This is a genomic window from Pseudomonas sp. P7759 (genome assembly GCF_013386445.1).
GTDB classification, from domain to species: Bacteria; Pseudomonadota; Gammaproteobacteria; order Pseudomonadales; family Pseudomonadaceae; genus Aquipseudomonas; species Aquipseudomonas azotoformans_A.
The window spans coordinates 1-112923 of the sequence record NZ_JACART010000021.1 but is presented as its reverse complement, the minus strand read 5'-3'; the positions used below and the strand labels follow the sequence as shown (position 1 = coordinate 112923).

Below are 112923 nucleotides of genomic sequence, written 5' to 3'. Positions count from 1 at the left end.
CGATCGTTTCGTCACGCCTCTGTCTTCGACGGTGGGCACCACGGCAGGCGTGGAGATCCAGGCCAACGTGCTCAATGGCTTGCTTCAAGGCCGCAGCATCGTTGATCTGCCAGGCTGGCTTGCGGCCTTGATGGCGACCTCATTGGTGGCATTGTTATTGGGCCTGCTGCTCTATCGCCCGCGCTACGCACTGTGGATGACCCTGGGCTGCATGGCTGTCGCGGTACTCGGTTCCCTGGCCCTGTTGCGCCTGGGCCACTGGTGGTCGCCTGCGGCCTGTCTGATTGGTTTGCTGCTCAGCTACCTGATCTGGAACTGGCGCCGCCTCAGTGTGATCCTCGCCTATTTCGGTTGGGAACTGGCACGCCTGGACAACGAACCCAAAGTCCTGCCCGAACGTCGTCGTGCACCCGCCAGCAAAGGCGATGTGTTGCAGGCGCGTATCTTTGCCCTGGAACAAGCCGTAAGCCGCACACGTGACACACGGCGCTTTATGGCCGATGGCCTGGAGTGCCTGCCGGTGGCAACCCTGATTACCGATCCCAAGGGCAATATCCTGCTGGCCAACCGCATCTCCCGGCAAGTGTTCGGCAATGATCTGGTCAACGAAAACCTGTTGGAGCAGCTGGCGGACTTGGGCTACCCACCGCTGCACAATGGCGTGCGCCCTGCCCTGTCGGCGCTGGAGCTTGTGGAGTTCCGGGACATCCACCAACGCAGCCTGCGCATGGAGCTCGCGCCCTTGCTGCCGGCTGAAGGCGACGTTGCCCTTGGTTGGCTGCTGAGCCTGACGGATTTGAGCAAGGAGCGCGAAGCCCAGCAACACCGCGAGACCATGTTGCGGTTCCTCTCTCACGACCTGCGCGCACCCCATTCAGCGATCCTTGCACTGCTGGATGTGCATAACGGCGAGTCCCCGGTGTTTGCCCAGATCGAACAACAAGTTCGCCGTGCCTTGGGCCTCACCGAGTCCTTCGTGCAACTGGCGAAAGCCGAGGCTGATGGTTACCAGTTCCAACCGACGCTGTTCGCCATGTTGGTCATGGATGCCTTTGACCAAGTGGCGCTGATCGCCCAGCTCAAGGGGATTCATCTGGTTCACGACTTGGACGAGGCCGATGAAGGCATGGTGTCAGCTGACCAATCACTGCTAACCCGCGCGTTGTTCAACGTGCTGGAGAACGCCATCAAGTATTCGCCTTCCGGAACGACCGTGAGGTTGAGGCACAGCAGCGCAGAAGGCTGGTTGGAATGCCGTATCAGCGACCAGGGTCCAGGGATTGCCGCACAGGACTTGCCGGAGCTGTTCAGCCAATACCGCCGCTTCGATTCGTCCCAAGGCAGCGAAGGCCTGGGGTTGGGATTGACGATGGTCAAGGCCGTGGTAGAACGTCATGGCGGGCGCATCAGTTGCGAAAGCGTGGTGGGCAAAGGCACCACATTCAGCCTTCAACTGCCGCTGCTGGACGACTGAAAAAACGTACTTTTCTGCTGTGCATAAAAAACCGGTCACAAGGACCGGTTTTTTTATGCGGAAAAAACTTATGCACCTTTTCCCTGATTTTATGACCTTGAGAAATATATAAGTAAATCAGCCTCTTATAAGACGAAAAAGGCGATTCGCCAACAAACCGTACACAGGTTATCCACAGATGCTCAGATGACCGGCGTGTCGACTACAACCGGCTCCGGCGGCAACGACCCCATGGCCCGTTGCTGGGCTTCGTTCCACGCCTGGGCGCGGTCATTCAGCGCGGCGATGGCACGGGGTCCTTCACCTTCGGCGTACATCGGTTCGCCGATCACCACGGTGATGGTGCCTGCGCGTTTCGCCCAGCCGGTCTTTGGCCAGAACTTACCGGCGTTATGCGCAATCGGCAGTACCGGCAGATGCGCATTGACCGCCAAAGCCGTACCACCGCGTGAGAACTTGCCTACCGTGCCGTAGGGCACACGCGTGCCTTCGGGGAAGATCAGCACCCAAACACCGTCCTTGAGCAGCTCATCGCCTTTCTTGGCCACGTGCTTGAGTGCGGCCTTGGGGTTGTCACGGTCGATGGCGATCGGGCGCAGCATCGCCATGGCCCAGCCAAAGAACGGTACGTACAACAGCTCGCGCTTGAGTACCTGGCTCAGCGGCGAGAAGTACGCCGACAGGAAGAACGTCTCCCAGGTGCTCTGGTGGTTCGACAGAATCACGCAGGGCTGGTCCGGGACGTTTTCCGCGCCCTTGACCTCGAAGCGGATGTTCAGGAACACCTTGGACAGCCACAACGCGCAGCGGCACCAATAGACGTTGATAAAGCGATAGCGCGCCTTGAATGGCAAAAAGGGCGCAATAAAAAAGCTCAGGGTGCACCAGAGGAACGAACTGGTGCCCAGCAGCAGGTAAAAGAAAAAGGTTCTGATGGCCTGCAAAATCGACATGGCGGCATTTACCGTTGCGGGACGCGGCCCGCCTGCTAAAAGCGCACTCCCGAGCAATCCTTGTTCAGGAAGTCGAGGGTGGCTAGTTGTTGATAAGTTCTGCGGCAACGGCCGCCAGATCGTCAAAAATCAAGGTGCCTACCGGCAGGTTTTTCGCCTGGGTCTTTTCGCCTTTTCCGGTCTTAACCAAAACTGGCTGAGAGTCGACGGCTTTGGCCGCCTCCAGGTCACCGAGGCTGTCCCCGACGAACCATATCCCAGCTAACGGCACCTTGTAATGTTCTGCAATGGTTTTCAACATGCCAGGCTTGGGTTTGCGGCAATCGCAGCCCTCATCCGGCCCGTGGGGGCAGTACACCACCAACCCCACCTCACCGCCCTGCTCGGCCACTAACGTGCGCAAGCGCGCGTGCATGGCGTCCAGGGTGGCGATGTCGTAGTAACCACGGGCGATGCCGGACTGGTTGGTGGCGATGGCCACCGTCCAGCCGGCTTTGCTCAACTGCGCGATGGCCTCGATCGAGCCGGGCAGTGGAATCCATTCCGCCACCGACTTGATGTAAGCGTCGGAGTCGACATTGATCACCCCGTCCCGATCAAGAATCAGCAGTTTCAACATGGTCAGCTCAGCGTCGAAATGTCAGCAATGTTGACGAACAGACCACGCAGGCGCGCCAGCATGGCGTAGCGGTTTTTGCGCACGCCGGCATCGTCGGCATTGATCATCACGGCTTCGAAGAACGCATCCACCGGGTCACGCAAGGTGGCCAGGCGCGCGAGCGCTTCGGCGTAGTTACGCTCGGCGATCAGCGGTTTCACTGCCGTCTCCGCTTTGGCGATGGCCGAGTTCAGCGAGAACTCCTTGGCGTCGGCAAACAGGCCTGGGTCGACGTCAGCATTGCCCAGGCCTTCGGCCTTGCTCAGCAGGTTCGACACACGTTTGTTCACAGCGGCCAGGGCGTCGGCTTCCGGCAGTTTGCGGAAGGCCTGCACAGCTTGTACGCGCTGGTCGAAGTCCAGCGCCGAACCCGGTTGCAGGGCACGTACCGCCAGGTACACCGACACGTCCACGCCTTCGTCTTCGTAACGCGCACGCAGGCGGTCGAACACGAACTCCAGCACTTGCTCGGCCAGGCCGGCTTGCTTGACCTTGGCACCGAACTGGCCGACGGCAAACACCACGGCCTGGGTCAGGTCGAGGTCCAGCTTCTTGTCGATCAGGATACGCAGCACGCCCAGGGCCGCACGGCGCAGGGCATACGGGTCTTTGCTGCCGGTGGGCAGCATGCCGATACCGAAGATACCCACAAGGGTATCCAGCTTGTCGGCGATGGCCACCGCAGCGCCGGTCAAGGTGCTTGGCAGTTCAGCACCGGCACCGCGCGGCATGTACTGCTCGTTCAGCGCCAGGGCTACATCGTCCGGCTCGCCGTCGTTGAGGGCGTAGTAGTAGCCGGCAACGCCTTGCATCTCCGGGAACTCGCCGACCATCTCGGTGGCCAGGTCGCACTTTGACAGCAGGCCTGCACGCGCAGCCCAGGCGGAATCGCCACCAATGCGTGGCGCAATGTAGGCGGCCAGCTTGGAAACGCGCACGGCCTTGTCGTAGACGCTGCCGAGTTTTTCCTGGAACACCACGTTCTGCAGGCGCAGGTTGAAGTCTTCCAGCTTCTGCTTCTTGTCTTGTTTGAAGAAGAACTCGGCGTCAGTCAGGCGCGGGCGAACGACTTTTTCGTTACCGGCGATAATCTGCTGCGGGTCCTTGCTTTCGATATTGGCCACGGTGATGAAGCGCGGCAGCAACTTGCCGTCCACGTCCAGCAGGCAGAAATACTTCTGGTTGTCCTGCATGGTGGTGATCAGCGCTTCTTGCGGCACGTCGAGGAAACGCTCTTCGAACGAACACACCAGCGGCACCGGCCATTCAACCAGCGCGGTCACTTCGTCGAGCAGGCTTGGCGGCACGATGGCGGTGCCTTCCTGCAGGCGGGCCAGCTCTTCGGTACGCTTGCTGATCAGCTCGCGACGCTCGTTGGCGTCGGCCAGCACGTAGGCGGCACGCAGGTCGGCAGCGTAGTTGGCCGGCGAGGTGATGCGTACAGCTTCAGGGTGATGGAAGCGGTGACCACGGGAATCACGACCGGCTTTCTGGGCAAGGAGGGTGCAATCGATGACCTGGTCACCGAGCAGCATCACCAGCCACTGGGTCGGACGTACGAACTCTTCCTTGCGAGCGCCCCAGCGCATGCGCTTCGGGATCGGCAGGTCGTTCAGCGAGTCTTCAACGATGGTCGGCAACAGGCTGGCGGTCGGCTTGCCGGTGATGACCTGGCTGAAACGCAGTTTCGGGCCGCTCTGGTCGATCTCGCTCAGCTCGACGCCACACTTCTTGGCAAAACCAAGGGCGGCTTGAGTCGGGTTGCCTTCGGCATCGAAAGCGGCCTGGCGTGGTGGGCCGTCGAGGTTGATGTTGCGGTCCGGCTGCTGGGTTTCCAGCGCGGTCAGCAACACGGCCAGGCGACGTGGCGCGGCGTAGACTTTCTTCGCGGCGAATTTAAGACCCGCGGTCTGCAGGCCTTTTTCGATACCGGCCAGGAACGCGTCGGCCAGGGTGTTCAGTGCCTTGGGTGGCAGCTCTTCGGTGCCCAGTTCAACCAGGAAATCTTGAGCACTCATTGTGCAGCCTCCAGCTTAGCCAACACTTCATCACGCAGGTCCGGGGTTGCCATCGGGAAGCCCAGCTTGGCGCGAGCCAGCAGGTAGGCTTGGGCGACGGAACGCGCCAGGGTGCGTACACGCAGGATGTATTGCTGGCGCGCGGTGACCGAGATGGCACGGCGGGCATCCAGCAGGTTGAAGGTATGGGAGGCCTTCAACACCATTTCATAGCTTGGCAACGGCAGCGGCTGGTCGAGCTCGATCAGGCGCTTGGCTTCGCTTTCATAGAAGTCGAACAGTTCGAACAGTTTGTCGACGTTGGCGTGTTCGAAGTTGTAGGTGGACTGCTCCACCTCGTTCTGGTGGAACACGTCGCCGTAGGTCACTTTGCCGAACGGGCCGTCAGCCCACACCAGGTCGTAGACCGAGTCCACGCCTTGCAGGTACATGGCCAGGCGCTCGAGGCCGTAGGTGATTTCGCCGGTCACCGGGTAGCACTCGATGCCACCGGCTTGCTGGAAGTAAGTGAACTGCGTCACTTCCATGCCGTTGAGCCAGACTTCCCAGCCCAGGCCCCAGGCGCCCAGGGTCGGCGATTCCCAGTTGTCTTCGACAAAACGGATATCGTGGACCAGCGGGTCCAGGCCCACATGCTTGAGCGAGCCCAGGTACAGTTCCTGGAAGTTGTCCGGGTTCGGCTTCAGTACCACCTGGAACTGGTAGTAGTGCTGCAGGCGGTTCGGGTTTTCGCCGTAGCGGCCGTCAGTCGGGCGACGACTGGGCTGCACATAAGCGGCGTTCCAGGTTTCCGGGCCGATGGCCCGCAGGAATGTAGCGGTGTGGAAAGTGCCGGCGCCTACTTCCATATCGTAGGGCTGAAGTACCACACAACCTTGCTCGGCCCAGTATTGCTGGAGGGCGAGGATCAAGTCTTGGAAGGTACGCACGGCTGGCGTAGGCTGGCTCACGAAATTCACCTGTTACTTGGGCTGCGATTTAAAGAGCGGGAGTATACCCGATTCGGCCGCGCCACCATCCCCTGGAGCCTTATGCCACGCTGCTTTTGGTGTTCTGAAGATCCGCTGTACATGGCTTATCACGATCAGGAGTGGGGAACGCCGCTGCGCGATGCGCAGGGTTTGTTCGAGTTGCTTTTACTCGAAGGGTTCCAGGCGGGCCTTTCCTGGATCACCGTTTTACGCAAACGCGAGCATTATCGAAAGGTCTTGTTTGGTTTTGATGCGCAGCGGTTGGCGCGGTTGACCGATGCTGAGATCGAAGCGCTGATGCAGGATCCGGGCATTGTGCGCAATCGTCTGAAGCTCAACGCCACCCGCCGCAATGCCGCAGCCTGGCTGGCGCTGGAGGACCCGGTGGGGTTGCTCTGGTCCTTTGTTGGTGGCCATCCCAAGGTCAATCACTTCAAGGACCGCAGCGAAGTGCCGGCGATTACACCCGAGGCTGAAGCCATGAGCAAAGCCCTGAAAAAAGCCGGTTTCACCTTCGTCGGGCCGACCATTTGCTACGCGTTCATGCAGGCCTCAGGCATGGTCATGGATCACACTCAGGACTGCGACCGTTACGCGGACTTGGCCAACGCCGGTTAGAATGCCGGCTTTGCGCACCACACACGATCAGGAGTGACCTGTGGAAAAGTTGAAAGGCGCCTTGCTGGTAGGCGCTCTCCGGTTGTTTGCCCTGCTGCCCTGGCGCGCTGTCCAGGCCGTCGGCACGGCGATTGGCTGGATCATGTGGAAAACCCCCAACCGCTCCCGCGACACGGTGCGGATCAACCTGTCCAAATGCTTCCCGGACATGGACCCCGTCGAGCGTGAAGCTTTAGTCGGCCGCAGCCTGATGGACATCGGCAAGTCCCTGACCGAAAGCGCCTGCGCCTGGATCTGGCCGGCCCAGCGTTCCATCGACCTGGTGCGTGAAGTCGAAGGCCTGGAGGTGCTGCACGAAGCCCTGGCTTCGGGCAAAGGCGTGGTCGGCATCACCAGCCACTTGGGCAATTGGGAAGTGCTGAACCATTTCTATTGCAGCCAGTGCAAACCGATCATTTTCTACCGCCCGCCCAAGCTCAAGGCGGTGGATGAGTTGCTGCGCAAGCAGCGCGTGCAACTGGGCAACCGCGTGGCGGCGTCGACCAAGGAAGGCATCCTCAGCGTGATCAAGGAAGTTCGCAAAGGCGGCCAGGTGGGCATTCCGGCGGATCCTGAGCCGGCGGAATCCGCAGGGATCTTCGTGCCGTTCTTTGCCACCCAGGCGCTGACCAGCAAGTTCGTGCCGAACATGCTTGCCGGTCACAAGGCCGTCGGCGTGTTCCTGCACGCGCTGCGGCTGCCGGACGGTTCGGGTTACAAAGTGATTCTGGAAGCGGCGCCGGAAGACATGTACAGCACCGACACTGCTACGTCCTGTGCGGCGATGAGCAAGGTGGTGGAGCGGTATGTCGGCGCTTATCCGAGCCAGTACATGTGGAGCATGAAGCGCTTCAAGAAACGCCCGCCGGGCGAAGCGCGCTGGTATTGATGCCGGCTTGACACTTGTAGTGAGCGAGCTTGCCTCGCGCGGGGCAAGCCCGCTCACTACAAAAGCACGCGTTTACACGCGGTCGAGTTTCTTCAGGAACACCGCCATTTCTTTTTCGGCCTGTTTGTCGCCATGGGCCTGGGCCGCTTCGATGCCCTTCTCCCACGCCAGCCGCGCCGCCGCACGATCTTCCAACCCCAACTGCGCCTTACCCAACAACTTCCACGCCGCCGAATACTTGGGGTCGAACTCCACACATTTCTGCAGATGCTCCGCCGCCTTGGCGTTGTCTTTCAAATCCAGATAACCCTTGCCCAAACCAAAACGCAGCAGGGAATTATCCACACCCTTGGCGAGCATTTTTTCCAGGGATTCGAGCATGCAGGCGTACTCCGTTGTGTCAGAAAAAGCTCAGGCCCACGTGGAACAGTTTCTCCACATCGCGGATATGTTTCTTGTCTACCAGGAACAAGATCACATGGTCCCCGGTTTCGATCACTGTGTCGTCGTGGGCAATGATCACCTCTTCGTCGCGAATGATCGCGCCAATGGTGGTGCCCGGCGGCAAGCCGATATCGCGGATGGCCTTGCCGATCACCTTGCTCGACTTGGAATCACCGTGAGCAATCGCCTCGATGGCTTCCGCCGCACCCCGGCGCAGGGAGTGCACGCTGACGATATCGCCACGACGCACGTGGGCCAGCAACGTGCCGATGGTCGCCAACTGCGGGCTGATGGCGATGTCGATATCGCCGCCCTGGATCAGGTCCACATAAGCCGGGTTGTTGATGATGGTCATCACCTTCTTCGCGCCCAGGCGCTTGGCCAGCAGCGATGACATGATGTTGGCTTCGTCGTCGTTGGTCAGGGCCAGGAAGATATCCGCGTCGGCGATGTTCTCTTCCATCAGCAGGTCGCGGTCCGAGGCACTGCCTTGCAGTACGACGGTGCTGTCGAGGGTGTCGGATAAATGCCGGCAACGTGCCGGACTCATCTCGATGATTTTCACCTGGTAGCGGCTTTCGATGGCTTCGGCCAAACGCTCGCCGATCTGCCCGCCGCCGGCGATGACGATGCGTTTATAGGTCTCGTCGAGGCGGCGCATTTCGCTCATGACGGCACGAATATTCGCCTTGGCGGCGATGAAAAACACTTCGTCGTCGGCCTCGATCACCGTGTCGCCTTGGGGCAGGATCGGGCGGTCGCGCCGGAAAATCGCCGCGACGCGGGTTTCCACATTCGGCATGTGCTCGCGCAACTGGCGCAGTTGCTGGCCCACCAGCGGGCCGCCGTAGTAGGCCTTCACCGCGACCAGTTGCGCCTTGCCGCCGGCGAAGTCGATCACCTGCAAGGCGCCCGGAATCTCGATCAGGCGCTTGATGTAGTGGGTCACCACTTGTTCCGGGCTGATCAGCACGTCGACCGGAATCGCATCGTTGTCGAACAGCCCGGCGCGGGTCAGGTAGGCCGCTTCGCGTACACGGGCAATTTTGGTCGGGGTGTGGAACAGGGTATGGGCGACCTGGCAGGCGACCATGTTGGTTTCGTCGCTGTTGGTCACGGCCACCAGCATGTCGGCATCGTCGGCACCGGCCTGGCGCAGCACCGTCGGGAACGATGCACGGCCTTGTACGGTGCGGATATCGAGGCGGTCGCCCAGGTTGCGCAGGCGCTCGCTGTCGGTGTCGACCACCGTGATGTCGTTGGCTTCGCTGGCCAAATGTTCGGCCAGCGTGCCACCGACTTGCCCTGCCCCAAGGATGATGATTTTCATCCGGTCACTCCCTTAAAACCATTCAGCCGCGCGCGGCGGCGATCTTGATCAGTTTGGCGTAGTAGAAGCCATCGTGTCCGCCTTCTTGCGCGAGCAATTGGCGGCCGTGGGGCTGCTTGATGCCAGCCGTGGTGGCGAGGTCGAGCTCCCGGGCGCCGCTGGTGCGGGCGAGGAAGGCTTCGATCACCTCGGTGTTTTCCGTCGGCAAGGTGGAACAGGTGGCGTAGAGCAGGATGCCGCCAACGTCCAGGGTCGGCCACATTGCGTCGAGCAGTTCGCCTTGCAGCACGGCCAGGGCGGCGATGTCGTCGGGTTGGCGGGTGAGCTTGATGTCCGGGTGGCGGCGGATCACGCCGGTGGCGGAACAGGGTGCATCGAGCAGGATGCGCTGGAACGGCTTGCCGTCCCACCAGGTGGCGGTGTCACGGCCGTCGGCGGCGATCAGCTCAGCGCTGAGGCCCAGACGAGCGAGGTTCTCGCGCACGCGCACCAGGCGCTTGGCTTCCAGGTCGACGGCGACGACACCGGCCAGGTCCTTTTCGACTTCCAGGATGTGACAGGTCTTACCGCCTGGCGCGCAGCACGCGTCGAGCACGCGTTGACCGGGTGCCAGGTCGAGCAGGTCGGCAGCCAGTTGCGCGGCTTCATCCTGCACGCTGATCCAGCCTTCGGCAAAGCCCGGCAGGCTGCGTACATCGGCGGCGGCTTCGAGCACGATGCCGTCGACGCTGTACACGCACGGCGTGGCGTTGATACCGGCCTCGGTGAGCAATTGCAGGTAGGCGTCACGGCTGTGATGACGACGATTGACCCGCAGGATCATCGGCGGATGCGCATTGTTCGCCGCGCAAATAGCTTCCCATTGCTCCGGCCAGAAGGCTTTCAGGGACTTTTGCAGCCAGCGCGGGTGGGCGGTGCGCACCACCGGGTCATGTTCCAGCTCGGCCAGCAGCGCTTCGCTTTCTCGCTGGGCTCGGCGCAGCACGGCGTTGAGCAGGGCCTTGGCCCAAGGTTTTTTCAGCTTGTCGGCGCAACCGACGGTTTCACCGATGGCGGCGTGGGCGGGCACGCGGGTGTAGAGCAACTGATAGAGGCCCACCAGCAGCAGCGCCTCGACATCCGCATCGGCCGTCTTGAACGGTTTTTGCAGCAACTTGGTTGCCAACGCCGACAAGCGTGGCTGCCAGCGGGCCGTGCCAAAGGCCAGGTCCTGGGTGAAACCGCGATCGCGGTCTTCGACCTTGTCCAGTTGGGTCGGCAACGAACTGTTCAGCGAAGCCTTGCCTTGGAGGACGGCAGCGAGAGCCTTGGCGGCAGCCAGACGTGGGTTCATTGGGCGGCCCCGAGGAGAGTACCCACGGCAAATTTCTCACGACGGCTGTTGAACAAATCGCTGAAATTGAGCGCCTTGCCACCGGGTAATTGCAGACGGGTCAGGCACAACGCTTGTTCACCGCAGGCGACCAACAGGCCGTCCTTGCTGGCGCCGATGATCTCACCGGGAGCGCCTTTGCCCTCGGTCAAGGTGGCGGCCAAGACTTTCAAGGCTTCGCCGTTGAGGGTGCTGTGGCAGATCGGCCACGGGTTGAAGGCGCGCACCAGGCGCTCCAGCTCCACGGCCGGGCGGCTCCAGTCGATGCGCGCTTCGTCTTTATTCAGTTTGTGGGCGTAAGTGGCCAGGCTGTCGTCCTGCACTTCACCTTCCAGGGTGCCCGCAGCCAGGCCAGCGATGGCCTGTATCACAGCGGGCGGGCCCAGTTCGGCAAGGCGGTCGTGCAGGCTGCCGCCTGTGTCTTCGCCAGTGATCGGCGTAGTGACCTTGAGCAGCATCGGGCCGGTGTCCAGCCCTGCTTCCATGCGCATCACGGTCACGCCGCTTTCGCTGTCACCGGCTTCCACCGCACGCTGGATCGGTGCCGCACCGCGCCAGCGAGGCAACAGCGAGGCATGGCTGTTGATGCAGCCCAGGCGTGGGATATCCAGCACCACTTGCGGCAGGATCAGGCCGTAGGCCACCACCACCAACAGGTCCGGCTTCAGCGCCGCCAGTTCGGCCTGGGCCTCGGCATTACGCAGGGTCGGCGGTTGCAGCACGGGAATGTTGTGCTCCAGCGCCAGCTGCTTGACCGGGCTCGGCATCAGTTTTTGCCCACGACCGGCCGGGCGATCCGGCTGGGTGTACACCGCGACGATGTCATAAGGGCTGGCAAGCAGGGCCTTGAGGTGTTCGGCGGCAAATTCAGGCGTGCCGGCAAAAACAATGCGCAGTGGCTCGGTCATGGGAGGTCTCGGTTAAAAGCAGTCACAAAAGAAAAAGGCTTGCCGCAGCAAGCCTTTGGAAGGGGGCATCAAGCTTGCTGGCGATGCTTTTTTTCCAGCTTCTTCTTGATCCGGTCGCGCTTGAGCGTGGACAGGTAATCGACAAACAGCTTGCCGTTGAGGTGGTCGCATTCGTGCTGGATGCACACCGCCAGCAGGCCTTCGGCAATCAGCTCGAACGGCTTGCCGTCGCGGTCCAGGGCCTTGATCTTTACGCGCAGCGGGCGTTCGACGTTCTCGTAGAACTCCGGCACGGAGAGGCAGCCTTCCTGGTATTCGCCCATTTCGTCGGTCAGCGGTTCGAACTCGGGGTTGATGTAAACCATCGGTTCGCTGCGATCTTCCGACAGGTCCATGACCACGACGCGCTGATGCACGTTGACCTGGGTCGCGGCGAGGCCGATACCCGGGGCTTCATACATTGTTTCAAACATGTCATCGACCAACTGACGAACCTTGTCGTCCACTACGGCCACCGGTTTGGCGATCGTGCGCAGGCGCGAGTCGGGGAATTCGAGGATGTTCAAAATAGCCATAAGCGTAATTGCTGCACATGTGAGGTAGAGGCAAATCGGCGTTGGGATGGACCCACACGACCGGTGTGAAACCCTTAAAAGCCGCGAAGGCCAAGGCATTTCACGCGAACGCACATAATAAAGGAGATTCACCCCATGAGGAAATCGCTACTCGTCTTGCTGCTGTGGGCCCCGTTTTCCATGGCCCTGCTGCCCTCGCCCGTCCAGCGCCTGGAACAACCGACGCAACAGGCTATCCAGCGCTTCCTGCTGCATAACCGCATCCTTGATACACCCCAGGACCTGGACAACGCACCGTACATCATCGCTGCCGAAGCTGGCCGCGTGCTCGGCGCCGATGGCGAGCGCGTGTATGCCAGGGGCAACCTGGACCCTTCCCAGCCCAATTACGGCATATTCCGACGCGGCAAGGCCTACACCGACCCACAGACCCGAGAGCTGTTGGGGATCAATGCCGACGACATCGGCACCGCCCGTTTTGTCACCGCAGGCGACCTCACCACCCTGGCCGTGCAACGCGTTACCCAGGAGGTGCGACCCGGTGATCGCCTGCTGCGTGCGCAAACACCCGTCGACCCGGCCGCTCTTGCTGTCACGCCAACGGCCGCCTTTATCGAAGGGCAGATCATCGATATTCCCAAGGGCGTGACCCAGATCGGCGTGCTGGATGCCGTAACCCTGAACAAAGGCCGTCGTGACGGCCTGGTCGAAGGCCAACTCCTCAGCGTGATCAAGACCGGCGCCACGGTGCGCGACCGCCTGACCGGCGCGCCGACGAAACTGCCCGACGAGCGCGCCGGCACCCTGCTGGTGTTTCGCACCTACGAAAAGCTCAGTTACGGCCTGGTGCTCAATGCCTCACGACCGTTGGCGGTGATGGACCGTTTCGAGACTGCTCATCAAACACAATAAATAGCCTGCTAAATAAGTTACCAACAGAGTTATCCACAACTTGTTCCGGTCAAGGATGATCAGATGTATCCGACAAATAGCCACGAAATTTCCCCCTCAGAACTGGAAGCGCGTCTACGCTTGCACAGGCTGCCGGAACTGGGTCAGAAACGTTTTCGCTTGTTGATCGAAGCGTTCGGCTCTGCCTCAAAAGCCATCAGTGCGCCTGCCAGCGCCTGGCGTTCACTCGGGCTGCCGGCCATCAGCGCCGATGCCCGGCGCAGTCATGAAATTCGCGATGCTGCCAGCGAGGCTTTGGCCTGGCTGGCCTGCCCGGCCCAGCATTTGCTGATGTGGGACCAGCCGGACTACCCTGCACTGCTTGCCCAGATTGATGATGCGCCGCCGCTGTTATTCGTCGCCGGTGACCCTGCAATCCTGGAAAAACCGCAACTGGCGATAGTCGGCAGCCGCCGTGCATCGCGTCCCGGCATGGACACGGCGGCGGCGTTTTCGCGCACCTTGGCGAGCGCCGGTTTTGTCATCACCAGTGGCCTTGCGTTAGGCATTGACGGTGCAGCGCATCAGGCGGCATTGGATGTGGGCGGCCAGACAATTGGCGTGCTCGGCACCGGGCTTGAAAATTTTTATCCACAGCGCCACCGCCGGCTGGCAGCGGCGATGATTGACCAAGGTAGCGCGGTGGTTTCCGAGTTCCCCTTGGATGCGCCGCCCCAGGCGGGTAATTTTCCCCGACGCAATCGGATCATCAGTGGCTTGTCCCTGGGCGTGCTGGTGGTGGAAGCCAGCATGGCCAGCGGTTCGCTGATCACGGCGAAACTGGCGGCCGAGCAAGGGCGCGAGGTGTATGCGATTCCGGGCTCCATCCATCATCCCGGCGCCAAGGGCTGTCATCAGTTGATCCGTGATGGTGCGGTGCTGGTGGAGACTATCGAACACATCCTGGAAGGTTTACGTGGCTGGCAGGCATTGTCCCGCCCAGCGCCGATGCCGGTTGTGCATCCGTTGCTGGCGTTGCTGCACGCGGCGCCTCACACCAGCGAAGCCCTGGCGATTGCCAGTGGACGGCCGTTGTCCCAGGTACTGGCGAGCCTTACGGAGCTTGAGCTCGAAGGTCAGGTCATCTGCGAAAGCGGGCGCTGGCTTGCGCGCTGCTAGGTTTTGTAAAGAAGATCGGTAAACTGCGCAGAGCTTTAGTCTGGAGAGTGAACAATGGTCAACCGGTGGCGTGTGCTGGAAACCGCACGAGAAATTCGCGCAGGCGCGGTGATTGCCTATCCAACCGAAGCGGTTTGGGGCTTGGGCTGCGACCCGTGGAACGAAGAAGCAGTGGACCGTTTGCTCGCCATCAAGAACCGTTCGGTGGACAAGGGCCTGATCCTGGTGGCGGACAACATCCGTCAGTTCGACTTTCTGTTCGAAGACTTCCCGCAGGACTGGATCGACCGCATGGCCAGCACTTGGCCAGGGCCGAACACCTGGCTGGTGCCCCATCAGGATTTGTTGCCGGAGTGGGTGACGGGTATGCACGACACCGTTGCCCTGCGGGTGACTGATCATCCGCTGGTGCGGGATTTGTGCTCGCTGGTAGGGCCGTTGATTTCCACATCAGCCAACCCGCAAGGACGCCCGGCGGCGCGCACGCGGATTCGCGTGGAGCAATACTTTCGTGGCCAGGTGGACCTGGTGTTGGGTGGCGCCTTGGGTGGACGCAAGAACCCGAGCTTGATTCGCGACCTGGTGACCGGTGAAGTGGTGCGGCCTTCCTGAGACCGAGGTGCGGCCTTCGCGAGCAAGCCCGCTCCCACATTTTGATCGAGTTCCAACCGAAGGAATGCGGTCAAAATGTGGGAGCGGGCTTGCTCGCGAAGAGGTCCTTAAAATCGCCGAAAATCTATAGCCTTACGGCAACAAAATAGTCGACCCAGTCGTCCTGCGCCCCGACAACTCCGTCTGCGCCTTCGCCGCCTCCGCCAGCGCATACCGCTGGTTGATATCAATGCGCACCTTGCCGCTCTGGATCATCGAAAACAGGTCATCCGCCATCGCCTGCAGGTTTTGCGGGTTGTTGGCATAGGTCGCCAGGGTCGGCCGGGTGACGTACAGCGAACCTTTGGCCGACAGAATCCCCAAGTTCACCCCGTCCACCGCGCCTGACGCATTGCCGAAACTCACCACCAGCCCCCGTGGCGCGACGCTGTCCAGCGAGGTCAGCCAGGTGTCCTTGCCGACGCCGTCGTACACCACCGGTACTTTTTTGCCGTCGGTCAATTCCAGCACGCGTTGTGCGACGTCTTCCTTGCTGTAGTCGATGGTTTCCCAGGCACCGAGGGATTTGGCCAGGGCGGCTTTTTCCGGTGAACTCACAGTACCGATCAGCTTTACACCCAGGGCCTTGGCCCATTGGCAGGCCAGTGAGCCGACGCCACCGGCTGCAGCGTGGAACAGGATGGTTTCGCCGCCCTTCAGTTCATAGGTCTGGCGCAGCAGGTACTGCACGGTCAGGCCTTTGAGCATGGCGCCGGCGGCTTGTTCGAAGCTGATGTCGTCCGGCAGGTGCACCAGGTTGGCGGCGGGCAGCACATGCAGTTGGCTGTAGGCGCCCAGCGGGCCGCTGCCGTAGGCCACGCGGTCGCCGACTTTGAATTGGGTGACTTCGCTGCCGACCGCGTCCACCACGCCGGCGCCCTCTGCACCCAGCCCCGATGGCAACGCGGGCGGCGCATACAGGCCACTGCGGAAATAGGTGTCGATGAAGTTCAGGCCAATCGCCTCGTTACGCACGCGAACCTGCTGCGGGCCGGGCTCTGCCGGCGTGTAGTCCACAAACTCAAGTACTTCGGGGCCGCCATGGGCGCTGAACTGGATACGTTTGGCCATCTGCACTTCTCCTGGGTTCGAATCGCGTAGCCCCCTATCGGACTCCTAAGCTTGATCTTCGTCAACTGCGGCGCAACCGGGTGCAGTGGTATCCTGTGCGCCCATTTGCCGCCGACGCCCAATGGCCTCGCGTAGCTTTGCCCGATTCAAGGTGATGCCATGACTACCCGCACCGAGGCTGTAAAGGCCTACCTGCTTGACCTGCAAGACCGCATTTGCAGCGCCCTGGAAACCTTCGAGACGGACACTCGCTTTATCGAAGACGCCTGGACCCGGCCTGCCGGCGGCGGCGGACGCACCCGTGTGATCGAAAACGGTTCGGTGATCGAAAAAGGCGGCGTCAACTTTTCCCACGTGTTTGGCAGCGGTCTCCCACCATCTGCCAGCGCGCATCGCCCTGAATTGGCCGGTCGCGGCTTTGAAGCCCTGGGTGTGTCGCTGGTGATTCATCCGCACAACCCACACGTACCGACGTCCCACGCCAATGTGCGCTTTTTCATCGCTGAAAAAGAAGGCGAAGAGCCGGTGTGGTGGTTCGGCGGTGGTTTCGACCTCACGCCTTACTACGGCAATGAAGAAGATTGCATCCACTGGCACCGCGTGGCCGAGCAGGCCTGTGCGCCGTTCGGTCCAGACGTGTACTCGCGCTACAAAGCCTGGTGCGACACCTACTTCCACATCAAGCACCGCAACGAACCGCGCGGCATCGGCGGCCTGTTCTTCGATGACCTGAACGAGTGGGACTTCGACACCTGCTTCGCCTTCATCCGCGCCATCGGCGACGCCTACATCAACGCCTACCTGCCGATCGTGCAGCGCCGCAAGGCCACCGCCTACACCGAGCAACAGCGCGAATTCCAGGAGTTCCGTCGTGGCCGCTACGTTGAATTCAACCTGGTCTACGACCGTGGCACCCTGTTTGGCCTGCAATCGGGCGGACGCACCGAGTCGATCCTGATGTCGCTGCCGCCGCAGGTGCGCTGGAGCTACGACTGGAAGGCCGATGCCGGCAGCGAAGAAGCGCGCCTCACCGACTACTTCCTGCAAGACCGCGACTGGCTGGGCGTTGTCGCGCCCAAGGCGGCTGTCTGATGGACCGCTATGTCGTGTTCGGCAACCCCATCGGCCACAGCAAGTCGCCGCTGATCCATCGCATGTTCGCCGAGCAGACCGGCGAGCAACTGGACTACAGCACCTTGCTGGCGCCGCTGGAGGATTTCACTGGCTGTGCCCGTGAGTTTTTTCAGCAGGGGCGGGGTGCCAACGTCACCGTACCGTTCAAGGAGGATGCCTACCGCTTGGCCAACACCTTGACCGACCGCGCCCAACGCGCGGGTGCGGTGAACACCCTGAGCAAACTGGCCGACGGCAGCCTGTTGGGCGACAACACCGACGGTGCCGGCCTGGTGCGTGACCTGACGGTTAACGCCGGGTTGAGCCTGCAAGGCAAACGCATCTTGTTGCTGGGCGCTGGTGGCGCGGTACGCGGCGCGCTGGAGCCGTTGCTGGCCGAACAGCCTGCTTCGCTGATCATCGCCAACCGCACCGTGGAAAAGGCCGAAATGCTCGCTGAGTTGTTCGACGACCTGGGCCCGGTGTCCGCCAGTGGTTTCGACTGGTTGCGTGAGCCGGTGGATGTGATCATCAACGCCACCTCCGCCAGCCTGTCAGGCGATGTACCGCCGATTGCGGGCAGCCTGATCGAACCGGGCAAGACCTTTTGCTACGACATGATGTACGCCAAGGAACCGACCGCGTTTTGCCGCTGGGCCACCGAACAAGGCGCAGCGGTGGCGATGGATGGCCTGGGCATGCTGGTGGAACAGGCGGCGGAAGCGTTTTTCCTGTGGCGCGGCGTGCGCCCGGACTCGGCGCCCGTACTGGCTGAACTACGCCGCCAACTGGGCTGATACAGAACTAAATGTGGGAGCGGGCTTGCTCGCGAATCCGGTGGTTCAGCTAAGTAATTTTTAGCTGACATACCGCATTCGCGAGCAAGCCCGCTCCCACATTTTTAACTGCGTTCAATCCTGAAAATTGATAGGGCAGCTGTCGGCCCCTTCCAGCTTTTTCAACTCTTCTACTACCTGCGGCCTGGCCCGGCGCAATGTCAGGCTGCGCCCCAAGCCCTTCAAGCGCCGCGCTTCCTGGTGCAGCATCTCCACCCCGGAATAGTCGATAAAGTTGATCTGCTGCGCCTCGATCACCACCCGTTCGCCCTGCAGGCTTTGCAGGCGTACTTGCAGATAGTGGCTGGCGCCGAAAAAGATCGAACCCCCCACCCGCAGCACATCTTCATCGCCATCGCGCCATTGCTGTACCCGTGGCTGCGAAGTGCGCTTGAGGTAGAAAAACAGCGACGCCAGCACCCCGGCGTAAATCGCTGTTTGCAACTCCAACAGCAAGGTGGCGACGCATGTCAGGCTCATCACCACGAACTCGGCGCGACTGACGCGGAATAACGCGCGAATGCCACGACGGTCCACCAAACCCCAACTGATCAGCAAGATGCTCGCGGCCATGCTCGGGATCGGAATATGGGCGATCAATGCCGCGCCAAACAGCGCAAACAGTGCCACCCACAACGCGGAAAACACGCCCGCCAACGGCGAACAGGCGCCCGCCTCGTAGCTGAGGCCGGAGCGTGTGAACGAACCGGCTGACAAATACCCGGAGAAAAATCCGCCAACGATGTTGGATAAACCCTGCGCCCGCACTTCCTGGTTGGCATCGAGCAATTGCTGCGAACGCGCCGACAGCGAGCGGGCAATCGACAAGCTGGTCACCAGCCCCAGCATGCCCACCGCCACGGCGCTTGGCAGCAGGCGCAGGATCACATCCAGGTCCATGGGCAACGGGCTGAACGGCGGCAGTTTGCCGATAAACGAACTGACCAGCGCCACATGCCCGAACATCGCCGGCCACAGCCACGCCACCAGGCTGCCCAGCGCCAGGGCGATCAACAGGGTTGGCCAGCGCGGTACGAGGTATTTGAGCAGTGCCCCCACCAGCAAGGTGCCGAGCCCGAGTATGAGTGAAGCATGATCCCATTCGCCGCTATGGTGGATCAGTGCCAGCAGGCTATTGATCGCCGTGGCCTGGCTCGGTAAATCCAGCCCCAGCAGATTGGGCAGTTGCCCGAGCGCAATCACCACGGCGGCGCCCAGGGTGAAACCGAGCACCACCGAATGAGAGACAAAATTCACCAGCGCGCCAAAGCGCAGCATGCCCAGCAGCCACTGGAAAACCCCGGCGAGGAAGGTCAGCAACAGGATCAGGGTGATGTAGTCCTGCGACCCCGGCACGGCCAACGGGCTGACACTGGCGTAGAGCACAATGGAAATCGCCGCCGTGGGACCGCAGATCAGATGCCAGGAGGAACCCCAGAGGCAGGCGATCAACACCGGGATGATTGCGGCGTACAGGCCGTATTCGGGTGGGAGACCGGCGATCAGCGCGTAGGCAATTGACTGTGGCAAGGCGAGAACCGCGCCACTGAGGCCCACCATCGCATCCCGGCCGACGCTGGCGCGGGTCTGACGCGGGAGCCAGGCGAGGAAGGGGAAGAGTGTGTGGCGGTTGGGCCGGGGCATCGCGGACTCGGGTAGAAAGGTTTAGCGCAGAGTATCAGCACATATTGGTCCCTGTGGGAGCGGGCTTGCTCGCGAAAGCGGAGTGTCAGTTAGCATTTACTCAACTGATCCGACGCCTTCGCGAGCAAGCCCGCTCCCACATTTGGATTGCATCAGGCCTTTAGAGCTTGGCTTTTACAGCGCCCAGCGCATCCTTGCCATCCACGGTCTTGACGCCCTCCAGCCATTTATCCAATACCGCCGGGTTGGCCTTGATCCACGCCTTCGCCGCATCGGCATTGCTGACCTTGTTGTTGGCCACCTCGGCCATGATGCTGTTTTCCATGTCCTGGGTAAAACTCAGGTTGGTCAGCAGTTTTCCTACGTTCGGGCAGGCCTGTGCGTAGCCCTTGCGGGTCAAGGTATACACGCTGCCGGTGTCACCAAAATATTTCTCGCCGCCCTTGAGGTAGTGCATTTTCAACTGCACGTTCATCGGGTGCGGGGTCCAGCCGAGGAAGGTCACGAATTTCTGCTTCTTAACCGCCCGCGACACTTCGGCGAGCATCGCCTGTTCGCTGGACTCCACCAGCTTCCACTGGCCGAGCGCGAAGTCGTTCTTCTTGATGATTTCCTGCAACGAAATATTCGCTGGCGCGCCGGAGCCGATGCCGTAGATCTTTTTGTCGAACTTGTCGGCAAATTTGTTCAGGTCGGCAAAGTCATGCACCCCGGCGTCCCACACATAGTCGGGCACGGCGAGGGTGAACTCGGTGCCGTCGAGGTTCTTCGCCAGTTGCACCACGTCGCCATTGGCCACGAACTTGTCATAGAAGCCCTGCTGCGCCGGCATCCAGTTGCCCAGGAACACGTCCACCTGGCCATCCTTGAGGCCGCCAAAGGTGATCGGCACCGCCAGGGTGTCGACCTTGGGTTTGTAGCCCATGCCCGTCAGCAGAAACCCGGTGATGGCATTGGTGGCCGCAATATCGCTCCAGCCGGGATCGGCCATTTTTACCGTTTCACAACTGGCGTCTGCGTAAACATTGGCGCTTCCCAGCGCCAGGAGCCCCAGCATCACAGTTAACTTTTGCATGGCCTTCCCTCAGTGTTATTGGTTTTGGCAGGGTTGTGGATAACGTGCCTTGCGCTCCAGGTCGTCGAGGTCGATATGGTTGCGCATGTATTGCTGACTGGCGTCCACCAGTGGCTGGTGATCCCAGCTCTTCAGCTTGCCCTGGGTCAGTGCTTCAAACACCAGACGGCGGCGGCGTTGGCTGGCGAGCACCTGTTGGTGGATCGCCGGGATGTCCCATTTGGCCCGCGCCTCGTCCAGGAAGGCTGCAAACAGTGCCCGGTGTTGCGGCGACTGGCTGAGGTCTTCCTGCTCCCGTGGGTCGTTGTGTACATCGAACAGTAGACAAGGGTCGTCTTCGCTGTAGATGAATTTGTAGGCGCCCCGCCGAATCATCATCAGCGGGCTGATGGTGCCTTCGGCCATGTACTCGCCAAACACTTCGTCGTGCCCGCCCTGCCCTTGCAAGTGCGGGACCAGCGAGCGGCCGTCCAGCGGCAGGCGCGGGTCCAGCTCGCCGCCGGCCAGTTCCACCAGGGTCGGCAGCAGGTCGGCGGTGGACACGGCTTTACCCACGCGGCCTGCCGCGAACTGCCCCGGCGCACTGACCAGCAGCGGCACGCGGGCGGCCATTTCAAACCAGTGCATTTTGTACCAGAGGCCCCGCTCGCCGAGCATGTCGCCGTGGTCGCCGGAGAACACGATGATGGTGTCGTCGGCCAGGCCGGTGTCTTCCAGGGTTTGCAGCAGCTTGCCGACGTTGCTGTCGATATAGCTGCACGCGCCGAAGTAGGCACGCCGCGCATCACGGATCTTATCCACAGGCAGCGGCTTGTCCCACAGGTCGTAGACCTTGAGCAGGCGTTGGGAATGCGGGTCGAGATCGGCTTGCGCGGGTGTTGTAGGCAACGGGATATCAGCGTCGTCGTACAGGTCCCAGAACGGCTTGGGAATGGTGTACGGGTCGTGGGGGTGAGTCATTGACACTGTCAGGCAGAACGGCTGGTCGCCGTCCTCGCGGATATGGTCGAACAGGTATTGCTGGGCCTTGAACACCACCTCTTCGTCGAAATCCAGCTGGTTGGTGCGCACGCACGGCCCGGCTTGCAGCACCGACGACATGTTGTGATACCAGGTGGGGCGTACGTCCGGCTCGTCCCAGTTCACCGCCCAGCCGTAGTCGGCCGGGTAGATGTCGCTAGTCAGGCGTTCTTCATAACCGTGCAGTTGGTCGGGACCGCAGAAGTGCATCTTGCCCGACAGCGCGGTGCGGTAGCCGAGGCGACGCAGGTAGTGGGCGTAGGTTGGCACATCGGCGGGGAAATCGGCGGCGTTGTCGTAGGCGCCAATCTTGCTCGGCAACTGGCCGCTCACCAGGGTGAAACGCGACGGCGCGCACAACGGGCTGTTGCAATAGGCGGCGTCGAACACCACACCCTGCTCGGCGAGGCGACTCAGGTTGGGCAACTTGATAGGCGAAGAACCGTAGAACGGAAGCAACGGGGCGGCCATTTGATCGGCCATGATGAAAAGAATGTTCTTGCGCTTCATGATCTATCGGCATTCCATAGGCGGTGTTTATGCGAATGAGCATGCAGCCCATGAAAAGTGGGGTAAAGCCCATGAAAAGCAATGTCTAGGATAAGCACAGCTTATGTATGAAGCCCTCGGTGACCTGTCCCTCGATTTGCTGCGTGCCTTCGAAGCCGCCGCACGCCATCGCAGCTTTACCGCCGCGGCGATGGAACTGGGCACCACCCAACCGGCCATCAGCCAGCAGATCAAGCGCCTGGAAGAACAGTTGGCGATCCGCCTGTTTGATCGCATCTACCGGGGTATCGAACTGACTGACGCTGGTGCCCTGTTGTTCGAGCATATGCAAGGCGGTTTGCAGGGCATCAACCAGGGCTTGAGCCTGATCACCCAACAGGACCAGCATGAAGTGCTGCAAGTCGCCACCGACTTCGCTTTCGCCGCCTATTGGCTGATGCCGCGCCTGCACCGCTTTCACCAGGCCAACCCTCAGGTCGATGTGAGCCTGGTGACCAGCGAGCGCAATCACGCCACTTTGCGCAGCGATATCGACGTGGCGGTGTTGTTTGGCGACGGCCGTTTCAAGCAGGGCGACAGCCTGTGGCTGTTCAACGAGGAAGTGTTCCCGGTGTGCAGCCCGCAGTGGCTCAAGGACCAGGCAACGCCGATGACTGTGCAAAATTTGCACGATTTCCCTTTGCTGCACCTGCGCCAGGAAAACAACAGCCAGTGGTTCGACTGGAGCGGTGTGTTTCGCGAACTGGGCATCGCCAGCGCACCGACGCCCGGCCAATTGCGTTTCGACAATTACACCCTGTTGATCCAGGCGGCGATTGCCGGCCAGGGCGTGGCTATCGGCTGGCGGCACCTTGTGGATAACCTGCTGGAGCAGGGCTGGTTGTGCCGACCGGTGAGCGACACCGTCATCTCGCGCTTTGGCTATTACGTGGTGCAGCCCCAGCGCAAACGCAGGGGGCAGTTGGTCGAGCGCTTCGTCGACTGGCTGGTGGCAGAACAAGCCAGCAGCGCTCAGTCGCTGACCGGGCTGGCCCTGCCGTCCATTGCGGTCTAGCATCTGGCGCATATTGGATCCGGAGTCCGCCATGCAACGTATCAAGGGCTACCACGCCCATATCTACTTCGACGCCAGCACGATCGAACAGGCGCGCACCCTGTGCGAAGACGCCGCCAAACTCTTCCCGCTGCGCATGGGGCGTGTGCACGAACGACCGGTGGGCCCGCATCCGGATTGGAGCTGCCAGCTGGCGTTCGATCCCGAATACATCGGCGTGGTGCTGCCGTGGTTGGTGATCCATCGCAACGGGCTGGTGGTGTTCCTGCACCCCGAGACCGGCGATGACCTGAAGGACCACACCGACTATGCGGTCTGGATGGGAGCAATGCGCGAACTGAACTTGTCAGCCTTTTCTTAAATGCAATCCCTAAATGTGGGATTGATATTTATATATTGAGACTTGCGCGCCCGTAGGTTTATATTCGCTGCATCCGCTCAGAACTCAGGTGAAGCGATGCAGGCGCAATTGATCGCGCTCGATTGGGGGACCAGCTCCCTTCGTGCTTACAAACTCGGCCCCGCAGGCACAGTGCTGGAACAGCGCTCGCTGGCGTGGGGCATCATGCATTTGCCCAACGAACCCCGGGACATTGCCGGTGTGCGTTGCAGCAACGGCTTCGAGTTGGCGTTCGATGCGGCGTGCGGGGATTGGCTCGATGCCGAACCGGGTTTGCCGGTGATTGCCTGTGGCATGGTCGGCAGCGCCCAAGGCTGGAGCGAAGCGGCCTACCGCAATACCCCGGTCGATGTCGCCAGCCTCGGCCAGGCGCTGCATCAGGTGCACAGCCTGCGCGGCGTGGCCGTGCACATCGTGCCGGGCGTGATCGAGCAGGTCGGCCTGCCCAACGTAATGCGCGGCGAAGAAACCCAGGTGCTGGGCGTGCTGCAAGGGCTGGGCGCCGATGGGTTGATCGGCCTGCCGGGCAGCCATTCCAAGTGGGTGGAGGTGGTCGACGGCTGCATCACGCACTTCGATACCTTCATGACCGGCGAGCTGTTTGCGGTGTTGAGCAAACACAGCATCCTCGGGCGTACCCAGCAACCCAGCGAACAATTCCAGGCTGAAGCCTTCGACCGAGGCGTGCACGTGGCGCTTTCCGAAGACGGTCAGCGCGGCGTGCTGTCCACCTTGTTCAGCGCTCGCACCCTGGGGCTCACCGGCGAACTCGCGCCTGACCAACAGCCCGATTACCTCTCCGGCTTGCTTATCGGCCATGAACTCGCCGGCCTGCCTGACATCGCCAAACACAAGCCGATCATCCTGGTCGGCGCCGCGCCCCTCTGCGCCCGTTATCAACGCGCCCTCGCCCTTTGCGGCTTTGCCTACGTCAGCCTGGCGCAGGAAGCCACCGAGCGCGGCCTGTGGCAACTGGCCGTGGCGGCCGGGCTCACTCAACCTGTATTGGAGGCCTGACATGCTCAAGCAAGCACTCGCGCAAAACGGTTTGATCGCCATCCTGCGCGGCATTCGCCCGGACGAAGCCCAGGCTGTCGGCCAGGTGCTGTACCAGGCGGGGTTTCGGGTGATCGAAGTCCCGCTGAATTCGCCCGACCCTTACACCAGTATCCGCACCCTGCGCGACAGCTTACCCGCCGATTGCCTGATCGGTGCCGGCACGGTGTTGACGCCGGAGCAGGTCGAGCAGGTAAAGGCGGCCGGTGGCCAGGTGGTCGTCATGCCCCACAGCGATGCCAAGGTGTTGCGTGCCGCCAAAGCTGCAGGCTTGTTTCTGTCGCCAGGCGTGGCCACGCCGACCGAAGCCTTCGCCGCACTGGGCGAAGGGGCCGACGTGCTGAAGCTGTTCCCCGCCGAGCAAATGGGCCCTTCGGTGATCAAGGCGTGGCTGGCTGTCTTGCCGGCCGGCACCTTGTTGTTGCCGGTGGGCGGCATCACCCCGGACAACATGCAGGTGTTCACCGACGCCGGCGCCAAAGGTTTCGGACTGGGTTCCGGGTTGTTCAAACCGGGTATGACTGTGGATCAGGTCGCGAGCCGCGCCCAGGCTTATGTCGCCGCCTGGAAAGCCCTCAGCTGAATCAAGTTTCGCGCCTACCGGCGCCGCATCTATAAGAGAGATAACAGATGAAAATCACCAAATTGACGACCTTTATCGTCCCGCCGCGCTGGTGCTTCCTCAAGGTCGAGACCGACCAGGGCGTGACCGGCTGGGGTGAGCCCGTGGTCGAGGGCCGCGCTCACACCGTGGCAGCTGCCGTTGAAGAACTGTCCGACTACCTGATCGGCAAAGACCCCCGCAATATCGAAGACATCTGGACCGTGCTCTATCGCGGCGGCTTCTACCGCGGCGGCGCGGTGCACATGAGCGCCCTCGCCGGCATCGATCAGGCGCTGTGGGACATCAAGGGCAAGGCCCTTGGTGTGTCGGTCAGCGATCTGCTCGGCGGCCAGGTGCGTGACAAGATCCGCGTGTATTCCTGGATCGGCGGCGACCGCCCGGCCGACACCGCCCGCGCTGCCAAAGAGGCGGTGGCCCGTGGTTTCACGGCGGTGAAGATGAACGGCACCGAAGAACTGCAGTTCGTCGACAGCTTCGAAAAAGTCGACCTGGCCCTGGCCAACGTCGCCGCCGTGCGTGACGCGGTGGGTCCCAACGTCGGCATCGGCGTCGACTTCCATGGCCGGGTGCACAAGCCCATGGCCAAGGTGCTGATGAAGGAACTCGACCCGTACAAACTGATGTTCATCGAAGAGCCGGTGCTCAGCGAGAACTACGAAGCGCTCAAAGAGCTGGCGCCGCTGACCAGCACGCCGATTGCCCTGGGCGAGCGCCTGTTCTCGCGTTGGGATTTCAAGCGTGTGCTCAGCGAAGGCTACGTCGACATCATCCAGCCGGATGCCTCCCACGCCGGTGGCATCACCGAAACCCGCAAGATCGCCAACATGGCCGAAGCCTACGACGTGGCCCTGGCCCTGCACTGCCCGTTGGGCCCGATTGCCCTGGCGGCGTGCCTGCAATTGGACGCGGTCTGCTACAACGCGTTTATCCAGGAGCAAAGCCTGGGCATTCACTACAACGAGAGCAATGACCTGCTCGACTATGTGCGCGACCCGGGCGTGTTCGACTATGACCAGGGCTTTGTGAAGATCCCCAACGGGCCGGGCCTGGGCATCGAGATCAACGAGGAATACGTGATCGAACGCGCGGCCATCGGCCACCGCTGGCGCAACCCGATCTGGCGCCACGCCGACGGCAGCTTCGCCGAGTGGTAAGCACCCTGTAGGAGCCGGGCTGCCGGCTCCTGCAAGCCCTCAATAAACATAAGAAGAGGCAACCCCCCATGCACCCTGAATCCTTCACCGGGCAGGCTTCTTTAGTCACGCCTACCCGAAAGCGCTTTTTCATCATGGTGCTGCTGTTTATCACCGTGGTCATCAACTACCTCGACCGCAGTAACCTGTCTATCGCCGCTCCGGCCCTGACCAGCGAACTCGGGATCGACCCGGTGCACGTCGGGCTGATTTTCTCCGCGTTCGGCTGGACCTACGCCGCCATGCAGATCCCCGGCGGCTGGCTGGTGGACCGCGTGCCGCCGCGCATCCTCTACACGGCGGCCCTGCTGTTGTGGTCCATCGCCACGGTCATGCTCGGCTTCGCCGCCAGCTTTATCGCGCTGTTCGTGTTGCGCATGGCGGTGGGCGCGTTGGAAGCGCCGGCCTACCCGATCAACAGCCGTGTGGTTACCACCTGGTTCCCCGAGCGTGAGCGCGCCACGGCAATTGGCGTCTATACCTCTGGGCAGTTTGTCGGGCTGGCATTTCTCACGCCGGTATTGGCCTGGCTGCAGCATGCCTTCGGCTGGCACATGGTGTTCGTCGCGACCGGTGGCGTGGGCATTGTCTGGGCGGTGATCTGGTACGCGGTGTACCGCGAGCCGAAGGATTTCAAAGGCGCGAATGCCGCCGAAATCGACCTGATCCGTGAAGGTGGCGGCTTGGTGGATATGCAGGAAAAAGCCGCCAAGGCGCCGTTCAGTTGGGTCGATCTGGGCATTGTGTTGAGCAAGCGCAAACTCTGGGGGATCTACCTGGGGCAGTTCTGCCTCAACTCCACGCTGTGGTTCTTCCTGACGTGGTTCCCGACCTACCTGGTGAAATATCGCGGCATGGACTTCATCAAGTCCGGCCTGCTGGCGTCATTGCCATTCCTCGCGGCGTTTGTCGGCGTGCTGTGTTCGGGGATCTTTTCCGACTGGCTGATTCGTCGCGGCGCGTCGGTGGGGTTCGCGCGCAAGTTGCCGATCATCGGCGGGCTGCTGATCTCCACAGCGATCATCGGCGCCAACTATGTGGACTCGACGGCGTGGGTGATTGCGTTCTTGGCGGTGGCGTTCTTTGGTAATGGGTTGGCGTCGATTACCTGGTCGCTGGTCTCGACCCTGGCACCGGCCCGCCTGTTGGGGCTGACCGGTGGGGTGTTCAACTTCATCGGCAACCTGTCGGCGATTGCCACGCCGATCGTGATTGGCTTTCTGGCCAGTGGCGATTCGTTTGCGCCAGCGATTACCTATATCGCGGTGCTGGCGTTGCTCGGAGCGCTTTCCTACGTGTTGCTTGTAGGCAAAGTCGAGCGGATCGAGCTGTAGAAATCGGGCGACCTTGAGGTCGCCCTTTTTATTTCCGGTTACGGCACTGACATCTCGTTGTGAAACAGATTCATCGGATCCCAACGCTGCTTGGTGCCCCGCAGGCGGCTTTCGATCATGAGGTCAGGGAAGAAGATCTTGTACCACTGCGGGTTCGGTCCCTTGCCGGGATCGCCGTCAATAAACAGCATGTCGCGGTCGGGGTAGTTGATGTAGCACCCCTGGAACTGAGCATTGACCGGAACGCCGCCGTCATTGGCGAAGGCCGCGAAAAACAGCCCTTGAATCCACTGCGCATGTGCTTGATCCGCCGCGACACTGTCATCGGACCAGTAGCACTGTGGTTGCCACTTAAGGTACGACGAACGCTGCGCGACCGATGATTCTCGACGCACTGGCCCACTAGCCGCATTGATTTTTCCGCCGAATGATTGGATCTGGATCAGGCTTTGCGTCAGCAGCTTATTGGGATCGCTCCATGTCAACGTGTCCCAGATCGCCTGCAGCACTGTCGGGGTAAAAATGCCCGTCTGGTAGGCCGACTTGTATCGACCGCGCTGGTTTGGTCCCGAACCGTTGAGCGTTTGTTGGCAATGCAGCCAATCCATTTGACGCGCCACCGCCAGGGCAGACGCCGGTGAATTGATCGTGCGCCCTGCCGGGTTGCTGCGGGGCAGGTGGATCGTTGGGGAGGGGCTCAAGCATTCGGTGGCTGGAATGCCGATGGCATTGAGCATTGAGCTGACAAAGTCGGAAAAGGGGGCTCGGTCATTCAACCCGCCGTCCTTGTCCACGTAATGAATATCCAGGGTCATGTTGCCAGTATTTTGGTGACGCATCTCCAACTTGGTCGCCAGGCCCCAGGTGGTCGGTTTGGCTTGATTGCGGACAAACCAGTCCTGATAGGCTGCCAGTAGGTTGTCGAGTGCAGGCTTGGTCAGTAGCGACCAGTCCCACTCTAATACCAGCCACAGCACTTCCTTTGGCGCTTCGGGTAAGGCTTCGAAGTAATAGCTGGTGATAATCCCGAACTGTCCTCCGCCTGCGCCGCAGCAGGCGGCAAACAGATCCAGATCATCCTGTTGGGTGCTGTTGCGCCCAACATGCACAGGGACCAGACCGTTGCCCTGGGCGTTTGGTACCAGCATATCGACCCCACTCAGCCAGTCGCATACCAGGCCGTCTTTGCGCGACAGCAGCCCGTAGCCGCCCCCGCAAATATGGCCGCCCAACCCGACCGAGTAGCACGAGCCGCCCGGCATGCTCTTGTGGGCCAATTTGTACAGCGTTACGTAGGCATTCCAGTTCTGGCCGCCTGCCTCCAGGCGAAAGCTATAGCGATGAGGTGAGGTTGGCACCAGTTCTGAGACGAGCTGCCCGTTGGCGTCGTAGACCACTTGGTTGAGTTGGCTGATGTCGAGGATCGACAGCACTTCGTTGGGGCTGCCGGGCATCTTGTTGGAGACGAAACCTTCATAGCAATGGCCGCCGCTGCGCACGGTGATCCGGCCATTAGGTGCCGCGAGTGCCTGGGCGGCGGCGTCTATGATGTCTTGGGGGCTGTAACAGAGGTAAATAAAGTCGGCACCGTTTGCCGAGGATTGGCCCTGCACATTGCCCAGGGGCCAACGCAGGTTGAAGCCTTTTTGCAAGGTTGAGTGACGGCGGTCCAAAACGGTGATGAGATCAAATGCCATGATGTACTCCAAGGAGCCAAGGATGACTTCTGATGCGGCTAACTTAACGACCGATAGGCAAGGAATACGAGGCTTGCAGGGTGGTTAGACGGCAATAGGCATGAAGTGGTTTATTGAGAGGTGACGCAATGTCACCCCTGAAGCCTAGTGGAAGAAATCAGTTCAGCACGCCATCGAGGATTTCATAAACGATGCCGGTACCTACGGCGATCAACACGATGTCGGGCCCCGAACGGCGCCATTCATAACCCTGATACACCGGCAGTCGCTCCAGCGCGCGGCGGTCGAGGCGTTCGCCGTAATAACCATGCGGCAGCGGTTGCCCGCGCACCAGGCGCACATTCGGCGGCGGAGGAGCGCCACGGGCGAACTGGCCATGGTTGTCGCGGATCACCTGGCGGACCGGGCCGAAGTCCTGGGGCGGGCCGCCGCGACGGTTGTCCTGCGGGCCGCGATGGTCGTCGCCGCGTTGTTCGTGCTGGCCTTGCGGGCCGCCACGGTCGGGGCCGCCCTGGTCATAAGGCGCGGCCTGCACCAGGGCACTGGCGCCAAGCACCAGCACGCCAAGGCTGGCAATCACGGTTTTGGGCATTTTCATCGGGTATTCCTCAGGGCACGCAAACAAAAAAGGGATTTCGAACGAGGTTCGAAATCCCTTGGTCTTGCTGTTTAGGCCGTGCCCGGGCGGGTTGATTCCTCTGTATCAGGAACTTTACCTACTGCTTACGGGGCCCTTACTTACGCGCGTTACGCACGCCTTCGGACAGCGCTGCACACAGGCTCAACACGCCGTCGATGGCTTGCTGGTCATTCTTGGCGTTGGCGATGTGGTCGATCAGTGCCGAACCTACGACCACACCGTCAGCCAAGCGGGCGATGGCCGCCGCTTGTTCCGGCGTGCGGATACCAAAACCGATGCTGATCGGCAGGTCCGTATGGCGACGCAGGCGGGTCACGGCTTCTTCGACGTGCTCCAGGGTCGCGGCGCCGGCACCGGTCACACCGGCCACCGACACGTAGTACACAAAGCCGGAGCTGCCATTCAGAACCGTCGGCAGGCGCACATCATCGGTGGTTGGCGTGGTCAGGCGGATAAAGTCGATGCCCGCCGCCTGGGCCGGGTCGCACAGCTCGCCGTTATGCTCGGGCGGCATGTCGACCACTATCAGGCCGTCCACACCGGCTGCCTTGGCGTCGGCAATAAACTGCGGCACGCCGTATTTGTGAATTGGGTTGAAGTAGCCCATCAACACCAGCGGCGTGTCGTTGTTGTCCTGGCGGAACTCGCGGACCATCTGCAGGGTTTTCACCAGGTTCTGCTTGGCGTTCAACGCGCGGATATTAGCCAGTTGAATGGCCGGGCCGTCGGCCATCGGGTCGGTGAAGGGCATGCCCAACTCGATCACGTCGGCGCCGGCGGCCGGCAAGCCTTTGAGGATCGCCAGCGAGGTGTCGTAGCCAGGGTCGCCGGCCGTGACGAAGGTCACCAGGGCGGCGCGATTCTGTTCTTTGAGCTGGGCGAAGCGGGTTTGCAGGCGGCTCATCAGTGTTTCTCCTGCTGAGAAGTTTCCATGTGGTGCATCACGGTCTGCATGTCTTTGTCGCCACGGCCGGACAGGTTGACCACCATCAGGTGATCCTTCGGCAGGGTCGGCGCGCGTTTGAACACTTCGGCCAGGGCGTGGGCGCTTTCCAGGGCTGGAATGATCCCTTCCAGGCGGCAGCATTTGTGGAAGGCGTCGAGGGCTTCGTCGTCGGTCACCGAGGTGTACTGGACGCGACCGATGTCGTGCAACCACGCGTGTTCCGGGCCGATGCCAGGGTAATCCAGGCCAGCGGAGATCGAGTGGGCGTCGATGATCTGGCCGTCGTCGTCCTGCAGCAGGAAGGTGCGGTTGCCGTGCAGCACGCCCGGTACGCCACCGTTGAGGCTGGCGGCGTGTTTGCCGGTTTCGATGCCGTGGCCGGCCGCTTCAACGCCGATGATCTCGACGCTGGTGTCGTCCAGGAACGGGTGGAACAGGCCCATGGCATTGGAACCGCCGCCGATGCACGCCACCAGGCTGTCCGGCAGGCGGCCTTCCTGGGCTTGCAGCTGGTCGCGGGTTTCCTTGCCGATCACGGCCTGGAAGTCGCGCACCATCGCCGGGTACGGGTGCGGGCCGGCCACGGTGCCGATCAGGTAGAAGGTGCTGTCGACGTTGGTCACCCAGTCACGCAGGGCTTCGTTCATCGCGTCTTTCAGAGTGCCGGTGCCAGCCACCACGGGGATCACTTCGGCGCCCAGCAACTTCATGCGGAACACGTTGGCTTGCTGGCGCTCGATGTCAGTGGTGCCCATGTAGATCACGCATTGCAGGCCGAAGCGCGCGGCCACGGTGGCGGTGGCCACGCCGTGCATGCCGGCGCCGGTCTCGGCGATGATGCGTTTCTTGCCCATGCGCCGTGCCAGCAGGATCTGGCCGATGCAGTTGTTGATCTTGTGCGCGCCGGTGTGGTTTAGCTCTTCGCGCTTGAGGTAGATCTTGGCGCCGCCGCAGAATTCGGTCAGGCGTTCGGCGAAGTACAGCGGGCTTGGACGACCGACGTAGTCACGTTGGAAGTAGGCCAATTCCTCTTTGAATGCAGGATCTTCCTTGGCCGCTTCGTATTCGCGGGCCAGGTCGAGGATCAACGGCATCAGGGTTTCAGCGACGTAGCGGCCGCCGAACGCGCCAAACAGGCCGTTGGCGTCTGGGCCGTTGCGTAGATCGGTCTGGGACTGAGTCATGGGACGCTCCAGGAAAAAGGGGGGTGGGAAGCAATGAGGGCCACTCTACCCCTGACGTTCTACGCTGAAAACCGATAAGATCGCCGCAACCTGTCAGGAAAACTCACAGATGAGCCGAGACCTTCCGCCCCTCAACGCCCTGCGTGCCTTTGAAGCGACTGCGCGCTTGAACAGCGTCAGTCAGGCCGCCGAGCAATTGCATGTGACCCACGGTGCCGTCAGCCGCCAGTTGAAGGTGCTGGAGGAGCACTTGGGTATCAGCCTGTTCGTCAAGGAAGGTCGCGGCCTTAAACTCACAGATGCAGGCGTTCGGCTGCGGGATGCCAGCGCCGAGGCCTTCGAGCGATTGAGGGATGTGTGTGCCGAGCTGACCCAGGCCAGCGCCGACGCGCCATTTGTACTCGGTTGTTCGGGCAGCCTGCTGGCGCGCTGGTTGATCCCGCGCCTGGGCCGCTTGAATGCGGACTTGCCGGACCTGCGCCTGCACCTGTCGGCGGGTGATGGGGATCTGGACCCGCGCCGCCCAGGCCTGGACGCACTGCTGGTGTTCGCTGAGCCGCCATGGCCGGCGGATATGCAGGTTTATGAGCTGGCCAGTGAACGCATCGGTCCGGTGATGAGCCCGCGCTTTGTCGGCTATGAACGTTTGCGCGAGGCACCCGCCGAGGCCTTGTGTGGTGAAAAGCTGTTGCACACCACGTCACGCCCGCAAGCCTGGCCCAGTTGGGCGGCGCAGCACGGCATCGAACCCGGCGCGTTGAAACACGGCCAGGGGTTTGAGCATTTGTATTATCTACTGGAGGCGGCAGTGGCAGGATTGGGTGTAGCCATCGCCCCGCAGCCGCTGGTGGCCGAGGACTTGCGTGCGGGTCGCCTGGTGGCGCCGTGGGGTTTCAGCGAAACCCCGGCGCACCTGGCGCTTTGGCTGCCCAAGCGCGCCGCCGATGGGCGCGCCGAGCAGCTGGCGCAGTGGCTCAAAGCTGAGCTACGACGCGAGCCGGTTTAATCGCCGCGTTTGCACAGCAGATAAGCTGCGAGCAGGCCCAGTGCACCGACGGCAACGCCGGCTGTGGTCCATGGGTGCTCTTGTGCGTAGTCCCGGGTTGCAACACCGGTTTCGCGAATTTTGACTTTGCTTTCTTCGTAGGCATCGCTGATCAGGTGGCGGGAGTGCTTGAGGGCATTCTCGGCATTGCTTTTCAGGGCCTTCAAGGTTTTGCGCGACTCGTCGGATGCATCGTCCTTGAGGCTTTCCAAAGACTTGAGCAGGCTCGAAATCTCGGCTTCCATGCTTTCCAGCGACGCTTTGCGTAAAGAAGTGTTGGCCATGTGGACTCTCCTGAAGTGATTGAGTGGCGTGTGTAGATACCGACTGCGGCCGTTTCAGAAAGTGCAGTAAATCTGAACTTTCGGGTGCGAACAGTCGCCAGAAGCAGTACGAACATTGACTGCTACGCTTGCTTAACGACCCTTAGGAGAACTGCCATGAGTGATCATCACACCTACAAGAAAGTCGAACTGGTGGGCTCGTCCACCTCTAGCATCGAAGACGCCATCAACAATGCCATCGCCGAAGCCAACAAGAGCATCAAGCACCTTGAGTGGTTTGAAGTGACTGAAACTCGTGGCCATATCGAGAATGGCAAGGTCGCGCACTATCAAGTCACCCTCAAGGTGGGGTTCCGAATTGCCAGTAGTTGATCGCATCGGTTGAACTTGCTGACTGGCCGATTGCCATAACCTGCGCTACAACCAATGGGTGCCGATGCCACAAGCGTCGGCACGCTCTATTCGATCAGCGCAAGGAAAGTAACGGATGAAGAAGTTCCTGTTAGCGGTAGGTTTGTTGAGCATTGCAGGCACGGCCCTGGCGGCGGGCAAGCCTTGTGAAGAGCTCAAAAGCGAAATTGCAGCGAAAATCGACGCCAAGGGCGCTTCGGGTTATTCGCTGGAAGTGGTGGATAAAGGCGCTGCGCCGAGCGATCACACAGTGGTCGGCACCTGCGAGGGTGGCACCAAGGAAATTGCCTACAAGCGCGGTTAATCCCGTGTTGCAGACATAAAAAACCGACGCGCTGCGTCGGTTTTTTTCGTCTGAAGGTTTTAGCCCTTCATCACCTGCGCCAGCAGTTCGTAGGAATGAATCCGGTCGGCATGCTCGTACAGGTCGCTGGTGAAAATCAGCTCATCGGCGCCGGTCTGCTCGATCAACACCTCCAGCTTGGCGCGGATCTTCGCCGGGCCGCCGACCATTGCCAGGCCCAGGAAGCTGCCGACCGCGTCTTTTTCATGGGGCAACCACAGGCCGTCCATGGTTTTTACGGGTGGGCGCTGCACCAGGCTTTGCCCGCGCATCAGCGCAAGGATGCGTTGGTAGACGGAGGTAGCCAGGTAGTCCGCTTGCTCGTCGGTATCTGCCGCGACCAGGGGAATGCCGAGCATCACGTAGGGTTTATCCAGCACGGCTGAAGGTTTGAAGTGATTGCGGTACACGCGAATCGCCTCATGCATCAGGCGGGGTGCGAAATGCGAGGCGAAGGCGTAGGGCAAACCGCGTTCACCTGCCAGCTGTGCACTGAACAAGCTGGAGCCGAGCAGCCACACCGGTACGTTGGTGCCGGTGCCAGGCACGGCGATGATCCGTTGGTCGGGGGTGCGAGGGCCCAGGTAAGCCATCAGCTCAGCAACGTCTTCCGGGAATTCATCCGCGCTGCCGGAGCGCTCACGGCGCAGGGCGCGTGCGGTCATCTGGTCGGAGCCAGGGGCGCGGCCCAGGCCCAGGTCGATACGGCCGGGGTAAAGGCTCTCCAGGGTGCCGAACTGTTCGGCAATTACCAGCGGCGCGTGGTTGGGCAGCATTACACCGCCGGAACCGACGCGAATGGTCGAGGTACCACCGGCCAGGTAGCCCAGCAGCACTGAAGTGGCCGAACTGGCGATACCGTCCATATTGTGGTGCTCGGCCACCCAGAAACGGTTGTAGCCGAATTTTTCCACGTGCTGGGCCAGGTCCAGCGAATTGCGCAGCGACTGCGCGATGCTTCCATTGGCGCGCACGGGCACCAGGTCGAGGGTGGAAAATTTTACGTCGGACAGCGATTTCATAAGCCTGCTTCTCCAATGGGGGCGCAGGCTTCTTAGACGAACCAAAACCTGCCGCTTCATGTGCATGCTGTATGAGATGTGGGCATATACCCGAGATTCAATAGTGACTCAGTAAATTTCCTACTACATTGCTAGGTTTTTCTCACAATATGAACTTTGCCAGTCCGACTATCCTCAGAACCCTTACTGACGCAAAACCACCGTTCGAGGAGACCGCTATGAGTATCGTGAAAAAAGCATCCGCGCATTGGGAAGGTGACCTGAAGACGGGCCTGGGTTCCATTTCCACGGAAACCGGCGTGCTACGTGAAGCGCCCTACGGCTTCAAGGCGCGTTTCGAGGGCGGCAAGGGCACCAACCCCGAAGAACTGATCGGAGCGGCCCACGCTGGCTGTTTCTCCATGGCCTTTTCCATGATTCTCGGCGATGCCGGGCTCAAGGCCGACAGCATCGACACCCAGGCCGAAGTGACCCTGGACCAGGTGGACGGTGGTTTTGCGATCACCGCCGTGCACCTGATCCTCAAGGCCAAGATTCCCGGTGCAAGCCAGGCGCAGTTCGACGAACTGAGCAAAAAAGCCAAGGAAGGGTGCCCGGTGTCCAAGGTGCTGAATGCGAAAATCAGCCTGGATGCCACGCTGGTCGGCTAAGCCTTCTACTTCAGGAGCGAGCAGGCTCGCTCCTGAAGCCCCAAATATGATCGAATAGCCTGCAGCCTAAGCGCACATCCGTGCGCAGTGCATTCAGGGAGCTTCACACATGAAACGTTTTGCCTTGGCAATCATCTGCGGTGTATTGGCCACTTCGGCCGTGGCCGCGCCAAAAGATTGTGAAGAGCTCAGGAAAGAGATTGAAGTGAAGATCCAGGCCAAGGCGATTCCTTCGTACACCCTGGAAATCATCACCGCCGAAGAAGCCAAGAATCACGACAGTGCGATGATTGTCGGTTCGTGCGAAAACGGCACCAAGCGCATCATCTACCAGAAAAACAACGACTGATCAGATGCAGTTGACGCTGCGTTCCTCAGCGAGCAACTGACGCGCCGAGTCATACAGCCGGATATTCGGCGTGAAGGCCAACGAGCGCCCTTCCAGCACGTAACGCTGGCCAGCCTGGAAGTGGTCATATTCCAGGGTCATGAAGCAGGTGCGATACATCATCTGGCTGAGCCCACCCAAACCGCCGCCGGCCGGGACTTCAAAGTCGAAGCGCACCATCAGTTCGTGATGGCCGGGCGGGAATTGGAAGTAACGCCCGTCCTCCAGGTTCTTGCCGTCTAAACGCTGCGCCATTACTAGCTTTGACCCCGGCGTCGGCGTGGTGAAGTCGACCCACGCTTGTTGCGGATCCGCCGGTGGCACGGGCGTGGTGGTGCAGGCACCGAGGAACAGGGCGGCAACGGGAAGCAAGAGCTGGCGCATGGCAGGCACTCAATGGGAAGGAAGTGGTGAGCCTGGCGCCGATGGCAGCAGACTCCCTATGAGTATAAACACGTCATGCCATGGAAAAATTCCGCACAGGCGCGATAGTCTGGCGAGCAAATTACCCAGGAGCGGTCGGGGCATGGTCAGGCGTTTTCTTCCAGGGTTGATGGTCTTGCTGCTCAGCGGCTGCTCCAGCGTGAGTTATTACAGCCAGTTGGCCAGCGGCCAATGGCAATTGCTGCGGGCCCGAGAGCCGGTGGCGCAGGTCATTGCCGATTCTTCCCGCCCGCCGCTGTTACGCGAACACCTGGTGCAATCACAAAAAGCACGCACGTTCGCCAGTGAGCATTTGCACCTGCCTGACAACCAGAGCTACAGGTTGTATGCCGATATCGGCCGGCCCTATGTGGTCTGGAATGTGTTTGCCACGCAGGAATTCTCCCTGTCCCCCGAAACCCATTGCTTCCCCATTGCCGGTTGTGTGGCCTATCGGGGCTACTACAACCAGGGTGCGGCGCGCGGTGAGGCGGCGTTGTTGAAACAGCGCGGCATGGATGTGTCGATCGGTGGCGTCGAGGCCTATTCCACCTTGGGTTGGTTCAATGACCCGATCATGAATTCGATGATGAACTGGGGCGATGAGCGTCTGGCCACGTTGATTTTCCATGAGCTGGCGCACCAACGTTTCTATGTGAAGGACGACACCGAGTTCAACGAGTCGTTTGCCAATTTCGTCGAGCAGGAAGGCACGCGGCAATGGCGTGCTGCGCGGGGGTTGCCGCCGCAGAACCTGTCGACGTCGAAGCAGCGTGACCAGTTTATCCAACTGGTCCTCGACACCCGGCAACGCTTGGAAAAACTCTATGCCCAACCGTTGGCGGCTGATGCGATGCGCCAGGCCAAGGCGGCTGAGTTCGAGCGTTTGCGCAGAGAATACCGGCAACTGCGCGACAGCCAGTGGGGCGGGGATAAACGTTATGACGCGTGGATCAACCAGCCGATGAACAACGCGCGGTTGTTGCCGTTCGGGCTGTATGACCAGTGGGTGCCGGCGTTTGCGGCGCTGTTTGCGCGGGAAGGTGGGGATTGGGTGAGGTTTTATAAGGCGGTGGAGAAGATCGGTGGGATGCCGATTGACCAGCGCAAAGAAGCGTTGAGGCAGTTGCAAGGTGATGGACTTTAGGGCCTCTTCGCGAGCAAGCCCGCTCCCACATTCGGCCCCGCTCCTACCGAATAAATGCGGTCGAATGTGGGAGCGGGCTTGCTCGCGAAGGCGGTCTCAAGGCCGCTGTAGGAACGCCTGATGCATCTCACCCAATGTTTCAAAATGCCAAGTCGGCGCCTCGGCATTCAGCTCTTCAAAACTGCCAAACCCATACCCCACCGCTGCCGAATCCAACCCGTTGCTGCGCGCGCCGATCAGGTCATGCTTGCGGTCACCAATCATCAGTGTGGTAGCCGGGTCCAGGCCTTCCTCGCTCATCAAGTGGGCGATCAGTTCGACTTTGTTGGTGCGCGTACCGTCCAGTTCGCTGCCGTAGATGACCTTGAAGTGCTTGGCGAAATCGAAGTGCCGCGCGATCTCGCGGGCGAATACCCAAGGCTTGGAGGTGGCGACGTAGAGTTGGCGCCCCTGGCCGCTCAAGTCTTCCAGCAACGGCATCACACCGTCGAACACGCGGTTCTCATACAGGCCGGTCACCTTGAAGCGCTCGCGGTAGAAATTCACTGCCTCCCAGGCCTTGGCTTCATCAAAACCGTAGAACTGCATGAACGCTTGCAGCAACGGCGGGCCAATGAAGTGCTCCAGCTTGGTCAGGTCCGGCTCGTCGATCCCCAGTTTGCCGAGGGCATATTGGATCGAGCGGGTAATGCCTTCGCGCGGGTCAGTGAGGGTGCCGTCCAGGTCGAACAGCACGGTTTGGTAGTGCAGGGTCATCGGTCGAATCCTTCAGCCAGGTGCAGGTCTTTGAGCTTCACGTAGTTCGCGGCGCTGTAGGTGAAAAAGGCGCGTTCCTTGTCAGTCAGCGGGCGGACTTGTTTAACCGGGCTGCCCACGTACAGGAATCCGCTTTCGAGTTTCTTGCCTGGCGGCACCAGGCTGCCGGCGCCGATGATCACGTCGTCTTCCACCACCGCACCGTCCATGACGATGCTGCCCATGCCGATCAGGATGCGATTGCCCACGGTGCAGCCATGCAGCATGACTTTGTGCGCGATGGTCACGTCGTCGCCGATCAGCAACGGGAAGCCATCAGGATTGAAGGGCCCTGCGTGGGTGATGTGCAGCACGCAGCCATCCTGCACGCTGGTGCGCGCACCGATGCGGATGCGGTGCATGTCGCCGCGGATCACGGTCAGCGGCCAGACTGAGCTGTCGGCGCCGATTTCGACGTCGCCGATCACCACCGCCGAAATATCGACAAAAGCCCCGGCGCCCAGGGCCGGCGTGTGGTTCTGATAGGTGCGAAGGGTCACGATAGCCTCTCTCTCTTCTGCTGATAGCTGCGGTGGGTGTTGATTGTAATTAAGATGGCCCCATCTTTGTTCTTACATGTTTCTTCAGCCAAGGTGCCAACCGTGAGCGCGAACAACCCGCTTCTGCAGTCCTACGACCTGCCGCCGTTCTCGGCGATCCGTGCCGAGCACGTCCAGCCGGCCATCGAACAGATCCTCGCCGACAACCGTGTCGCCATCGAAGGCATCCTGCAAAGCCAGGGGAAAAATCCGACGTGGGCCGGTCTGGTCCTGGCCATGGACGAGCTGAATGACCGCCTGGGCGCCGCCTGGAGCCCGGTCAGCCACCTCAACGCCGTGTGCAACAGCGCCGAACTGCGCGAAGCCTATGAAGGCTGCCTGCCGGCGTTGAGCGCCTACTCTACCGAGATGGGCCAGAACCGCGCACTGTTCCAGGCCTTCGAAGCCCTGGCCAACAGTCCGGAAGCCGCCGGTTTCGACGTGGCGCAAAAAACCATTCTGGAACACTCCCTGCGTGACTTCCGCTTGTCGGGTATCGATCTGCCGCCGGAGCAGCAAAAACGCTACGCCGAAGTGCAGAGCAAGCTATCCGAGCTGGGCAGCAAATTTTCCAACCAGTTGCTGGACGCCACCCAGGCCTGGACCAAACACGTCACCGACGAAGCCACCCTCGCCGGCCTGACCGATTCGGCCAAGGCGCAAATGGCCGCCGCCGCCCAGGCCAAAAGCCTCGACGGTTGGTTGATCACCCTGGAATTCCCAAGCTACTACGCGGTGATGACCTACGCCCAGGACCGCGCCCTGCGTGAAGAAGTCTACGCGGCCTACTGCACCCGTGCGTCGGACCAAGGCCCGAATGCCGGTCAGAACGATAACGGCCCGGTAATGGAACAGATCCTCGACCTGCGTCAGGAGCTGGCCAAGCTGTTGGGCTACGCCTCCTTCTCCGAACTGAGCCTGGCCACCAAAATGGCTGAGTCCAGCGACCAGGTGCTGAGCTTCCTGCGCGACCTGGCCAAGCGCAGCAAGCCGTTTGCCGCCCAGGACCTGCAGCAGCTCAAGGCCTACGCCGCCGAACAAGGCTGCGCCGACCTGCAAAGCTGGGACAGCGGTTTCTACGGCGAAAAACTTCGCGAGCAACGCTACAGCGTGTCCCAGGAAGCCCTGCGCGCCTACTTCCCGATCGACAAAGTCTTGAGCGGCCTGTTTGCCATCGTGCAACGCCTGTATGGCATCGAAATCGCAGAGCAAAAAGGCTTCGACACCTGGCACCCGGATGTCCGCCTGTTTGAAATCAAGGAAAACGGCCAGCACGTCGGCCGCTTCTTCTTCGACTTGTACGCCCGCGCCAACAAGCGTGGCGGCGCCTGGATGGACGGCGCGCGCGACCGTCGCCGCAAAATCGACGGCGTACTGCAAAGCCCGGTGGCCAACCTGGTGTGCAACTTCACCCCGGCCGACAGCGGCAAGCCTGCCCTGCTGACCCACGATGAAGTGACCACGCTGTTCCACGAATTCGGCCACGGCCTGCATCACCTGCTGACCCGTGTTGAACATGCTGGTGTGTCCGGTATCAACGGCGTGGCGTGGGATGCGGTGGAGTTGCCGAGCCAGTTCATGGAGAACTGGTGCTGGGAGCCGGAAGGCCTGGCGTTGATTTCCGGTCACTACGAGAGCGGCGAACCACTGCCCCAGGACCTGCTGGAAAAAATGCTCGCGGCCAAGAACTTCCAATCCGGCTTGATGATGGTGCGTCAGCTGGAGTTCTCGCTGTTCGACTTCGAACTGCATGCCACCCACGGTGATGGCCGCAGCGTGGCCCAGGTACTTGAAGGCGTGCGCGATGAGGTGTCGGTGATGCGTCCGCCGGCGTACAACCGCTTCCCCAACAGCTTCGCGCACATCTTCGCTGGCGGTTATGCGGCGGGTTACTACAGCTACAAGTGGGCTGAAGTGTTGTCGGCGGACGCCTTCTCCAAGTTTGAAGAAGAGGGCGTGCTCAATGCCGAAACCGGCCGCGCCTTCCGCGAAGCGATCCTGGCGCGGGGCGGTTCCCAGGAACCGATGGTGCTGTTCGTCGACTTCCGCGGACGTGCGCCGTCGATTGACGCACTCTTGCGCCACAGCGGCCTGAGTGAGGACGCGGCAGCATGAGTGAAGGGCCTGTGATCACCAAAAAGCAATTCATTGCCGGGGCGGTCTGCCCGGCGTGCAGCGAGCCGGACAAGTTGAAGATGTGGACCGAAGACAACGTGCCCCATCGCGAATGTGTGGCCTGCGGTTATACCGACACGCTGAATGACCAGGGGTTGTCGGTGCCCAAGGAATTGGGCACGCGGGTGAATACGTCTGCGTTGAAAGCGCCGGCGGACCCCAAGGTGCAGGCGGTGCAGTTCTTTCCTAATCCGAAGCTGAAAAAAGACTGACAACGTTGATGTCTTCGCCCTGAAACAAAAATTTCAGGGCGAAGAGCGTTAAGCATTTACACCCTTCTCTGCTGTGGCGTGTTCCAGGATGACAACTCCCTGTCGTTGTCTTCAAGGAGGCACCATGCCCGACCCCAATCCCTTGTTGCAGGATTATCACCTGCCGCCTTTCTCGGCTATTCGTGCCGAACACCTCGTGCCAGCTGTCGATGCGATCGTGCTGCACAGTCGCAACGAAGTCGCCCGCATCACCGCCAGCCAGCGGCACTATCCAAACTGGGATGATCTGGTGCTGGCGATGGAAGCCGTTACCTCTCGTATCGACGAGGTGTTAGTTGTGATCTCCCTCCTCGACAGCGTAAACACCGATCAGCAGTGGATGGAAGCCAGCGCGCAAGCCACTTTTCGGGCCGTAGAGTTCGTGAGAGAACTGACGAGTCATCGCGGGCTGTTCGACTGCTACAAAATGTTGGTTGAGAGCTCACCAGCAGCTCTGTTCGATGCGTCCCGTCAGAGTTTGCTGAGGCGCACCCTGAGTAGGTTTCGGCTAGCGGGTATCGAGTTGGAGCCCGCTGCGCAAAAAAGACTGACGACGCTCGACCGTGAAATTGCCGGTCTCCAGCAATCGTTCCTGACTCGGTTGGAACAGGCCAACAGCGCGTGGCGCAAGCACATCACCGATGAATCAGTGCTGAAGGGACTTTCTTCGGCGCTCAAAGCGCGTATGGCACGCAATGCCCGTGCGGTTAACCTGCAAGGTTGGCTGATGACATTGAATGAGGAGAGTTACCGCGACTGCATGGCTTACGCGCAGAATCGAATATTGCGAGAGGAGATTTTCACCGCCTACAACACGCGTGCTTCTGACCTGGGTCCGCACGCCGGGCAGTTCGACAATGGTCCGTTGTTGCAGAGGCTGATGGTCAGCCGTAATCAAAAAGCCAAGCTATTGGGTTACACCAACTTTGTTCAATTGGCACTCGAATTCCAAATTTTGGATACCGATGATCAAGTGCTGGCTTTTATTCGTGACCAGATTTCGGTATCACGCACAGTCTTCGCCCATGACAAGCAGGCGATCACGGCATTGGGTCAAGAGCTTGGGCTGGCAGACCTGCAGCCCTGGGACCACGCCTTTCTGGCGCAAATCATTCGGCAAAGAGCCAGTGGTATTGCCGAAGAGGAACTGCGCGTCTATTTTCCCCTCGATACCACCTTATCTCGGTTGTTTGCGCTAGTGGGGCGTCTGTTCGACATCCAAATTATCGAACTGTATGGCTTCGACTCCTGGGCGCCCGGGGTTCGCCTCTTTCAGCTACTGGATCAGGGTGAAGTGCTGGGTCAGATCTATTTCGTACCCTATCGGCAAAATGCCGAGGATTTCCCCTACGCATTATCGTTGAGAAACCGCTGGACTACGGCTGAAAGTCGCAGAGTGCAACCGATGGTCGTGCTCTTTAGCCAGTTTGAAGGGGCTCCTGATGAGCCTTGTTTGCTCGGACATCGGCAACTCAAGATCCTTTTTCATGAGTTCGGTCACTGCTTCCAGCACATGATGATGGGCTTAGGCTATCGCACCAAAATGGGCGTCGATGATGTGGGCATGGACAGTGCGGAATTTTGCGGTCAATTCTTTGAACGCTGGTGTGATTCACCTGAATGCCTTGTCTGGCTTTCCAGTCATCACGAAACGAGCGCGAATTTGCCTGAGACGTTAGCCCGGCAGCAAGTGGCGTATGCCAACACCCAGACCTCTTGGGCGCGTGCAGAGTCATTGACCATGGCGCTGTTTGATATCGAAGTGCACCGCACTCAAGGCGATGGCCGCACTATTGCGCAGATATTCGCGAGTGCCAACCGTGAAGTCGGGCACCTTCCGGCGCTGGACGCTGTGCGTTACGCCAATGGCTTCAGCCACATGGTGTCGGGATATGAAAGCGGATTTTATGCCTACCAATGGTCTGAAGTGCTGGCACGTGCAGCCTTCAAAAGGTTTGAGCAAGAGGGTGTGTTCAACCCGCAGACGGGTCGCGCGTTTCGCGAACTCGTGCTTGCTCCCGGTCACTCTCGATCGTTGGTTGAATCAGTTCGTTTATTTTTAGACGTTACACCCGGCAACGCAGTTTGAATTCAGGAGCCAGTGTTGGCAGTGTTCATCCAACTCTTCATCGAACACAGGGCGAAGGCACTGGTGCTGCATTCTCCATTGAGTAACGCATTGCGTAACTTGGCGACATCGGCCCTCATCATGTAGCGAACACCGTCCTTGAAGCCGTTGCTGGTGCCAAAGCCGCCCAAGGTCATCTCGTTCAGCGCGTCCTCCTTGCTCCACCCCTGAATCACCACCCGATACATTGCCGCCATCAGGCCGGTACGGTCAGAGCCATGCTTGCAATGCATCAGCACCGGGCCGTTGGCTTCGGCTTCCTGGATGGCTCTCAGCACCGCCAGCACGTCGGAATCATCCACGTGGTTGGTGCGATAAGTCAGCTGTACCTGGCGGATATCGGGGGATTTGAGCCAGTCGGCATCGGATTCCGGCAGGAAATTGATCACGGTGCCGATCTTCAGCTTTTCCAGCAGCGGCGCTGCGTTGCTGTCCGGTAGCGCGCTGCGATAGAGCGTGGGCGTCATCTGGTGAAGGTTGTATTGACTGCCCACTGGTTGTGCCCACTCGGGGGAACGGATGGAGATCGGCTCGTCGGCTTGAACGAAGGCACTGGAAAACAGCGCGATGAACGCGAGGCCGAAGGCCGGTAGCCATTGATTCTTGAGCATGGGTGACATGACCGAGCAGGAGATAGGTGAATGCCGCTCAGGTTGGTCCAAGGGGGGTCAATGATGTGTGAGGACGCCGTCAAAGAACCGTGAATCCTCAGTCTTTAGTCGCTGAAGCGCTTCTCTCGATGCATAGCCTGCTATCATTTGTAACCATTGATTGCCGAAAAAAGCCAAGCCGCTCACCAGAAGCCGGCTGATAAACCCGTGACCATATGATGAGGTGCCACCATGTCTGATCAAGATCAAGACAACCCCCGGCGTGACTTTCTGCGCAAATCCTTGACCTTGATCCCGGTGGTCACGGTTGCCAGCACCGGCCTTGGCGGCTCGATGCTGATGGCCACGCCTGAGCCGGCCCAGGCCGCGCCGGCCAAGCCTAAAGCCAGCGAAAAGGCCTACGAGCCCACGTATTTCACCGCCGAGGAATGGGCGTTTATCAACGCCGCTGTCGCGCAGCTGATTCCCGCCGATGCCCAAGGCCCAGGTGCCCTGGAAGCGGGTGCGCCGGAATACATTGACCGCCAGATGAACACGCCATACGCCAGCGGTGCCCTGTGGTTCATGCAGGGTCCTTTCAACGCTGATGCGCCCCCAGAGATGGGTTGGCAGAGCAAATTGGTGCCTAAGGAGATCTATCGCCTGGGCATTGCCGCGACGGATGCCTGGTCGAAAGCCTTCAACGGCAAAGTTTTTGCTGCGCAAGACAGCGCTACCCGAGACGATATGTTGCGCCGTCTGGAGGCTGGCGGCGGTGAGGTGACAGCGCATTTCGAGGCGGTGCCGCCCAAGATGTTCTTCAACCTGTTGCTGCAAAACACCAAGGAAGGCTTCTTCTGCGACCCGATCCACGGTGGCAACAAAGGCATGGTCGGCTGGACCATGATCGGCTTCCCCGGCGCTCGCGCCGACTTCATGGACTGGGTTGAACGCAACGAGCAATACCCCTTCCCGGCAGTTTCCATCCGCGGCGAGAGGGCTTAAACGTGGCGACCATCATGAAGAAAGTCGATGCAGTGATCGTAGGTTTTGGTTGGACCGGCGCGATCATGGCCAAGGAGCTGACGGAAGCCGGCCTCAACGTGGTAGCGCTGGAGCGCGGCCCGATGCAGGACACTTACCCGGACGGCAACTATCCCCAGGTCATCGACGAATTGACCTACAGCGTGCGTAAGAAACTCTTCCAGGATATCTCCAAGGAGACGGTGACCATCCGCCATAGCGTGAATGACGTCGCCCTGCCCAACCGTCAGTTGGGTGCGTTCCTGCCGGGCAATGGCGTGGGCGGTGCGGGTCTGCATTGGTCGGGCGTGCATTTTCGTGTCGACCCGATCGAGTTGCGTATGCGCAGCCATTATGAAGAACGCTACGGCAAAAACTTCATTCCCAAGGACATGACCATCCAGGACTTCGGCGTGAGTTATGAAGAGCTGGAGCCGTTCTTCGACTACGCAGAAAAAGTCTTCGGCACCTCCGGCCAAGCCTGGACCGTGAAAGGCCAACTGGTTGGCGAAGGCCGAGGCGGCAACCCTTACGCGCCCGACCGTTCCAACCCGTTCCCGCTGGAGTCGCAGAAAAACACCGTCTCCGCACAGCTGTTTCAGAAAGCGGCTAGCGATGTGGGTTACAAACCCTACAACCTGCCATCAGCCAATACCTCGGGGCCTTACACCAACCCCTACGGCGCCCAGATGGGCCCGTGCAACTTCTGCGGTTTTTGCAGCGGCTACGTCTGCTACATGTACTCCAAGGCGTCGCCGAACGTGAACATCCTGCCGGCGTTGCGCCAGGTGCCGAATTTTGAACTGCGGCCCAATTCCCACGTGCTCAAGGTCAACCTCGACAGCACTAAGAGTAAGGCCACTGGCGTGACGTACATCGACGCCCAGGGCCGGGAATGCGAGCAACCGGCGGATCTGGTGATCCTCGGCGCGTTCCAGTTCCACAACGTGCGCTTGATGCTGCTTTCCGGTATCGGCAAGCCCTACGACCCGATCACCAACGAGGGCGTGGTGGGCAGGAACTTCGCCTACCAGAACATGGCGACCATCAAGGCGTTCTTCGACAAGGACACCCACACCAACAACTTCATCGGCGCGGGCGGCAATGGCGTGGCCATCGATGACTTCAACGCCGACAACTTCGACCACGGGCCCCATGGCTTTGTGGGCGGTTCGCCGATGTGGGTCAACCAGGCCGGTAGCCGGCCGATTGCCGGTACGTCCAACCCGCCGGGCACCCCAGCCTGGGGCAGTGCCTGGAAGCGCGCCACTGCCGATTACTACACCCACCAGGTGTCGATGGATGCCCACGGCGCCCATCAATCCTACCGGGGTAACTACCTGGATCTGGACCCGGTGTACCGTGATGCCTACGGCCAGCCGTTGCTGCGGATGACATTCGACTGGCAGGAAAACGACATCAAGATGAACCGCTTCATGGTCGAGAAAATGGGCAAGGTCGCTGAGGCGATGAACCCCAAGGCCATTGCCGTGCTCGGCAAAAAAGTCGGCGAGCACTTCAACACGGCGTCTTACCAGACCACCCACTTGAACGGTGGCGCGATCATGGGCACCGATCCGAAAACCAGTGCGTTGAATCGCTATCTGCAGTGCTGGGATGTACACAACGTGTTTGTCCCAGGCGCATCCGCTTTCCCACAAGGCTTGGGCTACAACCCTACAGGGCTGGTGGCGGCGTTGACCTATTGGTCGGCGCGGGCCATCCGCGAGCAGTACCTGAAAAACCCCGGCCCACTGGTTCAGGCATAAGGAGCGATGACCATGAAAGCACTTGTTATCGCGACCTTCGCGTTTTTCAGCAGCTGCTCTGTCAGCGCCGCTGAAACGGACTTGATCAAGCAAGGTGAATACCTGGCCCGCGCGGGTGACTGCGTGGCTTGCCACACGGCCAAAGGTGGTAAACCCTTTGCTGGCGGCCTGCCAATGGAAACCCCGATTGGCGTGATCTATTCCACCAACATCACCCCGGACAAGACCGGCCTGGGCGACTACAGCTTCGAGGACTTCGACAAGGCCGTGCGCCACGGTGTCGCCAAGAGCGGTAGTACGCTTTACCCGGCGATGCCTTACCCGTCTTACGCACGCGTCAGCGACAGCGATATGCAGGCGTTGTATGCGTACTTCATGAAAGGTGTCGAGCCCGTCGCCCAGGAGAACAAGGCCAGCGACATTCCGTGGCCCCTGAGCATGCGCTGGCCGTTGGCGGCATGGCGCTGGATGTTTGCGCCTTCTGTCGAGGAGCATCAGGCCCAAGCCGAGGCCGACCCGGTGATCAGCCGGGGCGCCTACCTGGTGGAAGGCCTTGGCCATTGCGGTGCGTGCCACACGCCACGGGCGTTGACCATGCAGGAAAAAGCCCTGAGTGCCACTGACGGCAACGCCTTCTTGTCCGGCAGCGCGCCGCTGGAAGGTTGGATCGCCAAGAGCCTGCGCGGTGACCACAAGGATGGCCTGGGCAGCTGGAGCGAGGGACAACTGGTGCAGTTCCTCAAAACCGGCCGCAGTGACCGCAGCGCGGTGTTTGGTGGCATGAGCGACGTTGTCGTCCACAGCATGCAGTACATGTCGGAAAATGACCTGACCGCTATCGCCCGTTACCTCAAGAGCCTGCCGGCGGTGGATCCCAAGGATCAGCCGCATCAGTACGACAAGCAAGCGGCCGAGGCATTGTGGAAAGGCGACGACAGCCAGCGCGGCGCCTCGGTGTATATCGACAACTGCGCGGCCTGCCACCGTACCGATGGCCATGGCTACACGCGGGTGTTCCCGGCGCTGGCGGGCAACCCGGTGTTGCAGACGGCGGATGCCACCTCGTTGATCAACATCGTGTTGAACGGCGGCACCTTGCCGGCGACCCACGCGGCGCCGTCGACCTTCACCATGCCGGCGTTTGCCTGGCGGCTGTCGGACCAGGAAGTGGCGGATGTGGTCGGTTTCATCCGTGCCAGTTGGGGCAATCAGGGCGCGCCGGTGAAGGCCAGCGATGTGAAGGACCTGCGCCACAACGACATGCGCACTACCTCCGGTGATGACTTGGGGCAAGTGACGCAGAAGCACTGAGGCTAGCCTGACCGCCAAACGGCACTGGTCAGAACCCTCGCGCCTCGATACTGTATATAAAAACAGTATCGAGGCGCTTTCATGTCTACTCCGCTGCCGCCCCGTGGCCGGGGCACGGCCACCAACCTGCATAACCGCTTTGCGCCTACGGTGAGCGTCGCCGAGGACGATGGCTGGTTTCAGGAAGTGCCACCGACCCAGGGCACCGAAGTGCGTATCGAGACGGCCAAGAGCATCATCACCCGCAATAACTCGCCGGACTTGCCGTTTGATCGTTCCATCAACCCCTATCGTGGCTGCGAGCATGGCTGTATCTACTGCTATGCGCGGCCCAGTCATGCCTATTGGGACATGTCGCCGGGGTTGGATTTCGAAACCAAACTGATCGCCAAGACCAATGCCGCGGACGTGCTGGAGCAGCAGCTGTCGAAGCCGGGTTATGTGTGCGCGCCGATCAACCTGGGTTCCAATACCGATCCGTACCAGCCGATCGAGCGTGAGTACAGGATTACCCGGCAAACCCTCGAGGTGCTGCTGCGTTATCGCCATCCGGTGACCATCATCACCAAGGGCTCGCTGATTTTGCGCGACCTGGACCTGCTCACCGAGTTGGCGCGCCAGCGATTGGTGGCGGTAATGATCAGCCTCACCAGCCTGGACGATGAGCTCAAGCGCATCCTGGAGCCCCGCACGGCGGCGCCCAAGGCACGGTTGCGGGCGATTCGGGTGATGCGTGAGGCGGGGATCCCGGTGGGCGTGCTGTGTTCGCCGATGATCCCGATGATCAACGACAGCGAATTGGAGAGCCTGCTGACCGAGGCCCATGCCGCTGGCGCGCAAAGCGCGGCGTACATGATGCTGCGCCTGCCGCTGGAAGTGGCGCCGCTGTTCGAGGAGTGGCTGGCGGCGCATTACCCGCAACGGGCGGCCCATGTGATGAGTCTGGTGCGCCAGGTGCGTGGCGGTGAGGTGTATGACAGCCGCTTCGGCGTACGCATGCGCGGTGAAGGGCCGTTTGCGGACTTGCTGGCCCAGCGCTTCAGCAAGGCGATCAAGCGCCTGGGGCTCGATCGACGGGAAGATTTCAATCTGGACTGCACGGCCTTTTGCCCGCCGGGCAGGCAGATGGCTTTGTTGTAGACTGAAGAGGAAAGGTTTGCCTTTCTTGTAGGAATGGTCTCACTTTGACATCACTGAAACCCGCGATCTAGAGCGGTTCATTCAGTTTGAGTTAAGTTTCGACGGTTACCTTGTTCAGCGAGTGACTGATGAGTCGACTGCCCGGTTTTGAAGCGTTTGCAACTGTTTTTCTGGCCCGGCGTCGAACTGACCTGAAAGCTCCCCTGCATTAATCAAGAGGATGAATCATGAGTGACCAGGATAAACAGCCGTTGGCTGCGTCGGCTTCAGCCCCTCAGGTGGCGGAAACCGCCGATGCAGCGCTTAAGCATATCGTTGACGGCTTTTTGCATTTTCATCACGACGTCTTCCCCCAGCAGGAAGAACTGTTCAAGAAACTCGCCACGGCCCAGAGCCCGCGGGCGATGTTCATCACGTGCGCCGACTCGCGCATCGTGCCCGAGCTGATCACCCAGAGTTCGCCTGGCGACCTGTTCGTGACGCGTAACGTCGGTAACGTGGTGCCGCCTTACGGCCAGATGAACGGCGGTGTGTCCACGGCCATCGAATATGCGGTGCTGGCCCTGGGCGTGCAGCACATCATCGTCTGCGGGCACTCCGATTGCGGCGCCATGCGTGCGGTACTCAACCCCGCCAGCCTGGAGAAGATGCCAACAGTCAGGGCCTGGTTGCGGCATGCCGAAGTTGCCAAGTCCATGGTTGAAGACAACTGTGACTGCGCCAACGAAGGCGAGAGCATGAAAGTGCTGACCGAAGAAAACGTCATCGCCCAACTGCAACATTTGCGCACCCACCCTTCCGTGGCTTCGCGCATGGCCAATGGTCATTTGTTTATCCATGGTTGGATCTACAACATCGAGACCAGTGAAATCCGGGCCTACGATGCGGACCAGTCAGCGTTCCGCTCGTTGAGCGGCGACGGGCCGATTCCTTCCGCGACGCCTAAAGCGCGCTTCTAAAACACTTCCCTGCCGGGTAAAGCGGTGGCTGCCATGGACGCAGCCAGGCTTTGCCGCGCCCGGCGAATGCCTCGGGAGAGTCATCATGCGTGCTGCTCAATTGAAAGCTGTATTGCCACGGGAGCTGCTCGCCTCGGTGGTTGTGTTTCTGGTCGCCCTGCCGTTGTGCATGGGGATCGCGATTGCCTCTGGCATGCCGCCGGCAAAAGGTCTGATCACCGGGATCATTGGTGGCCTGGTAGTGGGTTGGCTGGCAGGCTCGCCGCTGCAGGTCAGTGGCCCGGCCGCAGGCTTGGCGGTGTTGGTGTTCGAGCTGGTGCGCCAGCACGGCATGCTGATGCTGGGGCCGATCCTGTTGTTGGCGGGCTTCCTGCAATTGGTGGCCGGGCGTTTGCGCCTGGGCTGCTGGTTCCGCGTCACGGCGCCGGCGGTGGTGTACGGCATGCTGGCGGGGATTGGCGTGCTGATTGTGCTGTCCCAGATTCACGTGATGCTCGACGGCGCGCCCAAGCCTTCCGGGCTGGATAACCTGGCGGGGTTCCCGGCGGCGTTGGCCGAGGCGATCCCAACCCTGGGCGGCGGCCTGGGGTGGCAGGCGGGATTGCTGGGTTTGTCGACGATGCTGGTGATGTACGCCTGGGACAAATTGCGCCCGCAACGCCTGCGCTTTGTGCCGGGCGCCTTGTTGGGTGTGGGCCTGACCACTGTGGTGAGCCTGGTGCTGGCGCTGCAGGTCAAGCGCGTGGAAGTCCCGGAAAATCTCGCTGACGCTATCGACTGGCTGCGCCCCAGCGACCTGCTCAACCTCGCCGACCCTCAATTGCTGATCGCCGCCTTTGCCGTGGCGTTTATTGCGAGCGCCGAAACCCTGCTTTCCGCTGCGGCGGTCGATCGTATGCACAGTGGTCAGCGTTCTGATTTCGATAAGGAGTTGTCCGCCCAAGGTGTAGGCAACATGCTCTGTGGCCTGGTCGGTGCCTTGCCGATGACCGGTGTGATCGTGCGCAGCTCGGCCAATGTGCAGGCCGGTGCGACCACCCGTCTGTCGGCGATGTTCCACGGCCTGTGGCTGCTGGCGTTCGTGCTGTTGCTGTCGAGTGTGCTGCAAAGCATTCCGGTGGCAAGCCTGGCGGGTGTGTTGGTGTACACCGGGATCAAGCTGGTGGACATCAAGGCGTTCAAGGCGCTGGGGCGGTATGGGCGTATGCCGATGTTTACCTACGCGGCCACGGCGTTGGCGATCATCTTTACCGACCTGCTGACCGGCGTGCTGGTGGGCTTCGGGTTGACGTTGGTCAAACTGGCGTTCAAGGCGTCACGCTTGAAAGTGAGCCTGATCGATTTGCCCCAGGAAGGCGAAATGGAGTTGCGTCTGACGGGCGCGGCGACTTTCCTGAAAGTGCCGGCGCTGACCCAGGTGCTGTCGGCGGTACCGGCGGGGACGACCTTGCATGTGCCGTTGAGCAACTTGAGCTACATCGACCATTCCTGCCTGGAGTTGCTGGAGGAATGGGGGCGGGCCAATGCGGCCAAGGGCTCGACGCTGGTGATCGAGGCGCGTGGGTTGAAGCGAAGGCTGGAAGGTCGGGTCAGGATGACGACGGGGATAGGTTCCGCGCCAGCCTAACCACCCAGCAACCCTGTGGGAGCCGGGCAAACCCGGCTCCCACATTTGATCGTTTGCGACCCAGGAAACTAAGCCGGCTGATCCAACGCCAACTCAACCCCCAACTGTCGCGAAAGGCACGGCCAGCGCTTCCACGCGGCTTCCGTGTCCGGGCTCTTGAGCGTCTCGCGGTAGGCTTCTACCGACTCCAGCGCAAAGCTGTCTTCGTTGAGCATTTCATCCACCGCCAAATGCACGGCTTCATCCAACTTGTTGGCGAACGCTTCGCCGATCAACTGGTGGGCGATCAGGTTAGCCACCGTGGTATCCGCCGGAATCAGCGGCTGGCCAAAGTGCTTGATATACAGATCATTCACCTCTTCAACCAATCGATGCGCCAAGTAGGCCTCGTCCAGCAGGCCGTCGAGGCCTTCGTGGCCGGCCAGGATCGCGGGTGGTTGCAGGAAGAAATGCTCGGCAATCTTCAGCACCGGCTTGATCTGGCTTTCGATTCCGGCTTCGCGGGCCACGTCGTTGGCGGCGTCCAGCAAATCCGGGACGAGGTCGATGTAGGCGCTGACAAAGCGGGTCATGACAATGTTGCGATCACCGTCAGCCAGGGAAATGGCCGAATGCAGGTGCGGCAATTGTTTTTCCAGTTGCTGGGCAAGCTGGCCCGTGCTGGCTTCGTGTTGATGGGCACGGGAAATCTGCTCGCGCAATGCGGCGGTGTTCATGAAAGCTCCAGTGATGCAGGCGTAGGAAAAGGGAGAGGATAAGGTAGCTCGTTTATACGAGCGCCTAAGACGCATTTGTCATAATTATTTCATGGTTATGCGCCCGCGTTATATCGAATTGCCATCGTTCGTCGGATAAACGATTCCGCGCCCGGTTTTATTAGCCCCGACCGCCCATTTCTACTCATTTGCCCCTACACATTGCGGGGTTGCAGAGCCTGTCTATACTCGGATTTGTACGCGATTAGCTGATGACGCCAGACTGCATAAGCAGGCAAGGCCAGGCGGTTGTAAGCAGTATGGAAGCCGCTCCCTTCGACGCAGGTGCAAACCGGCGGGATAACAAGAACGATAAGGGGAACCCGCAATGATGCGACATCCACACGTTTGGATGGGCCTCCTGTTGTGGTCAGTATTCGGCCAGGCACATGCCGCCTGGACAACGAATATGGCGCCAGGGGCGACAGAAGTCAGTCACGCTGTGTTCGACCTGCACATGACCATTTTCTGGATCTGTGTGGTGATCGGCATCATCGTGTTTGGCGCGATGTTCTGGTCGATGATCGTTCATCGCCGGTCCACGGGCCAGGTCGCGGCCAAGTTCCACGAGAGCACCACCGTGGAAATCCTCTGGACGGTCGTGCCCTTGCTGATCCTGATCGCGATGGCCATTCCAGCTACCAAGACCCTGATCAATATCTATGACAGCAGTGAGTCGGATATCGATATCCAGGTCACCGGCTACCAGTGGAAGTGGCATTACAAATACCTGGGCCAGGACGTGGAGTTCTTCAGCAACCTGGCCACGCCCGCCGAACAGATCCATAACCAGGCCACCAAGGGCGAACACTACCTGTTGGAAGTCGACCAGCCGCTGGTGTTGCCGGTGGGCGCCAAGGTGCGCTTCCTGGTGACCGCCGCTGACGTGATCCACTCCTGGTGGGTGCCGGCCTTTGCGGTCAAGCGCGACGCCATTCCCGGGTTCGTCAACGAGGCCTGGACCCGCGTTGAGAAACCCGGCATCTACCGTGGCCAATGCGCCGAACTGTGCGGCAAGGACCACGGCTTCATGCCCATTGTGGTCGAGGTCAAGTCCAAGGCCGACTACGAAACCTGGCTGGGTGAGCGCAAGGAAGAGGCCGCCAAGCTCAAGGAGTTGACCTCCAAAGAGTGGACGCTCGAAGAGCTGGTGGCCCGTGGCGACAAGGTCTACCACACCACCTGCGTGGCCTGTCACCAGGCCGAAGGCCAGGGCCTGCCGCCGATGTTCCCGGCGCTCAAGGGCTCCAAGATTGCGACCGGCCCTGCGGCTGACCACCTGAGTATTGTCTACCACGGCAAGCCCGGCACCGCGATGGCGGCCTTCGGCAAGCAGCTCTCGGAAGTGGACATCGCCGCCGTGGTGACCTACGAGCGCAATGCCTGGGGCAACAACAAAGGCGACATGGTCACGCCTAAAGACGTGCTGGCCATCAAGCAGGCGGAAAGCAAATGACCTCTCTCAAGGCGTTTACCTCGACCCGCCCCGCCCACTCGCTTGCAGGAGAACGGCCATGAGCGCTGTGATCGATGACCATGGTCACGCCGACCATGCCCACGGCCCCGCCAAGGGGTTGATGCGCTGGGTGCTGACCACCAACCACAAAGACATCGGCACCATGTACCTATGGTTCGCCTTCGCCATGTTCCTGCTTGGCGGCTCGTTCGCCATGGTGATCCGCGCCGAGTTGTTTCAGCCCGGCCTGCAGATCGTGCAGCCGGCGTTCTTCAACCAGATGACCACTATGCACGGGCTGATCATGGTGTTCGGCGCGGTGATGCCGGCATTCGTCGGCCTGGCCAACTGGATGATCCCGTTGATGATCGGCGCGCCCGACATGGCCCTGCCGCGCATGAACAACTTCAGTTTCTGGCTGTTGCCGGCGGCGTTCCTGCTGCTGGTTTCGACGCTGTTTACGCCCGGCGGAGGGCCGAACTTCGGCTGGACCTTCTACGCGCCGCTCTCCACTACCTACGCGCCGGAAAGCGTGACGTTCTTTATCTTCGCGATCCACCTGATGGGCATCAGTTCGATCATGGGCGCGATCAACGTGGTCGCCACCATCCTCAACCTGCGTGCGCCCGGCATGACCTTGATGAAAATGCCGTTGTTCGTGTGGACGTGGCTGATCACCGCGTTCCTGCTGATCGCGGTGATGCCGGTGCTGGCGGGTTGCGTGACGATGATGTTGATGGATATCCACTTCGGCACCAGCTTCTTCAGTGCGGCCGGCGGTGGTGACCCGGTGTTGTTCCAGCACGTGTTCTGGTTCTTCGGTCACCCTGAGGTGTACATCATGATCCTGCCGGCCTTCGGTGCCGTCAGCTCGATCATCCCGACCTTCTCGCGCAAGCCGTTGTTCGGCTACACCTCGATGGTCTACGCCACGGCGAGCATCGCGTTCCTGTCGTTCATCGTCTGGGCGCACCACATGTTTGTGGTGGGCATTCCGCTGGTGGGCGAGCTGTTCTTCATGTACGCCACGCTGCTGATCGCCGTGCCCACAGGGGTGAAGGTGTTCAACTGGGTCAGCACTATGTGGCAAGGCTCGCTGACCTTCGAAACGCCGATGCTGTTTGCCGTGGCCTTTGTGATCCTGTTCACCATCGGCGGGTTCTCCGGGCTGATGCTGGCGATCGCCCCGGCGGACTTCCAGTACCACGACACCTATTTCGTGGTGGCGCATTTCCATTACGTACTGGTGCCCGGCGCGATCTTCGGCATCTTCGCCTCAGCCTACTACTGGCTGCCGAAATGGACCGGCCACATGTACGACGAAACCCTGGGCAAGCTGCACTTCTGGCTGTCTTTCGTGGGCATGAACATGGCGTTTTTCCCGATGCACTTCGTCGGGCTGGCGGGCATGCCGCGCCGGGTGCCGGACTACAACCTGCAGTTCGCCGACTTCAACATGGTTTCTTCGATTGGCGCGTTCATGTTTGGCGCTACGCAGATTTTCTTCCTGTTCATTGTGATCAAGTGCATCCGTGGCGGCCCGCCGGCACCGGCCAAGCCTTGGGATGGCGCCGAAGGCCTGGAGTGGAGCGTCCCGTCGCCGGCGCCGTACCACACCTTCACCACGCCGCCGGAGGTCAAATGAACACTCTATGGGGCTGTGAACACCGTCAATGTGGGAGCGGGCTTGCTCGCGAAAGCGGTGTATCAGTCGCCACAAGGAGTGACTGGAAAACCGCATTCGCGAGCAAGCCCGCTCCCACTTTGACCGAGTTCGCTTTAGGTGAGCGTCATGGCTGAATCCATGCCCACCAAGCGCCTGGTCACCCGCCTGCTGATCCTGGTGGTGGCGATGTTCGCCTTCGGCTTTGCACTGGTGCCGATCTACGACGTGATGTGCAAGGCGTTTGGCATCAACGGCAAGACAGCCGGGCAGTACGAGGGCTCGCAGGTGGTGGACCCAACGCGTCAGGTGCGTGTGCAGTTTTTGTCCACCAACGCCATCGACATGGTCTGGGATTTTTATGCCAAGGCTGACGAAGTGGTGGTCAATCCGGGGGCGGTGACCGAGATGCTGTTCGTGGCCCACAACCCCACCGACAAGCCGATGACGGCCCAGGCTGTGCCCAGTATTTCCCCGGCCGAAGCGGCGATGTATTTCCACAAGACCGAGTGCTTTTGCTTCACCCAGCAAGTGCTGCAACCGGGCCAGCGCATCGAGATGCCGGTGCGTTTCATTGTCGACCGCGACATGCCCAAGGATGTGAAGCATCTGACCCTGGCGTACACGCTGTTTGATATCACTGCGCGCCAACCGCCGGTGGCTGCCCACAGCGGCGGCTAGCTACTGTTTGCCCCCTCAATCAGGAGAGCGAATACATGTCGTCTCATGATACGTACTACGTACCAGCGCAAAGCAAATGGCCAATAATTGCCACGTTTGGCCTGTTGATCACGGTGTACGGGCTGGGTCTGTGGTTCAACGACCTCAAGGCCGCGCGGGCGGAATCCCACGGCCCGTGGATTTTTTTCGTCGGCGGGCTGTTGTTGGCCTACATGCTGTTCGGCTGGTTCGGCGCGGTGATCAAGGAAAGCCGCGCCGGTTTGTACAGTTCGCAGATGGACCGCTCGTTCCGCTGGGGCATGACCTGGTTCATCTTCTCCGAGGTGATGTTCTTTATCGCCTTCTTCGGTGCGCTGTTCTACGTGCGCCACATGTCGGCGCCCTGGCTGGCGGGTGAAGGTTCAAAGGGCGTCGCACATATGCTGTGGCCGAACTTCGAATTTGCCTGGCCGTTGCTGAATAACCCCGACCCGAAAATGTACCCGGCACCGGAAGGCACCATCAGCCCGTGGGGCCTGCCGCTGGTGAACACCATCCTGCTGGTGAGTTCCAGCGTGACCATCAACATCGCCCACCACGCGCTGCGTAAAGGCCATCGTGGTGCGCTGAAAATCTGGCTGGCGATTACCGTGCTGCTGGGCCTGGCGTTCCTGGGGTTTCAGGCCGAGGAATACATCCACGCCTATAAAGAGCTGGGCCTGACTTTGGGCTCGGGGGTGTATGGCGCGACGTTCTTCATGCTCACCGGGTTCCACGGCGCTCACGTCACCATCGGCACCATCATTCTGTTCGTGATGCTGATGCGAATCCTCAAGGGGCATTTCAACGCCGAGCACCAGTTCGGTTTCGAGGCGGCCAGTTGGTATTGGCACTTTGTGGATGTGGTGTGGATCGGCCTGTTTTTCTTCGTCTATGTGCTGTGAGGCGCTTTACCACGGCGCATGAGACACCAGTTGGCCGCTGAAAAAGCCCCAGGCGATCAGCGCTACGGTGATCACGGCCAGTACGACACGCACGGTCAAGGCAGTGACGAGGCGATTGGAGTTGCCCTCGTCCTTGACCAGGAAGAACAAGCCACTGAACAGGCTCACGACGGTCGCGATCAGCATCAGGGCAATAGCGGCTTTGAGCATGGTCGGGCTCCAACGGGATGGGCGGGCAATGAAAACAAGTATAGCCAGCGCCATAAAATGCTTTCGGCCGGGAATCGCACCGACATTGGTGGTGTTGGTGCTGCTGCCGTTGATGGTCGGCCTGGGGTTCTGGCAGTTGTCTCGCGGCCATGAAAAACAGCTGCTGGTGGACAGCTACGCCGAGCGGCGCGCGGCAGATCCGATCAGCAGCGCGCAACTTAGCGACATGGCTGACCCGGCCTTCCGCCGCGTTCGTCTGCGCGGCCAATTTGACGCCGAACACAGCGTATTCCTCGATAACCGCATGCGCGACGGCAAGGCCGGCGTAGAGCTGCTGCAACCTTTCCACGACCAGGCCAGTGGCCTGTGGCTGTTGCTCAATCGCGGTTGGCTGCCCTGGCCGGATCGGCGCACGCCACCCGCCTTCACCACGCCGGATCAGCCGGTGAATCTCGATGCCTGGGTGTACGTCGCCCCTGGCGAAACCTTCCAGCTGCACCCGGATCCGGCGACCGCGCAATGGCCGCGCCTGCTGACAGCCTTGCACCCCGCCGCGCTCTGGGCCGAGTTGGGTCGCAACGGTTTCGCCTATGAGTTGCGGGCCGAAGCCGGCCCCGGCACCTACGAAACCACCTGGCCGATCGTCGCGATGGGCCCGGAAAAACACCTGGCGTATGCCGTGCAATGGTTCGCCATGTCGCTGGCGTTGCTGGCGCTTTATCTCTACCTCGGATGGCATAACAAAAAGGAGAAGCCCCATGGGAGCGGCCACGAATCCACTCAACATGTCTGAAGCCCCGAATCGGCGTAAAGGCCGTTGGCAGTTGATCCTGATCCTGATGATGGTGATCGGCCCGATGGCGCTGGCCACCTTTATGTACAAGCTGCAGTTCTGGGTGCCGGACAGCCGCAGCTACCACGGCGAGATGATCGGCAACGGCCAGACCCGCGGTGATATTGGCGTACAGGCCGATGAGCAGCGCTGGCAACTGCTGGTGACCGCGCCCACTGCCTGTGCAGCGGATTGCCAGCAATTGGTGTACCTCGCACGCCAACTGCAAATCGGCCTGGGTCGTGATGCCTCTCGTGCCAGCCATGCCTTGGCCAGCGCGCAGCCGGTGAGCGCGGAGTACGAGGCCAAGCTGAAAATTGAATACCCGCAGCTGCAACGCTACCCGCTGGACTTGTCGACCTTCAGCAAAGACGCTGCCGCGCCGGGTGATGCGCAACTGTGGATCGTCGATCCCCACGGCAACCTGGTGCTGCGCTACGACGCGAAGGTCAAGGGCAAGGATTTGCTCAACGACCTGCGCCACCTGCTGAAACTGTCGAACATCGGATAAGGGCACCGTCATGGCCAAACCTGGATTTCGCCTCGCGTTGTTTGCCACCTTGCTGGCGCTGATTGTCGTGCTGCTTGGCTCCTATACGCGCCTGACCCACGCCGGCCTGGGTTGCCCGGATTGGCCGGGCTGCTACGGCTTCATCAGCGTGCCCAAGACCGAAGCCCAGTTGGCTCATGCCGAGCTGCACTTTCCCGATACGCCGGTGGAGGCCGACAAGGGCTGGGCCGAGATGACCCATCGTTATTTCGCTGGCACCCTGGGCTTGCTGATCGTGTTGCTGGCCGCGCGTTCGTGGAGCCATCGGCGCGATCCGGGCCAGCCGGTGAAGCTGCCGCTGTTCCTGTTGGCGGTGGTGTTTGCCCAGGCGGCGTTTGGCATGTGGACGGTGACACTGAAGTTATGGCCGCAAGTGGTGACGGGGCATTTATTGGGCGGCTTTGCGACCTTGAGCCTGCTGTTTCTGCTGACCCTGCGCTTGTCCGGTGTATTGCCCGCGTTGATCGTGCCCAAGCGCCTGCAATATTGGGCGACGGCGGGCCTGGTGCTGGTGATCGGCCAGATCGCGCTGGGGGGCTGGGTCAGTTCCAACTACGCGGCGGTGGCTTGTGTTGATTTGCCGACGTGCCATGGTGAATGGTGGCCGGCGGCGGATTTCGCCAATGGCTTTCATCTGACCCAGCACATCGGGCCCAATTATTTGGGCGGGCAACTGGACAGCGAGGCGCGCACGGCCATCCACCTGACCCACCGCATTGGCGCCGTCATCGTTAGCCTGGTGCTGCTGGGCCTGGCCTGGCAACTGCGTGCAGTGGGCATGACACGCCTGGCCGGCTTGCTGCTGATCGCCCTGGCGGCGCAAATCTGCCTGGGCCTGAGCAATGTGTATTTCCACTTGCCGCTGCCGGTGGCGGTCGGGCACAACGCTGGCGGTGCGGCCTTGTTGCTGACGCTGGTACTGGTCAACTACCACGCCCGCACCAGCCTGGTCCGGGTGCGCAACCAACTGCCGTTCGGCTGGCGTTTTATCCCACGCAAACACGTATCGGGCCTCATCACCCTTAAAGGAGAGATGCCATGGCGACCTTGATCGGCGCGCGTCACGGCCAGGCGATCTGGCGTGACTACCTGGAGCTGACCAAGCCGAAAGTGGTGGTGTTGATGCTCATCACCTCCTTGGTAGGGATGTTCCTGGCAACCCGTGCGGGCGTGCCATGGACGGTGCTGGTGTTCGGCAACCTGGGGATAGCCCTGTGTGCGGGCGGCGCGGCGGCGGTGAATCACGTGGTGGACCGGCGGATCGATGCCGTAATGGCGCGTACCCATAAGCGGCCGCTGGCGGAGGGGCGTGTATCGCCGCTGGCGGCGCTGGCTTTTGCATTGTTTCTGGCTGTTGCGGGATTGGCGCTGCTGTTGGCGTTCACCAACCCGCTGGCGGCCTGGCTGACCTTGGCTTCGCTGCTCGGCTACGCCGTGATCTACACCGGCTTTCTCAAGCGGGCGACGCCGCAGAATATCGTCATCGGCGGCCTGGCTGGCGCGGCGCCGCCGCTGTTGGGATGGGTGGCTATCACCGGGCACGTCAGCGCAGAGCCCCTGTTGCTGGTGCTGATCATCTTCGCCTGGACCCCGCCGCACTTCTGGGCCCTGGCCATTCACCGCAAGGAGGAATACGCCAAGGCTGATATCCCGATGTTGCCGGTCACCCACGGCGAGCATTACACCAAGGTGCATATCCTGCTCTACACCTTCGCCCTGCTGGCAGTGAGCCTGATGCCCTATGTGATCCACATGAGCGGCCTGCTCTACCTTGCGTGCGCGCTGGTATTGGGCGGGCGCTTTCTGCAATGGGCCTGGGTGTTGTACCGTGGCGGTCGGCCGCACGCGGCGATCAACACCTTCAAGTACTCTATCTGGTACTTGCTGCTGCTGTTTATCGCGCTGCTCCTCGACCACTACCTACTGTTGAACCTATGACTCGAACTCAAAAAACTGTCTTCATCCTGGTGGCCCTGGTGGCATTGATCATGGGCCTGACCGTCAACAAAGTGCTTTCGGGCAAAGGCCAGGGCGATCCCACCGCCTTGATCGACGCCGGCATCATCCTGTTGCCGCAAAGCCGTCAGTTGCCGCCGGTGACCATGACCAATCAGGAAGGCCAGCCGGTGGTGGTCAACGAATTGAAAGGCAAGTGGAGCCTGTTGTTCTTCGGCTACACCTTCTGCCCGGACATCTGCCCGACCACCCTCGCCCAGCTGCGCCAGATCAAGAGCGAGTTGCCCAAGGAGGTTGTGGATAAGTTGCAGGTGATTTTGGTCAGCGTCGATCCGCATCGCGACACGCCGACTCAGCTCAAGCAGTACCTGGGTTACTTCGATCCGCAGTTTGTCGGGTTGACCGGTGCGAATGTCGAGGAGGTGCAGAAGGTGTCGAATGCGGTGAGCATTCCGTTCATTCCGGCCGATACCAGCAAACCCAACTACACCGTTGACCACAGCGGCAACCTGGCGCTGATCGGGCCGGATGGGACCCAGCGCGGGTTCATCCGTGCGCCGTTGAACAACCAGAAGCTGGTGGCGCAGTTGCCCGGTTTGCTCCAGCGTAAATAAGTCGGACGCCGACCCAGCTAGCACCACAAAACAAATGTGGGAGCTGGCTTGCCTGCGATAGCGGTGTGCCAGTCAACATCTTCATCGACTGATACACCGCATTCGCGAGCAAGCCCGCTCCCACATTTTTTGATCTTCGGTGTTACAAAGATTGGTCGAGATCAGAACGCTGGCTTGATCGCGCCTTTGTACTTCTCTTCGATGAATTTCTTCACTTCAGGCGTGTGCAGGGCTGCAACCAGCTTCTTCACCGCGTCCGAGTCTTTGTTGTCTTCGCGGGTCACCAGGATGTTCACGTAAGGCGAGTCGCTGCCTTCGATGACCAGCGCATCCTTGGATGGGTCCAGCTTGGCTTCCAGCGCGTAGTTGGTGTTGATCAGCGCCAGGTCGACCTGGGTCAGCACGCGCGGCAGGGTGGCGGCTTCCAGTTCGCGGAACTTCAGGTTTTTGCTGTTACCGGTGATGTCCTTGATGGTCGACAGGATGTTGGTCGGGTCCTTCAGGGTGATCAGGCCATTCTTGGCCAGCAGCAACAGGGCGCGGCCGCCGTTGGTGGCGTCGTTCGGGATGACCACGTTGGCGCCGCTTGGCAGCTCGTCCAGCTTCTTGTACTTGCTGGAGTAGGCGCCCAGAGGTTCCAGGTGCACAGCGCCAACGCTCACCAGGTGAGTGCCCTTGGCTTTGTTGAACTCATCCAGGTACGGCTGGTGCTGGAAGAAGTTGGCGTCCAGGCGCTTTTCAGCGACTTGTACGTTCGGCTGCACGTAGTCGGTGAAGACTTTGACCTGCAGGTCTACGCCTTCTTTGGCGAGGGCAGGTTTCACGAATTCGAGGATTTGCGCATGCGGCACTGGCGAAGCAGCGACCTTGAGGGTCTCGGCGTGGGCGGAAAACGCGGCAACGGCGGCGAAAGCAACCAGTAGTTTTTTCATCCAACAAGCTCCTTGTTCGGGCATGTACCGGCGTGCGGCCGGCAATGGCCGTTATTTTCGAGAAAAGTGCACCACCAGCTTGTCGCCGACGGTTTGCAGAATTTGCACCAGGATCACCAGCATCACCACGGTGACCACCATTACATTGTCTTGGAAGCGCTGGTAACCGAAACGGATCGCCAGGTCGCCCAGGCCACCGGCACCTACCACGCCCGCCATCGCCGTGTAGGAAACCAGTGTAATCGCCGTTACGGTAATTGCCGCAAAAATGCCGGGGCGTGCTTCGGGCAGCAAGGCGTTGGTGATGATCTGGCGCGTGCTGGCACCCATCGACTGCGTGGCCTCGATGATGCCGCGGTCCACTTCACGCAGGGCAGTTTCCACCAGGCGTGCAAAGAACGGTGTTGCGCCGATAACCAGCGGCGGAATCGCGCCCGCAACGCCCAGCGAGGTGGGCTCGTCCATGTATATGCCAGTGATCAGTTTGGTTAATGGAATCATCACGATCAGCAGGATGATGAACGGCAGAGAACGCAGGATGTTTACGATCAGCGACAGAAAGGCGTACAAGCCTTTCTGCTCGAACAGCTGACGTGGGCTGGTCAAGAACAGCAGCACACCTATGGGCAGGCCCAGCACGACCGTGAAGAACAGCGAACCGAACAGCATGGTCATGGTATCGCCGGTGGCGAGCCAGATTTCGGACCAGTCGATGTCGGCGAAGAAATTCAGGAACAGGTCCATTAGCGCAGCACCTCCATATGAACGTCAGCGGCGGTGAAGCGCGCAAAGGCAGCTTCCATGTCGCCACCGGTGACGGCGAGGGTCAATTGCCCATAAGGGATGTCTTTAATGCGGTCGATACGACCGGCGAGGATGCTGTAGTCCACACCCGTTTCGCGGGCGACGGTGCCCAGCAATGGCGCGTAGGTCGCGTCCCCTTGGAACGTCAGGCGCACGATGCGGCCTGGGACGTGGGCGAAGTCGTCGCGTTGCTCGTTTTCGTCGACCTGCTCGGACTCTTGCACGAAGCGCTTGGTGGTCGGGTGCTTGGGGTGCAGGAACACATCGGCCACCGAGCCTTGCTCGACGATCACGCCCGCGTCCATTACGGCCACCTGGTCGCAGACGCGGCGGATCACGTCCATTTCATGGGTGATCAACACGATGGTCAGCTTCAACTCGCGGTTGATTTCGGCCAGCAGTTGCAGCACCGAGGCGGTGGTCTGCGGGTCGAGGGCGCTGGTGGCTTCGTCGCACAGCAGGATCTTCGGCTTGGTCGCCAGGGCGCGGGCAATGCCGACGCGTTGTTTCTGGCCGCCGGACAACTGCGCCGGGTATTTCTTGGCGTGGTCCGACAGGCCCACGCGCGCCAGCAACTCCGCGACGCGCAAGTCGATGTCCTTGCGCGACAATTCGCCGGCCAGGGTCAGGGGCAGTGCCACGTTATCGGCGACGGTCTTGGACGCCAGCAGGTTGAAGTGCTGGAAAATCATCCCGACCTGCTGGCGGAAACGGCGCAGGCCGTTGGCGTCCAGGGCAGTGACTTCTTCGCCGTCCACCGTGATCTGGCCGCCGCTCGGTTCTTCAAGGCGGTTGATCAGGCGCAGCAGTGTACTTTTGCCCGCGCCGGAATGACCGATCAGACCAAACACCTGGCCGTTCTCGACGGTCAGGCTGGTGGGGTGCAGCGCGGGAATATCCCTACCGGCGACGCGGTAGGTTTTATGGACGTTTTGAAACTCGATCACGTAGCGAACCTTGTGGGGCGCATGGAAAAGGGATCAGCGGTTAGCCGGGCGCGCATTTTAGCCTGTCCGTATAGCGTTTCTTAGCATTTATTTCGCATTCATCCAGCGATTTGGCAATAACGCGATCAAAGGTCATAAAAAAGGAACGGCCCAAAACCCCATCAGTCACTACTTAAGCAATGCGATTCCCGGGTGCCGTGCCTGGGTCTGAATAAGGAGTTTTGACTGATGAGTACGAAAAAGCCAAAGAGCGAACTCGCCGGAACCGACACCCTGGACCGTAGCAACACCAATGCCAAGCTGGATGCCTTGGAAGAATTCCGCTCCGACGCTACCGGCCAGGCCCTACGTACCAACCAAGGCGTGAAGATCGCCGACAACCAGAACAGCTTGAAGGTCGGCGCGCGCGGGCCTTCGCTGCTCGAAGATTTCATCATGCGTGAAAAGATCACGCATTTTGACCATGAACGCATCCCGGAGCGCATCGTGCATGCGCGCGGCACCGGTGCCCATGGTTACTTCCAGACCTATGAGAACCATTCGGCGCTGACCAAGGCCGGTTTCTTGCGTGATCCTGGGCACAAAACCCCGGTTTTCCTGCGCTTTTCCACTGTGCAAGGCCCGCGTGGCTCGGGTGATACGGTGCGCGACGTGCGTGGTTTTGCCGTGAAGTTCTTCACCGACGAGGGCAACTTCGACCTGGTCGGCAACAACATGCCGGTGTTTTTCATTCAGGATGCGATCAAGTTTCCCGACTTTGTCCACGCGGTGAAACCCGAGCCCCACAACGAGATTCCTACCGGCGGTTCGGCTCACGATACTTTCTGGGACTTTGTGTCGCTGCAGCCGGAATCGGCGCATATGGTGATTTGGGCAATGTCCGACCGGGCGATTCCTAAAAGCCTACGGGCCATGCAGGGCTTTGGCGTACATACCTTTCGCTTCATCAACGCCGAAGGGACGTCCAACTTCGTTAAATTCCACTGGCGCCCTACTGCCGGCACCTGCTCGCTGGTGTGGGACGAAGCGCAAAAGCTCGCCGGTAAAGATACCGACTACCACCGTCGTGATCTGTGGGAAGCGATTGAGATGGGCGATTACCCCGAGTGGGAATTGGGCGTGCAGGTGATTCCTGAGGATAAGGAGCATGCGTTCGACTTCGACATCCTCGACCCGACCAAGCTCATCCCGGAAGAACTGGTGCCTATCACCCCGCTGGGCAAGGTGGTGCTGAACCGCAACCCGGATAACTTCTTTGCTGAAGTCGAGCAAGTCGCCTTCTGCCCAGGCCACATCGTGCCGGGGATCGACTTCTCCAATGACCCTTTGCTTCAAGGCCGTCTGTTTTCCTACACCGATACGCAGATCAGCCGACTCGGTGGCCCGAACTTTCATGAGCTGCCGATCAATCGCCCGGTGGCGCCTTTCCACAATGGCCAGCGCGATGCCATGCACCGCACCACTATCGACAAAGGGCGTGCGGCCTACGAGCCCAACTCCATCGATGGCGGCTGGCCCAAGGAAACCCCGCCTGCGGCGCAGGACGGCGGCTTCGAGTCGTACCATGAGCGCATCGATGCCCATAAGGTGCGTGAGCGTAGCGAGTCGTTCGGCGATCACTTCTCCCAGGCGCGGCTGTTTTTCCACAGCATGAGCAAGCATGAACAGGAACACATTATTGCGGCCTACAGCTTTGAGCTGGGCAAGGTGGAGCGTGAGTTCATTCGCGCGCGCCAGGTGAATGAGATCCTCGCCAACATCGACCTTGAACTGGCCAAGCGTGTGGCGCAGAACCTGGGCTTGCCGGTGCCGAAGAAAGGCACGGTGCCGGAGCGCAAGACGTCGCTGTCGCGTTCACCGGCCTTGAGCCAGGCGAACTTGTTGTCGGGCGATATCAAGACGCGCAAGGTGGCGATACTCGCGGCTAACGGTGTGGATGGCGCGGCGATCGAGGCCTTGAAGAAAGTGCTGAAGGCCGAAGGCGCCCACGCCAAATTGCTCGGGCCGACCTCGGCACCGGTCACCACGGCGGACGGCAAGAGTTTGCCGGTGGATGCGTCCATGGAGGGCTTGCCGTCCGTGGCGTTCGACGCGGTATTTGTGCCCGGTGGCGCCAAGTCGGTGCAGGCGTTGAGCGAGGACGGCGTGGCGTTGCACTACCTGCTGGAGGCTTACAAGCATCTGAAGGCGATTGCGGTGGTGGGCGAGGCCAAGCAGTTGCTCGAGCTGTTGAAGCTTGAGGCTGATGCGGGATTGATCGTCGGCGGGGATGCCAAGGCATTGAAGGCGTTTGTGGCGGCGATTGCCCAGCATCGGGTCTGGGATCGGGAGCCGAAGGCCAAGGCGATTCCGGCTTAAGTCGTAGGTTGTTTTTTTCAAATCGCCTTCGCGAGCAAGTCGAATCGTCGCACCGCAGCTCCCACATTTGGAATGCGTTCCAAATGTGGGAGCGGGCTTGCTCGCGAATGGCTTTATTCCGCCTTGCGCGGAATCAGCACCACCTGCGCCGGAATGTGTTTCAAGATCTGCCGGTGAATCTTCAGGTCATACCCCGAATCAATTCGCTTCACCCGTTTGGTCAGCAACGTGGCCAACCACGGGTAATCCTGGGTGCGCGGCGCCTGGATGGTCACATCGCACTGGTAATTCACCACGTCGGTGGCGATAGCATCCAGTTGATGGCGCAGTGCTTCAATATCAGTGAGGTTCAGCGCCACGGTAGTGCTTGGCGCTGCCGGGTCGATGACCTTGGCAGCAGGCTTGGCTTCGGCGGCCTTCAGGTCGGCTTCGGCTTTATCCAGCTCGGCCTTGCGCGCATGGCTGATTGCACTGTTCACGCCGCCGGTCAGTGCGGGCGCCTTGGGCATCAGCGCGCGGGCGCGGCTCAGGGCGGTGGCAGCGGCGTTGACGTCACCCTTTTGCAGCACGATCTGGCTGCGCTGCAGGTAGGCTTCCGCCAATTGACGCTGATAGTTTTCCAGCGCCGGGTCGTTGGGCGACTGGGCTTGCAGTGCCGCCAGTTGGTCTTCGGCGGTGGCCAGCTCGCTGCTGGCCAGGTTTTGTTCCAGCTGCGCGATGGCCGCAGCGCGTGCGTCCGGGGCCTCAGGGGCGGCGGGCGGTGTGCTTTGACAGGCGCCCAGCAGCAAGGAAAATGCGGCAAGGAGCAGATAACGGGAGGTGAACGGCTTCATTCCTGCGACTCTCTATTTGCGCAAAAAGCGAGCAAGTCTACACCCCTCGACGGGGCAGGACAAAACTCAGCAGAAACAGGGCGGCGGCCGTGACCACAATCGATGGCCCGGCCGGCGTGTCCTTGAACCAGGACAACGCCAGGCCCCCGCACACCGCAAGCATCCCCAGCAAACTTGCGCCGATGGCCATCTGCTCCGGCGAACGGGCATGGCGCTGGGCGGCGGCTGCGGGAATGATCAGCAGCGACGTGATCAACAATACGCCGACAATCTTCATCGCGACAGCAATCACCACGGCGATCAACAACATCAGGGCCATGCGCAGGCTCGGCACGGGCAAACCTTCCACCGTGGCGAGTTCTTCATGCACGGTGATTGCCAGCAATGGGCGCCATAGAGCCACCAGCAAGACCAGCACGGCTGAGCTGCCGCCGAGAATCCACGCAAGGTCGGTGGTGCTGATTGCCAGCAGGTCGCCGAACAAGTAGGCCATCAGGTCGATGCGCACTTCATGCATGAAGCTCAGCACCACCAGGCCCAGGGACAGCGTGCTGGGCGCCAGGATGCCCAGCAAGGTGTCGGAGGCCAGTGGCTGGCGCTGTTGCAGGGTCACCAGCAGCACCGCCAGTAACAGGCAGCCGACGGTCACGGCGATGGTCGGGCTGACATCCAGCAGGAAGCCCATCGCAACGCCCAACAACGCAGCATGCGACAACGTGTCGCCAAAATAGGCCATGCGCCGCCAGACCACGAACGAACCCAGTGGGCCCGCCACCAACGCCAAAGCCAAGCCTGCCAGCAGGGCGTAGAGCAGAAAATCAGCCATGCTTGCAGCTATCTCCATGAACGTGGGTATGAGGTGTGGTGGGATCGTCGACTACGGCGCCATGCAGGTCATGGGCGTGGTCGTGATGGTGGTGGTAGATCGCCAGGCTCTGGGCGTTCTTGCCGAACAGCTCGACGAAGGCCGGGTCGCCGCTGACTTGTTCCGGGTGGCCGGAGCAGCACACGTGACGGTTGAGGCACACCACCTGGTCGGTGGTGCTCATCACCAGGTGTAAATCGTGGGACACCATCAACACGCCGCAGCCATGGCGATCGCGCAGTCGGGTGATCAGGCTGTACAACTCGGCCTGGCCGGCGACGTCGACGCCTTGCACGGGCTCATCCAGCACCAGCAGTTCTGGCTCGCGCAACAGGGCGCGGGCCAGCAGTACGCGCTGCATCTCGCCGCCGGAGATGCTTTGCACCGGGCTGTCGATCACCTGTTCGGCGCCGACTTCCTTGAGCGCCGCTTGCGCACGGGCACGGTCCACGCCCGGCACCAGGCGCAGGAAGCGCAACACGGACAATGGCAGGGTTGGATCCACGTGCAGCTTCTGCGGCATGTAGCCGACGCGCAGCTTGGGCTTGCGCCACACACTGCCGGTGTCGGGCTTGAGCAGGCCGAGTACGGCGCGCACCAGGGTGGTCTTGCCGGCGCCGTTGGGCCCGATCAAGGTGACAATCTGCCCAGGCTCCACGCTTAGCGCGATGTTATCCAGCACGGCTTGCCCGGCGAACGTGACCCCGACCTGTTCCAGGCGGATTAACGCGTTGCTCATCAAGCCCCCTGGCAGCCCGCGCACAGGCCGACCACTTCGACCGTTTGCCCTTCGACCCGGAAACCGACGTCGGCAGAGCTCTTGATGATGGCGTCGCTGATGCTTTTTTGTTCAAGCTCGATCGCGGCGTGGCACTCGCGGCAGATCAGGAACTGGCCCTGGTGTGCATGTTCCGGGTGGCTGCAGCCGACGAAGGCGTTCAGCGAGGCGATGCGATGCACCAGGCCGTTTTCCAGCAGGAAATCCAGCGCGCGGTACACGGTCGGCGGCGCGGCGCGGCGGCCATCCTGCTCGCTGAGCACGCCCAGGATGTCGTAGGCGCCCAGCGGCTTATGGCTCTGCCACACCAACTCCAGCACGCGACGACGCAGGGCGGTCAGGCGTAGACCCTTCTGTGTGCACAGGGTATCGGCCTCCGACAGCGCGGTATGCACGCAGTGAGAGTGGTCGTGGGGACGGCTGGCAAGCGGTGTTTTAGGCATGAGCGGCGACAGACATTTGATAGAGACGTTATTATGTTACCCGTTCCTACGCCATTGAGTGGTCATCGTGTCCCGACTTTTTCCCGTTTTTGTCGTATTTGTCACCAGTTTGTTCGTCGCGAACGCCGCTCAGGCCGAGGTCAAGGTGCTGACCAGCATCAAGCCGTTGCAGTTGATCGCCGCGGCCGTGCAGGACGGTGTGGCAGTTCCCGAGGTGTTATTGCCGCCGGGTGCGTCGCCGCATAACTATGCGTTGCGTCCATCCGACGTACGGCGCGTGCAGTCGGTGGACCTGCTGTACTGGATCGGCGCGGATATGGAGAGTTTCCTGCCGCGCGTGCTGAAAGGTCGTACGGCCGCGACAGTGGCAGTGCAGGATCTGCCAGGCATGAAGTTGCGTCGTTTTGCCGAAGATAGCCACTCACACGCCGATGAAGCCGACGAACACGACCACGATCACCGCCCAGGCAGCCTGGATGCGCATCTGTGGCTGTCGACGGTGAACGCTCGGGTGATTGCGGCGCGCATGGCAGCTGACCTGGCTGCCGCCGACCCGGCCAATGCTGCGCGTTACCAGACCAACGTGAAGGCCTTCAATGAGCGCCTGGATGCCCTGGATGCTCGCCTGAAAGCCCGCCTGGCGCCGATTGATGGCAAGCCTTACTTCGTCTTCCACGAAGCCTTCGATTATTTCGAAGACGCCTACGGCCTCAAGCACACCGGCGTGTTCAGCGTGGCTGCTGAGGTACAACCCGGCGCCCAGCATGTGGCGGCGATGCGTACGCGTTTGCAGGAAGTGGGCAAGACTTGCGTGTTCAGCGAGCCGCCGTTGCGTCCGCGCCTGGCTGAAACGCTGGTCTCCGGTTTGCCGGTGAAGCTGGCGGAGTTGGATGCGCTGGGTGGTTACACCCCGGCTACCGCTCAGGGCTATGAGCAGGTGTTAGAGAAGTTGGGCAATGATTTGGCGGGTTGCCTGGAGTCCTTGTAGAAGCCGGCAAGCCGGCTCCTGCAAAGGTTAGAGTGCGAAGGGCAGGTGCACGGTAACCTGCTGACGCTGCACCAACCGATGCTCGAACTCCGCCGGGTCATGGATCAACACGTCCTGCCCGGCGAACGATTCAGCCGCGATCAGGCGTGACAACCAGAACCGCACACAGGCCACGCGCAGCATCGTCGGCCACAACTCGGCTTCCTTGGCGGAAAACGGTCGCAGGCTCGCATAAGCCCCCAGCAATGCCCGTGCGCGTTGCCCATCGATCACGCCATCCGCGTCCGAACACCAGTCATTCAGGGCGATTGCCACGTCGTACAGCATCGGACCGGAGCAGGCGTTGTAGAAGTCGATCAGCCCTGTAAGGTGCGTCCCTTCGAACATCGCGTTGTCGCGGAACAGGTCGGCGTGCACGTTGGCGCGTGGCAGCGCGAGGATCTCAGCCTTGTGGGCTGCGATCTCGGTCAGTGCATCCTGCAGCAGGCGTTGTTGTGCGTCGTTCAAGTGCGAAATCAACTGCCCGCCTTCGCTGAGCATCCAGTCCAGGCCGCGATCGGTCTTGCGCTCCAACACCTTTTCACCTTGGGTTGCCAGGTGCAGATGGCCCAGCAGGTCACCGACCTGGGCGCAGTGCTGCGCGTTGGCATCCTTGATGTGCTTGCCGGCCAGGCGCGGTTGCAGCAGTGCGGGTTTGCCTTTCAGCTCGCGCAGGGCCACGCCGTCGGTGGTGCGCAGGGCGTAGGGCACGGGCAGGTCGGCGTCGTGGAGCACGTCGAGCAGTTCGATGAAGAACGGCATTTCCGCGACCGGGCCACGTTCGACCAGGGTCAGGACGAACTCGCCCTGCTCCAGGCTGATAAAGAAATTGGTGTTTTCACTACCGGCGGCAATCCCCTGGAAGTCGATCAGGCGGCCGAGGCCGTAAGGGGCGAGAAAGGTTTCCAGCTCGGGCCGAGCCAGGGGGGTGAACACAGACATGGTTAAAACTGCCAGTACGGGCGCCGCAGTGCGCGGCGCCGATTTAAGTTAAGAAATCATTTCCATTCGAAAATCTTCCATGACGGGATCAGCATATCCGGCTGGTCAGAGCGGATGAAGTTCGCATCGGTTCCGTCTGCGCGCACCAGGAAGTACGGAGGCGCGCCCTTCGGCGTTACCTTGATCGCATACAGGAAGCCGTTTTGGCGGTACTCCTGGATGGTCTTGTCGCCTTCCGTGCGAATGGTCACTTCCGGATCGCCCCCAGGGGCGCTGTCTGCCGCCATGGCAGCCATCGGAGCGAGTGCAATCAAGCCGGTCAACAGCAGGCGATTGAATGTACGCATGATAACCTTGTCCCTTTGTCGTCATTGGTCCGGCTATTCTAGCGCCTGACCCGCCGAAAAGGTTGATTCTGCTCATGAGCCAAGCACCCCTCGTCCTGGTGGACGGTTCTTCTTATCTGTACCGCGCCTTCCACGCGTTGCCACCGCTGACCACCTCCAAAGGCCTGCCCACCGGTGCGGTCAAGGGCGTGTTGAACATGCTCAAAAGCCTGCGCAAGCAGTATCCGGGCAGCCCGTTCGCGGTGGTGTTCGACGCCAAGGGTGGGACCTTTCGCGATGACATGTACGCCGAATACAAGGCCAACCGCCCGAGCATGCCCGATGACATGCGCCTGCAGATCGAGCCCCTGCACCAGAGCGTGATCGCCCTGGGTTTCCCATTGCTCTGCGTCGAAGGCGTCGAGGCCGATGACGTCATCGGCACCCTGGCCCGTAGCAGCGCGGCTGCCAACCGCCCGGTGGTGATCTCGACCGGTGACAAGGACATGGCGCAGCTGGTCGACGGGCACATTACCTTGGTCAACACCATGACCGGTAGCGCGATGGACATTGAGGGCGTAAAGGAGAAATTCGGCGTCGCACCGGAGCAGATCATCGACTACCTGGCGTTGATGGGCGATTCGTCCGACAACATTCCAGGCGTTCCGGGCATTGGTCCCAAGACGGCATCCGGCCTGCTCGTCGGCGTGAACGGCGGCATCAAAGAGCTCTATGAACAGTTGGATATCGTGCCGACCCTGCCTATCCGTGGCGCCAAAACCCTGCCGGCCAAGCTGGAAGAGCATCGCGAGAGTGCGTTTCTTTCCTACCAGTTGGCGACGATCAAGTGCGACGTACCGCTGGATGTCGGCCTGGATGACCTGCACCTGATCGAGCCGGATCGCGAGAAGCTGCTGGAGCTGTACTCGCTGTTGGAATTCAAGAGCTGGATTGACGAGATCCAGCGTGACGCCAAGCGTGTGGAGCTCAAGGCGGCGCCTGCTGTTGAGGAAGTGGTCGAGGCAGTGGCGCCAGCAGAGGCGAGCTACACCACGATTCTCGACCAGGCGACCTTCGACATCTGGTTGAAGAAGCTCAATGATGCGAAGTTGATCGCCTTCGACACCGAAACCACCGGTATCGACGCCCAACAGGCGCAATTGGTCGGTGTTTCCTTCGCCGTCCAGCCCCATGAAGCGGCCTACATCCCGCTGACCCACTCCTACATCGGCGCGCCGGAGCAGTTGGATCGCGACACCGTGCTGCTGGCCCTCAAGCCGCTGCTGGAAGACCCGAGCAAGCTCAAAGTCGGCCAGCATGCCAAGTTCGACATGAACATCCTCGCTAACTGTGCCATTGGTGGCGATCCGGCGAATGGCATTACCGTGCGCGGCATCGCCTTCGACACCATGCTTGAATCCTATGTGCTCAATTCCACGGCCACCCGCCACGACATGGACAGCCTGGCCAAGAAGTACCTGGACTACGACACCGTCGCCTTCCAGGACATCGCCGGCAAAGGCGCCAAGCAGCTGACATTCGACCAGATCGCGCTGGAGCAGGCTGGCCCGTATGCGGCGGAAGACGCCGATATCACCTTGCGCCTGCACCAGGCGCTGTTTGCGCAACTGGCGGCCATCCCGAGCCTGGCGAGTGTGCTCACGGAGATCGAAATCCCGTTGGTGCCGGTCTTGGCGCGTATCGAACGCCAGGGCGCGCTGGTCGACAAGGATCTGCTGGGCATCCAGAGCATCGAGCTGGGTAACAAGATGGTCGAGCTGGAGCGCCAGGCGTTCGAGATCGCCGGTGAGGAGTTCAACCTGGGCTCGCCCAAGCAGCTCGGCGCGATCCTTTACGAGAAACTCGGCCTGCCGGTACTGAAGAAAACCGGCAAGGGCCAGGCCTCCACAGCCGAAGAAGTGCTGGCCAAGCTGGCTGAAGATGACTACCCACTGCCCAAGGTGCTGATGCAGTACCGCAGCATGAGCAAGCTGAAAAGCACCTACACCGACCGCCTGCCGGAGCAGATCAACCCGCGCACCGGGCGCATCCACACGTCCTATCACCAGGCGGTGGCGGCCACCGGGCGCTTGTCGTCCAGTGATCCGAACCTGCAGAACATCCCGGTGCGTACCGCCGAAGGGCGGCGCATTCGCCAGGCGTTCGTCGCGCCCAAGGGCTACAAAATGTTGGCGGCGGACTACTCGCAGATCGAACTGCGGATCATGGCGCACCTGTCCAAGGACGAAGGCCTGATGAACGCCTTCCGCGACAACCTGGACGTGCATACCGCCACGGCGGCAGAAGTGTTCAAGGTTGAACTGGGCGAGGTCACTTCGGATCAGCGTCGCAGCGCCAAGGCAATCAACTTCGGCCTGATCTACGGCATGGGCGCACAGAAGCTGGGCAAGGACATTGGCGTCGATACCAAGACGGCCAAGGCGTATATCGATGTGTATTTCGCCCGTTATCCCGGCGTGCGCGAATACATGGAGCGCACCCGTGCCCAGGCGGCTGATCAAGGTTATGTCGAGACCTTCTTCGGCCGTCGCCTGTACTTGCCGGACATCAACTCCAACAAGCCCCAGGAGCGCGCAGCGGCAGAACGTACCGCGATCAACGCGCCGATGCAGGGCACGGCGGCGGATATCATCAAGAAGGCCATGGTGCGAGTGGATAACTGGCTGACTGAGTCAGGCCTGGATGCCAAGGTGATCCTGCAGGTGCACGATGAACTGGTGCTGGAGGTGCGTGAGGACCTGGTGGCGCAAGTCAGCGAGAAGATTCGCGAGCACATGAGCGCTGCCGCACAGCTGGATGTACCGCTGCTGGTGGAAGTGGGCGTGGGCAACAACTGGGACGAAGCGCACTGAGTCCGGGACTCTGCCATCACCTTGCGTGGTGGCAGAGTGCTTTAGTGCGGAAATCGCCGTCGGTTATTTCAAATAGTTTTTCGAACCTGCCGGAACTTAACCCGTGAACTGCTACTCAGAGTTACTGAATGGGTGGTGAAGCCCTTCAATGCTCCTATGTTGTGTTAAGTGTTGGCAGATATCTGGACCCCGCCCTAGCGGTCCGGAACTTGAACCCCGAACTTCCCCTCCCCATAAGAAGTCCGGGGTTTTTTTTGCCTACAGAAAAGTTACTCGGCCAGTTCCGCGCCCTTGTCGGCCAATTCCATCCAGCCTGCCAGCACGGTGTAGGCCTCTTCCAGGCCCATGCGTTTTGGTGCCGAGAACAGCTGGATGGTGATCGCGTCACCCCAACCTTTACGGATTTCGGACTGCACTTTGAGCAGGGTGTTCTTGGCTGCGCCGTAGGTCAGCTTGTCGGCCTTGGTCAGCAGGATATGCATCGGCATGCCGCTGGCGACGGCCCAGTCGAGCATCAACAGGTCGAAGTCGGTCATCGGATGGCGGATGTCCATCATCAGAATCAAACCCTTCAAACTCTCGCGGCCACCCAGGTAAGCCTCCAGGTGACGCTGCCAGTGCAGCTTCAACGGGATAGGGACTTTTGCGTATCCGTAGCCCGGCAGGTCGACCAGACGCCGATCATCGTCTAGCTTGAAGAAATTGAGGAGTTGCGTGCGGCCCGGGGTTTTCGAGGTGCGTGCCAGGCTGGCGTGGGTCAGGGTGTTCAACGCGCTGGACTTGCCAGCGTTGGAACGACCGGCAAAAGCGACTTCAAAACCCTCGTCATCGGGGCATTGGTCAACTTTGGCGGCGCTGAGCATGAACGTGGACTGTTGGCACAGACCGAGGATGGGATTCTTGAGTTGCATGAGATTTCCGATGTGGGCGGTGCCGAAAAAGGGTGCGGCAAGCGGTGTCGTTTCCGTTTCAGTAGCGCCAGTATATAATGCCGCAGATTTTGTGTGTGCTTTGTCCCAGCGAAGGATGAGGTTCACGGGAGCGATAGACCTTTATTGCGCATTAGAACGCAAAACGCTCTCAAACCCTGAAATGGTCGACGTATGACCAAGTGGTTGCTCGCTATCGGTGTCCTGGTCCCGCTTTACGGCGCTCAGGCTACACAGGATCCGGAAGCGGTGTACAACCGAGTTTGCGTGGCTTGCCATGCCGGCCAGTTGCCCAACGCCCCCAGACGGGGTGACCGGGCAGCCTGGGCGCCAAGACTGGCGCAGGGCATGGACACGCTGGTGCAACACGTGACCCAGGGTTTCAAGGCAATGCCGCCGCGTGGTTTGTGCATGGACTGCAGTACTGAGGATTACCAGGCCGTCATTCAGTTGATGGTGAGTAAACCCGGTAGATAACTCTTAAACCCCTTAGCCGTAGTTGGATTAGCTGATGAACAAACTGATCGTGAGTCTGCTGTTGACCTTGGGCATCACCGGTGTTGCCCATGCTGCAGGCGACGCTACAGCGGGCCAGGCGAAAGCCGCCGTGTGTGGTGCTTGCCATGGACCGGATGGTAACAGCCCGGCGCCGAACTTCCCCAAACTGGCCGGCCAGGGCGAGCGTTACCTGACCAAGCAGATGCAGGATATCAAGTCCGGCAAGCGCACGGTCCTGGAAATGACCGGCTTGTTGACCAACCTCAGCGATCAGGACCTGGCAGACATCGCGGCATATTTTGCCAGCCAGAAGGGCAGTGTGGGAGCTGCCGATCCGAAACTGGTGGCCCGTGGCGAGAAACTGTTCCGCGGCGGTGACCTGGAAAAAGGCCTGCCTGCCTGCACCGGTTGCCACTCGCCCAATGGCGCGGGCATCGCCGCCGCCGGCTTCCCACACCTGAGCGGCCAGCACGCGACCTATATCGCCAAGCAGCTGACCGATTTCCGCAAGGAAGAGGCCGGGCGAGCCAACGATGGCGACGCGGCAATCATGCGTACCATCGCCCGTAAGCTGAGTGATGAAGACATTGCGGCGGTGTCCAGCTACATCCAGGGCCTGCACTGAGGTGCACGCAACGTTAACACTCGATTAATCCCGCGATGCAAGCATAAAAAGGGTGGCCCAGGCCGCCCTTTTTTGTGGCCGGTGCCGTTACACTAACGAACTCATGCCCGCGTAGACCTGTCACAACAAAGGTCGCGTGAGGCGACTTTATTTGTCCAGGAGTAAAGCATGCGTAATCTGATCCTCAGCGCCGCTCTCGTCACTGCCAGCCTCTTCGGCATGACCGCACAAGCTGCCGACGTGCCGCTTGAAGCCGGTAAAACCTACGTTGAATTGGCCAACCCGGTTCCGGTTTCGGAGCCAGGCAAGATCGAAGTGGTGGAGCTGTTCTGGTACGGCTGCCCGCATTGCTACGCCTTTGAGCCGACCATCAACCCATGGGTTGAGAAATTGCCCAAGGACGTCAACTTCAAACGCATCCCAGCCATGTTCGGCGGCCCATGGGATGCCCACGGCCAGCTGTTCCTGACCCTGGAAGCCATGGGTGTGGAGCACAAGGTCCACAACGCGGTATTTGACGCAATCCAGAAGCAAGGCAAGCGCCTGACCAAGCCAGACGAAATGGCTGACTTCGTGGCCACCCAAGGTGTCGACAAGGACAAGTTCCTGGCCACCTTCAACTCCTTCGCCATCCAGGGCCAGATCAAACAGGCTAAAGAACTGGCGCAGAAGTACGGCGTGCAAGGCGTTCCGACCATGATCGTCAACGGCAAATACCGTTTCGACCTGGGCACCTCCGGTGGTCCTGAGCAGACCCTCAATGTTGCCGACCAGCTGATCGCCAAAGAGCGCGCAGCCAAGTAAGGGGCCCGTCATGCGCCGCTGGGGTACCGAACGTGGGGTTGGCCTGCATGACCCGCAGGTCAACGAACATCACCTGGAATCCACGGGCCTGCCGGCAGACAGCCGCCTGCGCCTGCTGAGCTTCAATATCCAGGTGGGCATCAGTACCGAGAAGTACCGGCATTACCTCACCCGTGGCTGGCAGCACCTGCTGCCCCACAACGGGCGTGCCGGCAACCTGCAGAAGATCGGCAACCTGTTGAACGACTTCGACCTGGTTGCCCTGCAGGAAGCTGACGGCGGCAGCATGCGCTCCGGTTACATCAACCAGGTCGAACACCTGGCCCAGCTGGGTGCCTTCCCTTACTGGTACCAGCAACTCAATCGCAACCTCGGGCGCCTGGCGCAGCACAGCAATGGCGTGCTCAGCCGCTTGAAGCCCTCCGCCATCGAAGACCACCCGCTGCCAGGCCCCAAGGGCCGGGGCGCGATCCTTGTGCGGTTTGGCGAAGGCCCGGAAGCCTTGGTGGTAGTGATGATGCACCTGGCGCTGGGTGCCCGCACCCGCACCATGCAACTGGCCTACATCCGAGAGCTGATTGGCAATTACAAACATCAGGTGCTGATGGGGGACATGAACACCCACGCCAGCGACCTGCTGCAAAATTCTCCGTTGCGCGACCTCGGGCTACTGGCGCCGCAAGCCGAAGCCACGTTCCCCAGCTGGCGTCCGCAACGCTGTCTTGACCATATCCTGCTCAGTCCTACCCTCACACTCGAAAGTGTGCAGGTGCTGGCGCAGCCCATCTCCGATCACCTGCCGGTCGCGGTAGAGATTCGTCTGCCGGGTTCGTTCACGGCTGATGCATTGCCCGCGTTGAGTTCCGGCCCTCGCGGACCCCTTGCATGAGCGACGACGCCCAGCGCTGGAAAGAAAAATACCTTAAAAGCATCGAGCAACAAGAAAAGCTCGAACGCCGCTGGGCCGCCCGTCTCGACCTGCTGCGCCGTGGGCTGGTGCGCAGCACCCTGGCCGCTGAAGGCACTGACCGCGCCGTCGACCAATGCATGAAGGAAATGCGTGACGTTGTCCGCACCGATGATATGGACGCCGCCCTTGCCGCGTTGCTGCCGCGCCTGGAAAAGGCGGTGCTGGATTCGGAGCAGCGCCGTGAAACCCGGGTGGACCAGATCAGCACGGCGCTGACGTCCCTGGTCACGCAACTGCAAAAGCTGCCGCTACCGCGTGAGGTGGCCCGTCCGCTGAAGACGTTCGCCAAGCAGTTGGACGGCCGAGTCAGCCAAGCGCGCGAGATTCCCCTGCTGCTCAGCGAGTTGAGCGGCCTGCAAGGCCAGGCGCTGAGCAACCTGGAGCCGGACGGCGAAACCCCGCGTCCGGGGCCAGGGCTTTTGCAGCGCCTGTTTGGTGCCAAGGACGTCGCGAACGAGGCGGTGGAGAACGAGGCGCCGCCCCGCCCGGCTCCGCAGCCTGCGCCGGCTAAGCCGGTCGCTGCCGAGCCACCGCCGCCCGAGCAATCCGAGGAGCTGACGCAAGCGTTGCGCGCCTTTGCGCCGCAGCCTCAAGAAACGCTCGCCCCTGTCATTGAGCCGGTAGCGCCCGCCAGGTTGGCCGAGCCCTCCAGCGAAACCTTCGTCTACGAAGCCCCGCCTCAAGCCGCACCCCTTGAAACGCCTGTAGCGCGGGTCGAGCCCGAGCCTCAGGTTGAAGAGCCTGCACCGGAAAGCGCCCTCGCCGCCTTCATCGAAACGCCTGAGGTTCAGGTCGAAGCGCCGGATGAGACCGTCATCGGCAGTCTGTCGCTCCCTCCGGTACTGGAAGTCGAAGAGCCTGATCCCGACGAACTGCAAGCGGATGGCACCTATGCCTTGCCAGACTCCCCGGAGCCGTCCTACAGCTCGGTGGCCAAACACATCGAGGACACTTTGCTCGGCCTGCTGGATGAACTCTCGCTGCCCGAGCGCCACCGGCCTCAGGCCGAAGCCATGCGCGAGCGCCTGGCCCATGGCCTGAACTGGTACGAACTGCTGCCGATCCTGGATGACCTGGCGGTGTTGATGCTGGCGATCACCGACAGCGGCCAGCATGAGTTCGAGGCTTATCTCAAGCAGCTCAATGAGCGCCTTGAAGCCTTCCAGGGGCACTTGCAGGTCGCCAGCGAAGGTCACGCCGATAGCCGTTCCGCCGCCCGCGAGCTGGACACGCAGATCCGCGAACAGGTCGATGGCCTGCAAAGCAGCGTGCAGGAAGCCGCCGACCTGGACAGCCTCAAGCACGTGCTGGAAAGCCACCTTGAAGGCCTGCTAGGCACTATGGACGAGCACCAGCAGCAGCGTGACCTGCGCGAGCAGGAAACCGCGGCGCGACTGAAAGGCTTGGCCGAGCGTGTCGCCAATATGGAGCAGGAAGCCCAGGGCTACCGGGAGCACCTGGAGGTGCAGCGCCAGAAGGCCTTGATCGATCCGCTCACGGGGCTGCCCAACCGCGCAGCCTGGAGTGAACGCCTGGATCAGGAGGTCAACACCTGGCACCAACGTGGCAACAACCTGTCGCTGGCGATGTTGGATCTGGATCATTTCAAGCGCATCAACGATGGCTACGGCCACTTGGCTGGCGACAAGGTACTGAAGATCATCGCCAACGTGCTGCGCAAGCGTCTGCGCTCGACCGACTTTATCGCGCGCTTTGGTGGCGAAGAGTTTGTGTTGTTGATGCCGAACTCATCCCTGACGGATGCGCTGGCGGCGGGCGAAGTGTTGCGCGCAGCGATTGAAGCGTGTCCGTTTCATTTCAAGGGCGAGCCGGTGACCATCACCGTATCCATGGGCGTGGCGCAGTTCCAGCCGGGGGAGCGCAGTGACCTGGCGCTCAAGCGTGCTGACGAAGCGCTGTACCGGGCCAAGGCGGCGGGACGGAACCAGGTGCAGGCGGCCTAAAAGATGTTCCATTTTGTAATTTGACGGTTGGGTCACAAAGGGTACGTTACACTGTTGCATTATCGTCTTCAGTGTAATGTCTTCCGCCATGAAATCCTTGTACTTCGCCTTTGTGTTTCTTCTGCTCGCAGGCTGCGCCAGCGGCCCGCGCCTGGACACCAGCCATCCTTCGGTGAACCACGACAACCGCGTGCAGTTCGTGATCGTCCACTACACCTCCACCAACCTTGAACGCTCCCTGGCATTGCTTACCCACGGCCAGGTCAGCAGCCATTACCTGATCGGCGACGACGCCTCAGGCACTATCTACAAGCTGGTGGATGAGAGCCAGCGCGCCTGGCATGCCGGCGAAAGTGAGTGGATGGGCCGTACCTGGCTCAACTCCAGCTCCATCGGCATCGAAATCGTGAACCCTGGCTACAAGGACACCCCGACCGGTCGCTTGTGGTACCCGTACTCTGAAGCGCAGGTCAAATCCCTGGTGGTGTTGCTCAAGGACATCAGCAAGCGCAACGGCATCGACCCCAAGAACATCATTGGCCACAGTGACATCGCACCGCTGCGCAAGCTGGACCCGGGTCCACTGTTCCCTTGGAAACACCTGGCGGATGAAGGGTTGGGCGTGTGGCCTGATGCCCAGGCTGTTGCGCGGTTCCAGATGCAATACGCGGCGGAACTGCCGAGTATTACCTGGTTCCAGGAAGAACTGGCCCGCCTGGGCTACCAGACGCCCCAGACCGGCGAGTTGGATGTCGCCACGCGCCATGTCATTGCGGCGTTCCAGATGCATTTCCGGCCGTCGCTGTTTGACGGCACACCGGATGCGGAGAGTGCCGCAATCCTGCGCGCGTTGAACCGAACTTAAAGCGGCAACGCCATGTAGAACTGAGTGCCCTGCCCCGGCCGCGAATACACGCCCATGCGGCCGCCGTGCAGTTGCACGATTTCCTTGCACAGCGCCAGGCCCAGGCCGGCGCCGCCTTTCTTGCGGCCCACTTGGACGAACGGTTCGAAGATCCGTCCCTGCTGCCCATAGGCGATGCCTTCGCCGTTATCTTCCACACTGACAATCACTCGCTCGCCATGACGACGCGCCTGCAGGCGAATCTGCCCGCCAGCCGCCGTGTGGCGCAGGGCGTTGCCCAGCAGGTTGTCCAGAACCCGTTCAAGCTGTGCCTGGTCCGCATACAACCGAGGCAGGTCGGATTGCGTTTCTACCAGCAGTTCGATGTTCTGCGCTTTGGCCGGCTCGACGAAACGCGCACGGGCATGTTCCAGCAGGTCAGTCACATCGCACGGGCCCAAGGTGAGTTTCTGCAGGCCGTTCTGGTAGCGAGAGAAGTTGAGCAGGTCGTTGATCAACTGCATCAAGCGCTGCATTTCTTCATTGACCGTATCCAGCAGGTCCGCTTCACGGGACTCGGCCGGGAACTTCGCACGCTCGCGAAACAGCCCGAAGGCCATGTGCATACCGGTCACCGGTGTACGCAGCTCATGGGAGGCGCGCAATACGAATTCGCTGCGCACCCGCTCGAAGGCGCGTTGTTCGGTGACGTCGTGCAGCACCATCACTGCGCCGAGGATATGCCCCTGGGTATGGCTGACCGGGGTCAGGCTGTAGGTCAGCAGGCGCAATTCACCCTCGACCTCCACTTCCAGATCGTCCGGCGCCCGCTCCAGGTTACCGCCGCGCAGGACCAGTTGCAGTTGCTCGTCCAGCTCTGGGCGTACGAGTGCTTCGCCAAGACCTTGACCGAGGCGTTCCTCGTCCCAGCCCAATTGGCGCTGGGCGACGGGGTTGAGGTGTTCCAGGCGGCCTTGGCGGTCAATCATCAGCAGGCCATCGTCGATGCTGTCGAGTACAGCTTGCAGACGTTGTTGGCCGGCCAGCAACTCATCGACATTGGTTGCCTGATGCTGGCGTAACGCCTCGGCCATGATGCCGAAGCGGCGGGTGAGCTGGTTCATTTCTGCTGCGGACGAGATCGGCAGGGTCACTTCGAAATCGCCCTGGCCGATCTTGTCAGCGGCTTTGGCCAGCGCTTCGATGGGGCCGCCAAACCGTCGGGCGATACCATGCGCCGTGACAAACCCGATGATCAGCACGGCGAGCCCCACCAACCCCAGCAACCCGGCGATCAATAGCGCACGTTCGCGGGATTTGTGTTCGCTGTTGCTGATGTTCTCCAATGCCTGCTTGTGTTCGTTGATCAGGCCGTTGCGCAACGTATTGAAGGTTTCGGTGAGCTTTTCCTTGGCGCCTGGAGGAGGTGTCGGTTGCTGGGACTCGTCAAACGCATCCAACAAAGCCTGATACTGGCCTCGGGCCTCACTGAACCCCGTCCCGCGATCGTCGCGCTGTTCATGGGCGATGCCCTGGTCGAGCAGGTCGAAGTAGCGTTGCTTGGACGCTTGCAGCGCCTCGGGGTCGGGGCGCTCCTCCAGCATCATGATCAGTTGATCGCCCAGGCTCTGGCGCAGCTTGAGCCCAAGATCCAGCGTAATGAAGTTGCTGCGAATCAGCGATTCCTGGGTCTTGGCCATTTGCATGACGCTGACGAGGCCCAGGATCAAACCCAACAGGGCGACGGTGATCAACGCTGAGATACTCAGGAACAGCCGAGTGCGCAGCTTCATCGCTAACTTCATAAGGTACAGCTCACAGGTTGTACTGTTTGCGTTTGCGGTACAGGGTCGACGCGTCGATGCCCAAGGTGCGGGCTGCCTGGTCCAAGGTGTCGCTGGTGGCGAGCACGGCGCCGATATGGGCTTTTTCCAACTGATCCAGGCTCAGCGCCGCGCCGATGCGTGGGGCGTTGTTACTAGGTTGTTCGGCCATGCCCAGGTGGGTGATTTCCACCTTCTCTTGCGGGCAGATGATGCTGGCGCGCTCCACCACGTTGCGCAGTTCACGGATGTTGCCCGGCCAGCGGTAGTTGAGCAGTGCTTCGCGCGCCTCATCGCTGAAGCCGCGCGCCGGTCGGGCGTATTCCTTGACGAAGCGCGCCAGGAAGCGGTCGGCCAGGGTCAGAATGTCTTCACTGCGCTCGCGCAGCGGCGGCAGGTGCAAGGTGATCACATTGAGGCGGTATAGCAAATCTTCGCGGAAGCGGCCGTCGCGGACCATGTCTTCCAGGTTCAGGTTGGTAGCGGCCAGGATGCGTACGTCGGCACGTCGAGTGACCGGATCGCCGACGCGCTCGTATTCCTTGTCCTGGATAAAGCGCAGCAACTTGGGTTGCAACGTGAGGGGAAAGTCGCCGATCTCATCGAGAAAAAGCGTGCCGCCGTCCGCTTGGTTAACGCGGCCCAAGGTACTTTCGCTGGCGCCGGTAAACGCACCGCGGCTATGACCAAATAACTCGCTTTCCATCAGTTCTGCCGTCAGCGATGGGCAGTTGATGGTGACGCAGGACTTCTTCGAACGCTTGCTCCAGCCGTGAATGGCGCGGGCGAGTTCGCCTTTACCGGTGCCGGATTCACCCAGGATGAGAATGTTGGCATCGGTGCCGGCCACCTGGCGCGCGGTTTCCAGTACCACCATCATTGCCGGGCTGTGGGAGTCAAGGCCGTCTTTGGGCTGGCGCACTTCGCCTTCAAGGGCTTCGAGGCGCGCGGAGAGTTGGCGCACTTCCAACTGCTTGGCGGTGGCGAGGCGCAGTTGATCAGGGCTGCAAGGCTTGACCAGGTAATCGGCAGCGCCGGCCTGGATCGCATCAACGGCGGTATCCACTGCCGAATGAGCAGTGACGATCACTACACGCATCCAAGGCGCCTGGATGCGCATCTGGGCCAGCACATCCAGGCCGTTGTCCTCGCCCAGGCGCAGGTCGAGGAAGCACAGGTCGAACACCTGGCGCTGCATCAAGGCATCGGCCTGAGCGGCGCTGTTCGCGGTGGCTACGGTGTAGCCCTCATCTTCCAGGCAATAACGGAAGGTGCGGAGGATCGCGGATTCGTCATCCACTAAAAGAATGCGGCCTTGAAGTTCCTTGGCTGATTCCATCTGTCCCGCGCTCCTTAAACTATGAATGATGGTGTTTAGTCCCGGAATAATCGGGCAAGTTGCATGGTTTATTCTGATCGATAAAAGGCAGCGTCGTGCAGCTATCTGCATCGTTTCCTACAACGCCGCGGCTGATGGCGTTTTCATGCCGTCTTGCCACTTCGGCAACACTCGTTCCGCTTTCTATCCCTTGATCCGACCGCTGGCCATCGTGCATTTCGCACGGCGCTCAGGGTCGCATCGTGCAGGATGCTGGGGGTTAACCCAATCGATATTATTTAACCTATTGATTTTGTTAGGTTTTATTTTGCAAAAAAGCTGGCATGCACTCTGCAATATCTCTCCCAACGAATAATCAAAATGCGGGAGAACAGCAGCATGACTCGCCAAAGCCTCAGCCAATTGCGTGTATCGCCACTGCGCTTGCAACAAGGCCTGTTTGCCAGCCTGGCCCTGATGGTCACGCTGATTGGCGGCCAGCAGCTGCAACATTGGCAGCAGAGTCAGCAGCAGATCCCCCAGTTTGAGCGTCCGTCCATGACCCAAACCCATTTCCGTTCCGTTGGCAGTGTTCCTGCCGATGCAACAGCCCCGCAGTTGCGGATGGTTGACCAGGAGTCCGCCCTGAGTGAACTGCCATCCCAAGAGCGTTGGGTGTTCTAGGCACCAACAGCCGTTCGTATTGAGCGGCTGCACGGCAATACCGCTGTTACCCCTATAAAAGCGTAAGGAGAATCACCATGTTGAGTTGGGCAATCACATTTCTGATCATCGCCATTGTGGCTGCAGTCCTGGGCTTCGGTGGTATCGCGGGCACCGCCACGGGTATCGCAAAAATTCTGTTTGTGGTCTTCCTGGTGATGTTCATCGCTTCCTTCTTCTTTGGTCGTCGCGGCCGAGGCTGAACATGACCACTTTGTCCCTCAAAGCTATTGCTGCCGCCCTGCTCTTGGGCGGCAGCGGCTTGGCGATGGCCGCCAACGACGGCCAATCCCGGGCCAACGAATTGCTCAGCGCGGACCCGCAATACCGCGAAACCTGGCAAGGCGTGGTGAAGAAAGAAGAACGCTTGCCGGAATGGGTGATGAACCTGTCGGGTACCGCTGAACAGATGAACGCCGTGGAAGAAGATGGCGACAAGTATTTGGTCGGGCCCCTCTGCGAAACCGCTGACACGTGCCTGAACAAACGCCTGATCGTTGCCTTCAGCCTCGACAAGGAAGATGCCTACGCCATGTTGGTGGAAGTCCCGGCCGGCCTGCCGGCGGATAAGTCACCGACGCGCCATGCGGATTACCGTTTTATCGGTAAGCCGGATGAAGGCATGCAGAAGTTGCTCATGGAGCAACTGAAGAAAGATCCGAATTGGTATTAGGTTCCGTCCAACGCTTCTGTCGTCTGCGGAGCCTGCGTCCATAGAAAGAAGCCCCCTCGCTTCTTTCTGTTTGCATCGCTCGCCAAGGGCGGTGCATGACCAAGGGGCCGGGTTGCTCTGATCAATCGGGATCGGCGTGACCTACGGGTACAGGGAGTGCCTGCGCAAGGGCCGGGTCAGGCGAAAAGCTGCGACGCAGGTTCACAAGCTCATGGCTTGCTGAACTTGCGGCGGGCTTATTGCTCTTTTGTTATGCCTTCCATAGTCGAATATTTCCCTTCTGCTTGTTCAGAACCATTTCTTGGTATGTCCGGTCGACCATCTATCGATAAATTTTGGTGGGGGCCATAGGACATTTCTGACACTAAACAACGGAATTCCCAGGTATTTCTGCCAGCTCACCACAGACGTCCTGATTCTCTGAGCGAGCCGGGTTTGGCCGGTTCACGGCATATTTGTCGGACAAAATGTCACATTTGAACTGACCGTTCGGACAGTTATTATAGAAAAAGGCCATGCCGATTCGGCATAGGGTAGGCGTTTACGGCATTAGACGTCGCTCCCTTGCATGGGAATAGTTGCGCCTTTTTTCGCCTGCCAGTAAGCCATTTCGGCCACGCTGCGGTGACCTTCCATGGAGGCAGATGCACACACTTTTTCGCTCTCGAGCGTTGCAGCTGGCGCATTTGCCTTAAGTTCACTTGAAGTAAGGGTAATGACATGAAGAAGGCAAAGCTAAGCCTCGCCTGGCAGATCCTCATCGGTTTGGTGCTGGGGATCGCAATCGGTGCAGTGCTCAACCATTTCAGTGCTGAAAAGGCCTGGTGGATCAGCAATGTGTTGCAGCCAGCGGGCGATATCTTTATCCGCCTGATCAAGATGATCGTGATCCCGATTGTGATCTCCTCGCTGATCGTCGGCATTGCCGGTGTCGGTGACGCGAAGAAACTCGGGCGTATCGGCGTCAAAACCATCCTTTACTTCGAAATCGTCACCACCATCGCCATCGTGGTCGGCCTGTTGTTGGCCAACCTGTTCCACCCAGGCGCTGGCATCGACATGAGTACCCTGGGTACTGTCGACATCTCCAAGTACACCGCCACCGCCGCCGAAGTGCAGCATGAGCATGCGTTCATCGAGACCATCCTCAACCTGATCCCGTCGAACATCTTCGCCGCCGTCGCCCGTGGCGAAATGCTGCCGATCATCTTCTTCTCGGTGCTGTTCGGCCTGGGCTTGTCGAGCCTCAAGCCTGAGTTGCGCGAGCCGCTGGTGACTATGTTCCAGGGCGTGTCCGAGAGCATGTTCAAAGTCACCCACATGATCATGAAGTACGCTCCGATCGGCGTATTCGCACTGATCGCCGTGACCGTCGCCAACTTCGGCTTCGCCTCCTTGCTGCCGCTGGCCAAGCTGGTGATCCTGGTTTACGTCGCCATCCTGTTCTTCGCCTTTGTGATCCTCGGCCTGATAGCCCGCCTGTTTGGCTTCTCGGTGATCAAGCTGATGCGTATCTTCAAGGATGAGCTGGTGTTGGCCTACTCCACTGCCAGCTCCGAAACCGTGCTGCCGCGCGTGATCGAGAAGATGGAAGCCTACGGCGCGCCGAAAGCCATCTGCAGCTTCGTGGTGCCGACCGGTTACTCGTTCAACCTCGACGGTTCGACCCTGTACCAGAGCATCGCGGCCATCTTCATTGCCCAGCTGTATGGCATCGACCTGTCGGTTGGCCAGCAACTGATGCTGGTCCTGACCCTGATGGTCACCTCCAAAGGCATCGCCGGTGTACCGGGCGTGTCCTTCGTGGTGTTGCTGGCCACCCTGGGCAGCGTGGGCATTCCGCTGGAAGGCCTGGCGTTCATCGCCGGTGTCGACCGCATCATGGACATGGCGCGTACTGCCCTGAACGTGATCGGCAACGCGCTGGCCGTGCTGGTCATCTCCCGTTGGGAAGGCATGTACGACGACGCCAAGGGCGAGCGCTACTGGAATTCGCTGCCGCACTGGCGCAGCAAGGACGCCGCGCCGGCCGCCCAAGCGACCCGCAGCTGATAGCACTTCAGCTCTAAGACAAACCCCGGATCATTCCGGGGTTTGTCGTTTCTGCCAGCCCCGCTATCATTCGCTCCATTCTTCGAGGGGTTCAACTGATGCTCAATGGCCTGTGGCTTGGCTTCTTTGTCGTGGCAATGGTGTCGGCACTGGCGCAATGGCTGGTCGGCGGTAACGCCGGAATTTTCGCGGCGATGGTCGAAAGCATTTTCGCCATGGCCAAGCTGTCCGTGGAAGTGATGGTGTTGCTGTTCGGCACCCTGACCTTGTGGCTGGGTTTCTTGCGCATTGCCGAGAAGGCCGGGATCGTCGATTGGCTGGCCAAGGCCCTCGGCCCGCTGTTCCGCCGCTTAATGCCGGAAGTGCCCGCCGGGCACCCTGCCATCGGCTTGATCACCCTCAACTTCGCGGCCAACGGCCTGGGCCTGGATAACGCGGCGACCCCCATCGGCTTGAAAGCGATGAAGGCGCTGCAGGAACTCAACCCGATTCCCAACACCGCGAGTAACGCGCAGATCCTGTTCCTGGTGCTTAACGCGTCCTCGCTGACGCTATTGCCCGTGACCATCTTCATGTACCGCGCCCAGCAAGGCGCCGCGGACCCGACGCTGGTGTTCCTGCCGATCCTGCTGGCGACCAGCGCCTCAACCCTGGTCGGCCTGCTCTCGGTAGCGATCATGCAGCGCCTGCGGCTGTGGGACCCGGTGGTGCTGGCCTATCTGATTCCGGGTGCACTGGTGTTGGGCGGCTTCATGGCCTTGCTGGCGACCCTTTCCGCGACGGCGCTGGCTGGCTTGTCGTCGATCCTCGGCAACCTCACGCTGTTCGGCTTGATCATGCTGTTCCTGGTGATCGGCGCGTTGCGCAAGGTCAAGGTGTACGAGGCATTTGTCGAAGGTGCCAAGGAAGGCTTCGACGTGGCGAAGAACCTGCTGCCGTACCTGGTGGCGATGCTGTGTGCCGTGGGCGTGTTGCGCGCTTCGGGCGCCCTGGATTTCGGCCTGGAAGGCATTCGCCATGTGGTCGCCTGGACGGGCATGGACACACGCTTTGTCGATGCGTTGCCGACGGCGATGGTCAAGCCGTTCTCCGGTAGCGCCGCACGGGCGATGCTGATCGAGACCATGCAGACCCAGGGTGTGGACAGCTTCCCGGCGCTGGTGGCGGCGACGATCCAGGGCAGTACCGAGACCACCTTCTATGTGTTGGCGGTGTACTTTGGTTCGGTGGGGATTCAGCGCGCCCGGCATGCCGTGGGGTGTGCGTTGCTGGCGGAGTTGGCCGGTGTCGTGGCGGCGATTGCGGTGTGCTACTGGTTCTTTGGCTGAGGCTGAACCCCTGTGGCGAGGGAGCTTGCTCCCGCTGGGCCGCGAAGCGGCCCCACAAGATTTCACAGGTGTATCCGATAAAACTTATTGGCTGGTATTGGGGCTGCTGCGCAGCCCAGCGGGAGCAAGCTCCCTCGCCACAATTGATGTATTGCCCTGACTCACCACCCAATCCACCACCTGCTTGTTCAACTGATCCCCCGCCTGCCCAAACCCGGCCACCACGGCCGGCACTTTGGTATCTGCCACTGGCTGCCTCACCTCAAACCGCCGGCTGGCAACGATCCGCTGATCACTCCCCCGCACCAACCGCGCATCCAGGCGAATCACTACCTCTACCGCACTGCCGTGGTATTCACTCTGGAATGCCTGCAGTTGGCCGCCCAGCTCATAGTCGGACTGCAGATTGGTATCGTCGGTGCTCAGCAGCGTCACCCGGCCATCGCGCTGGAAACCATCCATGAAACGGTTGCGCAGCAGCACCGGCGACGGGTCGCTCCAACGCGAATTGGCATAACTGCTGATCAGGTCGCCATTGGGCACCACGGCAATGCGCGGGCTGTCGAGAAATTCGCTGGTCTGTGGCTTGTTCACGCGCAGTGACCAACTGACAGGCGCGGCCTGGTGGGTGCTTTGCGCCGCGGCCAGGCGATACACATCCGACGGGTCGGCCTTGGGCAGGATCGAGCACGCGCTCACCAGCGCCAAGGCCACGGGGGCGATCATTTGGTAAGCACGCTTCATGGCGTGAACTCCTTGTTCTTGTCGCTGCCCAGCAGGTAACCGCTGGGGTTGGCTTCCAGGCGGCGGGAGATGGCGCGCAGCGATCCGAGGGTTTCGCGCAGTTCGCGCACGGCCGGCGCCAGTTCGTTGAGGCCTTGCATGCCGCTGTTCACCGAGTCCTTGTTGTTGGTCAACAAGGTATTGATGGTGGCGGTGCTTTGTTCAAGGGATTTCATGGCCTGCTCGGCACTGCCGAAGGCCTGCTTGCCTTGTTCGTTGAGCAAGCCGTTGGCGTTGCGCATCAGCACGGTGGTCTGTTCCAGCGCGGCGCTCGCCTGTTTGCTCACCTGCATCAGTTGCTGCATCACCACCTTGATATCGCCGCGTTGGTCGGCGATGGCGCCGGTGGTTTGTTGCAGGTTGTCCAACGTATTGCTCAGGCGTTCGACGTTCTCGCGGGAGAACATGTGGTTGGCGTTGTGCAGCAACAGGTTGATGCTGGTCATCAGGTCGTTGCTGTTGTTCAGCAGGCGCGCGATAGGTGATGGCGAGGCGATGATCTGTGGCAGGTTACCATCCTTGCCCTTGAGCTCGGGACTCTGCGGGGTGCCGCCACTGAGCTGGATGATCGAGGTACCGGTGATGCCGGTCAGGGCCAGCTTGGCCTGGGTGTCTTCCTTGATCGGCGTCTGCCCGGCCAGGCGGATACGTGCCAGCACGCGGCGCGGGTCCTTGGGGTCCAGGCTCAGGCTGATGACATCGCCCACCTTGATCCCGCTGTACTGCACCGAACTGCCCTGGGACAGGCCGCTGACCGCCTCGTTGAAGATCACTTCGTAGTCCTGGAAGGCGCTGTCGACGCTGGACTTGGCCAGCCACAGGCCGAACAGCATCGCGCCGACCACCACGATCACGCTGAACAGACCGATCATCACATGATGGGCTCGGGTTTCCATGTCATACCTCGTTAAGCGATTGAGCGGCATCCAATGCCGCGCGGCCACGGGGGCCGTGGAAATATTCGTGGATCCACGCGTCGTCCGTTTCCGAGACGACATCAATGGCATCGGCCACCAGCACTTTCTTCTGCGCCAGCACCGCCACGCGGTCGGTGATGGTGTACAGCGTGTCCAGGTCGTGGGTGACCAGGAACACGCTCAGGCCCAGCGCATCGCGCAGGGTCAGGATCAGTTGGTCGAATTGCGCCGCGCCGATCGGGTCGAGGCCGGCGGTGGGTTCGTCGAGGAACAGAATGTCCGGGTCCAACGCCAACGCGCGGGCCAGGGCAGCACGCTTGATCATGCCGCCGGACAGTGACGCCGGGTACTTGTCGGCCGCCGACAGCGGCAGCCCGGCCAGGGCCAGTTTCACGGCGGCCAGGTGCTCGGCGTCCCGGCGGCTGAGGCCGGCGTGTTCGATCAACGGCAGCGCGACGTTTTCGGTCACGGTCAGCGAAGAAAACAGCGCGCCCTTCTGGAACAGCACGCCGAAGCGCCGTTCCACCAGGGAGCGCTCATGTTCCGGCAGGCTCGGCAGGTTTTTGCCGAACACCCGCACCTCACCTTCGCTGGGCCGGCGCAGGCCGACGATGCTGCGCAGCAGCACCGACTTGCCGCTGCCGGAGCCGCCGACCACCGCGAGGATCTCGCCTTTGTACAAGTCCAGGTCGAGGTTCTCGTGCACGCTCTGGCTGCCAAAGCGATTGCACAGGCCGCGCACTTCAATCACCGCCTCGGCGGGCGCTCGGTGTTGACGACTCACCAGCCCATCTCCATGAAGAACAACGCGGCGACCGCATCCAGCACGATCACCACAAAGATCGATTGCACCACGCTGGAGGTGGTGTGGGCGCCGACCGACTCGGCACTGCCGCTGACCTTGAAACCCTCCAGGCAGCCAATGGCGGCGATCAGGAACGCAAAAACCGGCGCCTTCACCATGCCCACCAGAAAATGCTGCACGCCAATGTCCGATTGCAGCAGCGACAGGAACATTGCCGGCGAAATATCCAGCGCCACGGCGCACACCACGCCGCCGCCGACGATGCCCGAGAGCATCGCCAGGAAGGTCAGCATCGGCAGCGCCACCAGCAATGCCAGCACGCGAGGCAGCACCAGCAGTTCCATCGGGTCCAGGCCCAGGGTGCGGATCGCGTCGATTTCTTCGTTGGCCTTCATCGAGCCGATCTGCGCGGTAAAGGCGCTCGCGGTGCGGCCGGCGATCAGGATGGCGGTCAGCAAGACGCCGAATTCCCGCAGGAAAGAGAACGCCACCAGGTCCACCGTGAAGATCGTTGCGCCAAAGCTCTTGAGCACCGTGGCCCCCAGAAAGGCCACCACTGCACCGACCAGGAACGTCAGCAAAGCCACGATTGGCGCGGCATCCAGGCCGACCTGTTCAAGGTGCGCAACCATCGGCGTCACGCGCCAGCGCTTGGGGCGGAAAATGCCACGGGCGAAGGTTTCGAGAATCAGGCCGATAAAGCCCAGCAGTTTCTTGGTGTCCTGCCAGACGGTATCCACCGCCCGACCGATGCGCGCCAGCACCTGAATGCCCGCCGCTTCTTCCGGGGCTTTTTCCGGCACGCAAAAATCATTCAGGGAGCGGTAGACGGTCTTGAGCAGGGCGCGGTCGGCGGCAGACAGGCTGCAGTCGGTCTGTTCGGCGGATTGCTCAATGCGGCCGGGCCCCAGTAATTCCACCAGCAGCGAGGCGCCGGCGGTATCCAGGGCGCCGAGGCCGTTGAGGTCGATGCGCGCGCCAGCGTCGTATTGGCCGTCGAGCTTGTCCGACAGCTTCTTCAGATTGGCGTAGTGGGCAAGCGTCCAGTCCCCCGTAATCCTCAGCTGTGGCGGGGTGGTGGACGTGTCGAGGTGGGCTGCACCGGCCGTCGTAGGGGGGGTCATAAGCTCCGAGCTTGTTTGGCTATCCACAATTCCTACGTAATAGCACGAACCTGCCTACTTTGGGTTGTCCGTTTGTGCTGAGTCGGTCACTTTGAAGCGCAGCACGCCGATCACCTGCCCGTCTTCGGTCAGTACGCGTACCTGCCAGCGGCCCACGGCATCACCAGGGAAGTTCTGCTTGTGGGTCCAGGCGCGGTAGCCCTCTTTGCGTCCGCCATGAATGTCCAGGGCGATACGGTCGACTTCTTTGCCGTTGAATTGCCACACATGGTAGATGCGTTCATCCAACCCGCGTGGCGCGTTGATCGCGGTGTAGGCGTACAGCCCGCCGCTGCGCAGTTGGGCGGCGGTGACTTCCTTGAGGTCGTCGCCCGGCGTGCGGTCTTGCAGCTGTGTGCTGATCGCGACTTCGGTCATCCACAAAGTGGCCGGCGGCACCCAACTGCGCAGGAACCACCCGGCGCACCCAATGGCGGCCGTGACCCCGAGTAACATCGCCCAGCCTTTGACACTGCGCAGCGGCATACTCACGGCCAAGCTCGGAATCGACAACGCCATGGCCACGCCCAAGGCGAGTTTGTAACTTTCGGCCGTGGTCAGGTGCAGGATGATCGGCAGCGCAGTGAGCAGCGCAGCGAACAAGGTGAAGGTGTGCAGTGCGAGGAACAGTGAGCGTTTGGGCGCCAGCCATTTGTAGTACAGCGGATCGACGATCGACACCAGCGCCGCCGCGCCGAGCAGGCCAGTGAACACCGATTGGCCGCTGTTCCAGGCTGTGGTGATGAAAAAGAACGGCAACACAAAGAACAGGCTTTCCTGATGGATCATCTGGGTCGCGTAGCGCAGCAACGGTTCGGGGATCTCGCGCTTGAAAACCTTGGTGAACAGCTGGGTGAAGCTGTTTTCCAGCATCAGCCACAGCCAGCTCACCAGCATGATCACTGCAATCCAACTGGCCATACCCTGTTGGCGGTCCACGAGGATGAAACTGCACACACCCGAGATGAAGCCGCCGAGTGCAATCACCCCTGGGTAACGCTTCATCAGTTCGAGGACGCGGGTGATCAAGCGGGTCAGGTTTTGCATTCGGCGGTTCGCAGTCTTTGTAGGAAAAAATCCCAAACAGAATAACGTCTTAGCCCGTCATCCGTTGCGTCATTACGCGATCCGTTTGCGATAACGCCGCACACCGATCAACACAATGGCAATCAGACCGAGTAAACCGGCGCCGATCCAACTGAGCATGTCGTAACTGAGCAGCGGTTTCTCGATGCGCCAGTAGCCTGGCTGTTTGAACACTTGGCGCAGGGCCTGGTTGGTCTGGTCCAGGCTCACGGCCTTGATGCGTTTGACCGGGTCGCTGAAATGCCCGTTGTTGTAGTCACCGGAAGCGCTCCAATAATAGTCGGCCAATGCGCTGTTGCCCTGCACGGCCCAGGCCTGGCGGGCGACGGCGGCCTGTTGCAGGCGAGCGAATACCGCCGGGTCGAGTCCGTCTTTGAGCAGTTGCGCCTTGAGGGCCTGGAGTACCTGTTCGGCTTCTGGCAGGTTTTCCCGCTCCAAGTCGGCATTCAGGCTGAGGAAGCCGACGCCGCCAAGCACTTCGCGTTCGCTCCACGGGCCGTAGGACAAACCGTGCTTGAGGCGCAGTTGACGGTACAGCGCCCAGTCGAGGTAGTCCTTGAGCAGGTCGTAGGTTTCGTCATGGCCGTCGTCCAGCACCGGCTCGGGGAACAGCCAGTGCAGTTTGGCGCTGTCACCGACCCAGCCGTGGATCAGTTCGCGATGGCCGGCGGCGGCGTGCTGGATCTCCGGAAGTGCCAGGTGTTCCGTGGGCTCGACCGGATCGAGTTGGCCATAGGTGCGTTCCAGATAGGCCGGCAGCAGTTTGTCGAGGTCACCGACGATGATCAAAGTCATGTTGTTGGGGGCGTACCAGTTTTTGCGCAGGCTCTCCAGTTGGTCGCGGGTCAGATGGTCGACCTCGGCGCGTTCGGCGCACTTGAGACCCAGCTCGACGGCCAGTTGATTGCTGGCGGTGTGGCCCAGGTCCTGGCGGTCCAGCAGGCGTTGCAGGTGTGAGTAATGGCCGCCGTCTTCACGCTCCACCACTCGCTTGGCCGCATTGATATTGGCGTCGGTCAATTCGGTGCGGGTGAGGATCGCCAGCAGCAGGTCCAGCACCTTGCGCTGGTTTTGTGCGGGCGCTTCGATCACGAAGGTGGTGTCGGCGTTGCTGGTGTAGGCGTTCCACTCGCCGCCAAGGGATTGCATGCGGTCCTCCAGTTCAGCCTCACCGCCGCCGTCGATGCCGCTGAACAGCAAGTGTTCCAGCAGGTGCGGCAGCTCTTTGTCCTCGCAACTGAAGTCGTCCAGGCCCACGCCCACCACCAGGCGGATCGCCACATGCCCGCGTTCGGTGCCCGGCTTGAGCAGCAATTGCAGGCCATTGGGCAAGGTGTAACCCTCGACTTGCAGGCGGTCAAAGGCGAAGGCATGGGCAGCACCCATGAGCAGGCAGGCGAACAACAGGCGACGCATAACAAGCTTCCTGGCGAGTGAGGTCAGTTTTAACTGACTTCACGGGCCATAGTACGTTCAGGGCGAATGTGTGATGTCGGCAATATCTTCGGCGGAGAGCGCGCCGGTGTCGGACGTTTCCAACACTACATAAGCACTGCTGCAAAACAACGAGTTGAGGCGTTTCATGTCCGCAATCAGCTCCAGGTGTAGGGAGCTGGTCTCCAGACTCTGTACGATTTTTCGCTGCAGGCGACTCACGTGGGCGTGGGCCAGGCGGCGTTCCTGGGCGCGGAAGCGGCGTTTCTCGCGCAGCAGTTGGCGGGCGCTTTCCGGGTCGGCGCTGAGGAACACCGACAGGCCCAGGCGCAAGTTGGCGATCAACTGGCTGTGCAGGCCAGTGAGTTCTTCCAGGCCGACTTCGGAGAACTGACGGCGCTGGGAGGTTTTCTGCTGCTGGACTTTGCGCAGCATGCGTTCGATCAGGTCGCCGGCCAGTTTCAGGTTGATCGACAGCTCGATGATTTCGGCCCAGCGGCGGCTGTCCTGCTCACTGAGGTCTTCGCGGGGCATTTGCGCCAGGTAGAGCTTGATCGCGCTGTACAGCGATTCGACATCATCGCTGAGGCTGCGCATTTCCTGGGTGATGGCGGTCTGTTTGCCGCGCAGCACTTCCTGCATGGCGGTCAGCATGTTGTCGATCAGGTCGCCCAGGCGCAGGGTTTCCCGCGCGGCGTTGGCCAGGGCCAGACTCGGTGTGGTGAGCGCCGTCAGGTCCAGATGGCGCGGCTTGGCCTTGCCGTTGACCTCTTCACGCTCGGGCAGCAGCCAGGCGCATAGTTTTGCCATCGGGCCGATGGTGGGCAACAGGATCAGGCAACGGCTGACGTTATAGAGCAGGTGGAAGGTGATGACCATGCCTTGGGCGCTGTAGTCCAAGCCATCCATCCACAGCACCAGCGGGTCCAGCACAGGAATGATCAGCAACAGGCCGATCAATTTGTACAACAGGCTGCCCAGCGCGACCTGGCGTCCGGCGGCGTTCTGCATGCTGGTACTGAGGAAGGCCAACACGCCGCTGCCGATGTTGGCGCCGATCACCAGGCCGATGGCCACGTGCAAGCCGATCACACCGGCGCCGGCCAGGGTGGCGGTCAGCAGGACGGCCGCCAGGCTGGAGTAGGAAATCATCGCGAACAAGGCGCCGACCAGGGCGTCGAGCAAGATGTCGCCGGTCAACGACGCGAACAGCACTTTCACGCCCTGGGCATGGGTGATCGGCCCGGCGGCTTCGACGATCAGTTGCAGCGCCAGGATGATCAACCCGAGGCCGATCCCCACGCGCCCCAATTGCCCTGCCCGCGTCTGTTTGCGCGACAGGAAGAAAATCACCCCGAGAAAAATCAGCAGCGGCGACAGCCAGGACAAATCGAACGTCAGCACCCGCGCCATCAATGCCGTACCGACATCGGCGCCGAGCATGGTCGCCAGGGCGGGCATCAGCCCCATCAGGCCCTGGCCGACAAAGGAGGTCACCAGCATCGCCGTGGCGTTGCTGCTCTGCACCATGGCCGTCACCAGGATACCGGCGATAAACGCCAGCCAGCGCTTGGACATGTTCTGCCCGATGACTTGGCGCAAGTTGGAACCGTAGACCCGCAGGATGCCGGTACGGACGATGTGCGTGCCCCAGATAAGCAGGGTCACGGCGGAAAGCAGATTGAGCAAGGTCAGCATGCTCGGCCCCCCGTGTGGGTGCGCTCGAAAATGAGCGAAGGAAAGTTGCCGCGTGCCGCTCTACGTCTTGTACTTAAGCTGTAGTTGGCGAATGGGCTCTGCGCCAGCATCGCATAGCTAAAGTGAGGATTGAAACAAAACTGTCATGAAATCAGCTTTTTGCGGATGCAAAAAAGGGGCTTATAAAAGCCCCTTTTGTCTGGCTCGGGTTTATTGACCCGGAATGTCTTTGCGCAGTTTCACAGGGTCCTGCTGTTTTTTCTTTTTCGCGATGGCGGTGCGCATCTTGATGTTCACCGCTTCCACCGCCAGCGAGAACGCCATGGCGAAGTAGACGTAGCCTTTTGGCACGTGCACATCGAAGGATTCGGCGATCAGCACGGTACCCACCACCAGCAGGAACGACAGCGCCAGCATTTTCAGCGACGGGTGCTTGTCGATGAATTCGCTGATGGTGCCGGCTGCCAGCATCATCACCAATACCGCCACGACAATCGCCGCGACCATGACCGGGACATGGGACACCATGCCGACAGCGGTGATGACCGAGTCCAGGGAGAACACGATGTCGATGATGGCGATCTGCACGATGGTGTAGATGAACTTGCCACCCTTGCCGCCTGGCTCTTCGTGGGTTTCGTCTTCACCTTCCAGCGCGTGGTACATCTCCTGGGAGCTTTTCCACAGCAGGAACAGGCCACCGAAGAACAGGATCAGGTCGCGACCGGAAATGCCTTGGCCGAAGACCACAAACAGATCGGCGGTCAGTTGCATCACCCAGGTGATCGACAGCAGCAGTAGGATGCGCGTGACCATGGCCAGCGCCAGGCCGAAGATCCGGGTGCGCGCCTGCATATGCTTGGGCATGCGGCTGACCAGGATCGAAATCATGATGATGTTATCGATGCCCAGGACGATCTCGAGGGCCGTCAGGGTGAAGAAGGCAATCCAGATTTCCGGATTGGTCAGCCATTCCATGTGTATTCCTTTGAGCAAGTGTTAAACCGCGCAAGCTGCAGCGCCGCGCGGTTGAGTTGGTACGATTATAGAGTGCTGAACAGCGGAATAATCCCCATCAGCAACGCGGCGACCATTATGCACAGGCACACCAGTACTGCCCACTTGAGGGTAAAGCGCTGGTGATCGCCAAACTCGATACCGGCCAAAGCGACCAGCAGGTAGGTCGAGGGTACCAGCGGGCTCAACAGGTGCACAGGTTGGCCGACGATCGACGCACGGCCCATTTCTGCAGCCGTGATGCCGTAGTGGCTGGCGGCTTCGGCGAGTACGGGCAGTACGCCATAGTAGAACGCATCGTTGGACATGAAGAATGTAAACGGCATGCTCACCAGCGCGGTGATCACGGCCAGGTACGGGCCCAGCGCCTCAGGAATGACGGCCAGCAGGCTCTTGGACATGGCATCGACCATGCCGGTGCCCGACAGGATGCCAGTGAAGATACCGGCCGCGAAAATCAGCCCCACCACCGCCAGTACGCTGCCGGAGTGGGCGGCGACGCGGTCTTTTTGCATCTGCAGGCATGGGTAGTTGACGATCATCGCGATACTGAACGCCACCATGAACAGCACCGGAAGTGGCAACAGGCCCGCAATCAGTGTGCACATCAGGGCAAAGGTCAGGGCACCGTTGAACCAGATCAGCTTCGGACGTCGGGCGTCCGGAAATTGCGACACGCTGATTTCGCTGTGGTCGATCTCGTCGCCTTGCAGGTGCAATTCGCCCAGGCGTGCACGCTCGCGCAGGCCGTACATGTAGGCGATCACCAGGATGGCGACGACGCCGGCGGCCATGGCTGGGATCATCGGTACGAAAATGTCCGATGGGTCCACATGCAGCGCGCTGGCGGCACGGGCGGTCGGGCCACCCCAGGGGGTCATGTTCATCACGCCGCCGGCGAGGATGATCAGGCCGGCCATGATCCGCGGGCTCATGCCGATGCGCTGGTACAGCGGCAGCATGGCGGCCACGCAGATCATGTAGGTGGTGGCGCCGTCACCGTCGAGGGACACGACCAGGGCCAGCACGGCGGTGCCGACCGAAACTTTCAGCGGGTCGCCCTTGACCATCTTGAGGATCTTGCGCACGGCCGGGTCGAACAGGCCGGAGTCGATCATCAGGGCAAAGTAGAGAATGGCGAACATCAGCATCACGCCGGTCGGCGCGAGTTTGGTGATGCCCGCAAGCATCATCGGGCCGATCTCCGGCGCGAAACCGCCGAACAGCGCGAACAGGATCGGCACGATGATCAAGGCGATCAGCGCGGACAGGCGCTTGGTCATGATCAGGAACATGAACGTGATGACCATGGCAAAGCCAAGGAAAGTCAGCATAGGAATACTCCAGGCGTAGCGCGGCTAGGGAATGGCGAACCGGGTGGGGGTCAGCGCAGAACGAAAGGCACGAGGCGTACGGGTGGAGTGGGGGCGAACAGGCGGGTACGAGCGGACATCGGGAATCACCATTGTTGTTGTTAACAGCCGGTCTGTTGCCGGCAGTGGGGGCGATCCTAGACGGGTAAGCTTTCAGCCAGCTTTCGCCGGCTGAAAGGGTGATGAAGGGTTGTTCGGCGTTTCAGGGCAGTTCCAGGCCGCCCGCCGCCTTGTGCAATGCCCGCAAATGCTCGCCCACCTGCTTGAGGTTGGCTTCGCACGCGGCAATCTCGGCGGAGCGCGAGGGGTCCAGCAGCGCCCTCACCTCTTTATCCAGCTCGCCAGTCAGTGATTGCAGTTGCTTCTGGCGCTCGGCGCTTTCCGATTCCAGGCGCTTGGCTTCCGAAGGTTGCGGCAGGCCATAGCCGCCGCTGCCCAGGAGTTCTGCCGGTCGGCTGAGGAAGCCGCTGTTGGCGAGGATCTGTTGCAGCGTGGCGTTGGCTTTCTCCATGCCGCCGTTTTTCAGCTCGCGGGCGCCGAGGTAGCGTTGTTTGACTTCGTCCTGGGCCAGCATCAACTGCTTGCGAAAGCTCGCCTGCTCAAGCAGCAACAGCGCAGCACTGGTGCGCAGGTCGGCCTGGCCGAACCACTGGCGACGTTCCTCTGCGCTGAGTGACAGCCAGTCTTCGACCTGGGTCTGTTTGATCGGCAGATGCTTGCGCAGTACATCGAACATCGCCTGGTAGCGCTCGCGGAAGGAGTCGAAGTGATAGCCCAGGCGTAACGCCCGGCGTTTGTCGTCCAGTACGCTGGTGTCGGCCAGGCCGCGGGCGCTCAGTACTTCGAGCAAACCGTTGGGCGTGATGTTGTCCAGGCCAGTCAGTTGCGGGTTGGCGCTGCCGCTGCGTAACAGTTTCAGGCTCTCCACTGCACAGTTGTTGGAAATGAAGAAGTAGTTGCCGTCGTAGCTCCAGTGCATTTCGGCGGCATGCTCGACGGTGTCGTTGATTTCCTGGCGGGTCAGTTTCAGCGGCACGGAGGCCAGGCCGCGCAACTCGGTCTTGGTGTACTCGTCGATCACTTGCGCCAGCGGCAGCACAAACAGGCGCGACGGGTATTTGCCGACCAGTCCGTCCCAGCTCGACAGCTGTACGTCACCGACAAATGCGCGGTAGGACAACACCAGGTGCTGGTCCAGGTCCAGCCGACAATCCGGCCCACGCGGCCGGCCTGGCGCGCAGATCACCAGGCGCAACATGCTGTGGCCCCAGCGGCTCACCAGGTTCTGGTTGGCTTCGGCCAGCAGGTAGTCGATTTCGTAGACGCGCTCTGGGTCGACATGGCCCAGCGGCGTCTTGGCGAAATCGTTGCCGGCGTTCAGGAATGCATAGGTGTTGGCGCAGGCGTCTTGATTCGGCGGCGCCCAGCCAAAGTGTTCTTTGTAGTAACGGAACAGCGAGGGGCGGCGGCAGGCGTAGCTTGGGTCAAGCAGGAAGTACTCCATATTGACCGCCACGAACTCCAGCGGGCTGGTGGTTTCGTAGATGTCCGGGCTGCGCGCGACCTGATGGTTGTTTTGTTCGCGCTCGCCACGACGGCCGACGTATTGCGGCCAGCCGGCAAGGTCCAGCAGGCGGGGGTCATCGCTGAGGGTAAAGCGTCGGTCATTCTGGCCGCGGCATTGATCCGGCAGGCCGATCAAGCCGGTGATGTTGTTCTGGCGGCTGCAGCGGTTGATCAGTGCGCGGTCTGCTTTGGACCACAGGCGTGCACGGTCATAAATGTGCGTCAGTTCATGCAGTACGGTGGCGAGCATTTCGCGGCGTACGGTGCCGTGGGGGCGATTGGTTTTCTGGGTGGCGGCGCTGCCGTCGGTCAGGCTGGTGAGCAGGTTGCGATTGAGATCCAGCTCGGACACCAGGGAGGCTTGCCCGTAGGCGTTCTCGGGCATCTTGTCGGTCCAGCCGACATCGATGCGCCGGTCCAGCTGCTCGATGAAGCGCGGCGGCAAAGCGCGCATCGCTTCATTGAGCAACGCCTGGCTGGCCTGCTGTTCAGCCGGGCTCAAGCCCTCGGTCTTGAGCCGCAGCTGCAGGTCGGCCTGGGCTGCGCTGGCACACAGCAGCACAACCCCGGCCAGGAGCCAGGCGGCCATTCGCCTCACAGTGCGAGGATAGCTTCGGCGAGGGTCTGGTCACTGGCGTCGCGGGCTTCCGGCAGACGGGTGCGCAGGGTGTCGAAGGCGGCTTCCAGGCGTGCGCCACGGATTTCGCCGTTGGTAGCGACGAAGCTGGCAGCGTCATCGTGGGCTTCGCGCACGACTTTGGAGTCGCGGATGGAGGTGGTGGTGTCCGAGGTGAAATCAATGGTGCGGCCAGAGGCGCGAACAATGATGTTACTGGTGGCCACCAGGGTCTGTGCCTGGGCAACGTCGGCCAACAACAGCAGGCCAAGGGTGGCGGCAATCAGCGGGCTACGCATGGAATAACTCCAAATACAAAGATGGAATACAGAGATGATTATTGGACGAGAATTGCTTGCGCCAGTTCAAGGTCGCTGGCGTTAAGTTTTGGTTGGCTGCGGCGCAGATAATCCAGCGCTGACTCCAACCGTGCCCCCCGCCATTGGCCGTCAGTGGCGATAAACGCGGCAGCGTCATCCTGGGCGGCCATTATCACTTTTCTGTCGAAGGGTGCGGAAGTCACCTTGCTGGTGGCGTACGCACTGGCAACGGTGCTCTGCGTGGTCAGGTCGAAGGCCGAAGCCAAGGGCGACCAGGCGGCGCAAAGCAATACAGGAACTATTAACAGGCGGTATGAAAAAGCCATGGGACTCGACAACTGAAAACGAGCGCCAAGGCTAGCGTAATGCCCGGGCGAGAGCCAGCGCCCAGGCATCAGCCCTGCATTCAGATCGCCAGGATGGCCTGGGCCAGCTGTGCGTCAGTTGCGGTGTTCAGCTGCGGCGCTTGTTGGCGGATCTGGGCCAGGGCGCTTTCCAGTTTCACGCCACGGATGGCGCCTTCGCTGGCAACAAAGCTGGCGGCGTCGTCAAGGGCAGCGCGTACGACTTTGTTGTCGCGCAGGGACGAGGTGGCATCGGAGCTGGCGTCGGAGGTGGCTTTCAGCGCGCCGACGATGGAGTCGGTGGTCACGATGAAGCTGGTCGCGTTGGCGTTGGCAGCCAGGGCCAACAGGGCGGCGGCACTCAGCAGGCTAAGACGGGACATGGGATGACTCCTGTAGATGAACGGATAAGGTGGCGCAGGGCAGCTATTGGGGATCAGACGCCTGTACTGCGCGGTTCGCCACGTGGTGACTGGATATTAAGCCGCCGTTTATCCGTTCGGGAAGCATCTTGACTGCCTAGTCACGCCAGAACGGTTTGGACAGCTCGTTCATTCGGTCGCCAGGGCTGATGCCCAGGTCGGACAGTTCACGGCTATCAAGCTGCGACAGCTGGCGCCGTTCATAGGCCTGGCGCAGCCATTTGGCCACGGTCGAGGGCGCTTGGCGTAACAACCGTTTATAGCGGGGGGACGGCGTATCCATGGGGAGCACCTTTCATGAGGTCTTGGAGCACCATGTTGAACGAGGCGATGTGACCGATACAGATACACCGATGTTAAATTGTACTGCTTAACTGTTGTGTTTTATAAACTGTGCCTGTCTTCGAATCATGCCACTGTTTTACGGTTGAAAACCCAAACCCCGAAAACAACAAAGCCCGCCTCCGGTTTCCCGTGGCGGGCTTTGCTTTGACAAATCAGGGTGCTGGCGGTGGACCCGGTAGGTCAGGGCCAGCGAGCGCTAAGTTAGCGCCAGAACGGCTTGCTCAGCTCTTCGTAGCGTTGAGCTTCGCTGATGCCTGCGTCAGCCAGCAGACGCGAATCCAGGCGAGCCAGTTGGTGGCGGCTGGAGATGCGGCGCTGCCACAACATCAGGTTGGCGATAACGCGCAGAGGCAGGGAGGCCTGGGTGTTTACAGCTTTTTCTTCGAAGAACAGTTCGGAACTGAGTGTACGTTCCATGATGACATCCTTCCGCTTGTGGCGGGATTAGGTAGTGGTTTAACTGATGCCAATGATCCTCTTCCGGCGCAAGACTCTCTAGATACAGTTCACCTGTATTGTGAGGGGCCAGTTAACTGTTTATAGGGGCTGTACTGTACGGAAATGGGGCAACTGTACCTGTCCGCACTAAAGTAGTGCGAAATAGGCATTTTTGAAGTGATGTGTGGGATATTTCGGTAAGAAAAGACCGGTACAGCAGTACAGTTTTTCCAATAAGTGCCGGTGGAGATGTCGAGCTGATGAAACTGTGTTTGCATCAGCCCGTATCTGTATCAATTACGCCTTGAGCATATGCCCGGTTTCTTCCAGGTTGATGTGCCAGCTCAGTGCATCACGCAGGATGTGCGGCGTGTGCCCGCCGATGGCGCAGGCAGCATTGAAGTAACTGTTCAGGGCGTCGCGGTAGGCGGGGTGCACACAGTTGTCGATGATCACCCGCGCCCGTTCCCGTGGCGCCAGGCCACGCAGGTCGGCAAGCCCAACCTCGGTGACCAGGATGTCGACGTCATGCTCGGTGTGGTCCACATGGCTGACCATTGGCACCACGCTGGAAATCGCCCCGCCCTTGGCAATGGATTTGGTAACAAAGATCGCCAGGTGCGCATTGCGTGCAAAATCCCCGGAGCCGCCAATACCGTTCATCATCCGTGTGCCACAGACATGGGTGGAGTTGACGTTGCCGTAGATGTCGAACTCCAGCGCGGTGTTGATACCGATGATGCCCAGGCGACGCACCACTTCCGGATGGTTGGAGATCTCTTGCGGGCGCAGTACCAGTTTGTCCTTGTACTTCTCCAGGTTGCCGAACACGTCGGCATTGCGCCGTTCTGACAAGGTGATCGAGCTCCCCGACGCGAAACTCAGCTTGCCCGCGTCGATCAGGTCGAAGGTCGAATCCTGCAACACTTCCGAATACATGGTCAGGTCTTCGAACGGCGATTCGATCAGGCCACACATCACCGCGTTGGCGATATTGCCGATGCCAGCCTGCAACGGGCCAAGTTTGTTGGTCATGCGGCCGGCGTCGACTTCCTGCTTGAGGAAGTTGATCAGGTGATTGGCGATGCCTTGGGTATCGCTGTCGGGTGGCGTTACGGTTGAAGCGGAGTCGGCCTGGTGGGTGATAACGATGGCAACGATCTTTTCCGGTGGAATCGGAATCGCAGTGCTGCCGATCCGGTCATCGACCTTCACCAGTGGGATCGGCGTACGAGTTGGCCGGTACGTCGGGATATAGATGTCGTGCAACCCTTCCAGGTTCGGGTTGTGTGCCAGGTTGATCTCGACGATCACCTGCTTGGCGAAAATCGCAAAGCTGGCCGAGTTGCCTACAGACGTTGTAGGCACAATGTGGCCTTGCTCAGTGATTGCGACCGCCTCAATCACCGCAATATCCGGCAGCTTGAGTTGGTTGTTGCGCAGTTGCTCGACGGTTTCCGACAGGTGCTGGTCGATAAACATCACTTCGCCGGCGTTGATCGCCTTGCGCAAGGTGCTGTCGACCTGGAACGGCATGCGCCGGGACAGTACACCCGCTTCGGTCAGTTGCTTGTCCAGGTCATTGCCCAGGCTGGCACCGGTCATCAGGGTGATTTTCAGCGGCGACGTCTTGGCGCGTTCAGCCAGGGCGTGGGGGACGGCCTTGGCTTCACCGGCACGGGTGAAGCCGCTCATGCCGACGGTCATGCCGTCCTCGATCAGTGCGGCGGCGTCTGCCGCGCTCATGACCTTGTTCAACAACGAAGGCAAGCGGATACGATCACGGTACATGGATTGTTATCTCAGGCTACGGAAGCAAGGTGCGCAGTTTAGTGATTTCGAAAAAATTCGGCCCGCTACCATGGTCGAATGCCAGGCAGCGATTTAGAGCCTTTGGTCGGGTTTCATGCGGTAATAAAAAACCCCAGCCTACTGGAGGCCGGGGTTTCGAGTATTGCGCTGAAGCAGTGTTACTCGACGGCTTTGACCATGTCTTCGATGACCTTCTTGGCATCACCAAAGACCATCATGGTCTTGTCCAGATAGAACAGTTCGTTATCCAGGCCGGCGTAGCCGCTGGCCATCGAGCGCTTGTTGACGATGATGGTCTTGGCCTTGAAGGCTTCGAGAATCGGCATGCCGGCGATCGGTGAGTTCGGATCGTTCTTGGCGGCCGGGTTGACCACGTCGTTCGCGCCCAGCACCAGCACCACGTCGGCCTGGCCGAATTCGGAGTTGATGTCTTCCATCTCGAACACCTGGTCGTATGGCACTTCGGCCTCGGCGAGCAGCACGTTCATGTGGCCAGGCATACGGCCCGCCACCGGATGGATCGCGTATTTCACGGTGACGCCGTGGTGAGTCAGCTTCTCGGTCAGTTCCTTGAGCGCATGTTGTGCGCGTGCCACGGCCAGGCCGTAGCCCGGAACGATGATCACGGTATCGGCGTTGGTCAGCAGGAAGGTCGCATCGTCAGCCGAACCGGACTTCACCGGGCGCGCTTCTTTGGAGCCGGCTGCGGCACCCGCATCCGGCGCATTGCCGAAACCGCCGAGCAGTACATTAAAAAAGGAGCGGTTCATCGCCTTGCACATGATGTACGACAGGATCGCGCCGCTGGAGCCCACCAGGGAGCCGGCGATGATCAGCATCGAGTTGTTCAGCGAGAAACCGATGCCCGCCGCCGCCCAGCCGGAGTAGCTGTTGAGCATTGAGACGACCACAGGCATGTCGGCGCCGCCAATCGGGATGATGATCAGCACGCCCAGCACGAAGGCCAGCGCCAGCATCAGCGCGAAGGCGGTGAGGTTGCCGGTGAACATGAAGGCCAGGCCCAGGCCAAGCGTCAGCAGGCCGAGCACCAGGTTCAATTTATGCTGACCGCCGAACTGTACCGGTGCACCCTGAAACAGGCGGAACTTGTACTTGCCCGACAGCTTGCCAAATGCGATCACCGAACCGGAGAAGGTGATGGCACCGATGGCCGCGCCGAGGAACAGTTCCAGACGGTTACCGGCAGGGATCGCGTCGCCCAGGTGTTTGACGATGCCCAGGGATTGCGGCTCGACCACGGCGGCGATGGCGATGAACACGGCTGCGAGACCGATCATGCTGTGCATGAACGCCACCAGTTCCGGCATCTTGGTCATTTCTACGCGCTTGGCCATGATCGAACCGGCGGTGCCGCCGACCAGCAAGCCGACGATTACGTAGCCGATACCCGCAGTTGCCAGCTCAGCGCCGAGCTTATAGATGAGGCCCACAGTCGTGAGTACCGCCAGCGCCATGCCGAGCATGCCGAACAGGTTGCCGCGTCGCGAGGTCGTCGGATGTGACAGCCCTTTGAGGGCCTGGATGAAGCAGATCGACGCGATCAAGTAGAGCGTCGTTACCAGATTCATGCTCATTACTTAGGCGCCTCTTCTTTTGCTTTCGGGGCTTTCTTCTTGAACATCTCAAGCATCCTGCGGGTCACCAGGAAGCCGCCGAACACGTTCACCGCCGCAAGCGCCACGGCCAGGGTGCCCATGGTCTTGCCCAGCGGGGTCACGGTGAGGGCGGCGGCCAGCATGGCGCCGACGATCACAATCGCGGAAATCGCGTTGGTCACCGCCATCAATGGCGTGTGCAGCGCGGGGGTCACGTTCCAGACCACGTGGTAACCGACATAAATCGCCAGCACAAAGATGATCAGGTTGTAGATACCGGGGGAGATAAGCTCTTCCATCGTCTGAATCCCTGCTTAGGCGTTTTTGCGGATGACTTGGCCGTCGCGGCACATCAGGCACGCGGCGACGATGTCGTCTTCGAGGTTGATTTCAAACTGCCCTTCCTGGGTGAAGACCAGCTTCAGGAAGTCCAGCAGGTTGCGCGCGTACAAGGCTGACGCATCGGCGGCGACAGCGCCGGCGAGGTTGGTCGGGCCGCAGATGATCACGCCGTTTTCCACCACGACCTGGTCAGCGACGGTCAGCGGGCAGTTACCACCTTGGGCAGCGGCAAGGTCAATCACCACGGAGCCGGGCTTCATCTGTGCGACGGTTTCAGCGCTGAGCAGGGTCGGCGCTTTGCGGCCTGGAATCAGAGCGGTGGTGATGACGATGTCGGCCTGCTTGGCGCGTTCGTGCACGGCCAGGGCCTGGCGCTGCATCCAGCTGGTTGGCATCGGACGGGCGTAGCCGCCAACGCCGACGGCGCATTCGCGTTCTTCGTCGGTCTCGTAGGGCACGTCGACGAACTTGGCGCCGAGGGATTCGATCTGCTCTTTTACGGCCGGGCGCACGTCAGACGCTTCGATCACTGCACCCAGACGTTTCGCCGTAGCGATGGCCTGCAAGCCGGCAACACCAGCGCCGAGGATCAGCACTCGAGCGGCCTTAACGGTGCCAGCAGCGGTCATCAACATCGGCATAAAGCGCGGGTAGTGATGAGCGGCGAGCAGCACGGCCTTGTAACCGGCGATGTTGGCCTGGGACGAAAGCACGTCGAGGCTTTGCGCGCGCGAGGTGCGCGGCGCGGCTTCAAGGGCAAAAGCAGTGATGCCCCGCTCAGCCAGCTTGGCGATGGTTTCGTTGCTGAACGGGTTGAGCATGCCCACCAAGACGGTGCCGCTTTTGATCAGCGCGAGTTCGCTGTCGCTGGGGGCAACCACCTTGAGGATCAGCTCGGCGCCAAACGCATCGTTGGCACTGCCAATGGTTGCGCCTGCCGTTTCATAGGCACTGTCAGTGATGCTGGCTTTAATGCCGGCGCCGCTTTGTACAGTGACCTTATGGCCCTGGCCGATCAGCTTCTTGATGGTTTCCGGGGTGGCAGCCACCCGCGTTTCACCGGTCTGGGTTTCGAGAGGAACACCAATGTGCACGTCAAATCTCCTGCATGATCTTTTTGCTTTTGATCTTTTTGTAAAAAGGCCAGTGCACCGCGAGTGGCGCAACTGGGGCGGCCGATCAGCACGATCCCGCTGAAATGACAGCGGGGCGCGGCATTTTGCAGGCGAACTTTACGGCCATCAAGGGATTATGACGGGTGACGAAAAATTAACTACAAGTCACCCTGTGACTGATTGTCGCAACGCTTTGAATTAACCTCTTCAAATACAGGGTCTTAAAGGCCTGTAGGCGTTTTTGTAGCGTTTTGACATCTTTGATGTGAATAGTCGGTCATTGGCTTGTATTAGTCGCTACAGGCCATATGAGTCGTGGCTTTGAGCCCTATTTTTGTCTGACAGATACAGTCTGTTTAAATGCGACATATACGTATATCTGTAGGATTAAAAATATGCTGACTACAGAGTCAGCAATGCGGTTTCGACCTTTAAATACTAGGGCTGTAGCGCTGTGATTGTTCGATAAGCCAATCCCTGAATGCGTGCATCGAGGCTGATTCGACCTTTCTGTCAGGAATCATCAAGTAATAAGCCTTCGAGCTGCTCAACGCCTCGGGACTCGCAATCATCAGTTGGCCCTCCTCCAATTCGCGTTGGATAAGGAACGGCGGGATCAGCGCGATCCCCATGTCATGCATGGCGGCCTGGGACAACATCGAGAATAGCTCGTAACGGGGGCCTGTCATGTCGCGGGGTACGCTCAACTGCTGCGCGTTGAACCACTGGCGCCACGCGTAGGGTCTCGTAGTTTGCTGAAGGAGAGGCAGTTCTGCGATTTCCTGAGGGCTGAATTGCGTGCTGCTACCCAGTAGTCGAGGGCTGCACACGGGGACGGGGTTTTCTCCCATCAAACGGTGCGATTCCGTACCGGACCAGTCGGCATCGCCGAAGTAGATGGCGGCGTCGAATTCGGTGTCGGCAAACAGGAAGGGTCGTGTGCGGTTTGTCAGGTTGACTGTGACTTCCGGGTGCTGGTGTTGAAAATCCTTGAGGCGTGGGATCAGCCATTGAGTTCCGAACGTGGGGACCACGGCCAACTCGATGGTGTTAGCGCCCTGCTGACCCATGACGGAAAGCGTGTCGCGCTCCACGGCATCCAATTGCGTGGCAACGCGGCGGCTGTAAGACAGCCCTGCTTCCGTCAGTTTTACCCCGCGCCGTGAGCGGCGAAACAGCTCGACACTCAAAAACTCTTCAAGGCTAGCGATCTGTCGACAGATGGCACCTTGCGTGATCGAAAGTTCGTGCGCGGCCTTGGTAAAGCTCTCGTGGCGGGCCGCGGCTTCAAAACTGACAAGGGCGGTGGTACTGGGGATTTTCCTGCGCATATACCGTGTCCTCACATGTAAAGCGCATATGCGCGCTTTTCGTCGGTTTCGAAGTGAGAAATTAGCACAACCCTATGCGGAAACCTCGTTTGCCCTCCTCGCCTGTCGGGCCTAGGCTGGTTCCACGACTTCCGTTTCTTTCCGCGAGGACTTATTCATGGCTGGCAAGGCAAGCTTCAACTGGATCGATCCACTGCTGCTGGATCAACAGCTCACCGAAGAAGAGCGCATGGTGCGTGACAGTGCTGAGCAGTTCGCCCAGGACAAGCTGGCGCCGCGTGTGCTCGAAGCCTTCCGCCATGAAAAGACTGACCCTGCGATTTTCCGCGAGATGGGCGAGACCGGTTTGCTCGGTGCGATGATTCCCGAGCAGTACGGCGGCAGCGGCTTGAATTACGTCAGTTATGGGTTGATTGCCCGCGAAGTGGAGCGTGTTGATTCCGGCTATCGCTCGATGATGAGTGTGCAGTCGTCACTGGTGATGGTGCCGATCAATGAGTTTGGCACCGAGGCGCAGAAACAGAAGTACTTGCCGAAGTTGGCGTCTGGGGAGTGGATCGGCTGTTTCGGTCTGACCGAGCCCAATCATGGGTCTGATCCAGGTGCGATGATCACCCGAGCGCGCAAGGTAGAGGGTGGTTACAGCCTGACGGGCGCGAAGATGTGGATCACCAACAGCCCGATTGCGGATGTGTTTGTGGTGTGGGGCAAGGACGATGCTGGCGATATCCGTGGGTTTGTCTTGGAGAAAGGCTGGAAAGGCCTGAGCGCACCGGCGATTCACGGCAAGGTCGGGCTTCGCGCTTCCATCACCGGTGAAATCGTAATGGATAACGTATTTGTGCCGGAAGAGAACATCTTCCCGGACGTGCGTGGCTTGAAGGGGCCTTTTACCTGCCTTAATTCTGCGCGTTATGGCATCTCCTGGGGGGCGTTGGGTGCTGCCGAGTTCTGCTGGCATACCGCTCGCCAGTACACACTGGATCGCCAGCAGTTCGGCCGTCCATTGGCGGCGACCCAACTGATCCAGAAGAAGCTGGCCGACATGCAGACCGAGATCACGCTGGCCTTGCAAGGCTGCCTGCGTCTGGGGCGTATGAAGGATGAAGGCACTGCGGCGGTTGAAATCACGTCGATCATGAAGCGCAACTCCTGCGGCAAATCCCTGGATATCGCGCGTATGGCGCGCGACATGCTCGGTGGCAACGGCATTTCCGATGAGTTCGGGGTAGCGCGTCACCTGGTCAACCTGGAGGTCGTGAATACCTATGAAGGTACTCATGATGTGCATGCCCTGATCCTCGGGCGCGCGCAAACCGGTCTTCAGGCGTTCTATTAATAGGAGCACGGCATGGGCGCGCTTTCGCATCTACGTGTACTGGATCTATCGCGAGTACTGGCGGGCCCCTGGTCCGGGCAGATCCTTGCGGACCTTGGGGCTGAAGTGATCAAGGTCGAGCGACCGGGCAGTGGCGACGATACGCGCGCCTGGGGCCCGCCCTTCCTCAAGGATGCCTACGGCGAGAACACTAGTGAGGCGGCTTACTACCTGTCGGCCAATCGCAACAAGCAATCGGTGACAATCGACTTCACGCGGCCGGAGGGGCAGGCGCTGGTGCGTGAGCTGGCGGCCAAGTCGGACATCCTCATTGAAAACTTCAAGGTGGGCGGGCTTGCGGCTTATGGGTTGGACTATGAGTCGCTGAAGGAGATCAACCCCGAGTTGATCTACTGCTCGATCACGGGCTTTGGTCAGACCGGGCCCTATGCGGCGCGGGCAGGCTATGACTTCATGATTCAGGGGTTAGGCGGACTTATGAGCCTGACGGGGCGGCCCGAGGGGGATGACGGTGCTGGCCCGGTCAAGGTAGGTGTGGCGCTGACTGACATTCTTACGGGGCTCTACTCGACGGTGGCGATTCTGGCGGCACTGGCTCATCGCGATCATGACGGTGGCGGGCAGCACATCGATATGGCGTTACTGGATGTGCAGGTGGCCTGCCTGGCCAACCAGGCGATGAATTACCTGACGACAGGGGCACCGCCGAAGCGGCTGGGTAATGCGCATCCGAATATCGTGCCTTATCAGGATTTTCCCACCGCTGACGGAGACTTCATCCTGACGGTGGGTAATGACGGGCAATTTCGTAAGTTTGCCGAAGTGGCTGGGCAGCCGCAGTGGGCGGATGATCCGCGTTTCGCTACTAATAAGGTGCGGGTGGCGAATCGGGCGGAGCTGATTCCTTTGATTCGTCAGGCGACGGTGTTCAAGACGACGGCTGAGTGGGTGTCGCAGCTGGAACGGGTCGGTGTGCCTTGTGGGCCAATCAATGACCTTGCGCAGGTGTTTGCCGACCCTCAGGTCAAGGCGCGCGGGTTGGAGATGGCATTGCCTCATGCGCTGGCGGGGATGGTGCCTCAGGTTGCCAGTCCGATAAGGCTGTCCAAGACGCCGGTGGAGTATCGCAATGCGCCTCCGCTGCTGGGAGAGCATACGGCTCAGGTGCTTCAAGATGTATTGGGATTGGGTGTGGCGAATGTGGTTGCTCTGAAGGCGGCGGGTGTTATCTGAATCCTTTCTTCTATATAGAAGGTGCTGACGGCTCTTAATTGGTGGTTTTTTAATCAATTCTCGCTAATTGATAGAAAAGTAAAATCAAGGGTTGACGGCAG

At 60.7% G+C, this 112923-nt stretch carries 111 protein-coding genes (1 of these 111 only partly in view); 54 read left to right on the top strand and 57 right to left on the bottom strand.

The features are described 5' to 3' along the window. Positions 1–1474, top strand: the 3' portion of a protein-coding gene (locus HX823_RS18060; protein ID WP_177075825.1) for a CHASE2 domain-containing protein. Its footprint begins 806 nt before the window's first position; 1474 of the gene's 2280 nt are visible here — the last part of the coding sequence; its start codon lies beyond the left edge, outside the window; it ends in the stop codon at positions 1472–1474. 182 nt (positions 1475–1656) lie between these two features. On the opposite strand, the gene HX823_RS18055 is transcribed toward HX823_RS18060, so the two are convergent. The 4 genes from HX823_RS18055 to glyQ all read right to left on the bottom strand — a co-directional run bounded on the left by HX823_RS18055 (position 1657) and on the right by glyQ (position 6053). Continuing rightward, the gene (locus HX823_RS18055) at positions 1657–2427 is read right to left on the bottom strand and encodes a 1-acyl-sn-glycerol-3-phosphate acyltransferase (RefSeq protein ID WP_033900474.1); all 771 of its coding nucleotides are present in this window, start codon (positions 2425–2427) and stop codon (positions 1657–1659) included. An 82-nt stretch (positions 2428–2509) separates the two neighbouring features. Continuing rightward, complete coding sequence (gene gmhB, locus HX823_RS18050) at positions 2510–3046, bottom strand: D-glycero-beta-D-manno-heptose 1,7-bisphosphate 7-phosphatase (RefSeq protein WP_161630242.1); 537 nt, start codon at positions 3044–3046, stop codon at positions 2510–2512. Positions 3047–3048: 2 nt separating this feature from the next. Further along, on the bottom strand, positions 3049–5103 hold the full coding sequence (glyS, locus tag HX823_RS18045) for a glycine--tRNA ligase subunit beta (RefSeq protein ID WP_038847378.1): 2055 nt from the start codon (positions 5101–5103) through the stop codon (positions 3049–3051). Then, complete coding sequence (glyQ, locus tag HX823_RS18040) at positions 5100–6053, bottom strand: glycine--tRNA ligase subunit alpha (RefSeq protein ID WP_003187265.1); 954 nt, start codon at positions 6051–6053, stop codon at positions 5100–5102. The genes glyS and glyQ overlap by 4 nt, the downstream gene beginning before the upstream one ends. Before the next feature lie 81 nt (positions 6054–6134). Here glyQ and HX823_RS18035 point away from each other — a divergent pair, with 81 nt between their 5' ends. Together HX823_RS18035 and HX823_RS18030 are read left to right on the top strand one after the other, a co-directional pair. Next, complete coding sequence (locus HX823_RS18035; protein ID WP_133079499.1) at positions 6135–6692, top strand: DNA-3-methyladenine glycosylase I; 558 nt, start codon at positions 6135–6137, stop codon at positions 6690–6692. Between the two features lie 40 nt (positions 6693–6732). Beyond that, positions 6733–7620 carry a lysophospholipid acyltransferase gene (locus HX823_RS18030; RefSeq protein WP_016978730.1) on the top strand — a complete coding sequence of 296 codons (888 nt, stop codon included), beginning with the start codon at positions 6733–6735 and terminating at the stop codon, positions 7618–7620. 72 nt (positions 7621–7692) lie between these two features. Here HX823_RS18030 and HX823_RS18025 read toward each other — a convergent pair whose 3' ends face one another. The 5 genes from HX823_RS18025 to def form a co-directional block, all read right to left on the bottom strand. Next, positions 7693–8001: a lipopolysaccharide assembly protein LapB gene (locus HX823_RS18025; RefSeq protein WP_038847372.1), complete on the bottom strand. Its 309-nt coding sequence runs from the start codon at positions 7999–8001 to the stop codon at positions 7693–7695. A gap of 19 nt (positions 8002–8020) precedes the next feature. Further along, positions 8021–9394 (bottom strand): Trk system potassium transporter TrkA, encoded by a 1374-nt coding sequence (gene trkA / locus HX823_RS18020; protein ID WP_010207735.1) that lies wholly within the window; start codon positions 9392–9394, stop codon positions 8021–8023. A gap of 22 nt (positions 9395–9416) precedes the next feature. Then, the gene (rsmB, locus tag HX823_RS18015) at positions 9417–10727 is read right to left on the bottom strand and encodes a 16S rRNA (cytosine(967)-C(5))-methyltransferase RsmB (protein WP_177075823.1); all 1311 of its coding nucleotides are present in this window, start codon (positions 10725–10727) and stop codon (positions 9417–9419) included. Then, positions 10724–11674, bottom strand: coding sequence for a methionyl-tRNA formyltransferase (gene fmt, locus HX823_RS18010; RefSeq protein ID WP_177075821.1), 951 nt, complete (start codon positions 11672–11674; stop codon positions 10724–10726). Before fmt ends, rsmB begins: the two co-directional genes overlap by 4 nt. Before the next feature lie 68 nt (positions 11675–11742). Then, positions 11743–12249: a peptide deformylase gene (gene def, locus HX823_RS18005; RefSeq protein WP_016978734.1), complete on the bottom strand. Its 507-nt coding sequence runs from the start codon at positions 12247–12249 to the stop codon at positions 11743–11745. A gap of 135 nt (positions 12250–12384) precedes the next feature. On the opposite strand from def, the gene HX823_RS18000 reads away from it, so the two are divergent. The 3 genes from HX823_RS18000 to HX823_RS17990 all read left to right on the top strand — a co-directional run bounded on the left by HX823_RS18000 (position 12385) and on the right by HX823_RS17990 (position 14931). Then, entirely contained in the window at positions 12385–13161 is a 777-nt protein-coding gene (locus HX823_RS18000) for a peptidoglycan-binding protein (RefSeq protein ID WP_177075819.1), read from the top strand. A gap of 63 nt (positions 13162–13224) precedes the next feature. Then, entirely contained in the window at positions 13225–14319 is a 1095-nt protein-coding gene (gene dprA / locus HX823_RS17995; RefSeq protein WP_177075817.1) for a DNA-processing protein DprA, read from the top strand. A gap of 54 nt (positions 14320–14373) precedes the next feature. Beyond that, positions 14374–14931 (top strand): L-threonylcarbamoyladenylate synthase, encoded by a 558-nt coding sequence (locus tag HX823_RS17990; protein WP_177075815.1) that lies wholly within the window; start codon positions 14374–14376, stop codon positions 14929–14931. Between the two features lie 132 nt (positions 14932–15063). Here HX823_RS17990 and HX823_RS17985 read toward each other — a convergent pair whose 3' ends face one another. Beyond that, entirely contained in the window at positions 15064–16041 is a 978-nt protein-coding gene (locus HX823_RS17985; RefSeq protein WP_038847813.1) for a quinone oxidoreductase, read from the bottom strand. A 159-nt stretch (positions 16042–16200) separates the two neighbouring features. On the opposite strand from HX823_RS17985, the gene hemF reads away from it, so the two are divergent. Continuing rightward, positions 16201–17133 carry an oxygen-dependent coproporphyrinogen oxidase gene (gene hemF / locus HX823_RS17980; RefSeq protein ID WP_177075812.1) on the top strand — a complete coding sequence of 311 codons (933 nt, stop codon included), beginning with the start codon at positions 16201–16203 and terminating at the stop codon, positions 17131–17133. Then, positions 17133–17951 (top strand): shikimate dehydrogenase, encoded by an 819-nt coding sequence (aroE, locus tag HX823_RS17975; protein WP_177075811.1) that lies wholly within the window; start codon positions 17133–17135, stop codon positions 17949–17951. Before hemF ends, aroE begins: the two co-directional genes overlap by 1 nt. A 114-nt stretch (positions 17952–18065) precedes the next feature. Here aroE and HX823_RS17970 read toward each other — a convergent pair whose 3' ends face one another. The 3 genes from HX823_RS17970 to betC all read right to left on the bottom strand — a co-directional run bounded on the left by HX823_RS17970 (position 18066) and on the right by betC (position 22239). Then, positions 18066–19634 (bottom strand): SulP family inorganic anion transporter, encoded by a 1569-nt coding sequence (locus tag HX823_RS17970; protein ID WP_177075809.1) that lies wholly within the window; start codon positions 19632–19634, stop codon positions 18066–18068. 160 nt (positions 19635–19794) lie between these two features. Next, positions 19795–20709, bottom strand: coding sequence for a choline ABC transporter substrate-binding protein (gene choX, locus HX823_RS17965; protein WP_038851068.1), 915 nt, complete (start codon positions 20707–20709; stop codon positions 19795–19797). Between the two features lie 15 nt (positions 20710–20724). Continuing rightward, positions 20725–22239 carry a choline-sulfatase gene (gene betC, locus HX823_RS17960; RefSeq protein ID WP_177075807.1) on the bottom strand — a complete coding sequence of 505 codons (1515 nt, stop codon included), beginning with the start codon at positions 22237–22239 and terminating at the stop codon, positions 20725–20727. 103 nt (positions 22240–22342) lie between these two features. On the opposite strand from betC, the gene HX823_RS17955 reads away from it, so the two are divergent. From HX823_RS17955 to HX823_RS17930, 6 genes are all read left to right on the top strand, one after another. Continuing rightward, the gene (locus tag HX823_RS17955) at positions 22343–23293 is read left to right on the top strand and encodes a LysR family transcriptional regulator (protein WP_177075804.1); all 951 of its coding nucleotides are present in this window, start codon (positions 22343–22345) and stop codon (positions 23291–23293) included. 31 nt (positions 23294–23324) lie between these two features. After that, on the top strand, positions 23325–23654 hold the full coding sequence (locus HX823_RS17950; RefSeq protein WP_028618611.1) for a DOPA 4,5-dioxygenase family protein: 330 nt from the start codon (positions 23325–23327) through the stop codon (positions 23652–23654). 96 nt (positions 23655–23750) lie between these two features. Next, positions 23751–24710: a 2-dehydro-3-deoxygalactonokinase gene (locus HX823_RS17945; RefSeq protein WP_177075802.1), complete on the top strand. Its 960-nt coding sequence runs from the start codon at positions 23751–23753 to the stop codon at positions 24708–24710. Position 24711: 1 nt separating this feature from the next. Continuing rightward, a complete protein-coding gene (locus tag HX823_RS17940) occupies positions 24712–25332 on the top strand; it encodes a 2-dehydro-3-deoxy-6-phosphogalactonate aldolase (RefSeq protein ID WP_177075800.1) in 621 nt (206 codons plus the stop codon). A 47-nt stretch (positions 25333–25379) separates the two neighbouring features. Continuing rightward, positions 25380–26528 carry a galactonate dehydratase gene (gene dgoD, locus HX823_RS17935; protein WP_003170741.1) on the top strand — a complete coding sequence of 383 codons (1149 nt, stop codon included), beginning with the start codon at positions 25380–25382 and terminating at the stop codon, positions 26526–26528. 68 nt (positions 26529–26596) lie between these two features. Continuing rightward, a complete protein-coding gene (locus HX823_RS17930) occupies positions 26597–27901 on the top strand; it encodes an MFS transporter (protein ID WP_177075798.1) in 1305 nt (434 codons plus the stop codon). A 38-nt stretch (positions 27902–27939) separates the two neighbouring features. Here the strand turns inward: HX823_RS17930 and HX823_RS17925 are convergent, their stop codons facing one another. The 4 genes from HX823_RS17925 to trpB form a co-directional block, all read right to left on the bottom strand. After that, positions 27940–29598, bottom strand: a complete 1659-nt coding sequence (locus tag HX823_RS17925; RefSeq protein ID WP_177075796.1) for a BBE domain-containing protein — start codon at positions 29596–29598, stop codon at positions 27940–27942. A gap of 157 nt (positions 29599–29755) precedes the next feature. Next, the gene (locus tag HX823_RS17920) at positions 29756–30196 is read right to left on the bottom strand and encodes an anti-virulence regulator CigR family protein (RefSeq protein ID WP_177075794.1); all 441 of its coding nucleotides are present in this window, start codon (positions 30194–30196) and stop codon (positions 29756–29758) included. A gap of 136 nt (positions 30197–30332) precedes the next feature. Continuing rightward, a complete protein-coding gene (gene trpA / locus HX823_RS17915; RefSeq protein ID WP_033900432.1) occupies positions 30333–31142 on the bottom strand; it encodes a tryptophan synthase subunit alpha in 810 nt (269 codons plus the stop codon). Further along, on the bottom strand, positions 31142–32368 hold the full coding sequence (trpB, locus tag HX823_RS17910; RefSeq protein ID WP_016978751.1) for a tryptophan synthase subunit beta: 1227 nt from the start codon (positions 32366–32368) through the stop codon (positions 31142–31144). The genes trpA and trpB overlap by 1 nt, the downstream gene beginning before the upstream one ends. A 109-nt stretch (positions 32369–32477) precedes the next feature. Between trpB and HX823_RS17905 the strand changes: the two genes are divergently transcribed. Continuing rightward, the gene (locus tag HX823_RS17905; protein WP_038851082.1) at positions 32478–33374 is read left to right on the top strand and encodes a LysR family transcriptional regulator; all 897 of its coding nucleotides are present in this window, start codon (positions 32478–32480) and stop codon (positions 33372–33374) included. On the opposite strand, the gene HX823_RS17900 is transcribed toward HX823_RS17905, so the two are convergent. Further along, complete coding sequence (locus HX823_RS17900) at positions 33371–33697, bottom strand: YqjD family protein (protein WP_003170746.1); 327 nt, start codon at positions 33695–33697, stop codon at positions 33371–33373. The two genes, HX823_RS17905 and HX823_RS17900, sit on opposite strands and share 4 nt — an antisense overlap. Positions 33698–33853: 156 nt before the next feature. Here HX823_RS17900 and HX823_RS17895 point away from each other — a divergent pair, with 156 nt between their 5' ends. Both HX823_RS17895 and HX823_RS17890 read left to right on the top strand, forming a co-directional pair. Next, positions 33854–34069 carry a dodecin gene (locus HX823_RS17895; RefSeq protein WP_038851083.1) on the top strand — a complete coding sequence of 72 codons (216 nt, stop codon included), beginning with the start codon at positions 33854–33856 and terminating at the stop codon, positions 34067–34069. A 115-nt stretch (positions 34070–34184) separates the two neighbouring features. Beyond that, the gene (locus tag HX823_RS17890; RefSeq protein WP_028618619.1) at positions 34185–34412 is read left to right on the top strand and encodes a DUF1161 domain-containing protein; all 228 of its coding nucleotides are present in this window, start codon (positions 34185–34187) and stop codon (positions 34410–34412) included. Positions 34413–34471: 59 nt separating this feature from the next. On the opposite strand, the gene HX823_RS17885 is transcribed toward HX823_RS17890, so the two are convergent. Beyond that, complete coding sequence (locus HX823_RS17885) at positions 34472–35473, bottom strand: LLM class flavin-dependent oxidoreductase (RefSeq protein WP_033900424.1); 1002 nt, start codon at positions 35471–35473, stop codon at positions 34472–34474. 218 nt (positions 35474–35691) lie between these two features. Here HX823_RS17885 and HX823_RS17880 point away from each other — a divergent pair, with 218 nt between their 5' ends. Further along, complete coding sequence (locus HX823_RS17880) at positions 35692–36123, top strand: OsmC family protein (RefSeq protein ID WP_038851085.1); 432 nt, start codon at positions 35692–35694, stop codon at positions 36121–36123. A 109-nt stretch (positions 36124–36232) separates the two neighbouring features. Continuing rightward, entirely contained in the window at positions 36233–36472 is a 240-nt protein-coding gene (locus tag HX823_RS17875) for a DUF1161 domain-containing protein (protein WP_016969660.1), read from the top strand. On the opposite strand, the gene HX823_RS17870 is transcribed toward HX823_RS17875, so the two are convergent. Further along, positions 36473–36895, bottom strand: a complete 423-nt coding sequence (locus tag HX823_RS17870) for a hypothetical protein (RefSeq protein ID WP_038851088.1) — start codon at positions 36893–36895, stop codon at positions 36473–36475. A 142-nt stretch (positions 36896–37037) separates the two neighbouring features. Here HX823_RS17870 and HX823_RS17865 point away from each other — a divergent pair, with 142 nt between their 5' ends. Next, entirely contained in the window at positions 37038–38081 is a 1044-nt protein-coding gene (locus HX823_RS17865) for an aminopeptidase (protein WP_177075793.1), read from the top strand. Positions 38082–38177: 96 nt separating this feature from the next. Here HX823_RS17865 and HX823_RS17860 read toward each other — a convergent pair whose 3' ends face one another. Together HX823_RS17860 and HX823_RS17855 are read right to left on the bottom strand one after the other, a co-directional pair. After that, positions 38178–38837 carry an HAD family hydrolase gene (locus tag HX823_RS17860; protein ID WP_033900415.1) on the bottom strand — a complete coding sequence of 220 codons (660 nt, stop codon included), beginning with the start codon at positions 38835–38837 and terminating at the stop codon, positions 38178–38180. Further along, complete coding sequence (locus HX823_RS17855; protein ID WP_038851094.1) at positions 38834–39376, bottom strand: gamma carbonic anhydrase family protein; 543 nt, start codon at positions 39374–39376, stop codon at positions 38834–38836. Before HX823_RS17855 ends, HX823_RS17860 begins: the two co-directional genes overlap by 4 nt. 102 nt (positions 39377–39478) lie before the next feature. On the opposite strand from HX823_RS17855, the gene prlC reads away from it, so the two are divergent. The 3 genes from prlC to HX823_RS17840 all read left to right on the top strand — a co-directional run bounded on the left by prlC (position 39479) and on the right by HX823_RS17840 (position 43930). After that, positions 39479–41530 (top strand): oligopeptidase A, encoded by a 2052-nt coding sequence (gene prlC, locus HX823_RS17850; protein ID WP_038851095.1) that lies wholly within the window; start codon positions 39479–39481, stop codon positions 41528–41530. Beyond that, on the top strand, positions 41527–41802 hold the full coding sequence (locus HX823_RS17845) for a YheV family putative zinc ribbon protein (RefSeq protein ID WP_010207776.1): 276 nt from the start codon (positions 41527–41529) through the stop codon (positions 41800–41802). Before prlC ends, HX823_RS17845 begins: the two co-directional genes overlap by 4 nt. Before the next feature lie 124 nt (positions 41803–41926). Continuing rightward, complete coding sequence (locus HX823_RS17840; protein WP_177075789.1) at positions 41927–43930, top strand: M3 family metallopeptidase; 2004 nt, start codon at positions 41927–41929, stop codon at positions 43928–43930. A gap of 2 nt (positions 43931–43932) precedes the next feature. On the opposite strand, the gene HX823_RS17835 is transcribed toward HX823_RS17840, so the two are convergent. Further along, the gene (locus HX823_RS17835; RefSeq protein WP_177075786.1) at positions 43933–44580 is read right to left on the bottom strand and encodes a tyrosine-protein phosphatase; all 648 of its coding nucleotides are present in this window, start codon (positions 44578–44580) and stop codon (positions 43933–43935) included. A 231-nt stretch (positions 44581–44811) separates the two neighbouring features. Between HX823_RS17835 and HX823_RS17830 the strand changes: the two genes are divergently transcribed. From HX823_RS17830 to HX823_RS17805, 6 genes are all read left to right on the top strand, one after another. Next, complete coding sequence (locus HX823_RS17830; protein ID WP_033900409.1) at positions 44812–45564, top strand: gluconate 2-dehydrogenase subunit 3 family protein; 753 nt, start codon at positions 44812–44814, stop codon at positions 45562–45564. Between the two features lie 2 nt (positions 45565–45566). After that, positions 45567–47351 carry a GMC family oxidoreductase gene (locus HX823_RS17825; RefSeq protein WP_038851101.1) on the top strand — a complete coding sequence of 595 codons (1785 nt, stop codon included), beginning with the start codon at positions 45567–45569 and terminating at the stop codon, positions 47349–47351. A 12-nt stretch (positions 47352–47363) separates the two neighbouring features. Next, the gene (locus tag HX823_RS17820; RefSeq protein ID WP_177075784.1) at positions 47364–48662 is read left to right on the top strand and encodes a cytochrome c; all 1299 of its coding nucleotides are present in this window, start codon (positions 47364–47366) and stop codon (positions 48660–48662) included. A gap of 81 nt (positions 48663–48743) precedes the next feature. Next, positions 48744–49802 carry a PA0069 family radical SAM protein gene (locus tag HX823_RS17815; RefSeq protein WP_177075782.1) on the top strand — a complete coding sequence of 353 codons (1059 nt, stop codon included), beginning with the start codon at positions 48744–48746 and terminating at the stop codon, positions 49800–49802. Between the two features lie 227 nt (positions 49803–50029). Continuing rightward, positions 50030–50761 (top strand): carbonic anhydrase, encoded by a 732-nt coding sequence (locus HX823_RS17810; protein ID WP_033899200.1) that lies wholly within the window; start codon positions 50030–50032, stop codon positions 50759–50761. 85 nt (positions 50762–50846) lie between these two features. After that, a complete protein-coding gene (locus HX823_RS17805; protein WP_095014126.1) occupies positions 50847–52388 on the top strand; it encodes a SulP family inorganic anion transporter in 1542 nt (513 codons plus the stop codon). Between the two features lie 68 nt (positions 52389–52456). On the opposite strand, the gene HX823_RS17800 is transcribed toward HX823_RS17805, so the two are convergent. Beyond that, positions 52457–53104 carry a hypothetical protein gene (locus HX823_RS17800; protein WP_033899204.1) on the bottom strand — a complete coding sequence of 216 codons (648 nt, stop codon included), beginning with the start codon at positions 53102–53104 and terminating at the stop codon, positions 52457–52459. Positions 53105–53471: 367 nt separating this feature from the next. On the opposite strand from HX823_RS17800, the gene coxB reads away from it, so the two are divergent. The 4 genes from coxB to HX823_RS17780 all read left to right on the top strand — a co-directional run bounded on the left by coxB (position 53472) and on the right by HX823_RS17780 (position 57866). Then, positions 53472–54599 (top strand): cytochrome c oxidase subunit II, encoded by a 1128-nt coding sequence (coxB, locus tag HX823_RS17795; RefSeq protein ID WP_033899206.1) that lies wholly within the window; start codon positions 53472–53474, stop codon positions 54597–54599. A 58-nt stretch (positions 54600–54657) separates the two neighbouring features. Further along, a complete protein-coding gene (ctaD, locus tag HX823_RS17790) occupies positions 54658–56244 on the top strand; it encodes a cytochrome c oxidase subunit I (RefSeq protein ID WP_033899208.1) in 1587 nt (528 codons plus the stop codon). 147 nt (positions 56245–56391) lie between these two features. Beyond that, the gene (locus HX823_RS17785) at positions 56392–56943 is read left to right on the top strand and encodes a cytochrome c oxidase assembly protein (protein WP_177075780.1); all 552 of its coding nucleotides are present in this window, start codon (positions 56392–56394) and stop codon (positions 56941–56943) included. Between the two features lie 35 nt (positions 56944–56978). Then, the gene (locus HX823_RS17780; RefSeq protein WP_177075778.1) at positions 56979–57866 is read left to right on the top strand and encodes a cytochrome c oxidase subunit 3; all 888 of its coding nucleotides are present in this window, start codon (positions 56979–56981) and stop codon (positions 57864–57866) included. A gap of 6 nt (positions 57867–57872) precedes the next feature. On the opposite strand, the gene HX823_RS17775 is transcribed toward HX823_RS17780, so the two are convergent. Further along, on the bottom strand, positions 57873–58076 hold the full coding sequence (locus tag HX823_RS17775; RefSeq protein ID WP_016978774.1) for a twin transmembrane helix small protein: 204 nt from the start codon (positions 58074–58076) through the stop codon (positions 57873–57875). Between the two features lie 28 nt (positions 58077–58104). Here HX823_RS17775 and HX823_RS17770 point away from each other — a divergent pair, with 28 nt between their 5' ends. The 5 genes from HX823_RS17770 to HX823_RS17750 are packed head-to-tail and all read left to right on the top strand — an operon-like array spanning position 58105 to position 62028. Further along, positions 58105–58869 carry an SURF1 family protein gene (locus HX823_RS17770; RefSeq protein ID WP_177075777.1) on the top strand — a complete coding sequence of 255 codons (765 nt, stop codon included), beginning with the start codon at positions 58105–58107 and terminating at the stop codon, positions 58867–58869. Continuing rightward, entirely contained in the window at positions 58835–59419 is a 585-nt protein-coding gene (locus tag HX823_RS17765; RefSeq protein ID WP_177075775.1) for a hypothetical protein, read from the top strand. Before HX823_RS17770 ends, HX823_RS17765 begins: the two co-directional genes overlap by 35 nt. Positions 59420–59429: 10 nt before the next feature. Further along, entirely contained in the window at positions 59430–60509 is a 1080-nt protein-coding gene (locus HX823_RS17760) for a heme A synthase (RefSeq protein ID WP_177075773.1), read from the top strand. Next, positions 60497–61396 (top strand): heme o synthase, encoded by a 900-nt coding sequence (gene cyoE / locus HX823_RS17755; RefSeq protein WP_177075771.1) that lies wholly within the window; start codon positions 60497–60499, stop codon positions 61394–61396. Before HX823_RS17760 ends, cyoE begins: the two co-directional genes overlap by 13 nt. Then, on the top strand, positions 61393–62028 hold the full coding sequence (locus HX823_RS17750; RefSeq protein ID WP_038851114.1) for an SCO family protein: 636 nt from the start codon (positions 61393–61395) through the stop codon (positions 62026–62028). Before cyoE ends, HX823_RS17750 begins: the two co-directional genes overlap by 4 nt. A 161-nt stretch (positions 62029–62189) precedes the next feature. Here HX823_RS17750 and HX823_RS17745 read toward each other — a convergent pair whose 3' ends face one another. The 3 genes from HX823_RS17745 to HX823_RS17735 are packed head-to-tail and all read right to left on the bottom strand — an operon-like array spanning position 62190 to position 64711. Next, positions 62190–62960 carry a MetQ/NlpA family ABC transporter substrate-binding protein gene (locus tag HX823_RS17745; RefSeq protein ID WP_038851115.1) on the bottom strand — a complete coding sequence of 257 codons (771 nt, stop codon included), beginning with the start codon at positions 62958–62960 and terminating at the stop codon, positions 62190–62192. A gap of 51 nt (positions 62961–63011) precedes the next feature. Then, on the bottom strand, positions 63012–63704 hold the full coding sequence (locus HX823_RS17740) for a methionine ABC transporter permease (RefSeq protein ID WP_038851116.1): 693 nt from the start codon (positions 63702–63704) through the stop codon (positions 63012–63014). After that, positions 63704–64711 carry a methionine ABC transporter ATP-binding protein gene (locus tag HX823_RS17735; RefSeq protein ID WP_038851118.1) on the bottom strand — a complete coding sequence of 336 codons (1008 nt, stop codon included), beginning with the start codon at positions 64709–64711 and terminating at the stop codon, positions 63704–63706. The genes HX823_RS17740 and HX823_RS17735 overlap by 1 nt, the downstream gene beginning before the upstream one ends. Before the next feature lie 228 nt (positions 64712–64939). Here HX823_RS17735 and katE point away from each other — a divergent pair, with 228 nt between their 5' ends. After that, the gene (gene katE, locus HX823_RS17730) at positions 64940–67069 is read left to right on the top strand and encodes a catalase HPII (protein WP_177075769.1); all 2130 of its coding nucleotides are present in this window, start codon (positions 64940–64942) and stop codon (positions 67067–67069) included. A 113-nt stretch (positions 67070–67182) separates the two neighbouring features. Here katE and HX823_RS17725 read toward each other — a convergent pair whose 3' ends face one another. The 4 genes from HX823_RS17725 to HX823_RS17710 are packed head-to-tail and all read right to left on the bottom strand — an operon-like array spanning position 67183 to position 69988. Further along, positions 67183–67902, bottom strand: coding sequence for a PA5502 family lipoprotein (locus HX823_RS17725; RefSeq protein WP_177075767.1), 720 nt, complete (start codon positions 67900–67902; stop codon positions 67183–67185). 37 nt (positions 67903–67939) lie between these two features. After that, positions 67940–68728, bottom strand: coding sequence for a zinc ABC transporter permease subunit ZnuB (znuB, locus tag HX823_RS17720; protein ID WP_177075765.1), 789 nt, complete (start codon positions 68726–68728; stop codon positions 67940–67942). Beyond that, positions 68721–69506: a zinc ABC transporter ATP-binding protein ZnuC gene (gene znuC, locus HX823_RS17715; RefSeq protein ID WP_038851122.1), complete on the bottom strand. Its 786-nt coding sequence runs from the start codon at positions 69504–69506 to the stop codon at positions 68721–68723. Before znuC ends, znuB begins: the two co-directional genes overlap by 8 nt. Further along, complete coding sequence (locus HX823_RS17710) at positions 69506–69988, bottom strand: Fur family transcriptional regulator (RefSeq protein ID WP_028618648.1); 483 nt, start codon at positions 69986–69988, stop codon at positions 69506–69508. Before HX823_RS17710 ends, znuC begins: the two co-directional genes overlap by 1 nt. A 58-nt stretch (positions 69989–70046) precedes the next feature. On the opposite strand from HX823_RS17710, the gene znuA reads away from it, so the two are divergent. Continuing rightward, entirely contained in the window at positions 70047–70976 is a 930-nt protein-coding gene (gene znuA / locus HX823_RS17705) for a zinc ABC transporter substrate-binding protein ZnuA (RefSeq protein ID WP_177075763.1), read from the top strand. 27 nt (positions 70977–71003) lie between these two features. On the opposite strand, the gene HX823_RS17700 is transcribed toward znuA, so the two are convergent. Then, a complete protein-coding gene (locus tag HX823_RS17700) occupies positions 71004–71957 on the bottom strand; it encodes a homoserine kinase (protein WP_177075761.1) in 954 nt (317 codons plus the stop codon). A gap of 56 nt (positions 71958–72013) precedes the next feature. After that, positions 72014–72304 carry a DUF2782 domain-containing protein gene (locus tag HX823_RS17695; RefSeq protein WP_016978788.1) on the bottom strand — a complete coding sequence of 97 codons (291 nt, stop codon included), beginning with the start codon at positions 72302–72304 and terminating at the stop codon, positions 72014–72016. A gap of 74 nt (positions 72305–72378) precedes the next feature. Here HX823_RS17695 and polA point away from each other — a divergent pair, with 74 nt between their 5' ends. Beyond that, positions 72379–75156 (top strand): DNA polymerase I, encoded by a 2778-nt coding sequence (gene polA, locus HX823_RS17690; protein ID WP_177075759.1) that lies wholly within the window; start codon positions 72379–72381, stop codon positions 75154–75156. Between the two features lie 269 nt (positions 75157–75425). On the opposite strand, the gene yihA is transcribed toward polA, so the two are convergent. Further along, on the bottom strand, positions 75426–76067 hold the full coding sequence (gene yihA / locus HX823_RS17685; RefSeq protein WP_010207832.1) for a ribosome biogenesis GTP-binding protein YihA/YsxC: 642 nt from the start codon (positions 76065–76067) through the stop codon (positions 75426–75428). 192 nt (positions 76068–76259) lie between these two features. Between yihA and HX823_RS17680 the strand changes: the two genes are divergently transcribed. From HX823_RS17680 to HX823_RS17655, 6 genes are all read left to right on the top strand, one after another. Beyond that, positions 76260–76562, top strand: coding sequence for a cytochrome c5 family protein (locus HX823_RS17680; protein WP_038851130.1), 303 nt, complete (start codon positions 76260–76262; stop codon positions 76560–76562). A 34-nt stretch (positions 76563–76596) separates the two neighbouring features. Then, the gene (locus HX823_RS17675) at positions 76597–77208 is read left to right on the top strand and encodes a cytochrome c4 (RefSeq protein ID WP_016978792.1); all 612 of its coding nucleotides are present in this window, start codon (positions 76597–76599) and stop codon (positions 77206–77208) included. Between the two features lie 168 nt (positions 77209–77376). Continuing rightward, positions 77377–78012, top strand: coding sequence for a thiol:disulfide interchange protein DsbA (gene dsbA / locus HX823_RS17670; RefSeq protein WP_033899253.1), 636 nt, complete (start codon positions 77377–77379; stop codon positions 78010–78012). Between the two features lie 10 nt (positions 78013–78022). Next, positions 78023–78901, top strand: a complete 879-nt coding sequence (locus HX823_RS17665) for an endonuclease/exonuclease/phosphatase family protein (protein ID WP_177075757.1) — start codon at positions 78023–78025, stop codon at positions 78899–78901. Then, positions 78898–80946 (top strand): GGDEF domain-containing protein, encoded by a 2049-nt coding sequence (locus HX823_RS17660; RefSeq protein ID WP_177075755.1) that lies wholly within the window; start codon positions 78898–78900, stop codon positions 80944–80946. The genes HX823_RS17665 and HX823_RS17660 overlap by 4 nt, the downstream gene beginning before the upstream one ends. An 88-nt stretch (positions 80947–81034) precedes the next feature. Beyond that, complete coding sequence (locus HX823_RS17655; protein WP_177075753.1) at positions 81035–81811, top strand: N-acetylmuramoyl-L-alanine amidase; 777 nt, start codon at positions 81035–81037, stop codon at positions 81809–81811. Here the strand turns inward: HX823_RS17655 and HX823_RS17650 are convergent. Together HX823_RS17650 and algB are read right to left on the bottom strand one after the other, a co-directional pair. Then, positions 81808–83595 carry a KinB sensor domain-containing domain gene (locus HX823_RS17650; protein ID WP_177075751.1) on the bottom strand — a complete coding sequence of 596 codons (1788 nt, stop codon included), beginning with the start codon at positions 83593–83595 and terminating at the stop codon, positions 81808–81810. The genes HX823_RS17655 and HX823_RS17650 overlap by 4 nt on opposite strands. Before the next feature lie 10 nt (positions 83596–83605). Then, positions 83606–84952: a sigma-54-dependent response regulator transcription factor AlgB gene (algB, locus tag HX823_RS17645; protein WP_038851137.1), complete on the bottom strand. Its 1347-nt coding sequence runs from the start codon at positions 84950–84952 to the stop codon at positions 83606–83608. A gap of 378 nt (positions 84953–85330) precedes the next feature. Here algB and HX823_RS17640 point away from each other — a divergent pair, with 378 nt between their 5' ends. The 5 genes from HX823_RS17640 to HX823_RS17620 all read left to right on the top strand — a co-directional run bounded on the left by HX823_RS17640 (position 85331) and on the right by HX823_RS17620 (position 89707). Beyond that, on the top strand, positions 85331–85615 hold the full coding sequence (locus HX823_RS17640) for a hypothetical protein (RefSeq protein ID WP_177075749.1): 285 nt from the start codon (positions 85331–85333) through the stop codon (positions 85613–85615). Positions 85616–85692: 77 nt separating this feature from the next. Continuing rightward, positions 85693–85857, top strand: a complete 165-nt coding sequence (locus tag HX823_RS17635) for a DUF1328 domain-containing protein (RefSeq protein ID WP_003170804.1) — start codon at positions 85693–85695, stop codon at positions 85855–85857. Between the two features lie 2 nt (positions 85858–85859). Continuing rightward, entirely contained in the window at positions 85860–86327 is a 468-nt protein-coding gene (locus HX823_RS17630) for an inhibitor of vertebrate lysozyme family protein (RefSeq protein WP_016978799.1), read from the top strand. Positions 86328–87047: 720 nt separating this feature from the next. Beyond that, complete coding sequence (gltP, locus tag HX823_RS17625; RefSeq protein WP_038851138.1) at positions 87048–88379, top strand: glutamate/aspartate:proton symporter GltP; 1332 nt, start codon at positions 87048–87050, stop codon at positions 88377–88379. A gap of 98 nt (positions 88380–88477) precedes the next feature. Beyond that, on the top strand, positions 88478–89707 hold the full coding sequence (locus HX823_RS17620; RefSeq protein ID WP_016978801.1) for a nucleoside recognition domain-containing protein: 1230 nt from the start codon (positions 88478–88480) through the stop codon (positions 89705–89707). Positions 89708–89791: 84 nt separating this feature from the next. Here the strand turns inward: HX823_RS17620 and HX823_RS17615 are convergent, their stop codons facing one another. From HX823_RS17615 to HX823_RS17520, 20 genes are all read right to left on the bottom strand, one after another. Then, positions 89792–90451 carry an ABC-type transport auxiliary lipoprotein family protein gene (locus tag HX823_RS17615; protein ID WP_177075747.1) on the bottom strand — a complete coding sequence of 220 codons (660 nt, stop codon included), beginning with the start codon at positions 90449–90451 and terminating at the stop codon, positions 89792–89794. After that, positions 90448–91386: an MlaD family protein gene (locus HX823_RS17610; RefSeq protein WP_033901541.1), complete on the bottom strand. Its 939-nt coding sequence runs from the start codon at positions 91384–91386 to the stop codon at positions 90448–90450. Before HX823_RS17610 ends, HX823_RS17615 begins: the two co-directional genes overlap by 4 nt. Position 91387: 1 nt before the next feature. After that, on the bottom strand, positions 91388–92191 hold the full coding sequence (locus tag HX823_RS17605) for an ABC transporter ATP-binding protein (protein ID WP_033901540.1): 804 nt from the start codon (positions 92189–92191) through the stop codon (positions 91388–91390). Then, a complete protein-coding gene (locus HX823_RS17600; protein ID WP_038851140.1) occupies positions 92188–93336 on the bottom strand; it encodes an ABC transporter permease in 1149 nt (382 codons plus the stop codon). Before HX823_RS17600 ends, HX823_RS17605 begins: the two co-directional genes overlap by 4 nt. Positions 93337–93390: 54 nt before the next feature. Continuing rightward, positions 93391–94422 (bottom strand): DUF5924 family protein, encoded by a 1032-nt coding sequence (locus HX823_RS17595; protein WP_033901538.1) that lies wholly within the window; start codon positions 94420–94422, stop codon positions 93391–93393. A 72-nt stretch (positions 94423–94494) separates the two neighbouring features. Beyond that, positions 94495–95877 carry a pitrilysin family protein gene (locus tag HX823_RS17590; RefSeq protein ID WP_177075745.1) on the bottom strand — a complete coding sequence of 461 codons (1383 nt, stop codon included), beginning with the start codon at positions 95875–95877 and terminating at the stop codon, positions 94495–94497. A 57-nt stretch (positions 95878–95934) separates the two neighbouring features. Next, positions 95935–97593: a Na/Pi cotransporter family protein gene (locus tag HX823_RS17585; RefSeq protein WP_177075743.1), complete on the bottom strand. Its 1659-nt coding sequence runs from the start codon at positions 97591–97593 to the stop codon at positions 95935–95937. 210 nt (positions 97594–97803) lie between these two features. Then, a complete protein-coding gene (locus tag HX823_RS17580; RefSeq protein WP_033901535.1) occupies positions 97804–98571 on the bottom strand; it encodes a TerC family protein in 768 nt (255 codons plus the stop codon). Between the two features lie 65 nt (positions 98572–98636). Then, positions 98637–99944 (bottom strand): CitMHS family transporter, encoded by a 1308-nt coding sequence (locus HX823_RS17575; RefSeq protein ID WP_016978810.1) that lies wholly within the window; start codon positions 99942–99944, stop codon positions 98637–98639. Between the two features lie 241 nt (positions 99945–100185). Beyond that, entirely contained in the window at positions 100186–102147 is a 1962-nt protein-coding gene (locus tag HX823_RS17570; RefSeq protein ID WP_177075741.1) for a DUF4105 domain-containing protein, read from the bottom strand. Continuing rightward, complete coding sequence (locus tag HX823_RS17565; protein WP_034110655.1) at positions 102144–102464, bottom strand: DUF2388 domain-containing protein; 321 nt, start codon at positions 102462–102464, stop codon at positions 102144–102146. Before HX823_RS17565 ends, HX823_RS17570 begins: the two co-directional genes overlap by 4 nt. Before the next feature lie 38 nt (positions 102465–102502). Next, complete coding sequence (locus HX823_RS17560) at positions 102503–102811, bottom strand: DUF2388 domain-containing protein (protein ID WP_038851158.1); 309 nt, start codon at positions 102809–102811, stop codon at positions 102503–102505. A gap of 80 nt (positions 102812–102891) precedes the next feature. After that, on the bottom strand, positions 102892–103212 hold the full coding sequence (locus HX823_RS17555) for a DUF2388 domain-containing protein (protein WP_177075739.1): 321 nt from the start codon (positions 103210–103212) through the stop codon (positions 102892–102894). A 136-nt stretch (positions 103213–103348) separates the two neighbouring features. Then, complete coding sequence (locus HX823_RS17550; RefSeq protein ID WP_177075737.1) at positions 103349–103534, bottom strand: DUF1127 domain-containing protein; 186 nt, start codon at positions 103532–103534, stop codon at positions 103349–103351. Between the two features lie 263 nt (positions 103535–103797). Next, on the bottom strand, positions 103798–104013 hold the full coding sequence (locus HX823_RS17545) for a DUF1127 domain-containing protein (RefSeq protein WP_012721550.1): 216 nt from the start codon (positions 104011–104013) through the stop codon (positions 103798–103800). A 318-nt stretch (positions 104014–104331) separates the two neighbouring features. After that, entirely contained in the window at positions 104332–105825 is a 1494-nt protein-coding gene (locus HX823_RS17540; protein WP_038851148.1) for an acetyl-CoA hydrolase/transferase family protein, read from the bottom strand. 179 nt (positions 105826–106004) lie between these two features. Continuing rightward, positions 106005–107441 carry an NAD(P)(+) transhydrogenase (Re/Si-specific) subunit beta gene (locus tag HX823_RS17535; protein WP_122759123.1) on the bottom strand — a complete coding sequence of 479 codons (1437 nt, stop codon included), beginning with the start codon at positions 107439–107441 and terminating at the stop codon, positions 106005–106007. Further along, positions 107441–107761 (bottom strand): NAD(P) transhydrogenase subunit alpha, encoded by a 321-nt coding sequence (locus HX823_RS17530; RefSeq protein ID WP_003220416.1) that lies wholly within the window; start codon positions 107759–107761, stop codon positions 107441–107443. The genes HX823_RS17535 and HX823_RS17530 overlap by 1 nt, the downstream gene beginning before the upstream one ends. Positions 107762–107776: 15 nt before the next feature. Continuing rightward, complete coding sequence (locus HX823_RS17525) at positions 107777–108898, bottom strand: Re/Si-specific NAD(P)(+) transhydrogenase subunit alpha (RefSeq protein ID WP_038851152.1); 1122 nt, start codon at positions 108896–108898, stop codon at positions 107777–107779. Between the two features lie 452 nt (positions 108899–109350). Beyond that, a complete protein-coding gene (locus HX823_RS17520) occupies positions 109351–110250 on the bottom strand; it encodes a LysR family transcriptional regulator (RefSeq protein ID WP_177075735.1) in 900 nt (299 codons plus the stop codon). Positions 110251–110407: 157 nt separating this feature from the next. Here HX823_RS17520 and HX823_RS17515 point away from each other — a divergent pair, with 157 nt between their 5' ends. Next, the gene (locus HX823_RS17515) at positions 110408–111589 is read left to right on the top strand and encodes an acyl-CoA dehydrogenase (protein ID WP_010207882.1); all 1182 of its coding nucleotides are present in this window, start codon (positions 110408–110410) and stop codon (positions 111587–111589) included. 12 nt (positions 111590–111601) lie between these two features. After that, on the top strand, positions 111602–112822 hold the full coding sequence (locus HX823_RS17510) for a CaiB/BaiF CoA-transferase family protein (RefSeq protein ID WP_177075733.1): 1221 nt from the start codon (positions 111602–111604) through the stop codon (positions 112820–112822). Positions 112823–112923 lie beyond the last annotated feature (101 nt).

Bases quoted from the DNA above. Each gene is read 5' to 3' on its own strand.
- HX823_RS18055 (WP_033900474.1), bottom strand. From the start codon at position 2,427: ATGTCGATTTTGCAGGCCATCAGAACCTTTTTCTTTTACCTGCTGCTG.
- gmhB (WP_161630242.1), bottom strand. From the start codon at position 3,046: ATGTTGAAACTGCTGATTCTTGATCGGGACGGGGTGATCAATGTCGAC.
- glyS (WP_038847378.1), bottom strand. From the start codon at position 5,103: ATGAGTGCTCAAGATTTCCTGGTTGAACTGGGCACCGAAGAGCTGCCA.
- HX823_RS18035 (WP_133079499.1), top strand. From the start codon at position 6,135: ATGCCACGCTGCTTTTGGTGTTCTGAAGATCCGCTGTACATGGCTTAT.
- HX823_RS18025 (WP_038847372.1), bottom strand. From the start codon at position 8,001: ATGCTCGAATCCCTGGAAAAAATGCTCGCCAAGGGTGTGGATAATTCC.
- trkA (WP_010207735.1), bottom strand. From the start codon at position 9,394: ATGAAAATCATCATCCTTGGGGCAGGGCAAGTCGGTGGCACGCTGGCC.
- rsmB (WP_177075823.1), bottom strand. From the start codon at position 10,727: ATGAACCCACGTCTGGCTGCCGCCAAGGCTCTCGCTGCCGTCCTCCAA.
- fmt (WP_177075821.1), bottom strand. From the start codon at position 11,674: ATGACCGAGCCACTGCGCATTGTTTTTGCCGGCACGCCTGAATTTGCC.
- def (WP_016978734.1), bottom strand. From the start codon at position 12,249: ATGGCTATTTTGAACATCCTCGAATTCCCCGACTCGCGCCTGCGCACG.
- HX823_RS18000 (WP_177075819.1), top strand. From the start codon at position 12,385: ATGAGGAAATCGCTACTCGTCTTGCTGCTGTGGGCCCCGTTTTCCATG.
- dprA (WP_177075817.1), top strand. From the start codon at position 13,225: ATGTATCCGACAAATAGCCACGAAATTTCCCCCTCAGAACTGGAAGCG.
- HX823_RS17990 (WP_177075815.1), top strand. From the start codon at position 14,374: ATGGTCAACCGGTGGCGTGTGCTGGAAACCGCACGAGAAATTCGCGCA.
- HX823_RS17985 (WP_038847813.1), bottom strand. From the start codon at position 16,041: ATGGCCAAACGTATCCAGTTCAGCGCCCATGGCGGCCCCGAAGTACTT.
- hemF (WP_177075812.1), top strand. From the start codon at position 16,201: ATGACTACCCGCACCGAGGCTGTAAAGGCCTACCTGCTTGACCTGCAA.
- aroE (WP_177075811.1), top strand. From the start codon at position 17,133: ATGGACCGCTATGTCGTGTTCGGCAACCCCATCGGCCACAGCAAGTCG.
- HX823_RS17970 (WP_177075809.1), bottom strand. From the start codon at position 19,634: ATGCCCCGGCCCAACCGCCACACACTCTTCCCCTTCCTCGCCTGGCTC.
- choX (WP_038851068.1), bottom strand. From the start codon at position 20,709: ATGCAAAAGTTAACTGTGATGCTGGGGCTCCTGGCGCTGGGAAGCGCC.
- betC (WP_177075807.1), bottom strand. From the start codon at position 22,239: ATGAAGCGCAAGAACATTCTTTTCATCATGGCCGATCAAATGGCCGCC.
- HX823_RS17955 (WP_177075804.1), top strand. From the start codon at position 22,343: ATGTATGAAGCCCTCGGTGACCTGTCCCTCGATTTGCTGCGTGCCTTC.
- HX823_RS17950 (WP_028618611.1), top strand. From the start codon at position 23,325: ATGCAACGTATCAAGGGCTACCACGCCCATATCTACTTCGACGCCAGC.
- HX823_RS17945 (WP_177075802.1), top strand. From the start codon at position 23,751: ATGCAGGCGCAATTGATCGCGCTCGATTGGGGGACCAGCTCCCTTCGT.
- HX823_RS17940 (WP_177075800.1), top strand. From the start codon at position 24,712: ATGCTCAAGCAAGCACTCGCGCAAAACGGTTTGATCGCCATCCTGCGC.
- dgoD (WP_003170741.1), top strand. From the start codon at position 25,380: ATGAAAATCACCAAATTGACGACCTTTATCGTCCCGCCGCGCTGGTGC.
- HX823_RS17930 (WP_177075798.1), top strand. From the start codon at position 26,597: ATGCACCCTGAATCCTTCACCGGGCAGGCTTCTTTAGTCACGCCTACC.
- HX823_RS17925 (WP_177075796.1), bottom strand. From the start codon at position 29,598: ATGGCATTTGATCTCATCACCGTTTTGGACCGCCGTCACTCAACCTTG.
- HX823_RS17920 (WP_177075794.1), bottom strand. From the start codon at position 30,196: ATGAAAATGCCCAAAACCGTGATTGCCAGCCTTGGCGTGCTGGTGCTT.
- trpA (WP_033900432.1), bottom strand. From the start codon at position 31,142: ATGAGCCGCCTGCAAACCCGCTTCGCCCAGCTCAAAGAACAGAATCGC.
- trpB (WP_016978751.1), bottom strand. From the start codon at position 32,368: ATGACTCAGTCCCAGACCGATCTACGCAACGGCCCAGACGCCAACGGC.
- HX823_RS17905 (WP_038851082.1), top strand. From the start codon at position 32,478: ATGAGCCGAGACCTTCCGCCCCTCAACGCCCTGCGTGCCTTTGAAGCG.
- HX823_RS17900 (WP_003170746.1), bottom strand. From the start codon at position 33,697: ATGGCCAACACTTCTTTACGCAAAGCGTCGCTGGAAAGCATGGAAGCC.
- HX823_RS17895 (WP_038851083.1), top strand. From the start codon at position 33,854: ATGAGTGATCATCACACCTACAAGAAAGTCGAACTGGTGGGCTCGTCC.
- HX823_RS17890 (WP_028618619.1), top strand. From the start codon at position 34,185: ATGAAGAAGTTCCTGTTAGCGGTAGGTTTGTTGAGCATTGCAGGCACG.
- HX823_RS17885 (WP_033900424.1), bottom strand. From the start codon at position 35,473: ATGAAATCGCTGTCCGACGTAAAATTTTCCACCCTCGACCTGGTGCCC.
- HX823_RS17880 (WP_038851085.1), top strand. From the start codon at position 35,692: ATGAGTATCGTGAAAAAAGCATCCGCGCATTGGGAAGGTGACCTGAAG.
- HX823_RS17875 (WP_016969660.1), top strand. From the start codon at position 36,233: ATGAAACGTTTTGCCTTGGCAATCATCTGCGGTGTATTGGCCACTTCG.
- HX823_RS17870 (WP_038851088.1), bottom strand. From the start codon at position 36,895: ATGCGCCAGCTCTTGCTTCCCGTTGCCGCCCTGTTCCTCGGTGCCTGC.
- HX823_RS17865 (WP_177075793.1), top strand. From the start codon at position 37,038: ATGGTCAGGCGTTTTCTTCCAGGGTTGATGGTCTTGCTGCTCAGCGGC.
- HX823_RS17860 (WP_033900415.1), bottom strand. From the start codon at position 38,837: ATGACCCTGCACTACCAAACCGTGCTGTTCGACCTGGACGGCACCCTC.
- HX823_RS17845 (WP_010207776.1), top strand. From the start codon at position 41,527: ATGAGTGAAGGGCCTGTGATCACCAAAAAGCAATTCATTGCCGGGGCG.
- HX823_RS17840 (WP_177075789.1), top strand. From the start codon at position 41,927: ATGCCCGACCCCAATCCCTTGTTGCAGGATTATCACCTGCCGCCTTTC.
- HX823_RS17835 (WP_177075786.1), bottom strand. From the start codon at position 44,580: ATGCTCAAGAATCAATGGCTACCGGCCTTCGGCCTCGCGTTCATCGCG.
- HX823_RS17830 (WP_033900409.1), top strand. From the start codon at position 44,812: ATGTCTGATCAAGATCAAGACAACCCCCGGCGTGACTTTCTGCGCAAA.
- HX823_RS17820 (WP_177075784.1), top strand. From the start codon at position 47,364: ATGAAAGCACTTGTTATCGCGACCTTCGCGTTTTTCAGCAGCTGCTCT.
- HX823_RS17815 (WP_177075782.1), top strand. From the start codon at position 48,744: ATGTCTACTCCGCTGCCGCCCCGTGGCCGGGGCACGGCCACCAACCTG.
- HX823_RS17810 (WP_033899200.1), top strand. From the start codon at position 50,030: ATGAGTGACCAGGATAAACAGCCGTTGGCTGCGTCGGCTTCAGCCCCT.
- HX823_RS17805 (WP_095014126.1), top strand. From the start codon at position 50,847: ATGCGTGCTGCTCAATTGAAAGCTGTATTGCCACGGGAGCTGCTCGCC.
- HX823_RS17800 (WP_033899204.1), bottom strand. From the start codon at position 53,104: ATGAACACCGCCGCATTGCGCGAGCAGATTTCCCGTGCCCATCAACAC.
- coxB (WP_033899206.1), top strand. From the start codon at position 53,472: ATGATGCGACATCCACACGTTTGGATGGGCCTCCTGTTGTGGTCAGTA.
- ctaD (WP_033899208.1), top strand. From the start codon at position 54,658: ATGAGCGCTGTGATCGATGACCATGGTCACGCCGACCATGCCCACGGC.
- HX823_RS17785 (WP_177075780.1), top strand. From the start codon at position 56,392: ATGGCTGAATCCATGCCCACCAAGCGCCTGGTCACCCGCCTGCTGATC.
- HX823_RS17780 (WP_177075778.1), top strand. From the start codon at position 56,979: ATGTCGTCTCATGATACGTACTACGTACCAGCGCAAAGCAAATGGCCA.
- HX823_RS17775 (WP_016978774.1), bottom strand. From the start codon at position 58,076: ATGCTCAAAGCCGCTATTGCCCTGATGCTGATCGCGACCGTCGTGAGC.
- HX823_RS17770 (WP_177075777.1), top strand. From the start codon at position 58,105: ATGAAAACAAGTATAGCCAGCGCCATAAAATGCTTTCGGCCGGGAATC.
- HX823_RS17765 (WP_177075775.1), top strand. From the start codon at position 58,835: ATGGGAGCGGCCACGAATCCACTCAACATGTCTGAAGCCCCGAATCGG.
- HX823_RS17760 (WP_177075773.1), top strand. From the start codon at position 59,430: ATGGCCAAACCTGGATTTCGCCTCGCGTTGTTTGCCACCTTGCTGGCG.
- cyoE (WP_177075771.1), top strand. From the start codon at position 60,497: ATGGCGACCTTGATCGGCGCGCGTCACGGCCAGGCGATCTGGCGTGAC.
- HX823_RS17750 (WP_038851114.1), top strand. From the start codon at position 61,393: ATGACTCGAACTCAAAAAACTGTCTTCATCCTGGTGGCCCTGGTGGCA.
- HX823_RS17745 (WP_038851115.1), bottom strand. From the start codon at position 62,960: ATGAAAAAACTACTGGTTGCTTTCGCCGCCGTTGCCGCGTTTTCCGCC.
- HX823_RS17740 (WP_038851116.1), bottom strand. From the start codon at position 63,704: ATGGACCTGTTCCTGAATTTCTTCGCCGACATCGACTGGTCCGAAATC.
- katE (WP_177075769.1), top strand. From the start codon at position 64,940: ATGAGTACGAAAAAGCCAAAGAGCGAACTCGCCGGAACCGACACCCTG.
- HX823_RS17725 (WP_177075767.1), bottom strand. From the start codon at position 67,902: ATGAAGCCGTTCACCTCCCGTTATCTGCTCCTTGCCGCATTTTCCTTG.
- znuB (WP_177075765.1), bottom strand. From the start codon at position 68,728: ATGGCTGATTTTCTGCTCTACGCCCTGCTGGCAGGCTTGGCTTTGGCG.
- znuC (WP_038851122.1), bottom strand. From the start codon at position 69,506: ATGAGCAACGCGTTAATCCGCCTGGAACAGGTCGGGGTCACGTTCGCC.
- HX823_RS17710 (WP_028618648.1), bottom strand. From the start codon at position 69,988: ATGCCTAAAACACCGCTTGCCAGCCGTCCCCACGACCACTCTCACTGC.
- HX823_RS17700 (WP_177075761.1), bottom strand. From the start codon at position 71,957: ATGTCTGTGTTCACCCCCCTGGCTCGGCCCGAGCTGGAAACCTTTCTC.
- HX823_RS17695 (WP_016978788.1), bottom strand. From the start codon at position 72,304: ATGCGTACATTCAATCGCCTGCTGTTGACCGGCTTGATTGCACTCGCT.
- polA (WP_177075759.1), top strand. From the start codon at position 72,379: ATGAGCCAAGCACCCCTCGTCCTGGTGGACGGTTCTTCTTATCTGTAC.
- yihA (WP_010207832.1), bottom strand. From the start codon at position 76,067: ATGCAACTCAAGAATCCCATCCTCGGTCTGTGCCAACAGTCCACGTTC.
- HX823_RS17680 (WP_038851130.1), top strand. From the start codon at position 76,260: ATGACCAAGTGGTTGCTCGCTATCGGTGTCCTGGTCCCGCTTTACGGC.
- HX823_RS17675 (WP_016978792.1), top strand. From the start codon at position 76,597: ATGAACAAACTGATCGTGAGTCTGCTGTTGACCTTGGGCATCACCGGT.
- dsbA (WP_033899253.1), top strand. From the start codon at position 77,377: ATGCGTAATCTGATCCTCAGCGCCGCTCTCGTCACTGCCAGCCTCTTC.
- HX823_RS17665 (WP_177075757.1), top strand. From the start codon at position 78,023: ATGCGCCGCTGGGGTACCGAACGTGGGGTTGGCCTGCATGACCCGCAG.
- HX823_RS17660 (WP_177075755.1), top strand. From the start codon at position 78,898: ATGAGCGACGACGCCCAGCGCTGGAAAGAAAAATACCTTAAAAGCATC.
- HX823_RS17655 (WP_177075753.1), top strand. From the start codon at position 81,035: ATGAAATCCTTGTACTTCGCCTTTGTGTTTCTTCTGCTCGCAGGCTGC.
- HX823_RS17650 (WP_177075751.1), bottom strand. From the start codon at position 83,595: ATGAAGTTAGCGATGAAGCTGCGCACTCGGCTGTTCCTGAGTATCTCA.
- algB (WP_038851137.1), bottom strand. From the start codon at position 84,952: ATGGAATCAGCCAAGGAACTTCAAGGCCGCATTCTTTTAGTGGATGAC.
- HX823_RS17640 (WP_177075749.1), top strand. From the start codon at position 85,331: ATGACTCGCCAAAGCCTCAGCCAATTGCGTGTATCGCCACTGCGCTTG.
- HX823_RS17635 (WP_003170804.1), top strand. From the start codon at position 85,693: ATGTTGAGTTGGGCAATCACATTTCTGATCATCGCCATTGTGGCTGCA.
- HX823_RS17630 (WP_016978799.1), top strand. From the start codon at position 85,860: ATGACCACTTTGTCCCTCAAAGCTATTGCTGCCGCCCTGCTCTTGGGC.
- gltP (WP_038851138.1), top strand. From the start codon at position 87,048: ATGAAGAAGGCAAAGCTAAGCCTCGCCTGGCAGATCCTCATCGGTTTG.
- HX823_RS17620 (WP_016978801.1), top strand. From the start codon at position 88,478: ATGCTCAATGGCCTGTGGCTTGGCTTCTTTGTCGTGGCAATGGTGTCG.
- HX823_RS17615 (WP_177075747.1), bottom strand. From the start codon at position 90,451: ATGAAGCGTGCTTACCAAATGATCGCCCCCGTGGCCTTGGCGCTGGTG.
- HX823_RS17610 (WP_033901541.1), bottom strand. From the start codon at position 91,386: ATGGAAACCCGAGCCCATCATGTGATGATCGGTCTGTTCAGCGTGATC.
- HX823_RS17600 (WP_038851140.1), bottom strand. From the start codon at position 93,336: ATGACCCCCCCTACGACGGCCGGTGCAGCCCACCTCGACACGTCCACC.
- HX823_RS17595 (WP_033901538.1), bottom strand. From the start codon at position 94,422: ATGCAAAACCTGACCCGCTTGATCACCCGCGTCCTCGAACTGATGAAG.
- HX823_RS17590 (WP_177075745.1), bottom strand. From the start codon at position 95,877: ATGCGTCGCCTGTTGTTCGCCTGCCTGCTCATGGGTGCTGCCCATGCC.
- HX823_RS17585 (WP_177075743.1), bottom strand. From the start codon at position 97,593: ATGCTGACCTTGCTCAATCTGCTTTCCGCCGTGACCCTGCTTATCTGG.
- HX823_RS17580 (WP_033901535.1), bottom strand. From the start codon at position 98,571: ATGGAATGGCTGACCAATCCGGAAATCTGGATTGCCTTCTTCACCCTG.
- HX823_RS17575 (WP_016978810.1), bottom strand. From the start codon at position 99,944: ATGCTGACTTTCCTTGGCTTTGCCATGGTCATCACGTTCATGTTCCTG.
- HX823_RS17565 (WP_034110655.1), bottom strand. From the start codon at position 102,464: ATGCGTAGCCCGCTGATTGCCGCCACCCTTGGCCTGCTGTTGTTGGCC.
- HX823_RS17560 (WP_038851158.1), bottom strand. From the start codon at position 102,811: ATGGCTTTTTCATACCGCCTGTTAATAGTTCCTGTATTGCTTTGCGCC.
- HX823_RS17555 (WP_177075739.1), bottom strand. From the start codon at position 103,212: ATGTCCCGTCTTAGCCTGCTGAGTGCCGCCGCCCTGTTGGCCCTGGCT.
- HX823_RS17550 (WP_177075737.1), bottom strand. From the start codon at position 103,534: ATGGATACGCCGTCCCCCCGCTATAAACGGTTGTTACGCCAAGCGCCC.
- HX823_RS17545 (WP_012721550.1), bottom strand. From the start codon at position 104,013: ATGGAACGTACACTCAGTTCCGAACTGTTCTTCGAAGAAAAAGCTGTA.
- HX823_RS17540 (WP_038851148.1), bottom strand. From the start codon at position 105,825: ATGTACCGTGATCGTATCCGCTTGCCTTCGTTGTTGAACAAGGTCATG.
- HX823_RS17535 (WP_122759123.1), bottom strand. From the start codon at position 107,441: ATGAGCATGAATCTGGTAACGACGCTCTACTTGATCGCGTCGATCTGC.
- HX823_RS17530 (WP_003220416.1), bottom strand. From the start codon at position 107,761: ATGGAAGAGCTTATCTCCCCCGGTATCTACAACCTGATCATCTTTGTG.
- HX823_RS17520 (WP_177075735.1), bottom strand. From the start codon at position 110,250: ATGCGCAGGAAAATCCCCAGTACCACCGCCCTTGTCAGTTTTGAAGCC.
- HX823_RS17515 (WP_010207882.1), top strand. From the start codon at position 110,408: ATGGCTGGCAAGGCAAGCTTCAACTGGATCGATCCACTGCTGCTGGAT.
- HX823_RS17510 (WP_177075733.1), top strand. From the start codon at position 111,602: ATGGGCGCGCTTTCGCATCTACGTGTACTGGATCTATCGCGAGTACTG.